Here is a 115,343-nt window from a genome sequence, read left to right as displayed (position 1 = left end):
TTCTGGCCGCTGATCCGCGCGGTCGCGAACAGGCCGACCATGATCAGCCCGATCAAGCCGCCCACACCGTGCACACCGACCACATCGAGGGTGTCGTCGATGCCGAAGCGGTACTTGAGGGTGACCGCGAAGGCGCTCACCGCGCCCACGACCAGGCCGGTGACGACCGCGCCCAGGGTGTTGATCTCACCGCAGGCAGGCGTGATGGCCACCATGCCCGCTACGGCGGACGAGACGACGCCCATCGTGCTGATGCTCCCGGTGCGCCACTTCTCGACCAGCGGCCAGGTCACCATGGCGCCCGCGGCGCCCAGCTGCGTGTTGAGGAAGGCAGCTGCGGCGGTCCCCTGGTCGGTCAGTGCGGAGCCCGAGTTGAACCCGAACCAGCCGAACCAGAGGAGCCCCGCACCGATGACGACCAGCGGGATGTTGTTGGGCCGGTCCTCGCGGCGCGCGAAGTCGCGGGGCGCCCGCAGCACCAGGGCCACGGCCAGACCGGCGACCCCGGAGTTGAGTTCCACCGGCAGCCCGCCGGCGAAGTCCAGCGCGCCCAGATGCTTGACGATCCAGCCGTCCTCGTCGAACACCCAGTGGGCGAGCGGCACATAGACGATCAGCAGCCACAGGAAGACGAAGACCAGCCAGCCCTTCATCGTGGCGCGGTCGGCGATCGAACCGCTGATCAGGGCCACGGTGATGATCGCGAACCCCATCTGGAACGTGGCGTAGACGTAGGTGGGGATGGAGCCGGTCAGCGTGGTGAGCCCGATGCCGTTCATGAAGGCGTGGTCGAGGTTGCCGATGAGCCCCGCTCCCCCGACATCGGGTCCGAAGGCCAGGGTGTAGCCGACGGCCCACCACACCAGCGTCCCGAAGGCCAGCGCGGCGAAGCTCATCTTGATCATCATCAGGACGTGCTTGGTGCGCACCATGCCGCCGTAGAAGAACGCCAGTGCCGGCGTCATCAGCAGCACCATGGCCGTGGCGGCGAGCAGCCAGGCCGTGTCGCCGGAGTCGTACGCGGGTGGCATCGGTGCGGGTGCGGTGATCATCGGCGGGGTACCTCGCTGAAGGTCTCGACGGAGCGGGGGCGGATGACGGCGCGCGCTACGGCTTGCGCACCGGCGGGGCCGGGCAGCCGGTGAGGAGCCGGTGCACGGCGGACCAGGCCGCCGTCTGCGCGGCGACGACCCGGACGGAACTGTCGTCCAGGAGCCGCAGCCAGGCGCCGCACTCCCGGGGCAGCACACTCACGCCGTACGTGACTCCGTGGCCGGCCACCGCCTCGTGCAGGGCATCGGCGACCTCGGTGGCCGGGGCCCGGTCGGTGACGGCGTAGAGCGAGCTGACGTGGTCGTGCCCGGCGAACACGGCCGGGCCGAGGACCCCGGCCCGGTCCGTGTCCGGGCGTAGCCGCTGGGTGTCCACGGCCAGGAGCGTGCCGTCGGGCCGGCTGATGCGGAGATCGGCGGCGAGCACCCGGTAGGCGTGCCGCTCGCCCCGCGCGAGCCGCCCCGCGGTCACGGTGTCGCCCAGCACGACGGTGGCGCCGGGCGCCACGGTGACCTCGGTGCGCTGGTAGAAGCGCGATCCCGCGAACGGGATCAGGGGGTCCGGCAGGTACTCCACGTAGGAGCCCTCGTCGGCCGTCAGGTGGACCCGCTGGGCGGCGTAGTCGTGTTCCATCCGGAAGACCTTGGTCGCGGCCTGGGTCGTCAGGTGCACCTGGGTGCCGGGGCCGCACCGGAAGTCCATCCGGTAGCGGTCGGCCTGCGCCACCCCGCCCCCGGTGGCCATCAGGCAGACGTAGGTCATGGCGGGCATGGCGGGGTCGGTCCAGAGCGGGCGGATGATCTGGAGTGGCGACTTCTGGTACCGCCGGACCAGTTCGGTGCGCCCGCCCCGGACCGCGAAGCCGAGGTCGAGGATGCCGACCTTGGCCGGGGAGCCGGGGGCGAGCGTGTCCGGCGCGGAACTCAGGGCCGCCACCTCGGGAGGCAGCCGGTCGATGCCGTAGTACCGCTCGTCGAGCCGGTCCGGCCCGTTCGCCGTCGGCAGGGCCGTCATGTCAGATCAGCACCTTGCGGCGGGATTCGAGGAAGCCCGCCACATCGGCCACGCCCTTGCCCGTCAGACAGTCGGTCAGGAGCACCGGGCGGCCCTCCCGGACCCGGTGGGCGTCGGACTCCATGACACCGAGGTCGGTACGGACGTACTGCGCGATGTCCGTCTTGTTGATGACGAGCAGATCCGAGTCGGTGATGCCCGGGCCCCGCTTGCGCGGCATCTTCTCGCCCTCCGCGGTGTCCAGCACGAAGACGAAGACGTCGGCGAGGGCCGGGCTGAACGTCAGGGTGAGGTTGTCGCCGCCGGACTCGTAGAAGAGCGTGTCGGTGTCGGGGAAACGCTCCAGCAGTTCGGCGCCGGCCGCGAGGTTCATCGTCGGGTCGTCGCGGACGGCGGTGTGCGGGCACGCACCGGTCTCGACGCCCACGATCCGCTCCGGTTCCAGGACCCCGGCCAGGGTGCGCCGCACGTGCTGGGCGTCCTCCTGGGTGTAGATGTCGTTCGTGATGACGCAGGGGCGGCGGCCCTCCGCGATCATCAGCGGCACCAGCGCCTCGATGAGCGCGGTCTTGCCGGATCCGACGGGTCCGCCGATACCGATGCGCAGTACGTTGTCGTCCATGGTGCTCCCTGGCTCGCGGGTGGTCGGGGTGGTGGAGCGGATCAGCTGGCGAAGAGCCGGGCCTCGGCCCGTTCGTGACGGCCCGACATGATGTCGGAGGCGTAGGCGGTGGCACCGACGTCGGCGAGTTCGCGCCGCAGCGCGGCCTCGACGGTCCTTTCGATGACGGGCGCCGCCGCGTGGAGCATGGTCTGGGCCCGGCGGTGGTCGGTCAGCCGCAGCCGCAGGGCCGCCCCCGCGAAGCTCGCGCAGAAGGCGAACAGGTCGCAGGCGACGGCCTGGCGGACCGGCACCCCCGTCGCGGCGTAGACGACCCCGGCGGCCACGGCCTGGGTGCCGGGCACCTCACGGCGTACCACCCGGCCGAAGTACGCCTCGATCTCCGGCCGGCCGTAGACCTCGGCGGCGAGGTCGAGAAGCTGTCTGCCGGTCCGGGTGGCGGCCCGGCGCATCTCCTGCCCCAGCTTGGTGGCGAAGAGGTGCTCGTCCACCGCGGCCACGTCCTCCGGCCGTCCCTCCCGGGTGGCGCGGTGGGCGAGCGCCAGCGCGGTGGCGTCGGCGGGGCCGACCCCGTGGAGCAGCAGCGACTCCAGCAGGGCGGGCAGGGTCTCGGGGTCCACCGCCCGCGCCTGGGCGAACCCCTCCAGGCTGTGGGAGAGGGTGTAGAAGCCGCTCGGGAAGGCCGAGTCGGTCAGCTGGAGGCCGACCAGCAGGTGTGCCAGCGGCGTCTCGATCGCCCCGGCGCGCACGTCGGGACCGGATGCCCGCACGCCGGGTCCTGCGGTGTCCCGCTCTTCCTGGTACATCGCCTAGACCAGGAAGTACAGGTGGTTGAGAGGGAGTTCCTCGGCCGGGTCGATGGTGGCGACCTTGCCGTCGAGGGTGACCTTGAAGGTCTCCGGGTCGACCTTGATGTCCGGCAGCGCGTCGTTGCGGACCATGTTGTGCTTGCCGATGGTCCGGGTGCCGCGGACGGGCAGGACCTTGCGTTCCAGGCCGAGTGCGGCCGGAACCCCCGCCGCGATGCCCGCCTGCGACATGAACGTGACGTGTGTGGCCTGCTGCGCCTTGCCGTACTGCCCGAACATGGGGCGGTAGATCACCGGTTGCGGGGTGGGGAGCGAGGCGTTGGGATCGCCCATCTGCGCCCAGGAGATGATGCCGCCCTTGATGACCATCTTGGGCTTGGCGCCGAAGGAGTGGATGGGCCAGAGCACGATGTCGGCGATCTTGCCCTTCTCGATCGACCCCACGTGGTCGGCGATGCCGGTCGCGACGGCGGGGTTGATGGTCACCTTGGCGAGGTAGCGCAGCACCCGCTGGTTGTCGTTGCGCGCCGAGTCGCCCTCCAGCACACCGAGCTTGTCCTTGCAGTGGTGGGCGGTCTGGAAGGCGCGGGTGAACGACTCCCCGACGCGTCCCATGGCCTGGGAGTCGGAGGAGAACATGCTGATCACGCCGAGGTCGTGGAGCACGGTCTCGGCCGCGATGGTCTCGGCGCGGACGCGGCTGTCGGCGAAGGAGACGTCCTCGGGGATGTCGTGGCTGAGGTGGTGGCAGACCATGACCATGTCCAGCAGCTCGTCCACCGAGTTCTTGGTGTACGGGAGGGTCGGATTGGTCGAGGACGGCAGGATGTTCGGCTCGCCCGCCACCCGGAGGATGTCGGGCGCGTGTCCACCGCCCGCGCCCTCGCTGTGGAAGGTGTGGATGGTGCGGCCGTCGATCGCGGAGCGGGTGTCCTCGAAGAACCCGCTCTCGTTGAGGCTGTCGGTGTGGATGGCCACCTGCACGTCGTGCTCGTCCGCGACGTTCAGCGCGTTGTCGATCACGGCGGGGGTGGCCCCCCAGTCCTCGTGGACCTTGAGGGCACAGGCACCGGCGACGACCTGTTCGTTCAGCGCCTCCGGCAGACTCCCGTTGCCCTTGCCCATGATGCCGAGGTTGACCGGGACGCTCTCCGCGGCCTGGAGGAGCCGGGAGATGTTGTACGGGCCCGGGGTGCAGGTGGTCCCGTTCGAGCCGTCCGACGGGCCGGTGCCGCCGCCGATGAGGGTGGTGATGCCGTTGGTGAGGGCCTGTTCGGCCTGTTGCGGGGCGATGAGGTGGACGTGGGTGTCGATGGCGCCCGCCGTGGCGACCAGATGCTCGCCCGCGATGGCCTCGGTGCCGGGGCCGATGATGAGGCCCGCGTCGACCCGGTCCTGGGTCTGCGGGTTGCCGGACTTGCCGATGCCGACGATGAAGCCGTCCTTGATGCCGATGTCGCACTTCACGACGCCGACGACGGGGTCGATGACCACCACATTGGTGATCACGGTGTCGAGTGCCCCCTGCGCGCTGGTGGCCTGCGGATCCGCCGCCATGCCGTCGCGCATGGTCTTGCCGCCGCCGTAGAGGACCTCGTCCCCGTACTGCCCCTCGCTGTAGTCCTTCTCGACCTCGACGACGAGATTGGTGTCACCCAGGTGGAAGCGGTCGCCGACGGTCGGACCGAACATGTCGGTGTACTGCTTGCGCGGCAGGATGGGCATCAGCGCGACCCCTTCTTCTGGGAACTCTTCGGCTTCTTCTGCTGGGAACGCTTCTGGTCGGGCTTCTTCGGCTCGGACTTCTTCCGGTCGGGCTTCCTCGGCTCGGGCTCCTTCTCGTCGGGCTTCTCCGGCTCGGGGGTCTTCTGGTCCTGCGTGCTGTTCTGCGCACCGGCGAAGCCCCGCTCGATCGCCTTGCGGACCGCCTCGACCTTGGCCGGGTGGGAGACGAGGCTGCCGTTGAGCAGGCCGCTGAAGCCGACGAGCCGCCCGGTCCCGGCGTACTCGCACAGCTCCACCTCGCGTGTGCCGCCGGGTTCGACCCGTACGGAGGTGCCCGCCGGGATGTTGAGGTGCATGCCGAGCGCCCGCTGCCGGTCGAACGACAGCGCGGAGTTGACCTCGAAGAAGTGGTAGTGCGATCCGATCTGGATCGCCCGGTCACCGGTGTTCTCGACCGTGAGCCGGACGGTCCGGCGACCGGCGTTGATCTCGATCGGCTCCTCGCCGTACAGGTACTTCTGACGGAAAGTCATGCGGTGCTCCTGATGACGTGTCCCGCGCTGTGGACGTGTGGGCGCCCGTGGTCGTGGGGGTCCACGCCCGGGAGCTGGATGTGTTCATGCCCCTCGCCCGGCGCGTGGGCGTGGTGGTGGCCGTGGTCGTCGCCCGTCGGGTGGCCGTGGTGATGGCCGTGTCCCTCGCCGGGCGGGTGGGTGTGATGGTGGCCGTGGTCGTCGGCGGCGGTGAGGCCGCCCGCGATCCCGTCGTCGTGGTGATCACTCCACCGCCGCCGGGCGTCGGCCACCCGCTCCGCCAGGACCCGGGCCAGTGCGGCCCGGGAGACCGTCGGGCCGGCGGAGGCCACCGTGGTGCCCGGCACGCCGGGCACCACGGCCGGGGCGAACCCGGCGGTCAGCAGCGTCACCTCCGTCGCGCCGAGGAGCCCGCAGCGCCGCACCCCCTCGGCCGGGTCCGGGTCACCGCCGGTGAACGCCACCTCGACGAGCCGATGCGCGCCGTGTCCCCGTACGAGTCGCGCGATCCGGTACAGCTCGGCGTCCTCGAACAGCCCTCCGGCCGGAGCGGTGACGAGCAGGGCCGACATCGCCGGCACCCGGTTCGCCGCCGCCCTCAGCCAGGCGGTCAGATGGCGGTCGGTGCCGAACGGTTCGGCGAGCAGGGTCCCGACGGTCTGTACGGGAGGGAGCGCCCGGAGCGTGCGTGCGGTGTCCGCGACGAGTTCCGGGTCCCGGCCCAGGGTCATCGGGACGACACAGGCCTGTTCTCCCGAGCGCCGCAGACGGGCCAGGGCGCGGATCAGTTCGCGCCCGCCCGTGACGACGAGCACGTCGGGGCCGACGAGATCGCGCAGGGCTTCGCCGTAACCGGCTTCGTGGCCGCACACGGCGACCGGGCGGCAGCGGTCGGCCACGGCTCAGCCGCCGATGGGGTCGTGGCAGGAGACCAGCTTGGTGCCGTCCATGAACGACGCCTCGACCTGGAGCAGGCCGAGCATCTCCCGTACGCCCGGCATGGTGTCGTCCTCGGAGAGGATCTGACGGCCCAGCTCCATGCAGTCCGCGACGCTCCTGCCGTCCCGGGCCGCTTCGAGGATCGCCTCGGTGATCAGCGCGACGGCCTCGCTGTAGTTGAGCTTGAGGCCACGGCCCTGGCGCTTGCGGGCCAGGTCGGCGACCACGTACACCAGCAGCTTGTCGATCTCGCGGGGGGCGAGGTTCATCGTCGGTACCTTCCTGAGGATGTCGTGCCGTGGGGGCGGGGACGGGGCAGGTCAGTCGCTCCGGCGGAGGCGTGGCAGCAAGGGGACGGCGGCCATGAGTGCCCAGGTCGTGAGGATGAACGGCCAGGTGAAGGTGTGGCCGCCGAAAGACTTGAAGAAGGACGTCAGCGACGCGGTGAGGCCCGTGCTGGCGGCGGCTCCGAAGAGCGCGTAGGCGCCGTTGGCGACCGTGCCGCTGAGGAGGACGGCCCCCAGGGCGATGGCGACCAGGACGGCGTTGTATCCGTAGATGCCGTTCCTGATCAGCTCGGTCGGGGCACCGAGGGCCCAGCCGGCCACGATGCCCATGACGCTGCCGGCCGCCGCGAACAGGAGCACCCGCACCCCGGCGCAGGCCAGCCCGGCGAGCATGAGGAGCCCGACGTACCACTCGTCCACCAGGAAGACCTGCGACACGTTGGTGAAGAAGGCGTGCCAGAGGTCGTCCCAGGAGATGGCGGTGTCCCCGGACGTGGGCGACGGGACGGGCTTGGGAGCGTCGTTCCAGATCCGGCTGAAGGAGGGCGCCCCGAGCACCATGACACCCGAGACCAGGCAGAAGGGCGCGGTGAGCGCGGTCAGCCCGAACGGGCTGAGCAGCGTGGTCAGCGACGCGGTGAGCAGCGTACAGATGATCGCGCCGACGACGGCGAGAACGTACGTGGCGGGGTGGTGCCCCAGCGAGATGACCAGCGCGATGCCGGTGAGGCACCCGCTGTAGCCCTGGAGGCCGAGGGCGATGCTGGACCGGTCCACACCCAGGGCGTAGGCGGTGGCCGTGGAGACCAGGGTGCCCAGGGTCGCGAAGAGGCCGATCTCCCAGCCGGCGCTCCACAGTCCGGCGAGGATGAGGAGGCCGGTCCAGACGAGGGGCTGGAGGTCCACCTGCCCCACCCCGCGCACCGAGGCCAGAAGGAAGCCGAAAGGCTCGCGTCTCTGCAGTTTTCCGATGATGTCCGGTTCAGCGACGGGCACGAACAGCTCCGGCGTTCGAGGAGTGGGAAGGGCGATCGGGCCCGTCCCTCCGGCGTGGGTCTGCGCTCAGAAGATGTCCCACCCAGGAGACTCCGGGTTCGCCACTCACGCGACGTTGGACTACGCCGTACGGTGCCGGGCTGCTGATGCGGCTGCCGCTCCAGGCGCGGACGTGGGTGCGGATACGGGCGCAGGCAGAGGCACAGACATAGACATCGGTGCAGATGCGGTCAAAAGTGACCAGGCGTATGAATGAGGGACCATCCGCGCGAACGGAGTTGGCCCCATGGACGATTACCCGCTCCTGAACCTCTTCCTGACCATGCTGTACCTGTTCCTCTGGGTCATGTGGTTCTTCCTGCTGTTCAAGGTGGTGACGGACCTGTTCCGCGACCACACCCTGAACGGCTGGGCCAAGGCGGGCTGGCTGATCTTCGTCATTCTGCTGCCGTACCTGGGCGTGCTGGTCTACCTGATCGTGCGGGGCCGCAGCATGCACGAACGCGACGCCAAGGCGGTCAAGGAGTCGGAGGCGGCCTTCCGGCAGTACGTGAGAGAGGCCGCGGGAACCCCGGGCGGCCCCGGCGGGAGCGACCACGTGAGCGACCTGGCGAAACTGGCGGAGCTCAAGGACAAGGGCGCGCTCAACGACGACGAGTACGAGCGGGCCAAGGCGAAGCTGCTGGCCTGACAGGCATGGTCGGGCCGGAGGGCCGGACGGCCCTCCGGCTTGAGTAGTCCCTCATACCGCGAATGGCCGCAATCCCGCCTCGGCGTTCCCCGCCGTGGATGGACTCACGCCGAATGGCGCAGTGGCACAGGCACGACGGGGACGGGGCGGGTGGCGGTGGGGTTTCGCATTGCCGGGGACGGTGACGAGGACGGTTCGTAGACCTTCCGGACCTCCGGCGCGGGCTGGTCGAGGGCGGTGTTCTTCGGCCTTCACGCGTACGACGAACTCCCCGCCCTCCAAGGTGTCCGGCACCCCCGGCAGAAGGAGGTCTGCGGAGCGCCCTCGTCGCGCCCGCGCAGAGAGAGAGCGAGCGCGCCGCCGCCGCCCGCGAGGAGGGCGACGGCCGCTGCGGCGGCGACGGTCTTCGCACGAGGGGGACTCATCGGCGGCTTCCGTTTGCGGTGAGTCGAGACGTCGTAGCAGCGTCTGCGGGGCTCTCCATGAGGATCCCCGGGCTCGGTTCCCAGGCCGCCGCGCACAGGGACTCGGCGACGGCGGCCGTGTAGCGGGCGGCGGCGAGCCAGTGCGCGGCGAAGCCGTCGGTGTCGGCGGGGAGGAGACGGCCGAAGAGGTCGCGTTCCCGTTGGGCCGCCGAGGCGCAGAGGGCGGTGAGCAGGCCGGCGGCCGTGGGGAGACCCGCGCGCCGCAGGCGGCGGGCCTCGGTGGTGACATCGCCGAGCATGCCGAGGGCGGCGCGGCCCGCCGAGACGGCCTGTTCGACTCTGCGCTCCAGGAGGTGGAGGGGCGAGTCCACGCCGGGGCCGCCGGGCTGGGGCGGGGCAGGACGCACGGGGGCGGCCGGGTCGGGGAGGTCGGCGCGGCGCAGACGGTCGAAGCCGAGGTCGACCGTGCTCTCCCCGGTGGGGTGCGAGCAGGCGAGCAGGGTGAGCCGGGGGTGCGGGGCGGGCACCAGGCGGCCGATGATCCGCAGCCGCGTCCCCGCAGTCGTGGCCAGGAGCATCAGGTTGTCGCGGTGGGCCAGCGCAGGGTCGTCGTCGTCGACGGTGAGGCGTACTCCAACTCCTCCGTCGCACCGCGCAAGCAGACAGGTGCCGCCCGATTCCCTTACCGCCCCCAGCAGTTCGACGTCCAGGAAGAGCAGGTCGCTGCCGCCCCCGTCCGGTTCCGCGTAGCGGGAGACGGATCGCAGGGCGCGGGCGGCCTGTTCGGCCGCCGGTGTCTCCCACAGGGCGGCGAGGGGCGGTTCCGTCCAGGCCGCGCCCCGGGCGGTGACCGCCTTGACGCCTTTCCCGGCGCCCAGCCTGCCGTCCGGGGAGACCGTCGCTCCGGAGACCGCGAGACCGGCCCGGCCCAGCTCCCGGTGGGTGAGGGCGGTGTCCCCGAGGCGCACGGTGCGGTCGGCCACGCCCAGGGCCCGCCCCACCCCGCCGGGTGCCACATCGCCCACCGTGCAGAGCCGGCCGTCAGGTGAGGCGACCCAGGTGCGGGCGCCGCCATGGCCCGAGTCGGTGACCACGGGTTCGGTGAAGAGGCCGTACAGACGGAGGGAGCCCTCGGGGCTGTACGGGCGGCGGGCCCGTCCCCGTACGGCTGCCAGCTCCGCGCCGGAGGCCGTCCCCACGCGGTGCGCGGTGCCCAGGAGTTCGGCCAGGGCGGTGACGAGGTCGGCGGTGCGGTACGAGGGGTCCCCGGCGCGGGCCGCGCGCAGCAGGGTGACGACGGAGAGCGCGGCGGAGGCGACGCGCGGCAGTTGCCGGAGCCGCGCGGTGTGCGCGGCGCGCAGCAGTGCGGCCTGGGCGACGGCACCGGACCCGCCCACACCCGCCTCCAGCACGGCGGCGCCCGCCGACCAGAGGGCAGCGGCCGCCTTGCACTGGGCGGGCGTCGCTTCGTCGGGAGCGGGGGCGGCGTCTCCCGGGGCAGCGGCGGTCGCTGGAGCCAGGTCGTTCGCCGGGGCCGTCGTGAGGGGGGTGGAGCCGGGGGGCGTGAGGGCCGGTTGCGCGGCGGGAGCGGTGCCAGGGGCCGGCTTTCGCGCCGTGGCGGGGGTGGGTTCGAGGGTCGGGTCCGCTGCGGAGCTGGAATCGGGTGCCGCCTCGGGGACAGTTTCGAGGGCCGCGTCGGGAACGGGTTCCGAGGGCAGGTCCGCCGCCGGGGCTGCACAGGCGGCCGCCGCGCGGTGGACGCAGGCCGGGGCGAGGAGGCAGCCGCAGGTGATGGCGTCCACCGCGGCCACCACGCCACCCGGGGCGTGGAGGCGCAGTTCGGTGTCGTCGTCGACCGCGATCGTCACCGTGTCCCCGTCGCGGTGCGTCGGGCGGGCACCGAGCTTGGCGACCGCCGCGTCCAGCCGCTTGCGCAGCCGGGGCGAGAGGTCCTCCACCAGCGTGGCCGTCACCTCCGGTGCGACGGGTGGCAACTGGGCGGCGGTCATACGGTCTTCTCCCCTATCCAGCGAGCGAGTTCTAGTGGGCTGAGGGCCGCAACGGGCATGCCGGCGGCCACGAGCTGCCCGGCGACGCCCGTCGAGTAGCGGGGGCGGCCCGCGTCATCGAGGCTGGCGCACCCCAGTACCTGGCAGCCGGTGGCGACCAGGGCCCGCACCTCGGACAGCAGTCCGCCGAGGGGGGCGCCCTCCTCGAAGTCGCTGATGACGACGACCAGGGTGCGGCTGGGCACCGTGATCAGGCTGCGTGCGTGCCGAAGCCCGGCGGCGATGTGCGTGCCCCCGCCCACGCTCACCTCCAGAAGGAGGGAGAGGGGGTCGTGCACATGGCCGGTGAGGTCGACGACCTCCGTGGAGAAGGCCAGGAAGTGGGTGCTCAGGGTCGGCACCCCGGCCAGTACAGAGGCGGTCAGCGCGGACCAGATCGTCGACGCCTCCATGGACCCGGAGACGTCGGTGACCAGGATCAGCCGCCAGTCGGCAGACCGGCGGGCGCGGCTGCGGAACACCGGCTTCTCGGGGATGATCCGGACCGTTCCGTCCTCCGTGCGGCGGGCGGTGGCCAGATTGGCGCGCAGCGTACGCGGCAGGTCCAGCCGTCCGCCCGGGCGGCGGACGGGCCGGGCCGACATGGTGCCGGTGAGGGCCGGTCGCAGCCGGGTGGCCAGCTGCCGGGTCAGTTCGTCCACCAGTCGGCTGACCAGCGGCCGGAGCGCCGCGAGGCGCGACTCCGGGAGCCCGCCGGCGTAGCGCAGGACGGTGCGGAGCAACTCCACGGAGGGGGTGGCGGCGGCCGGGTCGAGTTCGGTGAGAACGTCCGGCCGCCCGGTCGCGGCAGCGGCGGCGAGGACTTCCTCACGGACGCCGGGGCCGAAAAGCGCGGCCAGTTCCTCGGACCACTCGCGAACGCCGGGGAACGGCGCCTCGCGGCCCCCGCCCTGGCCGGGCCTGGGCAGACCGCCGCGGGAGCCCTCGCCGCGCCCGGCACCGTAGAGCTCGTCCAGGGCGGTGGCCAGGCGGGCGGCCGAGGAGGGCAGTTGGTCGGGACGCCGACCGAGGACGAGCCGCCAACGGTCGGCGGGCGCGAGGGTCCGGGTGGGGGCGGGCCCGGGACCAAGGGCGTCCCCGGGGTGGATTCCGGGGCCGGATTCGGGGCCGTTCCCGGGGCCGGGTTCAGGGTCGGTCTCGGGGCGTGGCGCTGGGGCGGTCCCGGTGGCCGCCTCGGTGGTACGGGGGTGTGCCGGGTCGGCGGGAGGCGTGGCGGCAGTGGCTGGGGCCGCCGCGGGCGGGGGCGCTGTGGCAGGGGATGAGTGCGGGGACACCGGCGTAGGGGCCGGAGACGGGGACTCGGTGGCGCGCGGCGGGAACGGGAGCCCGGCAACGGGGGACGCCGACGGAAACACGGTGGCATGGGACTCCGGCGGGTGCCGGTCGGGGTCCCCGGGAGGCGGTACGGGCAGAGCGAGGGCGGTCAGGAGGTCGCGGGCCGCGAGGTCGGCGACCGCGCGGCGTGCCGACTCCACCGGGTCGTCGGCGTCGGCGATGTCCACCCGTTCGCCCAGGCGCTCCTCGACGGTGTCCAGCAGCCGGTCCCTGGCGGCCGGGCTGAGGGTGTCGAAGCCGCCGCGCAGGGCGGGCAGCCGGGTCAGGAACGCGGCGTCGTCCAGTTCGACGACCCGGTGCAGCAACGGGTCCAGGGCGGCGACACCGACGGTCAGGAGCGGGCCGGCCGCCGTCAGGACGCCGGTGAGACGGGCGGTGAGGGCGGCCCGGGAAAGGCTGTCCACCGCCCCGTCCACCCAGGAGGCGACACGCGTCCCGAAGGTCTCGGCCTGCTCCTGGCCCGTGAGCACCTGAACGGCTCCGGCGGCCGCGGCCATCAGCGGGGTGCCGCCGGCGGCCAGCCGGGCGAGGGCGTCGGCGAGCCGGATACCGCCCACCCGGTCGGCGCGCTGCGCCAGTTCGAGCAGCGCCCGGGCGTCCTCGGGCTCCTCGGAACCGGTGAGGCCGTCGACCTGGCGGACCGCCGCCGAGGTCAGGAGTTCCGCCGCGTACGCGATGCGGCTGGAGAGGGAGGCGAGGGTGTCCGGGATCTCGGGAAGCGACGGGTCGCGGGGCGCGGCCAGGCCGGGCAGGTGGCCTGCGGCGACGCGGTCCAGGAGATCGAGACCGGCGAGGACTTCGGGAAGGGTCCCGCTCGCGGGGAGTACGGCCGCAAGCTCCGTCAGGCGCTCGTCGGCCAGGGCGGGGAGCCCACACTCCGCGGCCTCCGTGAGACCGCGCACGACCTGCGCGGCCGTCGGACCGCCCTCTGCGCGTTCCGTCGCGTGCCGCCCGCGCAGCACGCCCTCGGCCGCCTGGGCGGGGGTGACGCCGCGGGCCCCGGCCGCCGTGAGCATCGCGGCCGTGGCCGGGGTCCACCGCACCTGCCACCGCGTGGTGAGTCCTTCCGAGCCAGCCGCGCCGGTCACCTCCTGCTCCTGCGCGTAGGGGATGCCGCAGACAGTCAGTCGCCGCAGCAACAGTTCGCGACGCCCGTCCAGGGCGGAGCGGGCCGGGTCGAGCCGGAGGTCGCGCGGGGTCTTCTCGTACGCGTCCGCCGGGCCGGGAAGGGACAGTGTCTCGGTCTCGGCCTCCACGGCGGGGCCGAGACCGCTGCGGGGGGCTGCGGGCGCGGGGTGTCCGGTGCGCGTGCCGACGAGGACGCGTTCGAGCGCGTGGGCGACGGCGCGGCCCGTACCGTAGGTCTCGCCCCGGCCGAGCACCGTCTGCACGGCCTCCAGGAGTTCACCCCGGCCGGGGGCGGGCAGGTCACGCAGCCGAGCCAGATCTCCGGCGACCCGGACGACCTCACGGCCGTCCGCCGGGCCGTAGGGATGGCCCTGCTCGCGCAGGGCGACGCAGACGCGGACCGCGGTGCGGACCAGCGCCTCGTGCAGAGCCGCCGGGTCCCCGGCGGCTTCCAGGACGGTGTGCTGCCACTCCGGGTCCCGGATGCCGGCCGGGTAGCCGGAGCGAGAGTCGAGCAGGGGGTAGGTGTACGGGATCAGGGAGACGGTGCAGCTCCCCGCCGCCACGCCCACGCCGGGCCCTTGCACGGGGGTGCCCGGTGCGTCCGCAGGGGCGTTCGGTGCCTCCGCCCCTGGAGCGTGCGCCGCGTCCACCGCAGGCGTGCTCGGCGCGTCCGGCGCAAGGGTGCTCGGTGCGTCCACCTTCGAGGCGTTCAACGCATCCGGCGCATCCACCGCAGGCGTGCTCGGCCCGTCCGGCACACCCACGACAAGAGCGTCCGGGGCATCCACCGCGCAGGCCCTGGCCGCGCCGGCAGCGGGCGGCAGCAGCGCCGGAGCGTGGAAGGCGCCCACCACCACGGCGGGCCGCCGCCCGTTCGCCAGGGCATCGGCGATGTGCTCGCGCATGCACGCCTCACGCACCAGGTCGGTGCCGTCCACGCCGTGCCGCGCCTCGGCCTCGTACCGCAGCGCCCAGCCGGTGAGCAGAGCGGCGCGGCGGAGCGCCTCGGGTGGGGAGCCGGGGGCGGGGGCCTCGACCAGACGGTCCCACAGGTCGTCGCCGTCGCGGCCGGTGAGCCGGGAGCGGAGGGCGGCGGACAGCCCGTGGCCCTCCCCCGGTGCGGGCACGGAGTCCGCGCCCGGGACCGGAGCGGGCGCGGCCGGCCCACCCCGCGCCCAGGCCCGGTCGGCGAGCGGGAGATCGCAGGCCACGGCCGGGACCCCGTTCCGGGCCGCCCAGCGCAGGGCGGCCAGTTCGGGCGAGAAGTCCGCGAACGGGTAGAAAGCAGGCCCCCGTTCACCGCCCGTGCCCGGAGCCCCGGCGGGTACGGCGGCCAGGGCCACCGGGGCCTGGGTCTCCTCGTGGGCGAGCCAGCCCAGCCAGGGCTGGAACTCGGCGGGCAGTTCGACGAGGAGGACGTCGGGGGCCGCCGCGTCCAGCAAGGCCGGGACGGCGGCCGCGAGGGAGGGCGCGTGGTGGCGCACCCCGATCAGGAACGGCAGCCCGGGCCCGTCCGCAGCGAGCGCCGCCACTGCGGCCTCCGGGGTGGCGGGCCCGGCCTCCGGGCCCCGGGGCGGGAGCGCGGTCGGCGCCTCGGCGACCGGCCGCGTCGGCCCGGGGGCGACCTCCCGGCTCTCCGGTGTGGCCGCCCGCTTCTCGTGGGTGGTCGACTGGCTCATCCGTCAGCTCTCCAGCACCGCGCGCAGGTCCCACAGGGCACGCCAGGTGGCCGACCCCTGCTCGGCACGCCTGCGCACCGGGCCGTCCCAGTACCCCAGCAGCCGTGCCGCGTCGGCCGGGTCGTCCTTGCGGACGACGCCGAGCAGATGGCCGGGCAGCAGGGAGAGCACGTCCCGGTCCCCCGGGAAGTAGGCGGCGGCCAGGCCGAGGGAGCCCGCGACGGAGACCGCCTCCGCCGTGCTCATCACCGTGGAGGGACGTTCGACCTCCCAGCCCTCCGTGGACCGGCCCTCACGCAGGTCCCGGAAGGCGGTGACCAGCGCTTCGAGCACCGCGTCGTCCACCTGGTAGGCGGCGCCCGCCTGTTCCACCGCGGCGCGCGACTGGCTGCGGACGAGCGCGGTCTCGGCGTCCACGTCCCCGATCGGGCCGACCGTCTCGAAGTTGAAGCGGCGCTTCAGCGCGGCGGACATCTCCGAGACGCCCCGGTCCCGCAGGTTGGCGGTGGCGATGAGGGCGAAGCCGGGGGACGCGTGCACCTGGGCACCCTCACCGCCCGCGAGTTCGGGGACCGCGATCCGCCGCTCGGACAGCAGGGACACCAGGGCGTCCTGGACCTCGGGCAGGCAACGGGTGACCTCCTCGACGCGGGCGACCGCTCCCCGGGTCATGGCGGTGAGCACCGGAGAGGGCACCAGTGCCTGCTCGGTGGGGCCTTGGGCGAGCAGCAGCGCGTAGTTCCAGCCGTACTTGAGCTGGTCCTCGGTGGTACCCGCGGTGCCCTGCACGGTGAGCGCGCTGGTGCCGCAGACGGCCGCCGAGAGCAGCTCGGAGAGCATCGACTTGGCGGTGCCCGGCTCGCCCACGAGAAGGAGTCCGCGCTCTCCGGCGAGGGTGACCACGCACCGTTCGACCAGGGCGCGTTCGCCGACGAACTTCTGCTCGATCACCAGGCGACGGGGCACTCCGGCACTGGGCCGGGCGCCCTTCGGAAGACCCAGCGCCTCCCCCGCGCTGCCCGTCACGAAGGTGACGACGGCGCGCGGGGTGAGCCGCCAGCCGGGCGGGCGGGCACCGGTGTCGTGGGCGGCGAGGAAGGCCAGTTCGGTGGCGTACCGGTCCTCGGGCGGGATGACCTGGCGGCGCTCCCTGTCGGGCGCCGCCGCCTGGTCCGGGACGCCGGCCTCGGCGGTGCTGTCCATCTCGCTGCTGGTGGTGGAGCTGGTCATCGGCGGCGGCCCTTCCGGGGTGTACGAGTCTGCAGTTCTTCGAAGGCGGGGGCATCGCCGCCGCGGGCCCGTGCCCAGGCCGCTGCGAACAGCGCGGGCACGGGGGTGGGGGGCACGGTGCGGACACCGCCCGCCACCGGGTAAAGGCCTTCCTTCCAGGTCTCCAGCGGCAGCGCGGGGGCGTTGAGCTCCATCCAGCCGCAGGGCAGGAAGAGGGTGCGGCCGGCGCGCGAGCGCTTGGCCTCCAGGACGAGGTCGGTGGCGGCCAGTTCTGCCCGGGCCTTCTTGACGCGGGCCGGCTTCCACTCCGTCCAGCGGACGCAGTTGCGGTCCGTCGGGTCGGGCAGGGTCAGCAGCATCAGGTACAGGGCGGCGGCGTCCGCGCTCAGACCGAGAGTCGCGGCGGCCTCCGCCACCAGGTCCGGCACCGATCGGGTCGGGTCCTGCGCCGGGTGGTGCGGGGCGCCGACGGGGTGCGGGGCGCCCCCGGAGGACGTGGTGCTCTCGGCGCCCGAAGAGCCCTCGGAGGCCGTAGCGCCCCCGGAGGGTGCGTTGCCCCCGGATCCCGGAGCGCCAGCGGCGTCCGGAGTGCCCCCGGGAAGGCCCGCCGCGACCAGCGCCCCGGTCTCCTCGCCGAGCAGGGCGCGCAGGGCGAGGAGGTCGCCGGTGGCGTAGGGGACGACGGTGCCCTCGACGAGGCCGAAGGCCGGGTCCTCGGGGCCCGTCAGACCGGCCGGGCGGATCAACAGCCTCTCGTTGCTGGCGTTGCCGGGTGCGAGGAGCAGCGCACTGCCCGCCCGGACCAGTCCGTCGGCCTCCGTCCCGCCGGACTCGGGGAGCCCGTAGGCGGCGCGGATCGGAACGCCGATCGGGTGGCCCGCCTCCGTCCAGCTCAGGCCGAGGTCCAGTACCAGCTCCGGGTCGGCGAGGCGGTCGCGAAGGGCGGCGAGCCCGGTGGGCAGGTGCGACCGGAGAGGGTGCCCGTACGGCAGGGTGTAGGCGAGGGTACGCAGCGCGGTCAGGGCGGAGTTGACCGCACCGCGGGCGGCCACCCGGCGCAAACCCCGGCGGCCGGTCCCGTCCGGGGCATCGGTGCTGTGACTCAGCCAGCTCCGGGAGTCCGCGTTGAGGATCAGGTCGACGGCGCCGGGGGTGGTACCGGACAGGTCCAGGTCCAGTTCCTCGGGCACGCGGACGAGGGAGGCCAGGCGCTCCCGCCAGACCTCGGCGGCGGCCTCGATGTCCGGTCCCTTCGTCCAGAGTTGGGCCGGGTCCGCAGGCAGCAGCGCCCTGAGCAGGGCGTGCCGGTCGTCGTCCGGCAGGGCGTCCAGCCTGGCATGGGCGGCCTTGAAGGTCCGCGTCTTCACACCGAGGAGGGCGAGCGCCTCCGCGCCGGGCTCCTCCACGGCGGCCGACAACAGGGCGACGGCTTGAAGCGAGCCGATCCCGGTGGCCGTGTGGAACGTCTCGGCGGCCTCCGGGCGCCAGGGCGCGGGGCCCTGCTCCCGTACGAGGGCGGTGAGCCGGGCGAGCCGGTCGCGGGCGATGCCCTCTCGGTGGACGTGCTCGTCGCGCAGGGTGAAGCCGGCGACCGGGCCGAACGCGCCGGTCGGGTCGTGGTCCAGGGCCAGCCAGCGGGCCGTGTCGTTCAGGGTGTTCCGGCCCCGCTCGGCGACGACCACGACCGTGCGGGCACCCTTGCGCAGCACCTGGCCGAGGCGGTGCACGGCCTCCTGGTACCCCTGCCCGGGCGTGCCGCTGTACGACTCGACGAGCTCCACCTGCCGGACGGTGCCCGCCGGGTCGGCCAGCGGGCCGGCGCCGAAGGTGTCCAGCAGCACCAGGAGCCCGGCGCGGTGCTCTGGGGACATGGCCGGAGAGGTGGCCCGGTAGGCGAGTTCGGGCAGCTTGTCGAGGAGGGAGGTCCAGGACAGGGAGCCGGCGGGCACAACGCACTCGTCCCGCTGCCAGCCGTCGACGGGGGTGAAGGGGATCTTGGACGGCACGGGCGGGCCGAACGCCGGTTCACCGCCCAGGACATGGTTGACGGCGAGGATCTGCCGGATGGTGGCCCACCGGGTTCCGCCTCCCCACCAGCCGCCGTACAGACGCTCGGAGCCGAAGGCGGTGGCCTCCCGCAGGGTCGTGTCGTCGCCGTGCTCGGGCGCCTGGTCGAAGAACATGCCCTGGGTGCGCGCGGTGTTCTGAGGGGTGACCGGCTGGGCGGGCTCGGGCGGTTCCACGTACCGTACGGCCGCGACGATGCGGTCCACCGCGTTGCGGACGATGCCGGTGACACCGGCGCGGAGCCGCACGTCGGAGACCTCGGGCAGGACCCGGGCCACGGCTTCCTCGCTGAGCTCCTGCGATGAGGGACCGGTGTACTCCTCGACGGCCCGGAACGCCTCCAAGTACCGGGCGACCGCGGCGGCGACCTCCCTGACCAGCTCCTCCGCCCGCGACTCCGTCAGGGTCCGCAGGGCGGCGGAGCCGCGCTCGTCCCTCGGGCGCAGGGCGTGCCAGTAGGCGACGGGCGGCACATAGGGGGTGCCCGCCGCGTCGTCCCCGCCGGAGGAGTCGGGGGTGACGGACCACAGGCTGCCGCCGGTGCCGTCGGTGTCCGCCGGGTGTGCTTCCACGGAGCGGTGGTGCAGGGCCACGACCGGCCGCGATCCGCCGGGCAGGGCGAGAGCGCCGAGGGGCACCGGGGAGCAGTCGGCGCACAGCGGGTAGGGCAGGGTCACCGTGCGGCCGTCGGGGGTACCGGCGACGATCCGGTGACCGTCGGCGGGGGCAGCGGTGCCGGGTTCGGTGACCGTACGGCGGACCCAGCGGCCCAGGACCGTGCCGTCCGTGCCGAACGGGGTGTTCTCCAGGCCGGGCTGAAGGGGCAGCACCTGGCAGTGCTCGGTGAGCAGCCGGGTGCCGTCCTGGACGCCGGAGCGGAGGAAGGCGGGCAGGGAGGCGCGGCCGTGGGTACCGGTGGCGGGGTCGTACTCCAGCCATACGCGCTGCCGGCCCTGGTGTCCGTCGCGCCAGAGGCCGGTGCCGTCGGAGATGACCGCGCGCTGCGGCGGGAGGGAGGTGTCGCCCGCGTGCAGGGCCTTGCCGCCGGTGGCGCGGCCACCGCCGGGCAGCGGCAGGCAGACCTCGTCGGAGGCGCCGGAGCCGCCCCAGCGGGGGATCTGCTCGCCGCCGACGGTGAACACCTCGGCGGGGCGGTGCGACCAGTAGCCGCGCTGTTTGCCGTCCTCCCACCAGATGACCAGCAACTCACCGTCGACGTAACGGAAGCCGGGGGTCCGCCAGCGGTCGACGGTGCCGGGCAGCCGAAGGGTGTGGTGGAGCAGGACGCCTTCGGGGCCGACGACGACGGCGCGTTCGAGGGTGTTCAGGATCAGGGCGGGCCAGGCGCCGGTGATGCCGACGCTCTCCGAGCGGTGGTGGCGGTTGCGAGGCGAGGCGGCGGCGATCTCCGCGGCGAGTTCGGCGTAGGTCTCGTCCAGTGCGGGCCAGCCCAGTTCGTCGAGGATGCCGGTGCGCAGGGTGGCGGCGAGCAGGGGCACCACGTCATGCGCCTTCAGGAGCCGCGCCGCCTCCGGGGCGGCCTCGGCGACCACGGCGCGGAATCCCGAAAGTCTGTTGAGGGTGGACCGCAGTGCGGGGAGCCCCCGGGCGGCCGTGTACTCCTCGGCGCGGGCGGTCAGCCACTCGCGCAGGACTCCGGAGAGCACCGGGTGCGCGGCCAGCTCGGCCATCCCGGCATCGCTCAGCCGTTGGCCGCGTCCGCCGCCGAGCTCCCCGACGGTGCGGCTCAGCAGAGCGCGGAAGGCGGGGCGTGCGGTGAGGGCTACGAGGTCCCGCGCGCCGGGGGCGGTGTCGGTCAGCCAGCGGCCGAGCGCGAAGCCCGCGGGCTGCACGGTGCCCCGGTCCTCCTCGTCCGGCTCGGCGACGGGAATGCCGGAGGCCAGGCAGAGGTCGAGGATGTCCAGGTCGGCGGTGCGCTGCCAACGGCCGTGGAACAGTTCGACGGGGCGTCCGTCGGCGCGCAGCCGGTCCGCCGCTCGGGCGACCAGGGCGAGGGTCTCCGGGCTGCGGGCCACGGTGGCCTGGGCGCGCCGGCGGTGGGCCTCCCACCGGGCGAGCCAGTCCGCCGGGGAGACGAGCGGCGCGTCCTCGCCGGCAGCACCGGAGGGACCGGAGTCGTCGGGGAGGGCGGTGAGCAGTTCCTCGGCGCCGGACTCGGCCAGCAGCGTGAGCCAGCCGCGCTCGCCGTCCCCGTCCCGGCCGCCGTTCTCGGTGAAGGTCTCCGGGAAGAAGCCGAGGAGTCGGGCACGCACGGCCGGGTCCCGGTGGGCGAGGGCGACGACGGCGGGGCGGTAGGCCGTCCAGAACGAGGCGGGGGCGCGGACGACTCCCGGGGAGCCGATCAGGTCGGCCGCCAGCTCCCGTTCGGCGGTGTCGCGGTCCAGCCCTGCGGCCTTGACCAGGGCGCGCACGTCCTGGGGCAGTGCGGCGTAGGGCGGCATGCCGGCGGCACAGCGTTCGACCAGCAGACGGCGGAACTGCGCCCAGGCGTCCGCCGGGGCGAGCCGGGCCACCAGATCCCGCACGTACTGCCGCAGCGCCTTGACGGTGAGCGCACCGGCGAAGGCGAACTCCAGGAAGACGGCCCGCTGCCGGTCCTCGTCCACGACGAGGCCGTGGACCCGCTCGGCCTCGCGGGCCTTGCCGAAGAAGGAGGCCGCGTAGACGGTGTTCTCCGCCTGGAGGAAGAGGCGGGCGACCTGCTCGTAGTAGGTGGGGAGGAAGTGGGGCACGGCCCGGCCGAGCCGGGTGCCGAGCTCGTCGAAGCCCTCCTTGGCGGCACCGGCGCGGGTCCTGGCCTGCCGGCCCAGACGCTCGATGTCCTTGACCAGGGCCAGGGCGTGGTGTCCGTTGGCCGGGTCGTGGACCAGGGCCCAGGCGGGGAAGCCCAGCGTCTCCCGGCGGACCTGGCCCACGACGGGGGCCTCGGCGGCCCGGGACAGACCGAGGAATTCCAGGGCCAGGTCCTCGGCTTCGCCGAGGGTGCCGGGCACGAGGCGGATCACGGGGCGGTCGCCGAGTGCGCCGTGCGTATAGGTGCGGGCGGTGAGGGCGTCGGCGTCGTCCCGGTCGGTGGTGCCGGCCGGGAGGATGGCGCCCGCGTCCAGCAGGGCCGCCGCGCGGGCCTCGGCGGCGGGGGTTCTGCCGGCACGACCGCGGGCCTGGGCGGGGAGTGCCGCGGTCTCGGTTTCGGTGTTCACGTTGCTGTTCGTCGTCGTGGTGCTCATGCCGCCCGCTCCTCGTCCTCTACGTCGCGGCCGGCGTAGAGCGCCGCCGCCATGCGCATGCCCTCGGACCACGCGACGGGGCCGACCTCGGCGGCCGTCAGCGCGCGCCCCGAAGGGTCGGTCCAGCCAAGGGGGCCTGTCTCGGTGTCGTACGCGTCGTATCCGTCGTGCTCACCGATCCAGATACGGGCCTCCACGGTGGCGCCGTCCTCGACGACCGGGCAGACCGCGTATCCGCCACGGGACCGGTAGCCGAGCTGGGTGACGCGGCCGTGCAGGAACCGCAGTTCCTTGAAGACCCCACCGGCGTAGGTGTCCACGGAGACGGTGTCCGGGGCGAGGTCCGGCGGGCGGCGCCACACCTCGCGGAAGAGCTGCTCGGCCTGCTGGCTCACCTCCAGTTCGACCGCGAACTCCCGCAGCTCGTCCAGGTCGTCGAGGAGCACGGGGTGCGGCAGGCTCACGACGTCCGGGGTGATACGGACCGTGTCGCCGTCCAGGTCGACGAGGCCGAGACCTCGGTCGGGGTCGACATCGCGCAGGAAGCCGGCGACCCCGCCGTCCGCGCCGGTGACGACCAGGTCCCGCAGGGCCGTCTGCCACGCCGGGTCGGGCCAGACCCGGGCGAGGACGGTGGTGGGGACGGGCAGTGAGCGCACCATCCACTGCTCGACATCGGTCAGGCACCGGCGTTCGTGCCGCTCCAGCCACTCGGTGAGCTGCCGGAGCCCGACGACTGCCGGGTCGTCCTTCAGCTTGGCCGGTACGGACTTCAGCCGCCGGCCCTTCCCGTTGCGGCATACCACCTTGCCTGCCTCCAGGGCGACTTCGTAGTCGCCCGCCGGTACCCACCCCATGCGCTGTTCTCCCCGTGTTCCGTACGGCGCCGCCGGCCTGCGGCACGCTGATGAGACCCGCCGACGGCAACGCGCCGTGACGAGTGGAAGAGACTCTAGGCGGCCCCACTGACAGTGCGGCCGGGCCGGTCCGCTTTCCCGTACGGACCCGGCGTCTTCCCCGTACGGACCGGCGTGAGGAGGCCGAGGAGACCGACCGGCTGCTGCCCTGGGCGGATCGATTCCTCGTCCGCGGCGATCCTCCCGGGGGCTGAGCAGGTCAAGGACCGCGGACCCGGCCGGGCCCGGAAAACGATCAAGGGCCCGGCCGGGTCCGCCCGGTCGCACTCAGCGAGGGTCTTGTCGAGAAGGACGAAGTCGGGATCACGCTCGCGCAGTGCCTTGAGCAGGCCCGGCGCACGGTCGCCGAGCAGGTCGACGACCGCGCTGGTGCAGGCGTGGGCGGTGGACTCGTTGACCCCGACCACGGCGGCGATCCTCGCCCGAGTGGTGTGTTCGCGCAGGCACACCAGTGCCACCGTCGCGCGCTGGGACGGACGGAGCTCGCAGCGCGGCCACCCTCACAGGTGACGATCAGCGTGGGCCCGGGGTCAGGGTGTGGTGAGGTGGGCGCTGACCACGACGTTGCCTTCGTAGCGTTGGAGTTTCTTGTTGAATCCGCCGCCGCAGGTGATGAGGCGGATCTCGGGTCGGCCGGTGTCTGCGTAGACCCTCTGGTCGGGGAAGTCGTCGGCGCTGTAGACGTCGATGCCGGTGATGGTGAAGTGCGCCGTCGAGCCGTCAGTTCGCTGGATCTTGATGGTCATACCGGGTTTGAGGGCTCCGAGGTTGTAGAAGACGGCTGGGCCGGTGGGGACGTCGACGTGGCCGGCCACGATGGCGGTGCCCCGCGTTCCGGGCGAGGGGCCGCGTGCCCACCACCCGGCAAGGTTGGTGTCGTCCTCCGGCGGCGAGGCCAGGCGTCCGCCGCTCTCGATGGCCAGGTCCATCACGGGGGCATCGACGCCGATCGCCGGGATCTGCACCCGCGAGGGAGGGGAGGGCGGCATCGGCGCGGCGGGGGAAGCCTGCGAGAGGGCACTGTCCGTCGGAAACGCCGATCCGGGGTGCTGCGGCTGAGGCGGTCCCGTCGCCCCGCCGAAGAAGGCGACAGCGAGGATCGCGATGGCTGTGGCCAGGAGTGTCAATTCCCAGGGAAAGCGCCGTCTGTCTCTCCCCCTCGCTTCGCGCGGACCTGTTGCCCAGTCCGACGCGATGGGCCGGCTGTCTTCCCAGCGGTGCACGCCACCTGTCTCCCTTCATCGCTCCGCCGCGCGCTCACCAGCTCTGGCCGTGTGCCGCACCGCACGCCTCATGCGGCGGGGCGGGGCGGCACACGCGTCATGCCGGGGCGTTCCTGCCGGCGATCAGTGCTGGCGGCTGTGGGCGCGCCGGCGCAGGACAAATCCAGCTGCGGCCGCGACCGCAAGGCCGCCCGCTGCGGCGAGAGCCGGCGTGCTCGCCGGGTCACCGCTGGCGGAGCCCGTGCCGGTGTGCATGGCCCCTGAGGGCTTCTTCGACGCCGGAGCGGTCGGGTCGGCGACGGTGTCGTCGCAGACGCGCTGCGCCTGCGAGGCGGCCGCGTCGGCCTTCTGCTTGAGCTGGTCGACGTTGTCCTGCTCGGCCTTGCCCGGGTGGCCGCCCGCGTCGATCTGCTTCTGGTAGTCGGACCTGGCCGCCTCGTAGGCCGACTCCGCCTCCATCGCCGCTGCCGTGGCGGGGTCGCACTGAGTGTCCGACGCCGAAGCCATCGGCGCGGCGAACACCAGAGCGGCACTGGTCAGGGCAGTGGCGGTGGCTATCTTCAGCGAACGCATCAGAACTTCCTCCTCGGAGAGCGGCTGCGGCACCAGAGGGGTGCCGCCGACAAGACCGCCGTCCCCCAGGACGCAACCCCATCAACGGACGCCGTGCCGCACCGCATATGCCCCTGACTGCTCACCTCCTCCTCGTTCCGCCACGACTTCGCAGCTCAACACCGCGCGATTACTGCGAAACGGTGAAACGGGCAGACGACCGCCGAACGTGGGACAGGCGCGGGCCTGAACCGATGCTGACGGAGCCGGAAGCCCTGCACGGTCTTCGCGATCGTGCGGCCTTGGTACCGGCCGGCCGACGTCAACCAGCGCCGATCCGCCACCGTTTCACCCTGCCGGGTGGGAGGTCGTACCGGTCGACACTGTCGGTTCCGCGACTTCGTGAGCATGGGCTGCTGCCGAAATGGCGGATTCCGTGTTCCGTGCGACCGTGTTCACCGTCACGGAAGTCGAGCGCCTGATGAAGCGCTGGGCAGGAACCGGGGAGGCCCTCGGCGGCCGGTGCTTCTGGGCCCCGGACGGCCTAGGTGTAGTGATCACGAGCGTTGGCAACACGGGTCGGGTCTTGATCGTGGCGAAGACCTCCGGTGGTGGAGGTGTCCAGGTGTTGCGGGACAGGACGTCGGTGACGCAGGCAGGCTGTGAAACCCAGATGCCTCAACGGGCATCGGTCGGGTAGCGTGCGGGCCATGTCGAGTCCTGAGTCAGACAAGGTGGGGGCTTTCGGTCACGCCGTCAGCCCCCTGAACCACTGAGCTCGTAGCCCTGTCGTCGCGCCGCTTTCTGCGGTGGGACGCGTGTGCACTCGGGGCTGGCCGCGGTGACGAGATCGACCTTCTCGTGCCTCTCCTCACCTCGGAGCCACTCGATGCCTCTTCCGCTGTACCTGCTTGCCCTGGCGGTCTTCGCCATGGGGACCTCGGAGTTCATGCTCGCCGGCTTGTTGCCGGACATCGCCTCGGATCTCGACGTCACCGTCGGGGCGGCGGGCATGCTCACCTCGGCGTTCGCGATCGGCATGGTCGTCGGCGCGCCTCTGGTGGCTGCGCTTGCCCGCACCTGGCCCAGGCGCCCGGTCCTTCTCGGGTTCGTCCTTGTGTTCGCGACAGCTCACGTCATGGGCGCCGTCACCACGCGCTTCCCCGTCCTGTTCGCTACCCGCGTCGTTGCCGCGCTCGCGAACGCAGGGTTCCTCGCTGTCGCTCTGACGGCCGCGACCATGTTGGTCTCACCCGGCAGGAAGGGACGCGCGCTGGCCGTGCTGCTGTCCGGCACGACGGTGGCCACGATCGCCGGTGTCCCTGGTGGGGCGGTGCTCGGCACCGCACTCGGCTGGCGGGCCACCTTCTGGGCCGTCGCCGCTCTCTGCCTGCCCGCCGCTCTCGGCATCCTGAAAGGCATCCCGGCAGGACGTGACGAGGACGAGGCGACCGGCAGGCCGGCGTTGCGAGTGGAGCTGGCCCAGCTCACCCGCGCGCGGTTGGTCCTGGTGATGCTGATCGGTGCACTGGTGAACGCGGCGACCTTCGCAAGCCTCACCTTCCTTGCCCCCGTGGTGACCGACAGCGCGGGGCTGGGCAGGCTGTGGGTCTCTGTCGCTCTGGTGCTCTTCGGCGCAGGCTCCTTCGTGGGCGTCACCCTCGCCGGGAGGCTGTCCGACCGCAGTCCCGGCCTGGTCATCGCGGTCGCCGGTCCGTTGCTGCTCATCGGCTGGCCGGCTCTTGCGGTGCTGGCCAACGAGCCGGTCAGCCTGTTCGCCCTCGTGTTCGTGCAGGGCGTGCTGTCGTTCGCACTGGGCAGCACGCTGATCACGCGCGTCCTCTACGAGGCCGGGGGCGCCCCCACGATGGCCGGCTCGTACGCGACCGCGGCGCTCAACGTGGGTGCCGCCGTCGGCCCCGTCATCGCTGCGGCCTCTCTCGGCACCGGCGCCGGGGTCCTCGGACCGCTCTGGGCGAGTGGGGTTCTCGTCGCGGCCGCGCTGCTCATCGCGTTCCCCCTCCTGGCCGTCATCACGGCTGACCGGAGCACCGAGGTGCTGCGGTGACACATAGGAACGCACCCTTGGACGTCGAGGGACGCCTACGGCTCGTGGGGCGCTGCCGCACCCGTCCGATCGCGCACGTCGCCGCCGAGGCCGGTGTCTCCCACGCTTGCCTGTCCAAGCGGAAGAACCGGTACGAAACGCACGGCGAAGCCGGACTGCGGGAAGTCAGTCCCGAACCGGTGTGGCCGGAGTGATGTCGTACGCCTTCTGTACGAGAGCGGGGCGGCTGCCGTCGTTCAGCTGCCGGTCCCACAGGGCGTCAACTTGTCGGCGCGCCTGTGGCTCCATCTCTTCGGGGAGCAGGTTGCGGTAGCGCCGGTCCTCGCCGAGCAGGACGCGTACCGTGCGCTCGTAGACCGGTTCGGGGTCGTACTGCTCGTGCGGGAAGGCCAGCTCGGCGTAGTCGTAGAGGCGGTCGGCGGGGTCATCGCGCCACTCCTTCCACGTCTCGAACATCGTGTCGTTGAAGCCCGTCAGGAAGGGGCCCGGGTTGATCGTGGCCACGGTGACGCCGAACTCGGCGAGCTCCTGGTCCAGCGCGTCGGCGAACGCCTCCACCGCGTGCTTCGATCCGGCGTAGGCACCGGTGAACGGGTCGACGGTGAGTCCGGCGACCGAGGACATGAAGACGATGCGCCCACTGCCGCGCGCGACCATCCGGCGGGCGATGCCCTGGGTGAGCAGGACGGGCCCGAAGACGTTGACCTCGAACTGGCGGCGCAGCCGTTCCTCGGGGATGTCGGCGGTCGCACCGCCTTCGGAGACTCCGGCGTTGTTGAGGAGGACCTCGACCTGCCAGGAGCAGGCGTTCTCGCGGTCTCCGGGGTCGGTGACGTCGAGCTTCTCCACGCGCAGGTCGACGCCCCGCTCCCGCGCTTCGGCGCGCACCGCGCTGACCTGGGCGATGATCTCCACGCCCGCGATCACCTGGTGCCCGGCCGCTGCGAGCCGCAGTGCGACTTCTTTACCGAAGCCACTGCCCGCTCCGGTGATGAGAATCGGTCCCGCCATGGTGGTTGAGCCTTCCTGTGCTGGTGTCTGGCCTGTTCCGGCATCGATCCCCGGATGCACCTTGCCCAGCCGCCGTACCCGCGGCCGGCTTGGCTACAAGGCTGCGGCCGCGGCCTTGGCCACGGCGGTGTCCCGCTCCGGTGAGCCGTCGCTGACCCCGACCGCGCCCACCACCTCGTCATCGATCCTCAGCGGGAGCCCGCCCGCGAAGACCAGCACTCGGCCCACCCCGGACAGGGCCATGCCCCAGAACTGCCCGCCCGGTTCGGAGTCCCGGGCCAGATCGCCGGCGGCCGGCCGGAACAGGACGCTGGTGTGCGCCTTGTCGATGGAGTGCTCGATGCTGCCGAGCTGGGCTCCGTCCATCCGCAGGTGAGCGACCGGACCGCCACCCGCGTCCGCGACAGCGATGTTGCTGGGAGCACCGATACGGTCCACCTCGGCGATACCCACGTCGATGATCGGGCGGGCATCGCTGAGACCCACGGTGCGTGTGCTGTGCATACGACAGACGGTAGATCCCCGGACGTCAGGACGCCTTTCGGTACACCCGTCCCGGCCCACAGATCCGCAGGACCATCGACGCCTCCTTGCCCGGCACACTGCCCTCTCCCCCGACGAAAACGGCCTCCCGATCCGTTCGCGCGGTACACCCGGATGACTTCGTTCACCTTCAGTGACATAACCGGGGACTGCACGACGCGCCGAAGTCACAGCCCACCTTCGGCCCCGCCGCCAAGAGCCGCTTCACTCCTCAGGTCTTCGGCGACGAACCGGTCGGCCTGGTCGTCCTCATCGGCGTCAACGACCTGGCCCACCCGGCATCCCTCCTGGAGGCGGCCGACGAGGTGGTCACCGCCGACGAGCTCCTGGCAGCCATCGGCGCGTTCGCCAGGTCCAGCCGACGGCACGGGGCACGGTCCCTCGTCTGCACCATCCCGCCCTTCTCCGGCAGCGACGCCTGGACCGTGCAGGCCGAGGCAGTACGGCAGGAGGTCAATGCAAGACTCAAGGCCGAGACGTCCTTCGACGCGGTCGTGGACCTGGACTAACCCCTGACGGTCGAGACGTTCGCGGCCTGACTCAAAACGTCTGCACAGGCCGCGGGTGCTGGCCGTCAGCGAGCCTGCGTCATCAGCCCCGCAGGCGGATACAGGACCGCAGAAGCGTCAGCCTGCGCGTCATCAGGGTGATTGATGAGTGCCCAGGTCGGGTGGGCTTCGGAGTGACGGTCCAGTCGGCTCGCGGATGACCCGAGCCCCGGCACCGGCCTGACTCTGAGGACACCGGTGCACCCGGTTACCTGCCGCCAGGACCAAAGGGTTCGACGACACAGGTAGGTCGACTCACGTGATCGTTCTACGGGACGCCTTGGGGGCGGCCGGTCCGCTGTGGGGCGCCCAGGAGAGTGGCGCCCCACAACAGCCGCCCTCCACGAGGCTCTCGCTGTGGAGGGATGAGGTTCCACGCAGCCGGCGGGGAAACCTCGTCATGAACGGGGCCTCCTCCTGACGCCCGCTCACATTCCGTATTCGCCGCGGAGGCGGCGTTGGATTGGTCGGTCCCTGCATGACACCCGGACGGCCCAACTCCGCCAAGGCCCGAGGCCGGACGGCCGGGGCGCGACCGACGAAGTTTCTCGCCCACCGACCAATCCGTCTTCGTGGCAGCCCCGAATAGCTGACATGACGAGCAGAGCCGCACAGCCGATCCGCCGCACAGCGGACGGCGCCCCCAGCCTCTCCACGGACGAGCCATCTGACCCGAGCCGCTCTGTGCCGGGGCACCTGGCCTGACGTCACCAGTGCAAGACATCGGAAAGCCTCGCCGATGTCTATCCACCAATGAATACGCAGCGCTACCGATCGAACACACAGGAGAATGCCTTGACCGCCTTCCGTTATCGCCGCGCCGCCCTCGCCCTCACCGCTGCCGCCGTCCTGCCTCTGACGCTTACCGCCTGCGGCGGGAGCGACAGCTCCTCCGACGCCGCCGCCGACAAGTCCTCCAGCTCCGCCCCGGCGGAGGAGCAGTCCAGCGCACCGGCCGAGGACACGACCCCTGCGGACGGCCCGTTCGGTCCGGCCTGCGCGTCCGTCCCCGAGGACGGCGCGGGCTCCTTCGACGGCATGGCCCAGGACCCGGTCGCCACCGCCGCCTCGAACAACCCGGACCTGTCCACCCTGGTCACGGCGGTGAAGAAGGCCGGCCTCGTCGACACCCTCAACAACGCCCAGAACATCACCGTGTTCGCGCCGACCAACGACGCCTTCGCCAAGATCCCGAAGGCCGACCTGGACAAGGTCCTGGCCGACAAGGAGATGCTCACCAGCATCCTCACCTACCACGTCGTCGGCGAGAAGCTCTCTCCCATGCAGTTGGAGAGCGGCACCTACGACACCCTCCAGAAGTCCCCCCTCACCACCAAGGGCACCGGCGAGAACTACACCGTCAACGACACATCCAAGGTCGTCTGCGGCAACGTCCCCACGGCCAACGCGACCGTGTACATCGTCGACACCGTTCTCATGCCGAAGAGCTGAGCCCCTTTCCACGCCTTGCGTGCGGGGGCTGGAACGGGCCGGGCCCCGAGTCATCTTCACCGACTCGGGGCCCGGCTCATGTCCGTTGCCGGTCAGGGGCGAACGGTGCACAGGGCGAGCAGGCAGAGGTTGAACCCCTGGGTGTTGCTGGGGCCCGGGTGAGCTCCGGGTGCGGAATCGCCGACCGTGCACCGGGCCAGCAAGCAGAGGTTTCCGCCCTGTATGCCCCGGTAGAAGGCGGCCAGGCCGGGGGTGGCCGCCTCGGCAGGCGCGGCCTGCGTCTGGCGGGGAACCGCAGGGGCGGAGGGGGCCGCCGACGCGGCGGGGACCGCGGCCAGCAGCGCGGCAGCGACTAGGGCCCCCACGAAAGGCCAGCGGGCAGTGGGTGCGAGAGGCTTCACGGAGTTCTCCGATATTCATGACGCGCAGGAGATCCGGACGGATGTCCGAACTCTCCCTTCTTCGGTGTGCCACCCCCCTCCGGATGGCTCTTCGGCGTAATTCCGCCATGCGTTTGGCTCATACGCGCCAGCGAACTGCAAAACGCCCTCCGGAGTGACGTGTCGTGCGTCACATGGGCAATCCGAGGCTGGTGCGGCTTCGGATCACTGACGTGACGGCCCGCTCGGGACTACGTCAGCTCCGAGGAGGCAGTCTGCATGCACCGGCCCGTCGATATGCGTGCTTCACGATCGCGATGCACAGGCGCCCAGCCTGGGCAGGGCACCTGTTCCACTCCCACCCTTACCGGCCGACGGGTCTCCGGGTGCCCGTCCGTCCATCCCGGCCGGCTGCGTCGGCCGTCCGCCTCCCCCGCCATGTTCCGTCCTGCCGCACCCGCGCGCCCCGCAGCCTGACGAAGCGGGCGTCCCCCCACCGAGGTGAATTCGCGTGACCGACGTACCGAACACCAAAACTCCGCCGGGCACGATACGCCTGACGGCCGCACAGCAGGGGGTCTGGTTCGCGCAGCGACTCGACCCCGCGGACCCCTCGTACAACATCGCCGAGTACGCCGACATCCAGGGGCCGGTCGACGCCGGGCTGCTGGGCCGCGCCGTCAACCACACCGCGACCGAGATGGAAGCCCTGCGCAGCACCTTCGGTGAAGTGGACGGCGTTCCCTATCAGCGCGTGGAGGAAAGCGTCTCGTTGGCGGTGCCCTTGGTGGACCTCTCCGGTGAGGAGGATCCGCACGCCGAGGCTCTACGGCGTATGCGGCTCTGCCTGGCGGAGGCGGCCGACCTGTCCGCGGGGCCCCTGGTCCGGGTCACCCTCTACCGGCTCTCCCCCTCGCGCCACCTCTTCCATCAGCAGGTCCACCACCTGGCGCTCGACGGCTACGCGGCGGTCCTCGCACTCTCCCGGATCGCCGAGGTGTACACCGCGCTCACTACGGTGCCGGGCCACACGCCCGCGCCACGACCGGCGACCTCACTCGCGACGCTCGTCGAGGAGGAGGATGCCTACCTGGCTTCCGAACAGGCCGCGAAGGACGAGCGGTTCTGGACGGCCCACCTGGCGGGCGCCCACCCGCCCGAGGCGCCTGCGGGGACCGGTGAAGCGGGGACGTACGGGACGGTATCGGTACGGCGCGCCTACAGCCGGGCGGAGGCGGACCGTCTCAAGGCCGCCGCCAGGCGGGCCGGGACCGGGTGGCCGACATTCGTCATGGCGGCGCTGGCCCTGTGCCTGCACCGGGAGAAGGGGCTCGGCGAGGTCGTGCTCGGCCTGCCCGTGACCGGTCGTCGCACTCCGGCCGCGCGGACGACCCCCGCGATGCTCAGTTCTATCCTGCCGATGCGGATCTCCGTGTCCCCGGCCGATCGCGTGACCGGTCTGGCCCGGCGGGTGTCCGCCGAGGCACGCTCGGTACTGCGCCACCAGCGCAGGCCGGCGGAAGCACTGCGCCATCAGCTGGGACTGACCGGTACGCGGGCCGCGTTGACCGGGCCGACCGTCAACATCCTTGCCTTCGACGACGCCCTGCTCTTCGGTCCCCACCGGGCCACCCTGCACAACCTGTCGATCGGCCCGGTCGAGGACCTCGCGGTGGCCGTCCACGCTTCCTTCGGCGACGGTGGCCTGGAGATCGACCTGCTGGGCAACGCCGGGCGCTACCGCCGGCAGGATCTGGCGGGGCCTCACGAGCGGCTGTGCCGGGTGCTCGACGCGTTCGTGGCGGACCCGGAAGTCTCCGTCGGAGCCGTGAGCCCCGTCGATGAGGACGAACAGCGGCGGGTCCTCGGCCTGGGGGGCGCACGGGCGTCGAGGCGTGACGCGACGGCGCCGGTACCTCTGCCTGAACTGTTCGACCGGCAGGCGCGCCGGACTCCCCACCGCACGGCCGTCGTGTGCGACAGCGCGACACTCACCTTCGGCGAACTCGGCCGCCGGGTCGACGACCTGGCCCGTGTGCTCACCGCGGAGGGCGCACGGCCCGGCACGCGCGTGGCCGTGGGACTGCCCCGGTCGACCGACCTGGTGGTGGCGATCCTCGCGGTGATGCGGACCGGGGCGGCGTACCTGCCGCTGGACCCGTCCTACCCGGCGGACCGGCTCGCCTTCATGATCGAGGACTCCCAGCCCGTGGCGCTGGTGGCGACCGCGCCCTCGGCGCGCGCCATCGACCCCCACGAGGGAGTCCCCCGCATCGACCCGGCCACGGTGCCTCCCGGCGCCGGTGAACCCCTCAAGGCACCCGGGCCCGAACCTCACGACGCCGCCTACGTCATCTACACCTCCGGTTCCACCGGCAGGCCCAAGGGCGTCGTCGTCGAGCACCGGTCGCTGAGCAACCTCCTGGAGCACCACCGGCGGGAGTCACACATCCTGGCCGAGGAGGCCCTGGGGCGCCGGCTGCGGGTGGCGCTGAGCGCCGCGACCTCCTTCGACGCGTCCTGGGACCCGGTGCTATGGATGGTCGCCGGACATGAGCTCCACGTCATCGCGGACGATGTGCGGCGCGACCCCCAGGCCCTGGTGCGGTACCTGGTCGACCACCACGTCGACGCCATCGAGACGACCCCCACCTACCTGCGGCAGATGATGGCTGCCGGCCTGCTCACCCCGGGGAGTCACCGGCCCCGCGTCATCGCCCTGGGCGGCGAGGCGGTCGATGAGGGGCTGTGGGAGGAGCTGGCGGCCGATCCCGGCCTGCTGGTGTTCAACTTCTACGGCCCCACCGAGACCACCGTCAACGCGGTCACCGCGAGGGTCACCGGCGACTCTCCGGTGATCGGACGTCCGGTCGCAGGGGCCGGGGCCTACGTGCTGGACCCGTCACTGCACCCGCTGCCGCACGGGTCGGTGGGTGAGCTGTATCTCGCCGGCGAGGGACTGGCCCGCGGCTACGCAGGCCGCCCCGGACTCACCGCGGAGCGCTTCATGCCCGACCCCTTCGGACCTCCGGGCGCGCGGATGTACCGCACCGGCGACCTCGCGCGGTGGGACGAGGGCGGCTCCCTGGAGTTCGTCGGACGCAGCGACCGGCAGATCAAGGTGCGCGGCGTGCGGGTGGAGACCGGCGAGATCGAGGCCGTGCTGCGCTCCCTGCCCGGCGTCGAGGACGCCGCTGTGGCACTGACGACCGCACCCGACGGACCCGAACGCCTCGCCGCGTTTCTGGTGGCCGGCCCCGGAGCCCCCGGCCATGTGGAAGCGCGCGACGCGGTAGCCGCCCTGTTGCCCGGTGCGTTGGTGCCGACGGCCTGGGCCACCGTGGAACGGCTGCCTCTCACCCCCAACGGCAAGCTCGACCTGACGGCTCTGCCCCCGGCCGCGCCGGTCGCCTCCGGCGGAGGCGCGCCGCGCTCGGCGCAGGAGGCCCGGATGTGCGCGGTGTTCGCCGCGTGCCTCGGAATCTCCGAGGCCGGCCGGGACGACGATTTCTTCGCCCTGGGCGGTCACTCCTTGCTGGCGATGCGGCTGATCGGCCGGATCCGGGAGGAGTTCGGCGCGGAGGTGCCGATCAGCGCCCTGTTCGCGGCGCCCACCCCGGCCGGTCTGGTCGCGGCCCTGGGCGGGGCGGGCGCGGCCCGGCGTCCGGTGACGGCGGTCGTGCCCCGCCCCGATCATCTCCCGCTGGCGTTCGGCCAGCAGCGTCTGTGGCTCCTGGAGACGCTGGGCGACGCGGGCTCCTCCTACCACCTGCCGGTGGCGCTGCGCCTGCGCGGCCCGGTGGACAGCGACGCCCTGGAGTTGGCGCTGCGCGACATCGTTCAGCGGCACGAGGCCCTGCGCACGATCGTGGTGACGAGCCCGGAGGGTCCCGGCCAGCGTGTCCTGCCGCCACATCTGCTTCCGTGTCCGCTGCTGCGCGTCATGCCTGCCGGCGAGTCAGCGGCCCCGGACGGCGTCCCCTTCGACCTGGAGCGGGAGATCCCGCTGCGCGCCCGGCTCTTCACCGTGGCCGCCGACGATCATGTCCTGGTCGTGACACTGCACCACATAGCCGCCGACGGATGGTCCATGGGGCCGCTCATGCGGGACCTGTCCGCCGCCTACGGCGCGCGCCGCGCCGGGCAGGCGCCCGGCTGGGACCCGCTTCCCCTCCAGTACGCGGACTTCGCACTGTGGCAACGTGACCTGCTCGGAGATCCGGACGCGCCGGACAGCCTCGCCCGCCGTCAGCTGTCCGCCTGGGCCGGTTCCCTGGCCGGGCTGCCGGAGGAGTCGTCCTTCCCTGCGGACCGGCCGCGTCCGGACCGGCCCTCAGGCCGGGGCGGCACCGTGCCGGTGCACGTCGGGGCTCACGACCACCGGACGCTGGTGGAACTGGCCAGAGCGTCCGAGGCCAGCTCCTTCATGGCGCTGCACGCGGCCCTCGCCGCCCTCATGTCGCGTCTGGGAGCGGGCGAGGACATCGCCGTCGGCACACCGGTGGCGGGCCGTACCGAGGCGTCGCTCGGCGAACTGGTGGGCTTCTTCGTCAACACACTGGTCCTGCGAGCGGACGTCTCCGGCGCGCCGTCCTTCCGTGAGCTCACGGAACGGGTGGCCCGGACCGACCTGGCGGCCTACGCCCAGCAGGACATCCCGTTCGAGAGGGTCGTCGAGGAGCTGGCGCCGCCGCGCTCGCTCAGCCGCCATCCCCTGTTCCAGGTGATGCTGAGCCTCAACAACACGCCCGCGCCCCGTCCGCACCTGGACGGTCTCGCGGTGAGGCGTGAGATGTCCGTGGGGCGCTCGGGCTCCAAGTTCGACCTCAGCTGGGACCTGTCCGAGCGGCACGACGAGGCGGGCCGCCCGCAGGGGATCACCGGTGAGCTGGAGTACGACGAGGACCTCTTCGACAAGGCCACGGCGGAACGATTCGTCGAACACTTCACCCGCCTCCTGAGCGCCCTGCTCGCAGAGCCGGACCGCCCGCTCGCCGATCTGGACTTCCTGAGCCCGTCACAGCGCGCCGCAGCACTGGACGAGCTGCCGCGCACCACGACAAGGCCGCTCAGCGCGACCACGGAGGCGGTCGGCGGAGACTGGACGGTGCTGGACGTCCTGGCGACACGGGCGGCCGTCCAGCCGGACCGGACGGCCGTCGTGGCCGACGACGGCCGTCTCACCTTCGGTGAACTGCGCCTGCGTACAGACCGGCTGGCCGCCTCCCTCGTGGACCGCGGAGTCGGCCCCGGTGACCGGGTGGCGGTGGCACTGCCCCGGACCTCCCTCGCCGTCGTGGCGCTGCTGGGGATCCTGCGGGCCGGGGCTGTGTACGTACCGCTGGACACGGCTCAGCCGGCGGCCCGTACCGAGCTGGTTCTCGACACGGCCGCCCCGCACCTGGTGCTCGCCACCGCCACGACCAGCGCGGTTCTCCCGGACTCGGTGGAGGTACTGCTGCTCGACGGGACCGGGCAGGAGGCCCTCCCCCCGGCGGCGGGTCTGCCCGCGCCGCCGCGCGGCCGGGACGCCGCCTACGTGCTGTACACCTCCGGGTCGACCGGGCTGCCCAAGGGCGTGGTGGTCGAACACCGTTCGCTGGCCGCGCTGTTGGCCCATCACCGCGACCGGCTCATGGGCCCGGCGGAGGCAGCCAACAACGGGCTGCCGCTGCGGGTGGCCCACACGGCAGCGATGACGTTCGACGCCTCCCTGGACCCCCTGCTGTGGATGATCGCGGGCCATGAGCTGCATCTCGTGGACGACACGACGCGCCGCGATCCCGAGGCGCTGACCGCTCTTCTCCACGAGCGTGCGATCGACGTCGTGGAGACCACTCCCTCCTACCTCGAACAGCTCCGCGCGTGCGGCCTGTTCGCCCCCGGCCGCCCCCGGCCACGAGTGCTCGCGCTCGGCGGGGAAGCCGTGACGGCCCCGCTCTGGCGGGAGCTGGCGGGCCTGTCCGATGTCTCCGTGTGGAACCTGTACGGACCCACGGAGACCACCGTGGACAGCGTGATGGGCCGGGTGCTGCCGGCAGTGGGACCGCACCTCGGCCATCCGGTGACCGGCGCCCGCGCCCGCGTCCTGGACCGGCGGCTGCGGCCGGTCGCCCCCGGAGTGACGGGTGAGCTGTACGTGTCGGGCCCGGGCGTCGCGCGTGGCTACGAGGGCCGTTCCGCCGCGACAGCGGAGCGCTTCCTGCCCGATCCCCACGGAGCGCGGGGCTCACGGATGTACCGGACCGGCGACCTGGTGCGCCGGGTCGAAGGCCGCCTGGAGTACCTCGGCCGGGCCGACGGGCAGATCAAGATCCGCGGCTTCCGGGTCGAGACCGGCGAGGTCGCCTCCGCTCTGGACTCGCACGAGGACATCGCGCGGTCGGCCGTCGCGGTCCGCTCCGACGCAGACTCGGGAGATGCGCAACTGGTCGGCTGGGTGGTGCCGGCCGGTCATCGAGAGCTCTCCCCCAGGGAGTTGCGCTCCTTCGTGGCGCGGCGGCTGCCCGCGCACATGGTTCCCTCGCTGATCGTTCCCGTGGACTCCCTTCCGCTGACCGCGCACGGGAAGGTGGACTTCTCGGCACTGCCGTCGACCCCGCCGGCGGGGAGCCCGGAGGGGACGGGGCGGGCCCCGCGCTCGGCACCGGAGGAGATCCTCTGTGCCCTGTTCGCGGAGAGTCTGGGGCACGAAGAGGTTTCCCCGGACGACGACTTCTTCGAGCTGGGGGCCATTCCCTGCTGGCGACGCGGCTGGTCGGGCGGATCCGCTCGGCGTTCGGCGTCGAGCTCCCGGTTCGGGCGCTCTTCGAGTCGACGACCCCCGCCGCGCTGGCCGAACGGCTCTCGGAGGCGGGCTCGGCGCGGCCCGCCCTGCACCGGGCACGGCGCACGGAGCAACCGCCGCTCTCCCCGGCGCAGGAGCGCCTGTGGTTCCTGCACCAGCTGGACCCCCGGGCCGCGGCGTACCACATGGCGTTCACCGTGCGGCTCACCGGTGCCCTGGACCAGAACGCTCTCCGGAGCGCTCTGGGTGATGTGCTGACCAGGCACGAGAGCTTGCGCACGGTCGTCGAGCCCGGTGACGGCCGTCCCCGCCAGCGTGTCCTCACGCCCGGTGACGCGCGGCCGGAACTTCCGCTCGTGGCGGTCGAGGAGGCGCACCTCGGCGGGGCCCTGCGTGAGGCCGCGGCCGACCCCTTCGACCTGGAGCGGGACGTGCCCCTGCGGCCGGTCCTGTTCCGCAGCGCGGCGGACCGGCACACCCTGCTGGTGACCGTGCACCACATCGCGGCGGACGGCTGGTCCATGGGGCCGCTCGCTCAGGACCTGGCCGGTGCCTATGCGGCACGGACGGCCGGCCGGGCGCCGAACTGGAACCCGCTGCCGGTCCAGTACGCGGACTACACCCTGTGGCAGCGCGACCTGCTCGGCGACTTCGCCGATCCCACGTCCACCGCTTCGACCCAACTCGCCTACTGGGAGGACCGGCTGAGTGCCGCCCCGGAGGAGACGGCCCTGCCCACCGACCGCCCCCGGCCGTCCTCTCCGAGCGGTCTCGGAGGGACGGTGGCGGTCCGTGTTCCGGAGGAGACCATGGCCGGTGTGGCACGGCTGGCGAGGTCGACGGCCAGCAGCACCTTCATGGTGCTGCACGCCGCCCTGGCGGCCCTGCTGCACCGGATGGGGGGCGACAGCGACGTGCTCGTCGGCACCCCGGTGGCCGGGCGGACGGATGAGGCACTCGACCCGCTGGTCGGCTTCTTCGTCAACACGCTCGTTCTGCGGACAGACCTCGGCGGCAACCCGGACTTCACCGAGCTGCTGTCCCGGGTCAGGGAGACGGACCTCGCCGCATACGCCCACCAGGAGCTGCCGTTCGAACGGCTGGTGGAGGCCGTCCGGCCGACCCGGTCGCTCTCCCGCCACCCGCTCTTCCAGGTCATGCTGACCCTCAACAACCACCGGCCGCCGCGCCTGGACCTGCCCGGTCTCCAGGCCAGGCTGGAGGCGGTCGACACCGGAGGCGCCAAGTTCGACCTCTCCTTCTCCTTCACCGAGCGGCCGTCGGCCACAGGGGACGGAAGCAGTCTCGACGGAACGCTGGAGTACAGCCGCGACCTGTTCGACGCCGATACGGCCGTACGGATCGCCGAGCGCTTCGCCCTCCTCCTCGCCCACGCCGTGGGCGATCCCGGCATGGTCGTCGGCGACCTGCCGCTGGTCGGCGATGAGGAACAGCGACGCCTGCTGGCTATCGGCGAGAGCCATGGCCGGTCCGTGGACGGCCCCACGCCTTTCACGACCGTGCTGGACCGGTTCGCGGCCACGGTGGCCTCGGCGCGCAGCGGTGACATCGCGGTGACCGCGTCGGACGGCAGCCTCTCGTTCACCGAGCTGGACACCCGCTCGGACCGCATCGCCGCACTGCTCGTACGGGCCGGTGCGGGCCCCGGGGACCCGGTGGCCGTCCTGCTTCCGCGCTCCACCGACTCCATCGCCGCCCTTCTCGGTGTGCTCAAGGCAGGAGCCGTCTACGTACCGGTCGACGGCTCCCTCCCGCAGGGCAGGATCGACGCTGTTCTGGCGGACGCGCGCCCGCACACCGTGCTCACGGCCGACAGCACGCACGACCGGGCCCGGGGCCACGGGCGTCGGCTGAACCTCTGCTCCCCCGAATGCGCCGACGCGTTTCCCGAAGGCTCCGCGCACCCGCGTGGGCAGAGGCCCCCGGAACCCGGCGAGCCGGCCTACCTCCTCCACACCTCGGGTTCCACCGGCCGTCCCAAGGGAGTTCTCGTCGGCCACGGGTCCCTCGCCCGGCTGCTGGAACACCACCGCCGCCATGTCTTCGCACCCGCCGTACGGGCGGCCGGGAAGCCTCAGCTGGACGTCGCGCTGACGGCCGCCCTGTCCTTTGACGCCGCGTGGGACCCGGTGCTGTGGATGCTCGACGGACACCGGCTGCATGTGCTGGACGACCTGACACGACGCGACCCCGAAGCCCTGGTCCATGCGGCGCATGTCCACGGGTTCGACGTACTGGAGTCCACGCCGACGCACGTGCGTCAGCTGCTGGACGCAGGGCTGTTCGCCGAGGACGGTCCCGTTCCGTCCGTGATCGCGCTGGGCGGCGAAGCCGTACCGGCCGCGCTCTGGGACGACCTTCGGTCGCGGCCGGGGCTCACAGCCTGGAACTTCTACGGCCCCACCGAGGCGACGGTCGACACCCTCGTCGCGGACCTCCGGACGGCCGGACGGCCTGTGCTCGGCTCCCCGGTCGACGGGACCTCGGTACGGCTCCTCGACGACCGGCTGCGGCCGGTTCCGGTCGGGGTGACCGGCGAGCTCTATCTGGCCGGCGACAGCCTGGCTCTCGGCTACCACGGGCAGTCCGCGCAGACCGCGACGCGATTCGTACCCGACCCCCACGGCCCGTCGGGCGCCCGGATGTACCGCACCGGAGACCGGGCCGTTCGCAGGTCCGACGACACTCTGGAGTTCGCCGGCCGCGCCGACAGCCAGGTCAAGGTGCGCGGCTTCCGGGTGGAGCCGGAAGGAGTCGCCGCTGTTCTGACGGAGCATGCGGACGCCGCCCAGGCGGCGGTGGTGGCACATGGCGAAGGGCCCGGGGGTTCGCGGCTCACCGCCTATGTCGTGCTCACCGAACGATCCGGCACACCGGACCGGACCGCCCCCATGGCCCCCTCGGATGCGTCCCGGTCCGAGGCCGACCGGCTCAACGGGATACGGGAGCACGCGGCCGCCCGGCTGCCCGCCTACATGGTCCCGTCCGCCTGGGTCGCCCTGGACGCCGTCCCGCTGACCCCGAACGGAAAGCTGGACCGTGCGGCCCTGCCCGCGCCACGGGCCGACGCGGGGAACGGGCGCAGCCCCCGCAACCCGCGGGAAGACGTGCTGTGCACGCTGTTCGCCGAGACGCTGGAGCTCGAACGCGTCCTCATCGACGACGACTTCTTCGCGCTGGGCGGGCATTCGCTGCTGGCTGCCGGGCTCATCCGCCGCATCCGTGACGCACTCGGGGTGGACGTCAGCATCCGCAGTCTGTTCGAGGCGCCCACGGTCGCCGCACTGGCGGAACGCATCGGCACCGGCGTCCAGGACGATCCGCTGGCCGCCCTGCTGCCGCTCCGCACCAAGGGCACCCTCGCCCCGCTGTTCTGCGTCCACCCGGCGGGCGGCCTGGCCTGGGCGTACGCCGGGTTGCTCCCCCACCTGGAGAACGACCGGCCGGTCTACGGACTCCAGACCCCGAACCTCGACGGCACCCGGCCCTTCCCGGACAGCATCGAAGCGATGGCCGCCGTGTACGTGGCCGAGCTGCGGGCCGTCCAGCCGCACGGCCCCTACCACCTCTTCGGCTGGTCCTTCGGCGGCAACGTCGTCCAGGAGGTCGCCGTCCAGCTCCAGGAGGCGGGCGAGGAGGTGGCCCTGCTGACGATCCTGGACGCCTTCCCGCTCGCCCCGCTGGACGACCTGGACAGCGCGAGCCGGGACACCGTCTTCCGGGCCCTGCTCTCCAACATGGGGGTCGGCCAGGAGGCCCTGGAGGGCAACAGGCCGGTCGAGGCCGTCGCCGTACGCGACCAGTTCCGTGCGAACGGGAGCCCTCTCGGGGCACTGGAACCGGCCACGATCGACGCGATGGTCGACAACTTCGCCGGTCAGGCCAGGCTGATGCGGAAGTACACCCCCCGTGTGTTCCACGGTCCGGCGCTGTTCTTCACCGCCGTCGAGGGCCGCCCCGCCAACACCTTCGATCTGTCCCTGTGGGACCCGTACATCACCGGTCCCGTCGAGAACCACGACGTGGCGTGCGCGCACGCCCAGATGATGCAGCCCGCCGCGCGGGAGCAGATCGGCACCACCGTCACGGCCGTGCTCACGGCCGGTCACCCCACCGATTGAGGAGAGCTTTCATGACGAACCCCTTCGACGACCCCAACACCCAGCACCGTGTCCTGGTCAACGACGAGGGCCAGCACGCCCTGTGGCCGTCCTTCGCACCGGTCCCCGCAGGCTGGGACGAGGTATACGGCCCGGCGGAGCACACGGCCTGCCTGGAGTACGTGGAGGTCAACTGGACCGACATCACGCCCAGGAGCGCCCGCACGCGCGTGGCATGACCCCGAATCCCGCACGGGGCCCGGCCCCATCCTGAGCACCCCCTACGAGAGGCATCGATGACCTCCCCTCCGACCCGCCCGGCCATACGCGCCGAAGGGCTCACCAAACGCTTCGGGAAGAAGCAGGCGCTGGACGGTGTGGACCTGGAAGCGGCCCCCGGCACCGTACTGGGAGTCCTCGGCCCCAACGGCGCGGGCAAGACCACCACGGTCAGAGTCCTGTCCACACTGCTGCGACCGGACGGCGGCCGCGCCTGGATGGCCGGCCACGACGTTCTCGCCGCCCCCGAGGCCGTACGCCGCGACCTCGGGCTGTCCGGGCAGTACGCCGCCGTCGACGAGAAACTCACCGGGCGGGAGAACCTCTACCTCGTCGCACGGCTCTACGGATTCGGCCGGCACGCGGCCCGCCGCCGGGCCGGACAACTGCTCAGCGACTTCGACCTGGAGGACGCGGCCGACCTGCCGAGCAGAACGTACTCCGGGGGAATGCGCAGACGTCTCGACCTGGCCGGCGCTCTCGTTGCGCGACCGCCGGTAGTGGTTCTGGACGAGCCCACCACAGGGCTCGACCCCCGTGGGCGGGCGGACACCTGGCAGGCCGTCAGGAACCTGGTCGCCGAAGGCACGACCGTGCTGCTCACCACCCAGTATCTGGAGGAGGCCGACCAATTGGCCGACGCCATCGTCGTCATCGAGAGCGGCACCGTGGTGGCCCGCGGCTCCGCCGCCCAGCTCAAGGCGCGCGTGGGCGGCGAGCGCCTCTCACTCACCGTCCCTGACCCTCAGCACCGCATCACCGCGACGGAGATCCTTGCCACGCTCGGCGACCACTCTCCCGACCTCGACCAGCGCACCGGACGCCTGACGGTCGCCACCGACCACGGCGCACGAAGCCTGGAGTACGCCCTGGGCTGTCTGCGGCTGGCCGGAATCGCCGTCCGGGACGTGGAGTTGGCACCACCGACGCTGGACGACGTATTCCTCTCCCTCACCGGCCGGGCCCCCGCACCGGACGTCGCGGCGCCCTCCTCGGGCGTGACAGCGGTCGGCGGAGGTGCACGATGACCATCGTCCAGCGGCTGGGCCGCGACTCCTCCATCATCGCCTGGCGCAATCTGCTGAACCTGCGCCGGACCCCCGGATCGGTCATCGCGGCCCTCGTGCAGCCGGTGATGTTCGTCCTGCTGCTCGCCTACGTCTTCGGCGGCAGCCTCGGCGGCGCCGAGTACCGGATCTTCCTCATGGGCGGCATCTTCGCCCAGGCGGTCACCTTCAACTCCGCCTTCACCGCCCTCGGACTGGCCAACGACATGGACAAGGGCATCGTGGACCGCTTCCGCTCCCTTCCGATGCCCGCCATGGCCGTGCTTCTGGGACGCACCCTCTCCGACCTGACCATGAGCGCGGTGACCCTCGTCGTCACCTCTCTGTGCGGCCTGCTGGTCGGCTGGCGTATCAGCACCTCACCCGCTGAGGCGCTCGCGGCCTACCTCCTGATCCTGCTCTTCGCCTTCGCCATGTCGTGGGTGGGGGCGGCGATCGGGCTGATGGCCCGCAGTGTCGAGGTGGCCCAGAGTGCTGGACTGATCTGGCTCTTCCCCGTCACCTTCGTCTCCGCGGCGTTCGTCTCCCCGCACACCATGCCCGGGCCGCTGCGCACCGTGGCGGAGTGGAACCCGGTCTCCGCGACGGCCACCGCGGTCCGTGAGCTCTTCGGCAACCCACCCCCGGCCGGCCTGCCCACAAGCAGCGCCTGGCCCGTCGTGCACGCGCTCCCCTACGCCGCGGGCTGCGCTCTGCTCATCACGGGCGCCTTCATGATCCTGGCGCTGGTCCGCTTCCGACGCATCACGCTCGGATGAGCCGAGCAGGCATCACGCCGAGGGCTGGTGACCACGACCACCGGACGCTGATTCGGCCGTGCTGCTTGTCCAGGATCGTTGGGACCCGATCCCGGTGGACGTAGCGGAGGTATCGGCGAGGGACCGGCGCTCCGGCCGGAGCAGCGCTGGTGAGGCGACAAGGATCACCACCGGGACCAGGGCGGACGACGGTTCCCTCGACGAGGCGCGGCGGGCCGTCGTGGTCGAGCCACGCGGCCCGGCGGGTCAGCCGCGGATGCGGCCGGTACCACGCCTGCGCGGTCGCCTTCCCGTGGAGCCGGCCGGGGATCTCCACGGGCAGGCCGTCCAGCAGGTGGGCGATGCGAGGGGCGTCATATCCGGCGTCCGGCGCCGCAGCCACGGCGAGACCTCCACCGCCAGCACCAGCCGGCCGTCCGACGCCCGTGGCAACGGCACCCCGGCCGGGGCACGGCGCAGCCGAGGGACGCCGAACCGCCAACTGGTCCCCGACCGGTCCCCAAAAACGATCAAGGGCCGGTTTCGGATTGCTCCGAAACCGGCCCTGATCTGCGACTGTCTCCAGTCGGGACGACAGGATTTGAACCTGCGACCCCTTGACCCCCAGTCAAGTGCGCTACCAAGCTGCGCCACGTCCCGATGCGATTCCGCCTGGTTACCCGGGCGGCCGCGCAGGACAAACATTACCTCACTCCGAGGACCGGATCGACGTCCGTGCCTGCTGGGCGCGGGCCGCCAGTCCTTCGGCTCCGCAGGCCATGGCCTGCTTCTGGGCCCGGGCCAGTTCGCGGTGCGAGCCGATCGCGATGCCGTAGTCGACGCGGGCGAGCGCGTGCTCGTAGGCGGAGGAGGACCTCTCCAGGTGGCGTACGGCGTCGGCGAGGAGCTGCTCCGCCTCCTCGGGCGGTGCGAAGAGCGCGACGCAGCGCAGGGCTTCGCCGATCGCGGTGTCCGTACCGAACCGTTCGGCGTGCACCCGTGCGCGGGCCGCCAGGTGCGCGGCCCGGCCCGGGTCGTCCTCGGCCAGGGCGCGGGCGAGGTCGCCGGCCCAGGGTGCCCAGATGCCGTTGAAGCGTTCGCGGGGCTCGAGGGCGGCACCGGCCGCTTCGAGTTCGGCGATGGCCTCCTCCTTACGGCCTTCGGCCAGCAGCAGGCGGCCCAGGACGCACGGGCCGTCCGGCAGCACCATGGCGCTGGGGTAGGGCGGTCCGAAGGTGTAGCGGTCGGCGATCTTGCGGGCCTCGGCGGTGCGGCCGCGGGCCAGCAGCGTGTCGATGAGCAAGCACGTCGCGTCCCAGTGGACGGGCAGCCCGGAGCCGACTCGGTCGGCGAGCCGGAGCCCTTCGCGCAGGAAGCCCTCGGCCTCCGCGAGGCGCCCGCGACGGCGGTGGACCATGCCGAGCAGGGTGTGTGCGAACGCCAGGTGGGCACCGCTCCAGCCGGAGATCTCGAAGGCCCGCACCGCCTCGCCGAAGAGGCTCTCGGCCCGGTCCAGCTGGTCGGTGAAGGTGTAGGTGATGCCGACCATGGTGGGCAGCTCGAAGCCCCACTCGGAGTCGGTCCAGCCCAGGCCCCGGGCGGGGCTGCCGTCGATCAGGGCCCGTTCGCAGAGGTCGACGATGAGCTGGGCGTTCTCGCCGCGCAGCATGGCGTCGAAGGCCCGCAGGGTGAGCAGCGCCCGCTCCGCGTTGTCGCGGCCCTTGAGGTGGTCGGCGTTGCGGGTGAGGCGCCGGGAGCGGGCCGGGCCGTCGTCCTCGGTGGCCTGCATGCCCTCCCACATGAAGTGCGCGGCCTGGAGCCGCATCAGGCCGGGGCCCGGTGCCGTACGCGCCGCTTCGGCCGCCAGCGAGAGCGCCGCGTCCTTGAGCTGGTTGTTGTGGGCGAGCGCGGCGGCGAGCCGGAACGTCGCGTCGACCCGCAGGCCGTCGTCGAGTCCCGGCATGTCCAGGGCCGCCCGCAGGTGCTGCACGGTGGTGGGCGGGGAGCTGAGCAGGGTGGCGCAGCCGAGCTCGTACAGCAGGACGGCGCGGTCCTTCGGGCGGGGCGGCTCCTCGATGGCGCGCTCCAGGCAGCGCCTGGCCGCTTCGGGGGCGCCGACGGCGAGGTGCTGGCCCGCGGCTTCGCGGAGCTGGGCGACCAGTTCCTGGTCGTCGTCCGGGTGGACCTCCAGCAGGTGGCGGGAGGCCGCGGCGGCACCGAGGCCGGCCCGGGTGATGGCCCAGGCGGCGCGCCCGTGCATCGCGGTACGGGTGGCCGGCGGGATGGAACGGTAGACCGCGGTGGCGATCAGCGGGTGGACGAACTCCAGCGGGTCGAAGCCGCTGACGATACGGGCGTCGCGCAGCCGGGCCGTGCAGTCGGCGGCCTCCGCCGAACTCATCCCGGCGAGGGTGGCGGCCAGCTCCTGGGAGATGTCGGTGCCGAGCACGGCGGCGGCCCAGGCGAACCGGTTGGCGTTGGTGCCGAGCCGTTCCAGCCGGGCGACGAGCCCGCTGCCGCGCGCGGAGGCACCCAGCTCCCGCAGCTGCCCGGCCGACTCCTCGACCGGCGCCAGCTCCTGGTCCTGCACCTTGGCGACCGACTCGACGGCCTCGTAAGGGTTGCCGCCGGTGACGGCCCAGACCTCGCGGCAGAAGGGGTCGTCGGCGTGCTCGCCCAGGGCCGCGCGGGCCAGTTCGGCGGTGGCGTCCGGGGTCAGCGCGCGCAGGGCGACCCGGGTGACAGCGCTGGGCCCGTCGGAACCACGCTCGGCCTCCCGGTCGGCGACGTAACTCGCATTGCGCTCGGCCATCTCCTGCGGCCGGTACGCCTGGACGACGAGGAGCGGCAGCTCGCCGAGGCGGGCCGTGAACGAGGAGAGCCAGGAGAGGGACTCGCCGTCCGCCCAGTGGGCGTCGTCCACCAGGAGCAGTAACGGCCGGTGGCTGAGGCGGGAGGCCAGCCGGGCGACGACGAAGTCGAGGCCGTCCCGGACACCCTGGGGGTCGGGCTGGGGACCGCTGGGCTCGGCGAGCCCGAGCGCGGGGGCCGTGGTGTCGTACCAGTCGCCGAAAAGGGCCCGCGTCTCGTCGGGCGGGAACAGGTCGAGTGCGGGCTGCAGCAGTTGACGTACGACATGGAACGGTACGGAGGTGACGGTCTCGCCGCCACGGGCGGACCAGACCGTGCAGCGGTCGGCTGCCATAGCCCGGATCTCGGCGAGCAGGGCGGTCTTCCCGAGCCCCGCCTCCCCACTGAAGACCAGGAGCCCGCCGACGGCCTGCGCTCCGCACAGATCGTCCACCGCCCTCGCGGCAGCGGCGAGTTCCGGTTCACGCTCGTACAACGGCCGGGACGGCTTCATGCCCACCCTTCCCCAAATGGCATGCAGTGACGACGGACGAGCCTAGTCGTGCGCGGGGGCTCATCTACAGGGTTCGGCCGATTCCTCGCAGGTACGAGGCACAATCGCGGGGTGAACGAGACGCACAGGGACCGTGACCCCGAGGGCCGGGCGCGCAATGCGCGCCCCCGGGACGGGCTGGGGCGCCCGCTGCCCTACGGGACGCCCGGAGTGGAGCGGCAGCCCGAGGGGGTGGTCCGCATGCCGGACGAGACGCTCCGGGAGGCCCAGCGGCTGCTGGACGCGGGGATGCCGTTCCACGCCCACGAGGTGTTCGAGGACGCCTGGAAGTCAGGGCCGGAGAGCGAGCGCGAGCTGTGGCGGGGGCTGGCGCAGGTGGCGGTGGGGCTGACCCATGCCGCGCGCGGCAACACGGCGGGCGGGGCGCGGCTGCTGCGCCGGGGAGCGGGCGCACTCATCCCGTACGGCGAGGACCGACCGCACGGCATCGGGATCGGCGGACTGGTCGACTGGGCGCAAGAGTTGGCCGGCCGCGTGGAGAGCGTCCCCACGGTGGACGCGGAGGCCGAGGCGCCCCGGCTGCTGGGGTAGCCGGTGAGGCTCCGGCGCCCGGGTCCTGCGGCGGAACGCCCCGCTCCGGGAACAGGCCTGCCGCGCAGCCATTACGATCCGGCTCCATGAGCACTTCTGACCAGGACCAGGACCGGGACCAGCGCGAGAGCCCGGACCGGGACGCCGACGCCCCGATAGCGGAGGCCACGGCGGCGGAGCCCGCCGAGGACGCGTACGACACCGAGGCCGCGCTCCACCCTGAAGCCGGGACCGGGAACGACCCCGAGAAGAGACTGACGCCACGTCAGGCACGGCGGCTGCGGATCGTCCTCTCCTCCGTGGGCATGGTCGCGATGGGCGTGGTCCTCGCCCTGCGGATCGCGAGCCGGTCGTCGGTGCTGGTGGTGGGTGTCTACGGGCTCGCGCTCATCCTGTGCGGTCTGGTGATCGAACTCAGCAGGAACGGCCGCACCAGGCTCGGCAGCTGGCTGCTCGCGGTCGGCCTGGTGGCCGCCGTCGGTGCGGACTGGCTGCTGCTTCCCTGAGTCCTTCGGCTCCGCGCGTGGGGCGGGACGGCTCCGGGAACAGCCTCCCGCCTGATCGTTTGATCGCTTCGGTGCGCTTCCGGTCGACCTCTTGACCGCTTGCGATCACTCGATCAGGATTTCCGGTGCCGACCGTGTCCCCCACGAAGGGCCTGGCCTTCCCGTATGTCGACCTTCCGCTCCCTCTCCTTCGAACTTCCCCCGGAGGACCGGGCGTCGAGTCCGTTCACCGGGTACACCCGCGGGCACTGGGAAGCCGCCGCCGACGGACTGCTGCGCGCGGCCTGGCGGTGGGCCACCCCCGGCGGAGCGCTCCTCGACCTGCCCGGGGCCCCCTCGCACTCCGGAGTGCGTTCCGACGGCCTTGAGGGCTACGCGCGAACCTTCCTTGCGGCTGCTTTCCGGGTCGCCGGGGCCGAGGGGAAGGACCCGCACGAATGGCTGGAACGCTACGGCCGGGGGCTCGCGTCCGGGACACGTACGCCCGGGCGGGACGACGCGGAGTCCTGGCCGCTCATCCTGGACCACCATCTCCAGGGGCAGCCCATGGTGGAGTCCGCCTCTGTCGCACTCGGGCTGCGGCTCACCCGGCCCTGGCTCTGGGACCGGCTGGACTCCGGGGTACAGGACCGGGCGGAGCAGTGGCTGCGGGGTGCGCTGCGCCATGTTCCGGCGGGCAACAACTGGTACCTCTTCCCTTACACGGTCGCCGGCTTCCTGGAGTCGGTGGGGCGCGGGGACGCGGAGACGGCCCGGGCGCGGGAGCGGGCTCTCGAGCTGCTGGAGGGCTGGTACCGGGGCGACGGCTGGTACGCCGACGGGGACGGGCGCGCCTTCGACCACTACAACGGCTGGGCGCTGCACCTGTATCCGGTGCTGGACGCCCATCTCGCGGGCGACGACAGCGCAGCCGCCCACCACGGGGCGCGGCTGCGCGAGCATCTGGAGAGCTTCTCGCTGATGTTCGGCGGCGACGGGGCCCCGCTGCACTTCGGGCGCTCGCTCACCTACCGCTTCGCCGCGAGCGCGGCCGTGGGCCTGGGCGCGGTCTCCGGGAACACCCCGCTCGCGCCGGGGGTGTCACGGCGGCTGGTCAACGGGGCGCTGCGGTACTTCCTGGAGCGCGGCGCGAGCGGCGACGACGGGCTGCTGAGCCTCGGCTGGCACGGCCCCCACCCGGCGACGCTGCAGTCCTATTCCGGTCCCGCGTCACCCTATTGGGCATCGAAGGCGTTCGTCGCGCTACTGGCGCCCGCCGGGCATCCGCTGTGGAGATCGGTGGAGGAAGCGGCGCCGAGCGAAGGGTCCGACCGGGTGCTGTCCGTACCGGCACCGGGCTTTCTGGTGCAGTCGACGCGAGCGGACGGTGTGGTGCGGCTGCACAACCACGGCAGCGACCATGTCCGCCCGGACGAGGCCGAGTCGGCGGCCGATACCGACCCGCACTACGCCCGGCTCGCCTATTCCACCGTGACCGGACCGACCTCGGCTGCGAACCCGGCGGACAACCACCTGTCGGTGACGGTCGGCGGGGTACGCAGCACCCGGCGCCGGATCCGTCCGCTCGGGGCCGGACACGGCGAGGGCTGGGGCTGGGCCGCCTCCTGGCATCTGCCCGTCTTCGCTGCGGGCCCTTCCACCGTTCCCGGGCTCCGGGTGGAGAGCGTGACCGTGGCCCGGGGCCGCTACGAGCTGCGGGTGCACCGGATCCTGGGGGCGCCGGACGGTGCACGGGCCGAGCTGACCGGCTGGGCGGCGGAGCCAGGGGCTCTGTGCGCTCCCAGCTGTACGGGCTCCACGGCTGGGAGGCCCTGGAGGAGGTACGGGCCCCGCAGGGCACGGCGTTCACCCGCTGGGCGGTGCTGCCCCGGCTGGCCACCGCCGATATGGCGGGGAACGTGGTGCTGGTGGCGCTCGCGTCGCTCACGGCGGAGCCGGCGGCCGGTCCGCTGGCACCGGTCGTGGACAAGGTGCACGTGCGGCCCGGTCCGGACGGTGGCATCCGCGCGGCCGAGGCCGAAGTCGAGGTGGGGTGGGCGGAGGACGGTACGAGGACGCGGATCGCCTTCGGTCAGGGGGCTGTCGCAGTGGAGCACTCTCAGGTCGGACCATAGGCCGCTGTGGTCCGACCACCGCTCGCATCGGCCGAACCAAGCTCGCTTCGGTCGGACCACAGCGGGCTACGGTCAGACCATAGTTCACTTCGGTCCGACCATAGTGCGGTCACCTGTCGGTACGGATCACCACGACCAAGGTACGAGGGCCGTGCACGCCCTCCACCCGTTCCAGTTCGATGTCCGAGGTGGCCGAAGGGCCGCTGATCAGCGTCGTCGGCCGCTCGGGCACCAGCCGGGCCACCGCCTCGGGCACCCCGGCTTCGACGGCGGAGAGGTCGACCACACAGAGGTGCAGATCGGGGACGAGGGACAGCGCCCGGCGTCCCTGATCGGGCGAGCCGTCCAGGAAGATCGTGCCGGTCTCGGCGCAGCCGGCGGCGGACGCGGTCACCACCGCGTCCAGGGCGTCCAGTTCGGGTGCGGGAATGTCCGCCGAGTCCGGGCACACCTCCCCGTCGTACGCGTCGATCCAGCGCCGGTCCAGCCCGGCCGGCACGCCGATCCGGCGGACGCCGTGGTCGCGCAGCACCTCGGCGACGACCCGCGCGGTGCGGTCGGCGGTGCAGGGGTGGACCTCGGCCTTGTAGTCGAGGAGCCGGTCGGTGAAGAGGGCGAGGCGTTCGGCGTCGGGGAGGACCCGGCCGGTGCGGTAGGCGCGCGGTACGACGGTGGCGGGCGTCGGGGCGAGGGCCAGGGCCTCGCGGACCCGGCCGAGCACGATGTCGCGGGCACTCGTCATGTCGTCGTGTCCTCTCCGTGGCTCCTTCCGTCTTCCGCTCGGCTCCGGTCGGATTCGTCCTGGCTCCGGTTCCGGTCGGGTTCTCCCCCGCCCAGACCTCGGTCGTGCTCGTCGGCGGCCGCCCGGAGCGCGGCCCGGCCCTCGGCGGAGGCGAACCAGGAGCGGAAGGTCTGCCGGGGCGGGGCCGCCGTGTCGCGGCTGTCGCTCCAGCCGCTGAACGGCGGGGGCAACCGCGAGATCGTCCGGTCGCGTCCCGCGACGGCGCGGCCGAGACCGGACGCCTTCTGCGCCCCTCTGTACAGGGCGGGCCGCTTCATCACGGCGGCGGCCGCCTTCATCGCCAGCTTCTCCGGTGTGGTGCCGGTCTGCTCGGTGTGCTGGTGGCGCAGCTCCACCAGCAGCGAGGGAATGTCGATCTTCACGGGGCAGGCGTCGAAGCAGGCTCCGCAGAGGCTGGAGGCGTACGGCAGCGAACTGTTGGGGTCGTCGGCGGCCGCGTGCATCCCGGCGAGCTGTGGGGTGAGGACCGCACCGATCGGGCCGGGGTAGGTCGAACCGTAGGCGTGGCCACCGGTCCGTTCGTAGACCGGGCAGACGTTGAGACAGGCCGAGCAGCGGATGCAGTTGAGCGCCGCCCGTCCGATCGTGTCGGCGAGGGCGGCCGTGCGCCCGTTGTCCAGCAGCACCAGATGGAAGTCCTGAGGGCCGTCGCCGGGGGTCACTCCGCTCCACAACGAGGTGTAAGGGTTCATGCGTTCACCCGTGGAGGAGCGCGGCAGCAGTTGGAGGAACACCTCCAGGTCCTGGTAGCGCGGCAGCACCTTCTCGATGCCCATGACGGTGATCAGCGTGTCGGGGAGGGTGAGGCACATGCGGCCGTTGCCCTCGGACTCGACGACGGAGAGGGTGCCGGTCTCGGCGATGCCGAAGTTGGCACCGGACACGGCGACCTTCGTCGTCATGAACTTCTGCCGCAGATAGGCTCGGGCGGCCGCCGCGAGATGGGCCGGGACGTTGTCCAGTGCCGGGTCGACGCCGGGGATGTGGTCGAGGAAGATCTGCCGGATCTCGTCCCGGTTGCGGTGGATCGCGGGCACCAGGATGTGGGACGGCTTGTCGTGGGCGAGCTGCACGATGAGTTCGGCGAGGTCGGTCTCGTACGGTGTGATGCCGACCGACTCCAGGTGCTCGTTGAGCCCGATCTCCTGGGTGGCCATCGACTTGACCTTGATGACCTCGTCGCTGCCGGCGGCCTTCACCAGCCGGGCGACGATCGCGTTCGCCTCGGCGCCGTCGCGGGCCCAGTGGACGGTGCCGCCGCGCTCGGTGACCTTGCGCTCCAGCTGTTCCAGGAGCTCGGGCAGCCGGTTCATCGCGTCGGTCTTGATGGCGGAGCCGGCGGCGCGCAGGGCCTCCCAGTCGGGGAGTTCGCCGGTGACGTTCAGGCGTTTGGCGCGGATGGTGGTCGTGGCCCTGCCGAGGTTGCGGCGCAGTTGTCCGTTGCCCAGCTCGTGGTGGGCGGCGCGGGGGAACGGCTCGTCGCCGCGCAGGTTGCCGGTGCCGTACGGGGAGCGCGGCGGCCGGGCGGGCATGCCGAGGAAGGTGCTCATGCGGCGGCCTCCGTCAGGACGTCGGGGGTGGCGCGGGTCGCGGCGAGGATCCGGGCGAGGTGGAGGGTGCGGGTTCCGGACCGGAGGCGGGAGAGCCCGCCGCCGATGTGCATCAGGCAGGAGGAGTCACCGGCGGTGCAGACCTCGGCCCCGGTGGTGGCGATGCCGTCCAGCTTGTCGTGGAGCATCGCGGTGGAGGTCTCGGCGTTCTTCAGGGCGAAGGTCCCGCCGAACCCGCAGCAGGAGTCGGCGCCGGGCAGCTCCACGAGGTCGATGGAGTCGACGGCGCGCAGCAGCCTGAGCGGCTTGTCGCCGACGCGCAGCATCCGTAGTGAGTGGCAGGTCGGGTGGTACGTCACCCGGTGCGGGAAGTAGGCGCCCACCGCAGTCACGCCGAGGACGTCGACGAGGAGTTCGGAGAGCTCGTACGTCTTCGCCGCGACGGTGGCCACCCCGGCGCGCAGAGCGGTGTCCCCGTAGCGGTCGGCGACGATCGCGTGCTGGTGGCGGACCGAACCGGCGCACGAACCCGACGGCATGACGACCGCTTCGATGGAGGTGTCGCCGAACTGCTCGGCGAAGTCGCGGACCAAGGGGACGGGTTCGCGTTGGTAGCCGGTGTTGATGTGCATCTGCCCGCAGCATGTCTGCTCCGGCGGGAACACCACCTCGTGGCCCAGCCGCGTGAGCAGGATCGCGGTGGAGCGCACCGCGTCAGGGAAGAGTGTGTCGCCCAGGCAGGTGGCGAAGAGTCCGATGCGCATGGGGTCTCCCCGGTCAGGTCCGCAGTTCACCATGACGTTTCTATGGTCGGACCATACTAGGCTCGGTCCGTGCGAGGAATGGGCCACGCCGAACAGGTCGACGGCGCGCACGCCCCCGCCGCTAGGCCCCGAACGGCTCGTCCACCAGCGTCCCGTGCAGCCCTCTGATGTGCTGCTCCACCAGGTCGGCCGCCTCGGCACCCCGCCCCTCACACACCAGCGTCAGAAGGGTGCGGTGCTGCGCATTGAGAGCGTGGGCGGTGGCGGGCCAGTCCTCGACCTGCTCAAGGGCACGCAGGATCAGCGGGCGCACCGACTCCCGTACGGCGGACGTGAGGGTGGAGGTCAATGCGTTGCCGGAGCTGCGGGCGATCAGTACGTGGAAGCGAGTGTCCAGGTCGTTGAACGCGCCCACTCCGACGCCCGGCTCCGCCATCCCCCGTACCAGCTCCTCCGCCTCGTCGAGGTCTTCGGAGGGCGCATGACCGGCGGCGGCCTCGAAGCTGGACCGCTCCAGGACGACCCGGGCCTCCAGGACGTCCTGGAGGCTGTAACTGCCGAGGGCGAAGTGGAGCCGCAGCAGCCGGCCCAGGGCGTCGTCCGGATTGCGCACGATCCGGGCCCCCGCGTCCGCGCCCCGGCCGGGCTGGGCCACCAGGACGCCGATCGTCTCCAGCACCCGCAGCGCCTCGCGCAGGGCGGAGCGGCTGACACCGAGCACGGGGGCCAGCTCCCGCTCGGGCGGGAGCCGGTCGCCCGCCCTGAGCTCGCCGGCGAAGACCCGTTCCTCGATGGAGCGGAGCACGAGTTCGTGCGTACGGGACTGCCGCACGGGCTGCCATTCGACGGACATCCGCCACTCCCTGTCTCGGCCGGTTCCAGGACGTTGAGCGTATGCCACACAGACGGTGTGGTCGGACCAATCATCCTTCAGAGGTAGGACCAAACAGAGGTCGCATTCGGGGTCGCGTTGTCCGGGCACACGGAGGCCCCGACCGGTTCGGCGGTCGGGGCCTCGGCCGGCCCGTGCGGAGGGGCCGGGGTGCGGCGGTGCGGGCGCCGCGCGTCAGTGGGTTCGTGGGTTTCCGGGCGTTCCCGGGATGTCCTTGCCGTGCAGACGGCCGCGCTGCGGGTCGAAGAGATGGGCGGCCGCTCCCGACACCACGAGTCCGGTGGCGATCAGGAGGCCGTGGCCGATGGCGATCCCCATGCCCAGGGCGGTGAGGCCGAAGGCCATCGCCAGCCAGGCGTTGCGCCGCCGGTACTCGCGGGGGCTGCGCGGGGTGCCGTCGGACATCGCCGCCGCGAAACCGGGGTCGTCGCGATGCAGCTGCTCCTCAAGGGCGCGCAGCCGTTCGTCGTACGTGGGCATGGTGTCTCCCTCCCGGTACGGAGACCTCTCGGCTCCTCCGGCGCCGGCCCGGTGATGCGGCACGGGCAGGGCCCCCGGGCCCTGATTTCATGATCGGCGGGCCCGTTCGGAAGGGCTATCGGGGGCAGCACCCATATCCGGGGGTGTGCACCATGTAGACGCGCGGTGAGCCGTGACGCCCGGTCACCGGCGGGAGAGGGCTCCGGGGCGACGGCGTGTTTCCCGCGCGCAGCGACGATAGTGGAGGCTGTCGACGCGCACGTCAACGCCCGCGACTGCGCGCGATGCCCACGCCGACGCCCGTCATCGTTCCGGCAACCGCTCCGACGCCCGATGGAGGCCGTGCTCCCTTGTCCCTGTTCTGGCGGATCTTTCTGCTCAACGCCGCTGTGCTCGTCGCCGCGGGGGCTCTGCTGCTGCTCGGCCCGATCACCATCTCCACACCGGTCCTGCTGACCGAGGCGATGATCCTGACCGGCGGGATCGCCTTCATGCTCGCCGCCAACGCGGCCCTGCTCCGGCTCGGCCTCTTCCCTCTCCAGCGGGTGACCCGCGCGATGACCACGACCGATCTGCTGCGCCCGAGCCCGCGCCCCGAGGTGGCCGGGCACGGCGAGATCGCCGCCCTGATCGAGACGTTCAACACGATGCTGGACCGGCTGGAGGCCGAACGCGCCACCAGCAGCGCCCGCGCGCTCTCCGCCCAGGAGGCCGAGCGCCGCCGGGTGGCGCAGGAGCTCCACGACGAGGTCGGGCAGACCCTCACCGCGGTCCTGCTCGAACTGAAGCGCGTCGCCGACCACGCCCCCGAGCCGCTCCGCGGCGAGCTCCGGCAGGTCCAGGAGATCACCCGCGGCTCACTGGACGAGATCCGCCGGATCGCCCGGCGGCTGCGCCCCGGGGTGCTGGAGGAGCTGGGTCTGGTCAGCGCGCTCACAGCTCTCATCACCGAGACGCCGACGCCCGACGGGCTGACGATCCGCCGCCGGATGGGCAAGGACCTGCCCGAACTGGACGCCGAGGCCGAGCTGGTCGTCTACCGGATCGCGCAGGAGGCGCTCACCAACACGGTCCGCCACGCGCGTGCGTCGCGGCTCGAACTCTCCCTGCGCCGCAGCCCCTGCGGGGTGGAGCTGCGCATCCGCGACGACGGCCGGGGCCTCGGGGACACCCCCGAGGGCGCGGGCCTGCGCGGCATGCGCGAGCGCGCTCTGCTGATCGGCGCCGAGCTGTTCCTCGGCCCCGGGCCGCAGGGCGGTACCGAAGTACGACTCGATGTGCCCGTCCGGAACGGAAGCCGGTGACCATGACCTTCTCCTCCCCGTCCCCCTCGCGGGGCACCGCCGCACCGACCCGGATCCTGCTGGCGGACGATCACGCCCTGGTACGCCGGGGGGTACGGCTGATCCTCGACGGCGAACCGGACCTCACGGTCGTGGCCGAGGCGGGCGATGGCGCCGAGGCCATCGAGATGGCCCGCGCCGAGCGGCCGGATCTGGCCATCCTGGACATCGCGATGCCCCGGCTGACGGGGTTGCAGGCGGCGCGCGAGCTCTCCCGGGTCCTGCCGGACGTGCGCATCCTGATGCTGACGATGTACGACAACGAGCAGTATTTCTTCGAGGCGTTGAAGGCGGGGGCGGCCGGATACGTCCTCAAGTCGGTCGCCGACCGGGACCTGGTGGAGGCCTGCCGGGCGGCCATGCGCGACGAGCCGTTCCTCTACCCGGGCGCGGTCACCGCCCTCATCCGGAACTTCCTCGACCGGGCCAAGGACGGCGAGGACCTGCCCGCGCGGGCGATCACCGAACGCGAGGAGGAGATCCTGAAGCTGGTCGCCGAGGGGCACTCCTCCAAGGAGATCGCCGAGCTGCTCGTCATCAGTGTCAAGACCGTGGAGCGGCACCGCGCCAACCTGCTCCAGAAGCTCGGGCTGCGCGACCGCCTGGAGCTGACCCGGTACGCGATCCGCGCGGGCCTGATCGAACCGTGACCGCCCCCTCACTCTCATCCCGGCAGACAGTTCATGTGATTCTCACCCTGCCCGCATAAGGTGCACCCGTGACCCAGATGACCCCGCCCGGCTGGCACCCAGACCCCGGGCATTCAGGTAAAGGCCCCGATCAGGAACGCTGGTGGGACGGGGCGCAGTGGACCGGCCACGTACGCCCGTCGCCCGCCGCTGTCCGGCGCCGCGGACTGCGTATCGGCATCGGCGTGACCGTAGGCGCTGTGGTGCTCGCCGCGATCGGGGGCGGGATGTACATGCTGCGCGAGGACGACGGTGGCCGCCCGGGCATCGCGGTCGCCTCGCCGTCCGCGCCCCCGCCCGTCCCTGACGGGTCCGGCGCACCGGACGGCGGGAGGGGCGACGACAAGGACGGCGAGGACGGCGGCCCCCGGAGCCCCGGCGAGCGGCTCCCGCCGACGGAGCCCGGTTACGCCACGGACCTGGCCGCCGGGATCAGCCTGCCGGTGCCCAAGGGGTGGACGGGCAAGTCCGCACCGGTCGGCGCCGGCCTGACGACGGGTGAGCACGCCTGCCCGGGCGGCGCGGCCCAGACGTGTGTGCGCGGAGGGGTGTTCTCGGCCCCGGCGGTGGCCCTGAAGATCACCGCGGGGACGCCGGAGGAGGCGGCCAAGAAGGACATCGCCGTCAACGCCGAGCAGTCCTACGGCGGGGACTCCTACGGGAAGATCACCTCCCACGAGGAGATCAAGTCGGCGGCGGTCACCGTGGCGGGCCAGAAGGGCTACGCGGTCCGGTGGAAGGTGGTGACGGAGAAGGGCGACGACGGGTACGTGGAGTCGCTCGTGTTCCCCTCCCCCGCCTCCAAGGACATGCTCGTGGTGGTCCGGTCCGGTTTCGACATCAGCGAGGACGCGCCGAAGCTGTCCGTCCTGGACGAGATCACCAAGGGCATCAAGGCCGCGTCGGGCGCGGGCAACGGCGGAGCCGCCTGACCCCACCGCGTACCAGAACGGGGAAAGACGGTGGGAGCCGGGCGGGACCGGTGGTCCGGCCCGGCTCCCACCGCGTTGAGCGGCTTTCGGGAAGGGCTCAGCCCGTCACGATCGCCGGATCACTGACCCCGGTGGCGCCTGTCTCGACGTGGCCCGCGAACCGGCGGAGGAACCCCGGCTGACCGTCGGCGGTGACGGACACGTCGTACCAGCGCTTGCCCGCCCGCAGGTCCACCGTGCGCGAGACCGTGGCTCCCGGCCGTACGGTGACGACCTGTTCCGCTCCCCCGTAGGCGCTGGCGATCGTCAGTACGGCGTCCGTGGCGCCGGAGTTGGTGAGCGTGAGGTCCAGGTTGCCACTGGTGGCGTTGTGGCGGGCGCTGGCCTCGGGTCCCGCGGTGGTGCCCGGGCTCCGGAACGTACGCAGGAAGCCGTTCGGGCCATGGACGGTGAGGTCGTGGCTGCCGCCGGAGTAGGCGGAGTTCCAGCTGTCGGTCAGCGTCAGGCCCGCACCTGCCGTGTACGTCCACGGGGCGTCGGTGCGGTTGCCGGAGGTGACGTAGAACTGCGCCCCGGCCGCCGTCCCCGGGCTGAAGGTGAGGGCGATCTTCCCGGTACCGGTGTCGACCGCACCGTCGACGTAGGGCTCGTACGGGAGCGGCCGGGTGGGCCGGCTGCCCGGTTCCTGGACGGGCATGGCCCCGACGGCCGGCGGGGTGGGCCGGTAGTCGGGGTGGCGCTTGCGGTCCGGGGGCTCGTACGCGGAGGTGTCCGGCAGGTCGTCGGGGGCGGGCGCGGACCGGCCGAAGTCGAAGGCGGAGGTGAGGTCGCCGCAGACCGCCCGCCGCCAGGGCGAGATGTTCGGCTCGTGCACACCGAAGCGCTCTTCCATGAACCGCAGTACGGAGGTGTGGTCGAAGACCTCGGAGCAGGCGTAGCCGCCGGTGCTCCAGGGCGAGACGACGAACATCGGCACACGCGGGCCGAGCCCGTAGGGACCGGTTCCGTACGAGGGTCCGCCCGGGTAGATCTCCGCGGTGGTCCCGGCCGTGGAGAGGCCCTGGGCGGCGGAGGCCGGCGGATAGGGCGGGACGACGTGGTCGAAGAAGCCGTCGTTCTCGTCGTAGGTGATGAACAGGGCGGTACGGCTCCACACCTCGGGGTCGGAGGTGAGGGCGTCCAGCAGCCCGGCGATGTACCAGGCGCCGTAGTTGGAGGGGAAGTTGGAGTGCTCGCTGAAGGCCTCGGGGGCGGCGACCCAGGATATCTGGGGCAGCTTCCCGCCCTGTACGTCGGCGGCGATCGCGTCGAAGTAGCCGCCGCCGGCCGAGACGTCGGTGCCGGTGCGCGCTCTGTCGTACAGCGGGTCGCCGGGCTCGGCGTTCCGGTAGTTGTGGAAGTAGAGCAGCGAGTTGCAGCCGTAGTTGCCCCGGTAGGCGTCGTCGATCCAGCCCCAGCGGCCCGCCGCGTCCAGCCCGTCACCGATGTCCTGGTAGATCTTCCAGGAGACCCCGGCCTCCTCCAGCCGCTCGGGGTACGTACGCCAGCCGTACCCCTGCTCCTCGTTCCCGAGCACCGGACCGCCGCCTGTCCCGTCGTTGCCGGTGTAACCGGACCAGAGGTAGTAGCGGTTGGGGTCCGTGGCCCCGATGAAGGAGCAGTGGTAGGCGTCGCAGATGGTGAAGCGGTCGGCGAGCGCGTAGTGGAACGGGATGTCCTCACGGGTCAGATAGGCCATGGTCGTGGGGGTCTTGGCCGGAATCCACCGGTCGTAACGCCCCCCGTTGTACGCCCGGTGGCCGCCGGGCCAGTCGTGGTTGAGGCCCTGGAGGAACTGCATGCCGAGGTCGTCGGCGGTCGGGTGGAACGGCAGCGTCACCTTGCCCGCGGCGTCCTCCTGGTGCCACACCGGCTTCCCGCTCGGCAGGGTCACGGGCCGCGGGTCACCGAACCCCCGGACCCCTTTCATCGCCCCGAAGTAGTGGTCGAAGGAACGGTTCTCCTGCATCAGGACGACGATGTGCTCGACATCCTGGATCGTCCCGCTGGCCCGGTGGGCGGGGATGGCGGCAGCGCGATCGATGCTGCCCGCCAGGGCACCGAATCCGGCGGTCGCACCGGCGATCTGGAGAAACCTGCGCCGATTCATCTCAGTCATGTGTGGGGGCCTCTAGGAGTGGGGGAATAGAAGCGAACAGAATGCTCCAAGAGAACCCAGGAGAAGGGAAGGGGTCGTGACGGGCCGATGAATGCGGGCGGTACGGCCCGCCACGGGCGGGTCCGCGTGCCTGCCGAGGGCGGATCCGCGTGCCTGCCGAGGGCGGATCCGCGTGCCTGCCGAGGGCGGATCCGCGTGCCCACGGGGCAATGTCCGCGCGGCCACCACGGGAAGGCACGCCTCTGCCCCCGCATCCTCCGGAGTCCGTCACACCCCCGCTCAGCGCAGCGTCTTCAGCATCTCCGCGTCGAACGGCGTGATGTCCCCGGTCCGTCCGCCCAGGGTCTTGGCCGCCCACTCCGGGTCGGCGATGAGCGCGCGGCCGACGGCCACCAGGTCGAACTCGTCACGCTCCAGGCGGTCCAGGAGCTGGTCGACGCCGGTGACGGCCGAGTCGTTGCCCGCGAAGGCGCTGAAGAAGTCGCCGTCCAGGCCGACCGAGCCGACCGTGACCGTCGGCCTGCCGCTGATCTTCTTCACCCAGCCGGCGAGGTTCAGATCGGAACCGTCGAACTCCGGGAGCCAGTAGCGGCGGGTGGAGGCGTGGAAGACGTCGACGCCCGCCTCGGCCAACGGCGTGAGCAGGGAGTCCAGTTCGGCGGGCGTCTGGGCGAGCTTGGCCTCGTACGCGTTCATCTTCCACTGGGACATCCGGAAGAAGATCGGGAACGCGTCGGAGACAGCCGCCCGGCAGGCCGCGACGATCTCGGCCGCGAACCGGGTACGGGCGACCAGGTCGCCGCCGTAGGCGTCGGTACGGCGGTTGCTGCCGGCCCACAGGAACTGGTCGATCAAGTAGCCGTGTGCGCCGTGCAGTTCGACGCCGTCGAAGCCGAGGCGCTCGGCGGCCGCCGCCCCCTCGGCGAATGCGGCGATGACGTCGTCGAGGTCCCGCTGCGTCATCGCGCGCCCCTTGGGCTCGCCGGTCAGGGCGATGCCCGAGGGGCCGACCGGTTCGGCGTCCACCACCGGGGGCGTACCCTCGGTACGGGCCACGCCCACGTGCCACAGCTGCGGGATGATCGTGCCGCCCGCCCCGTGCACCGAGTCCACCGCATCGGCCCAGCCCGCCAAGGCGTCCTCGCCGTGGAAGCGGGGGACCCGGTCGCTGGTCCCGGCGGAGTCGTGGCCGATGTAGGTGCCCTCGGTGATGATCAGCCCCACACCGCCCGCGGCCCGCCGGGCGTAGTAGTCCGCCACGTCCCGGCCGGGGACACCGTCCGGGGAGAACTGCCTGGTCATGGGGGCCATGGCGATCCGGTTGGGCGAGGTGAGCCCGCGGACGGCGAAGGGGCGGGAGAGTGCGGCGGCCGCGCGGCCGGTTCCGGGGGCGGTCACATCGAGGTCGGTCACATCGAGTCCTGTTCATCGACTGGGTCATGCGTCACCCCTCGCCAACACTCCGGCGGACCGGCGGCATTCCGGCCTCACCCCGATGTGGCCCAGGACTCCCCGAAGGGGGTGACGGGATCGAACAGCCTTCGGAAACGATCAAGGGCCGGTTCGCAGTGCCCGCGCATAGCCTGCCGACACGTCCTCGACTCGCGATGAGCTTCGTCATTTCATGCTCGGTTCTCTCTTTACACCTGAGGTTCCCCTGTGGTTGACCCGGGACATCCTCATCACCTGCCACGTCGCGGCGACAGGCAAGGGCAAGCTCCACGGGAGCCCCGAGTGCCGCACGCTGCGGTCAGCCGCCTCCGTGAACCAGATCGACGTCTCCTTCGGCGAAGCCGTGGCGCGGCTCTGCCCGAGCTGTCGGTAGCCTCTGCCCACAGGCAGCCTCATCCTGCCGCTCGGCGCCGCTGTGAGCGAAGTGGGTTCACTCGACATCTAGCTCGACCGGGGTCCAAGGACGAGGAGGACCTCGAGGCCGAGCGTGACGCCGCCACCGCCCTCACCGTCGCCGAGTACCCACCCCGCGCCACCGAATCCGGCGACGAGGAGGAGAAAGACGACGAGGCCGGGCACGACGAAGAATGGGAGCGATACGACCGCGCCCGCAACTTCCGCTCCCGACGTCACGAGCACTGGCGTCGGCTGCACTCCTACCTGGCACGGAGCAACGAGGCCGTGTCCGAGTACCCCTTCCTCGCCCCCTGGGCCGATGGTCTCCAGAGTCGCCTCGCCACGGCCCTCGACGAGGAGCGTCGGGCCTTCGCGGCCCTCGTGCAGCCGATCCGCCTGCTGGAGGCGGCTGCCGTGCGTATCCTGCCCGAGCCGAAGTTCTCCGCAGACCCCGGCCTCGCCGGGTTGGGAGCGGAGGCGGAGAAGACCTTCCGGCGAGCATGGTACGAGTGGAGTCGGCGAGCCATCTGGTCCTGGCGCCGCCTGGAAGATCAGGACTTCTCGGTCTACACCGTCGTCAACGACGCCTTCGGACGTCGCCGTAAGGGGAAGCCCGAGGCCCACGCCGCCTTCCGCCGAATCACTGCCGACTGGATCCGTCAGGCACGCGAAGAAGCCGGCCGCCCCGTCAGTACGCCATGGCAGCTGATGGCGGTGGAGGCGCCCCCTCCTCGTCAGGACCCACCACAGCGAGCCGAAACGCGACCCCCTCACCTTGTGGGAAGCAGCGGTCATCGCCACCTACCAGGTGGCCTTCAATCGGAAGGCCGGCACCACAGCGCTGCTCGTTCCCCACCTCGTCGCCGAGCAACTGCTCGCATGCGCCTCCGACAACATGCCGGTCCAGCGCCTTGCTCATGACGGCAGCGCGCTACCGGCAGAGATGCTGGTCGATCAGTGGGACCACGCGGGGCTCAACCTCTCATGACCGCATCTCACATACTCAGGGAGCCCGAGCAGACGGCCAACCGTGCGGGCCGGACCGCACGGCTACGACCACCACGGCCCGGAACGCGCGAAAGGCCGCGCTCCCACGGATGAGAGAACGGGCTCCGAGCTGCGAAAAGCATGGTCGAGATGGCATGATTTGAACCTGCGCCCCCTTGACCTCCAGCGGGCCCTCTCGGCCCCGAGGCGGTCGCGCATCACGTCTGCCCGCACCGATCGAGGGCGGGCAGCTACTCCACCACGCACAGAAGATCGGGACTCACGGCGTTCCCACCGACAGCACGCCGGTTGTCAGTGGTGTGGGAGACAACCCTAGCGTGGCGACTTTCCCTGAAACCGAACGCTATATTCAGGTCCCGCTTGAGCAGTTGGCTGGCGGCAACTAAAGGAGCACCACGTGTTCGCGCAGATCGTGTTTCAGATTGCGCTGCGCAGGCCAAGCAGGAACACCGTGCCGGCTACCGGTCCGGTAGGTGCCGGCGGGGACACCGTCTAACTGATCGTTTCAGAATGAGGTTCGTAGGCGTCGCAAGCAGATGATGCTGCAGGCGAGTTGAAGCAGCCCGAGGTGGAGGTCGGCGCGTATCTCGTAGCGGATGCGGAGGCGTTTGAACTGGCGGAGCCAGGCGAAGGTCCGCTCGACGACCCACCGTGTCTTGCCCAGTCCGGAGCCGTGCGGGACGCCGCGTCGGGCGATCTTCGGTGTGATGCCGCGGGCTCTGAGGATGCGCCGGTACTTGTCGTAGTCGTAGCCGCGGTCGGCGAACAGCCGACCCGGCCGGTGCCGAGGCCGCCCTCGGACTCCGCGGATGTGGGGGATCGCGTCCAGCAGGGGCGTCAGCTGGGTGACGTCGTGCCGGTTTCCGCCGGTCAGCGAGACGGCGAGAGGGGTGCCGTGCCGGTCGGTGATCAGATGGTGCTTGCTGCCCGGCCGCGCACGGTCGACCGGCGAAGGTCCAGTGTGAGCCCCCCTTTCAGGGCCCGGACGTGCGAGCCGTCGATCGCGCAGTCGTCCATGTCCAACAGACCCGCCCTGCGCAGCTCGGCCAGAAGAACCTCGTGCAGTCGGGGCCAGACGCCGGCCTCGGTCCAGTCCTGCAGCCGCCGCCAGGCCGTCACCCCACTGCACCCGGTCCGCTCGGCAGGCACGTCCCTCCAGCTCACATTCTTGCGCAGCACGTAAACGATGCCTCGCAGGGCGGCACGATCGTCCGCGGGCAGGCGTCCGGGATACCGATGACGCCGCGGCGGACGGGGTGGCAGCAATGGGGCGACGCGTTCCCACAGGTCATCAGGCACAAGATCATCCGACACCTGCACCACTCTGCCGCCACCAGACCCGACCGCCAAGCCCCGCGGCGAACTCATCCTGGAACGATCAGTTGGAGTCTGAGCGCAGTCCCAAGGCGCTGTGCTGAATCACGCCGGCCGGGGCATCAGCGGAGCGTGACTTTCGACGGGTCAACTCCACCAGCCTCGATCGGAGCTTCGGCGCTGGTTCGCCAAGCACAATGGCAGTGATCACCAACTCAAGCATGACGCAGTCGTAGGCGTCGTCCGAGCCTCCGTAGCGTTCGCCATCACGCTCAACCACGACGCTGGCGATTCGCCATCCACCACTATCAACCGGTGCGAAGGTCGCCGCGAAGACTCCGTAACCGGTCCAGCTTCGATGGAAGAAGACGACCTCACCCTCTGTGAAGACGTCCCACTTCTCGTCCATGTCCTGCGCCCCGTAGCCACGCTGGATTCGCTCCCAGTCCTCATCTGACCAGATCCGCTGAGGCAGCTCCGACATCGGCCGAGGATCTGATATCGGCTGGACGCGACACATGGACCGAGTTACACGTTTGTCAGCAGGCATGGAGCGATCTTACGGACGAGGTCGAGCTTGACAGCAAGCTCCTCGTCACCCTCATTGTGAAACGAGCTGTAAGGGCCGTCCCGCAATTGCTGATAGATCAGGGCGCCGCGTCAGATGCCGTGCATCGCAAGGCGGAGGGACTTCCACGTACTGGATGTATGAGGATGTTCCGACAACGCGGCGAGGTGCCGTAGCTGTCGTCGTGCGCCTGCCGGATATTGCGGGACAGCCCTTAGAAGTCATCTCATTTGGCGAGTCTGCGGTAGCGGATCAGGGTGCGGGCGATGCTGGTGGAGGCGAGGAAGTGGTCGGCTTTGCGTTCGTAGCGTCGGTGGAGGCGGCGGCAGCCGGTGAGCCTGGCCATGGTGCGGTCCACGGTCCAGCGGTGGCGGGCCAGCCGTTGCGAGGGCTCGAGGCCCTTGCGGGCGATGCGGTGCCGGATAGCTCGCTGTCCCAGCCATTGCCGCAGATGGCGGTAGTCGTAGCCCTTGTCGGCGCGGAGTTTGCCGGGTTTGCGTCGGCGAGGTCCTCGGCGAGACCGGATCGGAGGTATGCCCTTCACGAGCGGGATCAGGGCCTGGCTGTCGTGGACGTTGGCCCCGGAGACGCCGACGGACGGGGGCAGACCGGTGCGCTCGATGATCAGATGGATCTTCGACCGGGAGCTGCCCGGCCTGGCCGACGGCGAGCGCCGCCGCGTCTTCGCGAAGCGGCTGCGCGAGCGGGTCGCCATTGAGGCGGAGGATCTCGCCTGGCGCCAAGATCAGGATCGTGCTGAGCGGGCCCGGCGCGAGGCGGCCCGTGCGCAGGCCGCTGAGCAGGCGGAATACGAGTGCCAGGCCACGGCCGCCGCCGACGTTCTCCGCAAGGCGTTGGCGTGCGAGGGCTGCGGGCGCTGCCGGACGGCCGAGCTGTGCGAGGTGTGCGACCACCTCCGGCAGACCGAGGCCCTGATCGGTGAGGCCAGCCTTCTCGCGGCGGCCGGGGTCGCCGACCTGAGCGAATCCGGCCAGCATCGCGGCCGCCGTCGCCGGGGCCCGTACGGTCATCGAGGACAGCACCGCCGCCGGGCGGCGGCATTTCCTGGAGATCACCGACGTGGCCACCCCTGGAGGCCGATCCGCAGGCCGCTGCTGACGCCTACGCGTTCACCGCGTTCCAGGCCGCGCAGCTGGCCATCGGCGCGTACCGGGACGACGCCCTGACCGTGCTGCGCCATACTCCGCAGGCCGAAGCCGAGGCCCGCCGGGCGTACCGGGCGTAGCAGGGCCGCCCCTGGTTCCAGCACCACCCGACCGGCGCGGCCGCCGTTGCTGCCGTTGCTGCCGTTGCTGCCGTTGCTGCCGCGACGAACGCCGCCGACACGGGGAGGGAGCGCGTAGCCGAACACCTGCTGTTGGCACGACTGAAGCAGCTGCACGAGAAGTCCGCCGCCCCGGCCCGCAGGCCCGCGTCGTGGACGGAGCTGCTGCCCGGCCTCGCCGGACGCCCGCTGGACTGCGATGCCACCAGGGCGGTGATCGCATGACCGGCGAGCTGAGCGGCGCGACCTCGCCCGTCAGGCCCTCATCGCGACCCGGGAGGCGGCGAAGAAGAACGGCACTACCCAGACGAAGAAGCGGAAGCGTCGCACCACCACCGTCGTACGCCGTGACGGCCGCGAGCCGCTCGGGCTCGGTGCGGCCATCGGCATGATGATGACCGAGCGCGACATGGCCGCCCCGGCTGCCGGCGGATCCGTCCTCGCCGACTTCGACGCCATCCTCGCTGCGGCCGCGCCCGAGCTCGCCGGGCGGGTCCAGGCCGTAGCCTTCGACGCGGAGACTGGTCGCCTGGACGTCATCCCCGACCTTCCTGCAGCCGCGACACAGCTGCGCTGGAGCGCTTCGATTCCACAGCAACCGCGCGCGTGCAGTGGCTGATGGCAGGTTCGGTGCTCCGGGCCATCGGCGCCTGGGCGCCCCGCTTCTAGACTTCTTGGCGGGGCGCCCAGGGTTTCCGCTACATGAAACGCGGAGAAATAATTTCCAGGCTCCAGATGTCACCGGTTCCTGGATAGTCGCCGCGAACAGCTTGGGCGTCGTTCACAATGTGGACTGATACTCCGGAAGATCGATTCTGCAGGATGCGATAGTCGGGTGCTTCGTCCAGTTCATCGAGTGGCGAGGTTCCCGGGATTCGATCGTACTCGAACTGGATATCGACCCAGCTCGTGAACGGTTCGAATCGGGTATCCAGCTTTTCAAATACTTCATCTCGCAAATCTTTTGAATGAACCATTCTGTGGATTTGCAATGACAGGGCTTGGCACGACCAGTCAGGACTACCGCCAAATGTCGCCTCTAGGAGCCCGATGTCCCGGCGCAGAGTCTTGGAGCTTCCGCGACCGCTGACGTCGTCCACGTGAGATAGCGGGATGGCGGAATCGAATTTCTCGATATTGTCGCCGACTTTAACCCCACACGCCGATCCCGTGGAGATAGCGTACGCGATGAATTCTGCGCCGGTCATCCTAGCTTCTCCAATGCTTTAATCAGGAACTGTAGCTCTACGGCTCGGTTCTTGTTGTTTCCCCAGTTATGGGTGTTCATGTGCTCTTGCGCAGCCCGAGCCTTCTGGATCACGTCTCTGCGTATCTCGGGGCTACTCTTGAGAGTGTCGAGGACTTTCTGGACACTTTTATCCGACGCCATGCCAGTCTTGAGCCGGATACCCTTTGCTCCGAGGCCGCCCTCGTGACTGAACACGTGCACCTCGTCCGCTCCGACGTGAAGGTGGGCCCCCTTGGTTGCCCAGTCGGAAGCTACGGGAGAAACACGCACTCCGCAGACGTCGTTGTGTACCAGTAGGGGCGTGTTGCCAGCGTACACATAGTACGTATGCAGCCCGTCCACGGTCAGGTTGTAGGTCCGAGCGCGGTCGGTGTAGGAACGGTTCTTGTCAACTATGGCTGAGCTTCCGTCGACGGTGCGTAGCGACATTCCTGGCCGGAGGTTACCTGCCTCGACCCATCCTTGTTCAGATGGGGACCAGAACGGATGCTCGTGTGTTGCCGTCAGGTGCTCGGTGCCGTGTGAAGTTCCGATGGAGAGGCCATTGAAAGACCTGTCCATACCGGTGACGATGACGGCTTCAACGGTACGAACTTCCGTCTTGCCAGTGAGCGGGTCGGTCGCGGTGACCTGATCCCCGATTTTCAGGGTCTCGATATCCTGCCGGCTTCCGTCCGCCATCAGTACTGCCGTGCCGGCCAGAAAGCATGAGGCACACTTGATGACTTTGGCCGTGCGCGAGGCGTCAGCGATATCTTCAATCGCATCTGCCCCCTTCTTGACAAGCTTAGCCTTGCCGAGAGGTGAGACCGAAAGAGCTGCAAGGGCGCACTTGCTGAGACTAGGGTTCTTGGCGCACTCCTTGGCATCGTTCAGCCCAAGGACCTCCCACGCGAATTCCTTCAGCACCGGGTCGATAGGAGGATGATCTAGCTTCCCTCCATTCAATGCGCAGGGCGGGAGGTGGTCCCTCGTCGGGTGAAGGTAGCACGGCGGCCTGCTCTCCTCTTCTCTTTGCTTCTCGCGCGCTTCTGCGGCCAGACGGCGCTGTTCGGCCAGTTCCTTCTCACGTTTCTCAACCGCATCTTTCCACGCGGCCATCGCTACCTTGTCGGCTTCTGCGGCGCTTTTCCCTGCGTCAAGAGCCGACTGCCGTGCATCTTCGGAGGACTGTGTGGCAGCCGTAGCAGAGGCACGTGCGTAGTCCGCCGAGAATTCTGCCTCAGATGCGGATTCCTGTGCGGCTGCTGCGTCCTGGTCGGCGCGGTTGGCTGCTGCTCGTGCGGTGCTAGCAGATACTTTTGCCTGCGTGGCGCTGTTCTCTGCCCGGTTGGCGGCCGCAACAGCGTCGTCAGCGTATTCCTTGGCATCCACCGCACTTTGGGCTGCCGCCTTCTTCGCCTTCTCGGCGTCTGCTGCGGCACCCAGTGCTTCGGCTGCCGACTGGGCGGCAAGGTAGCTGTTTCTGCGCGCGTTGGCCGCGATTCCTTGACCCTCAGATATGAGACGTTCGACCTGGGCGACGTGGTTGTACGCAAGCTGGTCCTTGCGATCGGCCATGAATTGGCCAGCCCGAACGAAAGTGTGGACCTCGCTGGCAGATCCGGCCAGTGCGATCTTCGCTGCGGACTTCACCTCAGGACCGCCGTCGTTGTGCAGCTTGCTAGCTGTCACGCGACTATCGGCTTGACGGGCCTCATACTGGCCACTGTTGAGGAAGCGGAGCAGCGTAGTGGGGCTGCCGTCCTCGAGCGCCTTCTTCGCGGCGTCCTTGACGCCGGGTCCTCCGTCGTTAAAAAGCTTGGACACGGAGACTCGGTAGTCGGCATTGGCTGCTTCGTGCTGACCGGTGGTGTAGAACGCAAGAATTTGCTGATCGGTGCCATTGAGCGCCTGGGCCGCTGCGGTTCGCACGGCCTCGTAAGGGCTGGATGAGGCGAGGTCAGCGACCTGCTGCCGCGTCTCGTCCGCAGCTGCCTTGCTCCACCCGGTGTTCAGGTAGGCGATGACATCAGCATTGGTACCGGACAGTGCCTGGGCAGCCCCGTCCTGACGCCACGAGCCGAAGTGCTTCATTGCTCGCAAGGCGACTCGACGGCCTTTGTCGGCGATCGTCGCCTGATCCGCACCAGGGGCCTGCGATTCAGCTGCCAACGCCTTGGTGTCATCCACGATTGACTGTCCCTCGACCACGGACTCAGAGATCTCAACCGTGAAGGTGTCGGCTGAGGTCTTCTGTGTCAGTGCTGCCTCAACGCCAGCATTGGTGCGGGTAGCCAGATCCTCGGTCTCGATCTCGCGGGCAGTGCTATAAGTCTTCTGTGCTGTCGCCACGGCTTTGGTGGCGACGTCGGCGGCAACCTTGGCTGCTGCGGCCTGCTTTGTAGCCTCCGCAGCTTGGTCGGCTGCTTCACCGGCGTGTTCGGCGGCCTTCTTAGCTTGCTCTGCGGCGTTATCGGCGTGAGTTGCCGCGGAGTTAGCCGCATCCCGAGCCTCGGTTGCAGCCGTGGCCGATTTCCGAGCTAGTGCTTCGGCAGCGGTGGCGGCACGGTTAGCCTCATTGGCGTGGCGACGAGTCTCTGCCGCGGCCGCCCGGGCCTCAGCAGAGGAGCCGCCGGCAGCGGCCGCGTAGTCAGCGGCCTGGTCGGCCGCGTCGGCCGCCTTGTTGGCATTTCCTGTCGCGCTGCGCGAGGCCGCGACTGCATCAGCAGCCGCCCGCGATGCCTTGCCGGCCTGCTCCACGGCCTTGGCCGATCGTCTTGCGAGGTCGGCAGCCTTGCTTGCTTCGGCCGCTTGGTCTCGGGCTGCTTGTGCTTTGCCCTTGTCCTGGCTCGCGGCATAGGCAGCGCTCGACGCCCGCCCAGCTGCTGCTGCAGCTGCTGCTGCAGCAGCAGCTGTCTGTGCTGCGGCCAAAGACGCGCGACGCGCTGCGGCATTAGCAGCGTTGGCCGCGCCGATAGCCTGTTGCGCTGCTGCTGCCGCCGCACGTGCGGCGTCTGCAGCCTGCTTGGCTTTTACTGAGGCGAGAGCGGCGTTTTCCTTCGCTGCTGCGGTTTCCTCTGCTGCCTTCTCTGCAGCAACCTGGGCGAGCTCTGCAGCTGTGGTTGCTTTTGCGGAGGCTTCCTGTGCCCTCTCTGTGGCCTGTTCTGCCTGTTTTCCGGCCGTTTCGGCTTGTTTGGTCAATTGCGCAATTGTAGCGTACTCCTGATCGCGGTTGCGAGCCACGAACTGTCCGACCTCCAGGAACTCCACAATGTCTTGTGGAGTGCCCCGCAGGGCGAGCTTGGCAGCCGCCTTCACGTTGGTACCGCCGGAGCTGTAAAGATTTGATACTTCGACGCGCTCGTCAGTTTCCTGCGCCTTGTACTGTCCGACCTGCAAGAACTTCTTAACGTCATCAGGAGTACCCAGAAGGGCGGCCTTTCCTGCGTCCTGCACGCTCGGGCCGCCGAAGTGCACGACGCGGCTGGCTTCCACCCGACGGTCCTGCTCCTGCGGAGCTTGCCAGCCTGAATCCAAGAAGTTCTCTACGTCTTCCGGTGTGCCTCGCAGGGCAGCCTTGGCCGCGTCTCGAACCGCAGGGCCGCCTACGTTCACCACCCGAGAAACGTCCACACGACTGTCCATCAGCTGGATGGTAGGCATGTCGTTCAGGAACTGCTGGATGTCCTCGTCCGAGCCAAGCAAAGCCTGCTCAGCTGCCTCCTTGATGCCGGCACCGCCGGCCTCCCAGATCTCGACGACCTGACTGCGGAAAGCAGGGGCGTAGGGATCCTCGACGGCGAGAGCGGTAGGTGCTGACCCAAGGAGGCCAGCCGAGAGGACAATTGTGAGACCTGTCACTCCAGCGGAACGACAAAAAAGGCTCCGCGTACCGCTTGGCCGTGGGCTTCTTCCCGTTCTTCGTGACCGCGTAAACGGCGAAAATTTCGTCACTGAGTGATCCTTTTGTTGCTTGTTTCCATTGCATGCCTTAAAGGGTAGAAGTGAGGCAAAGGGCAAACATGTCCCTTTTGGGAGCGTTATGCGCGAGATGACGAAAGGTGCGGAGGTTGTCGCGCGGCCAACTGGCCTGATAGTCGGCATCCGGTGCGTGTGAGCCAACGCAGAGTCGGCGTGGATATTACATGAACTTTACACATCGTGATCGCATGTGATTACCTAGTAGTCACATTTGCTTCACATGTCTCTTGCCGAGGAACCCATGTCGATACTCCCTGTCCGAAAAGCGCTCCTTGCCGGTCTGACGGCCGGCCTCGTGGTGGGAGTAGGCGCTTCAGCGCTGGCGATTCCACGCACCGGCCCTGCCATCGACCGCGCCAATGCCGCCGGTGGAATGCCACTGTTGGTCGAAGACTTCATCCACCCCGGCGCGGCCAAGCTGAAGCAAGAGCGCGGAGTCACGCTCAAGCACGGAGACGGCCACGTCTGGCTCACTGATGTGACCGCCCTGAACGACTGTGTCGGCGCCTCAAATATCGCGATCGAAACACGCACTGGAGTCTTCTGCTTCAAGACTGACGCTAAGTCGGGCTACTTGACCCTGGAGCTCCCTGATGCCTTCAACATATGGACTCAGGCTCACCCTGTGAGGGCCACGTTGACTGCGGAGGGCAAAAGCACCGTGGTTGACGCTCCGGCCGATGAGCTCACGTCAGTCGGCGAGTCCGGCGACACCGGCCTCCGATCGGTTCTGGTCGAGATCCGCGTCACCGGCTGAGTATTGGTCCATCGGGACGCTTGAGTCTGCCCAACCAAGCGCCCGGGCGCCGCTGGCTGTCCGCGTCCCGGACGTCAGACCAGTCGGTTAAGCGATTTCGTCCGTTCGCGACACGCTGCATGGGTGCGGAGAGCCGCGGGTGTCCGGTGGCACTCCATTCCCCCATCGCAGTGTGCTGACCTCCAGTGACCCTCTCCTCTGGCTTCCCCAGGTGGTAAGTAGTCCTGCTCACGGCGCCGTACGTCGGCCACCCCTTCTACAGCGTGGGCATGCCGAACTCTTTGTTCTACCTGCAAAAGGAACACATGTGAACATCCAACCGTCCCGCAGAGCGCGGGTCGTATCGTTGCTCTCCGCGGCCACCGCAGTCGGCGCGCTCTCACTCACCACGCCCGCTCAGGCGGTCGTCGGTGACGCAGTCGCTGGCAACGCCTACACCTTCACGACGAAAATTCAGTTCGGTGACGGCGCGGCGGCGCGTTCCTGCACAGGCTCTCTCGTCGATGCCCAGTGGGTCCTCACGACAGCCAGCTGCTTCACCGGTGGTACCACCGAGCTGAAGGTAGGCAAGCCCGCAGCCAAGACGACTGCCATCGTGGGCCGCAACGACCTTGCTACCACAGGCGGGCACACCAGCGAGATCGTCAAACTAGTTCCGCTGCCGGACAAAGACATAGCCATGGCTCGTCTGTCCACACCGGCCGCCGGTATCGCACCCGTTGCGATTGCCGCCAATGCTGCTGCTCCCGGCGACACCCTGATCGCCGCCGGCTTCGGCCGGACTAAGACTCAGTGGGTGCCCAACAAGCTGCACACCGCTGACCTCGCAGTCAACGATGTCACCGCTTCAGAGGTGAACGTCGTCGGCAAGACAGCCAATGACGCCATCTGCAAGGGCGACACCGGCGCTCCGATTCTGCGTGACAACAACGGCAAGCCTGAACTCGTCGCTATTGCCAGCCGGTCGTTGCAGGGTGGCTGCTTCGGCGAGACCGAAACTCGTACGAACGCCGTTGCTGTGCGCGCCGACAGCATCAAAGTCGGCTCACGTCTGAACCCCGGTCAGCAACTCAGGTCCGGAGAAAGCCTCGTCTCCGCCTCCGGCGTACTGACCATGCAGAGCGACGGCGACCTCGTCATCCTGTCCAACGCGGGAAAGACGCTTTGGTCGACGCGTACCGGCGGCAATGCGGGCGCCACCGCGAGGTTCGATACCAGCGGCAACCTCATTGTTCGCAACGCCGCCGACACCACCACCCTGTGGGAGTCCAAGACCGCCGCTGCCGGCGGCTCAGCCGTACTGACCGACCGCGGCAACCTCGTGATCTACAACGCGCAGCAGCAGTCGCTGTGGTCCAGCGGTACGGTGATCCGGCACGACTACAACGGTGACGGGCGAAGTGATATAGGTGCCTGGTACGCGTTTCCGAACGCGGTGTCCGATGCCACGTACACGTTCCTGGCGAAGTCGAAGGATGCCTCCACGGAGGAAGGTGTCCTGGCTGCTCCGTTGAAGTCCTACACGTCGTCGACGGACAAGTGGAACGAATCGGCGATGAAGTCCGTCACCGGCGACTTCAACGGGGACGGCCGGGGTGATATCGCCACTCTGCACGGAAACAGCGATGCGAGTGTGACGGCCTACGTGGCCCTGGGCCAGGCAGACGGTGGCTTCTCCGAGCCGTCACATGCGTGGGCTGCCCTGCCAGGTGGTGAGTTCCACATCTCGTACATGACGCCGCAGGCCGGTGATTTCGACGGCGATGGCCGGGACGACATGGCCGTATGGTCCGCCAACACCAAGACCGGTGTCACCAAGCTGTTCACGTTCACGTCCAAGCCGAACGGCACCTTCAACACCCCCTTCGAGTCCTGGACCGCCCCTGCGGGTTCCTGGGCGCGTTCCAGTACGAAATTCGTCACCGGAGACTTCAACGGCGACGGTCGCGAGGAACTGAGCGTCTTCTACAAGCAGGGCACGCAGGGCGTCAAGGCCTACGTGTTCGGGACGCTACCCAACGGCGGATTTTCTGCTCCGGGTCTTCCCTGGTGGGAGAGCACGGCGTGGCACTGGGAGAATGCCACCCCGCAGGCAGGTGACTTCGATGGTGACGGCCACGATGACGTGCTGGTCTGGTACAGCTACGACGACGGTGCCGACCGCACCTCGACCATGTTGTTCGAGAAGGTGGACGGGAAGAACAAGTTCGGCTCGGCTAAGGTGACGCTCGACGGTGCCAAGACCTACGACGTGGCACGTATGCAGATGGTGACTGGTGACTACAACGGTGACGGCCGCGACGACCTGGCCGTCATGACCCACCGGGCGGACAACTCCGTGCAAATGATCACCTGGACCGCGAAGGCTGACGCCATGTTCAACGGCGGCCTCATCGGCTGGACCTCGAATCCCGGCGCCTGGTCATTTGCGACCACAAAGCTCCTGCGCTCCTACAACTGACCAGCGCCTGGCAGGGGTGCCGCGATTCGCGGCACCCCTGCCGGGGCTGCACAGAACTCGCCGTCGTGAACCGTGGCGCGGGATCCCGCATGCTGCTGAGTCGCGCACGACGCTCCGAGAGTTGTCACGACCAGCTATCAAGTCAGGCTGGCCGTCGGCCGCCGCACTCCATTGATACGAGGGAAGCCACATCATGTCCGAATCCCGCGACGGCATCGACCGCCGTACTCTCATGGGTCTGGCCGGTGGTCTGGCCATCGCCGCCGGAGGAACCTTCGCCGGCCCTGCCGCCACCGCACTGGCAGCACCCGTCCCCGGGCATGGACGGGCAACCGTATCGGACCCCCTGCGGGGGGTGCCCCGAGCTCTGGCGCTGAGCGTGCCCCGCAGCGTCACCGGTGACGCCCCTCTGCCCACGCTTCCCGACCAAACCGGCGGTGGCCGTATCTCGCGGCCCAGCCGCAGCATCCCCTACGCTCAAGACGCCATCTCCGCACGACGCGCGGCCGAAGGCGTTCCCACCTCACTACCGTTCACGTTCAACCAGACGGGCTACCAGGTCGTGGCCGACCTCCCGGAAGCCATGCGGCCGTGGCGGGACCGGCCCAAGCGATGGGAGGACATCACTCCCAACACGAACACGGTGTTCCTTGACACCGAGGGTGTCGTCCAGGTGCGCGACGGCGCCGGCCTACCGGGCTACGACCAGCCCGTGACACAGATCCAGTTCGCGCTCGGCTGCATCGCCAGCTACCGCACCGAGAGCAGTGCCACCCGCAAGGCACTTTTCCTCACCCGGGCCAGGGCGCAGGCGAAGCGGCTGATCGACCGGCGGGTCGAAGCCCGTGGGGCGTGGTACTTCCCCTACCCGTTCGACTACAAGCATGAGACGCACTCCGGTGTCGACTACAAGGCGCCTTGGTACTCCGGCATGGCCCAGGGCGAAGCCATCAGCATGTTCATTCAGCTCTCCCAACTGGACGCCATCACCCAGGAAGAGCGAGCCCTGTACCGGCAGGGAGCAGACGCCGCATTCGCCTCGCTGCTGCGCGGGGACGACGGTTCCCCCTGGGTGGTCCACAAGGACTCGGCAGGCTATCTGTGGATCCAGGAGTACCCTGGCGCGCAACCCGGCACAGGCGACTTTACCTACAACGGCATGATCTTCGCCATGTTCGGCCTGTGGGACTACTACGTGGCCACCGGCAGCGAAGTCGCGCTGGCGCTGTACGACGGCTCCGCGACCACCATAGCGCGCTACTTCCCGCTCCTGCGGAACATCCGCTGGCATTCCTACTACTGTCAGACACACCGGATTCCGACTCCGAGCTACCACCAGCACCACATCAATCTCTTCCGCCAAATGCACTGGCAGACCGGCAGTCCTGACTTCGCCCACCACACCGACGTCCTCACAGACGACTTCCCCTCCCCCTTCCTGCGCGACGGATCCAACATCGCCTTCGCAGCCGCCACCCACACCCTGTACCGGCTGGACACCAAGGCCGACGGAGGGTGGGATAAGGCCAAACAGGACGCACAGCTGGAGATGAAGAAAGTCACCTTCACCCGGGCAACACAGGCTCCCACGGACATGCGCCGCCGGATCCAGGACCGGGGCATCTACTACCGCATCAGCGCCGGAGCCCACACCGGCTGGTGGGTCGGAGAAATCTGGCCAGCCTCCTTCCTCCGAGGCCAGTACCTCACCACCACCTACTTCCCCCAGCGCACGCTCACCTTCCCCGGCGGAAACAGGGAAGTCGACGTCTACCGCTTCACCGAAGACGGCACCGACGCGTCCATCCGCACCGTCTCCTTCGCTACTCCGTCCAACGCACCCACCGACCGCCGCGCCATCGTCAACGGACGGCCCATGTTCCAGATCACCGCCGGTGTCCTTACGGGCTACTGGGTGGCCGCCACCAGCATCACCATCAACGGAACCACCACCTGACGGAGTGACCGGCAACTACAAAGAGATACTCAGCCCGTCGCGCGGCGCGGCGGGCTGAGGGGAGGAAGCCCTCGGCAACTTCGGCAGGCTCGCCCTGAACCCCCACCAGCCCCGTGCCACAAGATTCAGCTTCGCCCTAACCCGGCTTTCTGGGGCAACGGCTTCGGCACCGAGACCGCACCGCTGCTGGCCTGCGCCTTCGACGACCTCCACCTGCACCCGGTCTCGGAGGCCCGCTCCCTCAACAACACCGCCTCCGCCCGCACCATGGAACGCCCAGAGTTCGCCAAGGAGGGCTGCATCCGCGAGCGCGTGCAACGCGGCGGTGTGAACAAGCCCGTCTGGCTGTGGTGGTCGGGCACCGGCGCCGATCCTTACCGCGTCGACTGTTGTTGGCAGGCGTTCCTTCGCCGGTTCGACGTGGAGCACCCCTTCCGACTACTCAAGCAGACGCTCGGATGGACCCGGCCCAAAGTGTGGGACTCGCAGCCCGCCGACCGCTGGACATGGCTCGTCCTGGCCGCGCATGCTCAGCTCCGCCTCGTCCGCCCGCTCACGCGGGAAAGGATGCAATTCTGGCACGGCAGGGAGAGGCGTGTTGGCAGGCGGCGGACTTCTCGGAGCGGTGGCTGGAGTGTGGCGTCTGGTACGGGTGCTGCTTCGGTTCGACGAGCGCCTCCGAATGGGCCACTGACTACGGTCCTCCCCCCCTGCGGTGGGTAGCCTCCCGGCGTGGGGATCGTCGAGCGGTTGGTGCCAGATGAGTTGTGGCAGTTGTTCCAGCACGTGGTTCCGGAAGCGCCATCGCGACCGCAGGGTGGTGGCCGGCGTCGTTACGGTGACTGCGAGGTGCTGGCAGCGATCGTGTTCGTAGAGACATCAGGCTGTACATGGCAGCAACTGTCCGCTGCGTCGCTCGGGCCATCCGGCGCGACAGCCCACCGCAGGTTCACTGAGTGGACGAAGGCCAGAGTCTGGGCCAAGCTCCACCGCGTGGTCCTCGACGAACTCGGTCCCCGCGCCGACCTGGACTGGTCGCGGTGCGCGATCGACTCGGTGAACATGCGAGCTCTGAAAAGGGGGACCTGACAGGCCCGAATCCTGTCGACCGGGGCAAGTATGGGTCGAAGATCCATCTGATCACCGAGCGCACCGGTCTGCCCCTGTCCGTCGGCGTCTCCGGGGCCAACGTCCACGACAGCCAGGCCCTGATCCCGCTCGTGAAGGGCATACCTCCGATCCGGTCTCGCCGAGGACCTCGCCGACGCAAACCCGGCAAACTCCGCGCCGACAAGGGCTACGACTACCGCCATCTGCGGCAATGGCTGGGACAGCGAGCTATCCGGCACTGCATCGCCCGCAAGGGCGTCGAGCCCTCGCAACGGCTGGCCCGCCACCGCTGGACCGTGGACCGCACCATGGCCAGGCTCACCGGCTGCCGCCGCCTCCACCGACGCTACGAACGCAAAGCCGACCACTTCCTCGCCTCCACCAGCATCGCCCGCACCCTCATCCGCTACCGCAGACTCACCAAATGAGATGACTTCTAAGGACCTGCCAGCCTGCGTCGCCCGGAGTTCACTATTTGCCGGGGAAGAAAGCGCCCAGCAGCAGCTCTAGGACGATCAAGCCGACACCCGCGACTCCACCAGCAGCCGCGTTCCGATAGATGATCGCCGCCACCACCACCGCGGCAGCAATCGCGGCCGGCTCGGGCATCCCCTGCCGCGCTGCCGCTACGACGATCGCCGCGACCAGAACGACCGTGAGAGACAGGCGCACGGCATCATCCATCCGATGCGGCTCTCCGAGGTCCCTTTCATCCAGGAGCGCTCCGAGCCGCCCCGTGGCGTACCGTTCGCTGATCGTCACCCATGCGCCCAAGGTCGTGCGCTGCCTTTTGCGGGTCCTTGTCCGATTCGGCCTCAGCGGCACGCAACGCCCCTACAACCTGGGCCGCGTGGCTTTTCAACGGTCCGTTACGCCGCGACAGGAAGGGGACAGACCCCCGTGACATCCGAGCGCCTCGTACGCGCATAACTGGAAGTCGAAGGGACAGAGCTCGGAGGTGAGCATCACGACTTCCGGAAGGGCACCGCACTATGTCCGCGCACTGCCCGATCAAGTGCGTCCAGACGGTCACACGCTCGAAGGTGTAGCAACCTGCGCCGCACATCCGGGCGACGGAAGCCAGAAGTGACCACAAAGGATATGTCAGCAGCAGCAAGGCAATAGCGCCGGCGCCAACGTCACCGATGAGCCAAACAGACAGAGCCTTCGCATCGCTGTAGTACGGAAACCGCTCGGCATGTTCGTCTGCTTGCTTCACGTAGATCGACAGCCCCTCACCGATGACGCGAAGGCAGATGTAGGTGAACAGGCCATACAAGACCCACGTTCGTACCCGACGTTGGTGATAGCGCCGCAGGGCCACCCGAACCGGACCCGGCACAGGACCGATTCCAAGTACTTCTGCGTCTTCACGCAGCTTCCGTATCGCCTCATCCGCCTGCCGCCTATAGCGCGCAGCCAGAGGAGCCCCCCTCCATCTCATCACCAACCGATCATCCCATCTGGCGAACAGTAGCCTCGTCCGTTCTCAACACCCCCGTGCGAGCGCCAGTTGGGGAGAAGTGAGCCGACAGCAGCCATGGCGAGGCTGGCATGATGCTCGAAGTATCAACCTATCGGGACAGGGGCCTCGTTGGTGCCCTACAGAGCCGCACTCGTCCTTGGCCGCAGGCGCAAGCTCCCGCCGTACCAGCGCCCTGCCCGTCGCTCTGCTGCGCCTACGACGGCACGCCACCCCCGCGTCCGCGGTGTCCGCGTGCCGGATCTTGCGCCACACACTCCGGCCGCCGAACGGGTACGGGCTGCTGCTCGGCTTGGCCGATGCCCTCCACATCTCGAGGCTGGAGGGTCTTCTACCACTTGGAGGGCGGTGTCCCGGTCGTCGGTGGCCAGGACCGCCTGCAGCGGGGAGCCGACGTAGGCCAGGACGTCGACCAGGACCGTACGGCGCCGCCACCGAACTCCTTCCCCCCCATTACCTTCTTGATCAGCTCCGCAATGGGATGCCCGGCCTCCGGGACGGCATGACAGCTCCCCCTTGTAGTTCGCATGATCTGGGGGGGTGTCACCGCTCCCGGAGGCACTGGTAGACCGCTGATGAGGGGCATGACCTCCAACTCCTCCGGGAGGCGGGGAGGTTCTTCGTAATGTGGGTGCCTGCAGGTGAGGCCGGGACCGTACGACCGGAGAGTGCTTGTGATCGACACCAGTGGCATCGGCGCCTTCCTCGGCCTGGACGTCGGCAAGGGCGAACACCACGCCATCGCGCTGACCCCGGCCGGCAAGAAGGCCCTCGACAGGCGGCTGCTCAACAGCGAACCCAAACTCCGCGAGGTGTTCGCCAAGCTGATCGCGAAGCACGGCACCGTACTCGTCGTGGTCGGCCAGCCCGCTCCATCGGCGCCCTGCCACTGGCCGTGGCCCGCGACGCAGGCTGCAAGGTCGCCTACCTACCCGGGCTCACGATGCGGCGGATCGCCGATCTCTACCCCGGCGAGGCCAAGACCGACGCGAGGGACGCGTTCATCATCGCGGACGCGGCCCGAGCGATGCCGCACACCCTCCGCGCCATCGAACTCGAAAACGAGACCATCGCCGAACTGGAGATGATCGTGGGCTTCGACGACGACCTCGCGGGTGAGGCAACCCGGGTCGCGAGCCGGCTCCGCGGGCTACTGACCCAGATCCACCCGCACCTGGAGCGAGTTGTGGGCCCGCGCATCCAGCACCCTGCCGTCCTGATGCTGCTGGAACGGTTCGGATCCCCGGCCCAGATACGCAAGGCCGGACACCGACGGCTGATCACCCTCATACATCCGAAGGCCGCGCGAATGGCCGAGCGCCTGGTCGAAGACATATTCACCGCCCTGGACGAACAGACCGTCGTCGTTCCCGGCACCGACGCGGTCGGGCTCATCGTGCCCAGCCTCGCCACTTCCCTCAGCGCCGTCCTCGACCAGCGCAAACTCCTGGCCACCAGAATCGAGGAACTGCTGGATGCCCACTGCTCTTTCCAAGGTCCTGACGTCCATGCCCGGGGTCGGCGTCAGGACCGGAGCCAGGATCCTCATCGACGTCGGCGACGGCAGCGGTTTCCCGATCGCCGCCCACCTCGCCTCCTACGCCGGCCTCGCCCCGGCCAACCGCAGCTCGGGCTCCTCGATCCGCGGAGAACAACCCTCCCGCCGCGGAAGCAAGCAGCTCAAACGGGCGTTCTTCCTCTATGCGTTCGCCGCCCTGGCCGATCCCGCCTCCCGCACCTACTACGACAAGAAGATCAAGCAGGGCAAGTACCACACCCAAGCCCTTCTCTGCCTCGCCAGACGACGAGCCGACGTGCTCTTCGCGATGCTCCGCGACAGCACCTTCTACGAGCTGCGGCCAGTGGCCGTCACATGACCTGCGGGTCACCCAGCAGCACCACACGGTCGGCCTCGACGTCGAAGCCGAGAACCGGGTGGAGCGGGTCAGACTCCGGGCTCAGCAGTACCGGCTTGCCGAGCCGACGCCCGATTGCCCGCAGCAGACGGCACAGCACATCCACGCCGTCCTGCCCCTGCAACTCCCGCAGATCAACGTCGAAGTCGACCGAGCCAGCCTCATACGCCCGAAAGATCACTAGGAATCCAGGGACCGGCCAGACCCTCAGCAACACGTCGGCACCCTCACCGCGGGCCAGCATGTCCGCAGCTCTCGGCAGCCGGACCGCAACACCGTCCTCGGAGTACTCGCACGACCACCCCTGCGACCGAACGAGATCAAGCCCTGCCTGCCAGTCCTCCACCGAGGCATCCGGGACACGGACGTCCGGCAGCGCCCCCATCAGATCTGGAGCAAAGAAGCTCTTCACGTCATCCCACAGCAGGTCAGGCATCACGCCATGCTGCCTCGCCACTCACGAAAACGCAGCCCGATTCCCTTGACGAAACCCATAGGGTCCCCCCGGTGGAGAGGAGAGATTTGCGGAGCTTAGGGTCCTCGCCGAGGACGAGGCGGTAGCGATCGCGCTGGCAGCCCGTCTGTGGGAGGGGGCTGCCAGCCTCGACGAGGCCGCCTCCCTCAGCCTGTTCCGGCAGATGGCCGACCTGTCCCTTCTCAGCCTCCACCCCGGTGTAGCGCGCGGGACCCTGTCCCTGCACTACGTGATCCGCGACCATCTGCGGGCAGAGCTGTCCGGTCGCCTGCCAGCAGTGAACGCCGCCTTTCTCGACGCTCTCACCTCGGCCGGCGAGGGCGGGCCGCGATGGTGGGCTACGTGCTGTCCGTACCTGCGGGACTTCCTCGTGACGCACCGGATGGACGCGGAGCGCGCGCCCAATGCCCTGGCACTGGTCACGGATTTCCGCCGGGTCTGTGTTCTTCTGCATCACCGTGGCCCCACCACGCCGCTCCGGGACCTGGCCCCGGTGCCTCATCCGCTCGGCGCCGGGATTCACCCTGCCCGCGGGCAGTAACTCAACGTACCCTTGCCGTCGCCGCCGAGGGCACGATGCCCCATGCCACCATGCCCGCCCTCAGAGCCCCTCCTGGGGAGAATCTGGGGAGTGTAGACAGTCCTGGGGAGCGCGTGGGGAGAATCGAGCACGTAACGCGGCAAGAACCCGAAAGAACTGAAAGACGTGTCCGCGCAGTTCAGGAGTGGATACAGCCGCATCGGTGCAGGTCAGTGCCACCCAGTAGACAACTTCATGACGTTCGTGCCGAGATCGTGGGTGGGCGAGGTCGCCCGGAGCGTGTCTCCTTGATGGGGCCTGAGGACGCCACTCCTGGCGGTAGTCGGGGTGCTCGGCGTACGACTGCGCCAGCATGTTGAGCGCGTACGCGAGACCTGCCTGGCGTGCATCCGCCGGATCCATGGCTTCGTACTCCCTGGCCAACATGTCGCCCAGGTCGAGCATCGGCAGGTGGCTGTCGAGGAGGGCGTCGCCGCCGAAGCGGTGAGCCACCTCGGCATAGGTGTGATTGTCCGCCATGTTGCGGTCCCGAAGAGACCTGACGAGGTCGTCCATGAGGTCATCTTCGCGCACTGGCAGCAGCGTGGGGCGATCGTTTCCGTCACGGCCGGCCCGCCTGCTGAGTCAGGTCATCTTCTGCCCAGATGAGGATGGCGGCGAGGTGGAATGCGGCCTGATAGGCGGTGGCGAGCTTGTCGGTTCGCATGGCGAGCCCGCGCCACTGCTTGAACCGGTTGATGCACCGCTCGACCGCGTTGCGCTGCCCGTATGTTTCGGCGTCGAAAGCGGGCGGGCGGCCACCGGGGCGGCCCCGTCGCAGGCGGTGGCCTACCTGGTCGGACGGCTGGGTAACGACAGCGCGGATCCCGCGCCGGCGGAGATGACTCCGGATCGCGCGAGACGAGTACGCGCGGTCCGCCAGGACAGCATCTGGTCGGGTCTTCGGTCTTCCGGGTCCGCTTCGCGGACCACGGATGCCCGCCATGATGGCCTCGAAGTCCGGGGCGTCGCCTGCCTGGCCAGCGGTGACGCGAAGGACGAGGGGTCGTGCATCGCTGTCGCTGACGAGGTGGACCTTCGTACTCAGGCCGCCGCGGGAACGACCGAGCGCGTGGTCGTCTAGCTCAGCCCGATCCGGAACCCCTTTCTCCTGGCTCCGGCGGCGTGCTGGTGGGCCCGGCAAACCGTAGAGTCCACCGACACGGTCCAGCCGATGTCGTCACCGGCATCGGCTACTTTCAAAAGTGCCGCGAGAATCCGTTCCCAAGTGCCGTCCACGGCCCACCTGAGCAGTCGCTTATGAGCGGTCTGGAACGAGCCGAGTTCGTCCCGCAGGGCCCGCCAGGGCGAGCAGGTGCGGTACTTCCACGCGATGGCCTCAAGGGTGCGACGGTGGTCGGCCCACCGCCGCCCGCGGATCGGATCGGCCGGCATCAACGGCTCGATCCGGTCCCACATCGCATCAGTGATCACTAACCGGACAGACGCCTCCGATCAACTGATCAACCCATCAAAGAGACACGCTCTAGTTGTACTTCGAGTCGGCCATCACCATGGCGCCCGTGGCAGTGCTGCACGGCCACGGTTCACCAGGGCATCCGGTGCACGTCGGGTTGGTGCGATTGCTCGGTGCGTGCGCCGCCAGGCCAGGAGCCGCGACGCCCAGGGCCCACCGCTCCCTCTCGGGCAAGGTCCGGTCGATGTTGTTCGCCTTGCTCACGGCCCAGTCGTACTTGGCCAGTTGCTGGTGCAGCTCGTCGATCATGGCATTTGAGCTTACCGCGGCCAGTATACGGAGAAGGCCGCCGTTTCTGCTGTGTGCGCGACCCTAAGCTCATCGCGGATACCAGCCGAGATGCTGGAGAAGAACGGTGAGGCCGAAGACGGCGGCCATGCCCACGACCCACACCACCACGGCGAGCACCCGGTACTTCACTGCCGCACCGACAGCAGGTGAAGTCCGGCGGGCCCCATGCCCGGGTCGTCGTCCGCGTTGTCGAGCCAGCTGTCCAGATCCGCGGATCACCCTCGCGTCGGCGGGGAGGACGAAGTCGATGCGGCCGTCCCGCCAGATGACGGCGGATCACCCCCGCGTCGACGGGGAGGACTGCGACGGGGACCCGTAGCCCTTACCGACCTGCGCATCACCCCCGCGAACGCGAGGACGCTCCGCTCGCCAGGGAGGGCGCTCGGCGCGGGTGGCGGTCCTCCCTGCCGACGCGGGGGTGTTCCACTGGGCGGAAGGCATTTCGTTCCAGCCCTTGCCATTGTTCCCGCCGCCACGGCGCCAAGCCGGTTCCGGAGCGACCCGCCAACTCGCCGCCACCACGGGCTGACAATCAGGGGTGCACTCCGTGCCGACCAAGATTCCGGGCCATACGCGGACCAGCCGCCTACGGCTCGGCCGCGTAGTGGCCGTTTCCGCTGGTCAGGGGCCATGGGAGGCGTGTATCACCAGCAGACGAAGAACCTGCTGGAACTCTGCGCAGGTGACTGAGTGGGACCGCTCAGCACTACGAAATTCCGGCACTTTGCCGAACCCGTACAGTCAGGAGCCCGCCTGACCAGCGGCGGGATGCACCTGATGACCCATCAGAACGAGCGCCAAGATACCTCGGAGAGCGTCATTTCAGCGTCAAGATATCGCCCGTAACACCAGCAATGCGCATAGCGCACACGCTCCGAACCTGCAGGTCAGGCGCCCTTTGCGGCGGGCTCCAGGATGGCCAAGCATTCCACCTGATGCGTCATCGAGAAGCATTCTCTCGGCACAGCACCTGACACTCACTTCCGCAAGCGTCGGCAACTTAGCCGCCCATCGACGATTAGTCAAACCGGTGTGTCTGCAGACGATTGTTGTCCACCGTTTGCCCCGAGCACCACTGCGGATCAGTTCACCAGAAGGGAATCACCGCTTCCGGCGCACGCAGGATCCCCCAACTCTCCACCTGCGGGCTGCGTCGCCCGTCGTCGGCCGCATTTCACTGCATCCCTCTGATGCTCTCCTTACCCCCGGAGATCTACCGCTCTTGCCCATCGGACCGACAGCAGCCTACACAGACCATCAGGCGCACACAGAGAATGAGAAAGAGGCCCAATTCATCCTAGATGATAGCCAATCGCCTCTCCTGGCCAATGTCTGGTATTCGACACGCGACCTTGCCGCCCGCCTGCGCGTAGACACCTCGACTCTGCGCCGTTGGCGCACCGCCCGGCCGCCCCAGGGCCCGCCGTTCGTTGCGGTTTCGGAACGCGTCATCGTGTATAGCGCGGTCGACGTTGAGGAATGGCCGCGTTGCCGCCGGACCGTTCCGCGCGGAGACGCATGACGGCCGAGAAAGCCGTTGTGCCGGTCGGTGTCCGACTCACGACCGACATCGAGTACCGGCCTGATCGCCCCAACCCGTACCGTGCGCGGGTCCGCTGGTTCGACCCGGCTACGAAGCGGCGCCTGTCCCTGTCGGAGGGGAAGGCGGACGAGGACGAAGCGCAGGAGTGGCTCCAGTCCATCATCGAAGCGGCTGAGGCAGGGCTGTCCCCGTCGCTCGCCACCATGAAGCTCGCCGAGTACGGCAACGCGAACATGGACCTCGCGTTGCGCGGCCTGGAGTTGAAAACGCTCGATCCCTACCTGTCAGGCTGGCGGATGCGCGTCGTGCCCGCCCTGGGCCACCTCGCGGTCCGGATGATCACCAACGGTGCTGTCGACCGAACCGTGCAGAACTGGATCGCCGACGAGCTCAGCCGCTCAACGGTCAAGAACACCATCGCCGTCCTGGTCCGCGTCATGGAGCAGGCAGTCCGCGACGGCATCATCAAGGTGAACCCCGCCCGGGTGACCGGCTGGCAGAAGCTCTACAAGCAGGCCGAGGACGAACTCCTCGACCCACGCGCGCTCGCCCTGCCCGAGTGGGAAACACTCGTCGCACTGGCCGACGCACTCGTGGCCGCCTCCCACGACGAGTACCGCGGCTGGGGAGACGTGGTCATCTTCGCCGCGTGCACCGCCGCACGGATCGGCGAGATCTCCGGCTGCCGCATCGGAGACATCGACACCACCCAGTGGATCTGGACCGTTCGCCGTCAGACCACACCCGCCCCCGGCGGGCTGACCGACAAAGGCACCAAGGGCAAGCGGGCCCGCAAGGTTCCCATCGTCGAGGAGATCCGCCCCCTCGTCGCGCAACGCATCCTGTCCGCCGGCCCCAATCCGGACGCCGGCCTGTTCACCGGCCCACGAGGCGGACGCATCTCCACAGCCGTCCTGCGCGACGCCACACACTGGGACGACGTGGTCACCAAGCTCGGCTACGAGCAGCTGCGCCGCCACGACCTACGGCACACCGCGCTGACCTGGTTCGCCGACGCCGGGGTCCCGGTACACGTGCTCCGCAGGATCGCCGGCCACGGTTCGCTGACCACCACCCAGCGCTACCTCCACCCGGACGTCCGCAAGATCACGGCGGCCGGGGCTGCGCTCTCGGCTCACTTCAGCGCGCTGCGCGCACCACGCTCGCTGCCGGGCCCCGTCGTCATGACCCGTTGACACGGTCAGGGACGTCGCACCTCCAGTTGGTCCCCAACTGGTCCCCAGAAATGATCAAGGGCCGGTTTCGGATTGCTCCGAAACCGGCCCTGATCTGCGACTGTCTCCAGTCGGGACGACAGGATTTGAACCTGCGACCCCTTGACCCCCAGTCAAGTGCGCTACCAAGCTGCGCCACGTCCCGGTGCCCGTCTGACCTGGGGTTTCCCGTGGCCGAACGTGCATGAGAACAATACCGCACTTGGGCAGGTGGTCACGAACCGCTTTCCACGGTTGACCTCAACCTTGGTTGATGTTGAACGCTCGGTGTCATGACGAACACGACCGCCGCGCCGGTACGCGGCCTCCGCCCCTCCCCCGACTTCCACGGCCTCGGCCGCCTGATCTCCCTGATGACCGGCGCCGAGAAGCACGCACCCGCCGCGCACTCGACGACGGACGCGCTGTGGGTGCTCTACGACCGGGTGCTACGTGTGACGCCCGCCACCGCCGACGACCCCGATCGCGACCGCTTCCTCCTCTCCAAGGGGCACGGCCCCATGGCGTACTACGCCGTGCTGGCGGCCCACGGGTTCTTCGACGAGGAGGTGCTGCGCGGCTTCGGAACGTACGGTTCGCCGCTCGGCCACCACCCGGACCGGCTCCTCGTCCCGGGTGTGGAGATCGGCAGCGGCTCGCTGGGGCACGGCCTGCCGCTGGCCGTCGGGACCGTCCTCGGGCTCCGGGCCCAGGGGCTCACCGATCCCCGGGTCTGGGTGCTGGTCGGCGACGCCGAGCTGGACGAGGGCAGCAACCACGAGGCCATCGCCCACGCCGGGCCGGCCGGTCTTGACCAGCTGCACACGGTGGTGATCGACAACGCCTCCGCCACCCACGGCTGGCCCGGCGGCATCGCCTCCCGGTTCGAGGCCGCCGGGTGGTCGGCGGCGACGGTGGACGGCCGCGACCACGAAGCCCTGTACGCGGCGTTCACGGCGCCCCATCCCGGCCGGCCCCGCGCCGTGGTGGCCCGGGTCGAACCCAAGGCCTGACCCACCCCCGTAGAACCGCAGCCCAGGCCGGTCCGCGACCGGCGGATTCCCAGGAGGACCCCTTCATGGACACCATGCGTGACCGCTTCATCGCCACCACCACTCAGCTCCTGGCCGAGGAGGACCGGCTGGCCGTCGTGCTCGCCGACATCAGCGCCGACGGCTTCGCACCGGCCCGGCGGGCCCACCCGGACCGGGTGATCAACGTCGGCATTCGGGAGCAGCTGCTCATCGGGGCCGGAGCGGGGATGGCGCTCACCGGGATGCGGCCGATCGTGCACACCTTCGCCAGCTTCCTGGTGGAGCGGCCGTTCGAGCAGGTCAAGCTGGACTTCGGCCATCAGGGGGTGGGCGGGATCCTGGTCAGCGCCGTGGGCTCGTACGACTGGCCCGCCGGGGGCTTCACCCATATGGCGCCGGGCGACGTGGCGCTCCTGGACACGCTGGACGGCTGGACCGTCCATGTGCCGGGCCACCCCGACGAGGCCGAGGCACTGCTGCGGGGAGCGGTGGGCGGGGACGATCGTGTGTACGTACGCCTCTCCCTCCAGGCGAACCGGGAGGCGCGGCACGTGGACGGTACCGGGGGCTTCTCCGTCGTACGCGAGGGGCAGGGCGGGACCGTCGTCGCGGTCGGCCCGATGCTGGACAACGTCCTCGCCGCGACCGAGGGGCTGGATGTGAGCGTGCTGTACGCCGGCACCGTACGGCCGTTCGACGCGGTGGGCCTGCGCCGTGCCGTGGGCGCCGGTCCGGGCGCCGATGTGGTGATCGTGGAGCCCTATCTGGCGGGCACCTCGACGTCCCGGGCCGGCGAGGCGCTCATGGAGCTGCCGCACCGGGTCCTCGGCCTGGGGGTGGGGCGCGCCGAGCTGCGACGGTACGGGCAGATGGAGGAGCACCTGTCGGCGCACGGGCTGGATGCGCGGGGGCTGCGGGAGCGGATCACCGGGTTTCTGCGGGGGTGAGGGGCGGGGTTGATGGCGGTGGGGATCTCGTCTCCCGGGGGGCGCCGGCGGGGCCACGTCGGTACGGTGCCGCGCCAGGCGGGTCTCAGCCACCGTCGCCCCGTACCCGCCGGACACCGCCGGCAGGGTCCGCGCCCGCCAGGCCCCTGCCGTGACCCCTCGCCGGTCGAGGCTGAGCCGGCGGACCTGCGGCCGGGCGCATCCCGACGACCACCGCCCCGCACCCCTCGGGCGCCACGCGCGCGCCCCCTCACCCCTCCCCCGCCCCCTCCAGCTCCGGATGCGCCGCCAGCAGGCGGCGCGGAGCGACCTGGCGCCAGGCGTCCGTGAGGATGGCGGTGAGCTCGCCCGCACCGTCCAGGGCGGACAGCCGGACCCGGAGCCAGCCGTAGTTGTCGTCGTGGCCCTCCTTCAGGAAGAACTTCTCCGGCTCGGTGGCGATCAGCTCCGCCCGGTCCTCCTTGGGGCACTTCACCCCCATCGCCGTGTCGTCGTCGCCCAGCGAGGCGAAGACCTTGCCCGCCACCCGGAACGTGGGCCGTCCCCAGGCGAGCTTCTCCGTGGTGTCGGGCAGGGACAGCGCGGCCGAGCGGACGTCGGCCGCGGTGAGCGGGGTCTTGCTCCTGGCGGTCATTCCCGGTGCTCCGATCGCTCGCGCCCCGGCGGCCGTTGCCGGGATTCGACCGTAACGCCCGGGACCGGCATCCACCCCCGGCCGGAACCTCCGCCGCACCCGGACCGGCGGAGCCCTCAGACCCATTGACCCCGTCGGAGGGGTGAACCTACGCTGAGCGGCGTACTTCAGAAAGCGCTTTCTACACCCCACAGTCGGCCTCTACCGCACAGGGAGCGCCCCATGAAACGCCCTTCGTTACGCCGGGCCGGCCGTGTCGGCCGTTCTTCCGGCGCCCCGTCCCCCCTCATCGCCGTCACCTCGCTCCTGGCTCTGGTCCTCGCCCTGCTGGTGGCGGCGCCGCCGGAGGCGCGGGCGGCGGCCCCCTACCGGGTGCTCGTCTACTCCGAGGTCACGAACTTCGCCCATGACTCCATTCCGGCCGGGATCGAGGCGGTGCGGAAGCTCGGGGCCGATCACGGCTTCGAGGTGGAGGCCACCGAGGACTCCGCCGTCTTCAACGACGCCGATCTCGGCCGCTTCCAGGCCATCGTCTTCAACAACACCAACTCCACTCCGGAGAAAGGCGACTTGCTCACCGCCGACGAACGGTCCGCGCTCCAGCGGTTCATCCGCGCGGGCGGCGGCTGGGTGGGCGTGCACGCCGCGTCCGCCAGTGAGCGGGACTGGGACTGGTACGAGGGCCTGGTCGGCGCGATCTTCGACCAGCACCCCGAGGTGCAGACGGGCCGGGTCAAGGTCCTGGACCGCGCCCACCCCTCCACGGAGCATCTGCCGGACCTCTGGGAGCGGACGGAGGAGTGGTACAACTGGCGCTCCAATCCGACCTCCAAGGTGCATACACTCGCACAGATCAAGGTGCGTGACGGGGTCACCGGCCTCGACGAGGGAGTGGACCACCCGTTCTCCTGGTGCCAGAACTACGACGGCGGGCGCTCCTGGTTCACCGCGGGCGGGCATGACAAGGCGGCCTTCGAGGAGGAGGCCTTCGTGCAACACCTCCTCGGCGGCATCCAGTGGGCGGCGGGCGCGGCCGAGGGCGACTGCACCGCGACCCGCACCGGTTCCTTCCAGCGGACGGCGCTCGCGACGAGCGACCTGGCCGACCCGTTCGAGCTGGCGATCGCCCCCGACCGCCGGGTGTTCTTCGCCCAGCGGACCGGCAAGCTGAAGGTGATCGACCAGGAGACGATGAAGGTCTCGACCGCGCTGGACTTCGCGTACACGCCGGAGATGACCAGCCAGTCCGACGGCCTGCTGGGGCTGACCCTGGATCCGGGGTTCGCGGAGAACAACTGGCTCTATCTGCTCTACTCCGACAAGGTCGAGAAACGGCTCAACCTGTCGCGCTTCACCGTGGACGGCAGCACCGTCGATCCGGGTTCCGAGAAGCGGCTGTTGACCGTTCCGACGCTGCGGGGCGAGGGCCGGGCCAACTCGCACATGGCCGGTTCGCTCGCCTTCGACAAGGACGGCAACCTGTACGCGGCCACCGGCGACAACACCGACCCGTTCGCCTCGGACGGCTTCACGCCGATCGACGAGGGCGAGGGGCGGCGCGCCTGGGACGCGCAGATGACCGCGGGCAATACGAACGACCTGCGCGGCAAGATCCTGCGGATCACGCCGCAGGACGACGGGACGTACACCGTGCCGGAGGGGAACCTCTTCGCCCCGGGCACGGAGAAGACTCGTGCGGAGATCTACGCGATGGGGATGCGCAACCCGTTCCGGATCACCACCGACCCGCGCAGCGGCGCGCTGATGGTCGCGGACTACGGCCCCGACGCGCGGGCGGCGGTGGCGGACCGGGGGCCCGAGGGGACCGTCGAGTACACCCGTATCACCGAGGCGGGGAACTTCGGGTGGCCGTACTGCATCGGGAACAACACCCCCTTCAACGACTACGACTTCGCGGCGAAGAAGTCCGGCCCGAAGTTCGACTGTGCGGCACCGGTCAACGACTCGCCGAACAACACCGGGCTGCGTGAGCTGCCGCCCGCCCAGCCCGCCACGGTCTGGTACGCGTACTCCGCCTCGGCCGAGTTCCCGGAGCTGGGCACCGGGGGCGGCGGGCCGATGGCCGGACCGGTCTACGACTACGACCCGGACAACACCTACCGCACCAAGTTCCCGGAGTATTTCGAAGGGAAGTCGTTCAGCTACGAGTTGACCCGGCGGTGGTTCAAGACGTTCTCGTTCCAGAGCGAGGACCAGACCTTCACCGATCCCCGGTTCGACCCGGTGAAGGCGGGCGAACTCCACTCCATCAACGGCATCTTCGAGGACATGGAGTGGAACCAGCCCTTCGACGCGGACTTCGGTCCGGACGGGGCGCTGTACGTCATCGACTTCGGGCTCGGCAGCGGTACCGGGCGGGGCGGCAGCAACGAGGGCGCGGGCATCTACCGGATCGACCACGTCGGTGACGGCCGGCTGCCCGACGCCAAGCTCTCCGTCGACCGGGACAGCGGTCCGGCCCCCCTCACGGTGGAGTTCTCCAGCGAGGGATCGGGGCTGCCGGGCGACCAACCGGTCACCTATGCCTGGGACTTCGACGGTGACGGCACCACGGACTCGACCGAGGCCAACCCTTCGCACACGTACACCGCCAAGGGGCTCCACACGGCCCGCCTCACCGTCACCGGACCCGACGAGCTGACGGCACTGGCGGTGCAGGACATCACCGTGGGCAATACCCGGCCCGAGGTGACCATCCAACAGCCGCCGGACGGAGGGATGTTCAGCTTCGGTGACACCATCCCCTTCACGGTCGAGGTGACCGACGAGGAGGACGGGAAGAGCGGTCCGATCGACTGCTCGCGGGTCGTGGTGCAGTCGCAGCTCGGCCATGACACCCATCTGCATCCGCTGGACAACTACACCGGCTGCACCGGGGAGATCGTCACGGACGCGGGCGACAGCCACGGTCCGGGACAGAACCTCTACTACGGGATCACCGCCCAGTACGAGGACAAGGGCGCCCCGGACGCCCCCGCGCTGACCGGCTCCACCTCCTTGACCCTGCGCACCTCCTACCGCGAGGCCGAGCACTTCACCGCGACCGGTGGCCGCAACGGCGGTGCGGAGATGGGCAGTCGGGCCGACGCCTCGGGTGGCAAGCGGCTCATCGAGATCGAGGACGGCGACTGGGTCACCTTCGATCCGGTGAACCTGAAGGGCGTCGACTCCGTGACGGTCGGCGCGTCGTCGGGCGGGCTCGGCGGCACGGTGGAGTTCCGGGCCGGCTCCCCCACCGGCGAGCTGCTCGGTTCGGTGACCGTTCCGAACACCGGCGGCTGGGAGCGGCTGATCTCGCCGACGACGGAGCTCAAGGACCCGGGCTCCACGACCACGCTGTACGCGGTCTTCACCAACCCGGAGTGGAGCGACGGCAAGGCCGACCTCCTCTCGGTCGACTGGCTGCGCTTCAACGGGCCGGGCGTGGAGAAGGCGGGCGGTACGGAGGTGACGGTGGAGGCCGAACCGGCTTCCGGGACGGCGCCGTTGACCGTCGCGCTGAGCAGCACGGTCGCACCGGCGGAGGGCCGGACGATCGCCTCGTACCACTGGGACTTCGGCGACAACGTGAAGCCGACCGGGCCCGAGGGGGCGACGGCGACCCACCGTTACGACCGCAAGGGTGCCTACACCGCGCACCTGACGGTCACCGACGACAAGGGCGACACGACCACCGGTGCCGTGCGCATCGACGTGAAGTGAGAGGCGGAGAGCGCGTGAACAGCACACGAAGAGCCTTTCTCGGCAGGGCAGTCGGTACGGCCGCTGTCGCCGTCGCCGTCGGCATCGGCGGCGCGGCCCCGGCCTCGGCGGCCGGGCGGCGGGGCTGCCGGCGCATCCCGCCGTCCGGGATCGGGATGCACCTGTACACGATGCGGACGCCGCTCGCGGCGGATTTCGCGGGGACGCTGGAGAGGCTGGCCCAGATCGGATACGCCACGGTCGGGGTCAGCGGCCGGCACGGCAACTCCCCTGCCGCGATACGGCAGATGCTGGACCGGGTGCGCCTTAAGGCGGTGCTGGAGCACGTCGGCTACGACATCGTGACCGGCCCGGGACTCCCGCAGGCCCTGGAGGACGTCCGCACCCTCGGCGGCCGGTGGATCGTGGTGCCGAGCCTGCCGGGGTCCCTGCACTCCCCGGCCGGATACCGGGAAGTGGCACGGCAGTTCAACCGGGCGGGGCTCGCCGCCCGGGAGTCCGGGCTGAAGCTGCTCTACCACAACCACGGCGGCGACCATGAAGTGGTGGACGGGGTCAGCCTGTACGACATCCTGCTGGCCGAGACCGATCCGGAGCTGGTCGGCTTCGAGCTGGATGTGTACTGGGCGGCCAAGGGCGGCTCCTCCGCCCCCGGCGAGCTGTTCGTCCGGCACCCCGGACGGTTCCCGGCGCTCCATGTAAAGGACATGGCACCGAACGGGGACTTCGCGGACGTCGGGTCGGGGGTGCTGGACTTCCCGGGGATGTTCGACACCGCGCGGCAGGGCGGGGTGCGGCAGTGGCTGGTGGAGCATGACGCCCCGGCCGACCCGTTCGCCTCGGCCCGGGCCAGCTACCGGTATCTGTCGAGGCTGCGCTACTGACGGTGGCCACCGGGCGGTGGTGGTGCGTGCGGTCCGGCCCCGGGTGTGCGGTCCCAGGCCCGGGGCCGGACCGTGGGCCCGGCCGGGCCGGAACGCGCTCAGCGCTGCGCGGCGAGGAGTTCCCCGTACCAGGCGAGGGTGGCGTCGATGGCCGTCTCCAGCGGGGTGGGGGTGAGTCCGAAGGACCTCTCGATGGCCGAGGAGTCGAGGATCTGTGCCTCGGTGTGCTGGTAGAACATCTCCGCGTACTCCGCCATGAAGACCTCGTCGAAGGGGCCGAAGGGCCGGGGTTCGGGGACCACGGTCAGCTCCAGCGGGTGGCCGGTGCGCTCCTCGACGAGGGCGAGGATCTGACGGGTGGTGCGGGCCGGGGCGGTGGGCAGGTGCCAGACCCTGCCGTCACCTTCCGGGTGCTCCCCGAGGGTGGCGAGGCCGGTGGCGACGTCCTCGATGTACGTGTAGCTGTGCGGCAGGTCGACGTCGCCGAGGGCGGGCACGGGCTGTCCGGTCAGCGCGGCCGGGAAGACCGCGCCGCCGAGCGTGGAGTTGAGGACCCCGGGGCCGACGAAGTCGGCGGAGCGCCCGAGGACGACGGAGAGCCGGCCCTCGCGGTGGGCGGCGAGGTAGCGGCCGTCGAGGTCGGCGCGCATCCGGCCCTTGCGGGTGGTCGCGTTCCACGGTGACTCCTCGGTCATCACCGCGCCGTGCGTCTCGCCGTACGGGTAGAGCGTGTCCAGGACGACGAGCCGGGCACCCTCCCGCTCAACCGCCCCGAGCACCGCCTCCTGGATCCTCGGCATCACCTCCACCTGGAGGTGGTAGCCGACGTTGACGCAGTGGTACACGACGGCGGCTCCGGCCACGGCCGCCCGGGCCCCCTCGGCGGTGGCGACATCGGCGGCGCACCGCTGGACGCCTTCGATCTCCGGGCCGCCGCCCGACCGGTCGACGAGCCGGACCGGGTGGCCCCGGCGGGCCAGCTCCGTGGCCAGGGCCGTACCGGCGGGTCCGGAGCCGAGGACGGCGTGCAGAGCGGGTGCGGTGGTCATGATGTGCCCCTTCGGGATAGGTCCGTCCGGGCCGCGCTGCCAGCGCGCCGCCAGAACAGTTCATCACTTATGTTAGATACCATAACTCTCGCGATAGATAGTCGCAACAGCTCTTGTTAGACCCTGTAACAGAGGTGCGCTCGGCCGGTGAGTGAGACGAGCCCGTGATGGAACGGGCCCAGAAGGGGCCGCGAGCCCGGTACCGGGAGCAGACCCGCGCGGAGATCAAGGACGTGGCGCTGCGGCAGCTCGCGGAGGGCGGCACCACCGCCCTCGCGCTGACCCGGATCGCCAAGGAGACGGGCCTCTCCGGCCCTGCCCTCCACCGCTACTTCACCAGCCGCGACGATCTGCTCAACTCCCTGATCAGGGACGGCTACGACGATGCGGCGGCCGCGTTGGCCCGGGCGGCGGACCGCTCGGCCAAGGGCTCTCGTGGCGTACGGGGGCGACCGCACGATCTGGCGGCTGCGCACCGCGCCTGGGCGGTCGCCGAGCCCCACCGCGATCTGCTGGTCCAGGGCGCCCCGGTGCCCGGCCATGTGGCCCCGGCCGACACATGGGAACGGGCCCGCGTGGTGCTGGGCCCGTTCCTCCCGCTCTTCGCCACCGGCAGTCCCGGACCCGCCGTGGCGTCCACGGCGGACGGGATGACCGCCTGGCTCGCGGCGGACAGCACGGTGGGGTCATGGCTGTCCCGGTACGCGCCGGAGGCGGCGGGCGCTCCGGACGGGGAGGTCCGGGCGGCCTCGGCGGTGGCGGGCGCGGTGCCGGCCTGTACCCAGTCGTACGGCTCGGTGAGCCTGGAGGCGGGCCGGCCAGTTCGCCGGGGTGGCACCTCGGGGCCGCACGCTGCTGGGCGCGCGCATGGAGATGCCGGAGGACGCGGTCGGGCTGGGGTGAGGGAGGGGCGGGCGCCGTACGCGCCTCACACCGTGGGCCCGCCCGCGTACCCCCTCACACGATGGGCCCGCCCGCGTGCACCTCACATGACGGGCGCTCCCCTACGCCCACCCGGCAACCGCACCTCCCGCCCCCTCAGTCCTGCGCCGACACCGCCCCCAACAGGTCGCGGATGTGGGCCGCGGCCTCGCGGAACTCCGGGCGCCCCAGCGTCTCGCTGTAGTCGCGCTCGGCGGGCAGCCCCACCTCGATGATCTCCGTGATCGTGCCGGGGCGCGGACTCATCACGACCACCCGGTCGGCCAGATAGACGGCCTCCGATATCGAGTGGGTGACCAGCAGCACCGTCGTACCGGTGGACCGCCAGATCCGGTTCAGTTCGGTGTTCATCTGCTCGCGGGTCAGGGCGTCCAGCGCGCCGAACGGCTCGTCCATCAGCAGGACGGGCGGCTCGTGGAGCAACGCCCGGCAGAGCGCGACCCGTTGCTGCATCCCGCCGGAGAGCTCGTGCGGGTAGGCGTCCTCGAACCCGGTCAGCCCCGTCATCCGGATCAGCTCGTCGGCGCGTCCGCGCGCCTGTGCCGCCGGCATCCGGCGGATCTCGGCCTGGAGCAGGATGTTCCGCAGCGCGGAGCGCCACTCCAGCAGGGCCGCGCGCTGGAAGACGTAACCGATGTCGTGGCGCGGCCCGTCGACCCGCTCGCCACCGAGCAGGACCTCGCCCGAGGAGGCCGTGAGCAGCCCGGCCACCAGCTTCAGCAGCGTGGACTTGCCGCACCCCGACGGGCCGACGATGGCGACGAACTCACCCGGTGCCACATCCAGCGAGACCTCGCTCAGCGCCGTGACATCCCGCTTCTTGCTACGGAACCGCACCGCCACATCCGACAGTTGGACCGCCGCCGCCCCGACGCCCCTGGAAAGCGGGGGCGCTGTCGTCGTCTCCTTCGGCATCGCCGTCATCCCTTCAACGCCGTCTTCGTGTCCCAGTAGTCGGTCACGGCCTTCGGCGAGGCCACCATGCCCGCCTCGGCGAAGACGTCGATGGTCTGCTGCCAGTCGGCCTCGGTGTTGACGCCGGGCGCCTTGCCCTCGGTCGCGTCCGTGTGCAGCAGGGTGAGCGTCGTGGCGAACTGCTCCGACAGGACGGTTTTCGGAGGCAGTTGCTCGGACGCGCCCTGCATCGCATCGACCGCGGGACCCGGCTCCTTCGCCGCCGCCGCCCATGCCTCGCTGACCGCCCGCACCATGCGCTCGGCCAACTCCGGCTTCGCGGCGAGGATCTTCTGACCGGCGAGGAGCCCGTTGGAGTAGAAGTTCAGGCCGTGTTCGGAGAACCGGAGGTAGGAGACCGGCTTCTTGGCCTTGTCCTGCATGGTGGGCCCCTGGTCACTGGCGTAACCGAGCAGTCCGTCGGTCTTCCCGGAGATCACTGCGGCGATCTTGCCCGCCGGGTCGGTGTTCTGGACCTTGACGTCCGATTCGCCGACGCCGTTCTTCTTCAGGAAGATCGGGAAGGTCTTGGAGAGCGCGTCCCCGGCTGTCCCGGCGATCGTGCGGCCCTTGAGATCACCGGGCGCGGTGATGCCCTTCGCTTCGAAGAACTGCACGGAGGCGGGCGTGGTCTGGAGGAAGACGCCGAGGCTCTTGACCTTGACGCCCTGGTCCACCCCCGCGAGCAGCGCCGGGGTGTCCGCCCAGCCGAAGTCGCTCTGCCCGGCGGCGGTCGCCTGGACGGTCTTCTGCGAGCCCTGGCCCGCCCGGACGTCCAGGTCGATGCCGTGCTTCTCGAAGATCTTCTGCTGCTTTCCGTAGTAGAACGGGGCGTGTTCGCCGTACGGATACCAGTTGAGCGTCAGCGTGACCCGGTCCAGCTTCTTGCCGGAGTCGCTGGTGGTGGTCGACGCGTCGTTGCCGCCGCAGGCGGTCGCCACCAGGACGAGGGGTACGGCACCGATCAGGAGTCTGCGCGCGTGCATGGGCTGGCCCTTCTCGCAACGGGTCGATACGTGGAGCGACGTGAGCGGTCAGTACGTGGTGGTCGCCGAGGTCTCCCGGCGGCTGGCGTGCCACGGCAGCAGGAGCTTCTCGGCGATCTCGACGACGACGAAGAGCACGACGCCGATCAGCGACATCACGAGCAGCCCTGCGAAGAGCATCGGGGTGTCGAGGTTGCCGTTGGCCTGGAGGATCACATAGCCCAGCCCCTCGTTCGCCCCCACGAACTCGCCCACCACCGCTCCGGTGACCGCGAGGGTGACGGCGACCTTGAGGCCCGAGAAGAGATGCGGGAGCGAGGCCGGGAAGCGGATCTTCAGGAAGGTCTGCCAGGGCTTCGCCCCCATCGTGGCGGAGAGTTGGAGCATCTCCGGGTCGACGGCCTTGAGCCCGGTGACCATCGAGATCACCACCGGGAAGAAGGCGATGAGGACGGCGATGAGGATCTTGGGCCCGATGCCGAAGCCGAGCCACACCACGAAGAGCGGGGCGATGGCGATCTTCGGCACCACCTGGGCGAAGAGGAGGATGGGGTAGAGCGTGCGCTCCACGGTGGAGGAGTACACCATCACCACCGCCGCGAACACCCCGACGGCGACCGCGATGACGAAGCCGAGGAGCGTCTCGTACGTGGTCACCCAGCTGTGTTCCCAGAGGTAACCCGCCTTGCCCGTGAGGACATCCAGGGTCGCGCCGGGCGACGGTACGAGATACGGCTCCACCAGCTCGGCCGCCGCGATCACCCACCAGAGCGCGAAGCAGGCCAGCAGCAGCGCCACCGGCCGCCAGCTCTGTTCCGCGGCCCGGGTCAGCCGCTCCCCCGCCGTGGGGCCGGCCCGGCGGGCGACCCCACCGGCTCTGCGGGCCTCTTGGCCAACGCGCTCTCACTCACGGTGAACTCCCTGGAATCCGGAGGCAGTTGTGACGAGTTGTGCGATTCTGTGATCCAGGCGGATCCTGGCGGCGGTGAGCTGAAGGCGCTTTCAGAAAGCGCTTTCTGGTAAGGTGCCGCCACGCTAATGACTGTTCGCGCACACGGTCAATAGGTCGTCCCGAAGTTTCGGGGCCCTGCCACCACCGCACCCCTGGGGGTCGAGTTGAGTGAACGGGAAACACCTCTCCACCCCGATACGCGTCGCCGCGTACCGGCCCCCCATGTGACCCTGGACGCGGTGGCCCGCGAGGCGGGTGTCTCCCTCGCCACCGCGTCCCGGGCGCTGAACGGCACCACCCGGGTCCGCGACGATCTGCGCAGCCGGGTCCACGCAGCGGCCGATCTCCTCGGCTACATCCCCAACGCCCATGCCCAGGCCCTCGCCAGCTCCGAGGGCAACCGTGCGGTGGGGCTGATCTGCCACGACGTCAGCGACCCCTACTTCGCGGGCATCGCCAGCGGGGTGATGCGGGCCGCGGCGGAACAGGACCTGCTGGTGATGCTCGCCTCCACCTTCCGTGAGCCGGCCGGGAGATCGCGTACGTCTCGATGCTGCGGGCCCAGCGAGCCCGGGCCATCCTGCTGATCGGCTCCGGCTTCCAGGACCGGGCCTGGGAGCGGGCGATGGACGCGGAGCTGGATCCGTACGTTCGCGCCGGCGGCCGGGTCGCGGTGGTGAGCCGGCACCGGTCGCTCCGGGTGGACACCGTGCAGCCGGAGAACCGGGCCGGAGCGGCGGAGCTGGCGAAGGCGCTGGTGGCGCTCGGGCACCGGGAGTTCGCCGTGCTGACCGGGCCGCCCGAACTGACCACGGTGGCCGACCGGTTGGCCGGTTTCCGCGAGGGTCTCGCCGGTGCGGGCATCGGCCTCGACCGGGTGGTCCGGGGGGCGTTCACCCGGGAGGGCGGCCACCTGGCGGCGCAGCGGTTACTGGCGTCCGGCGGGCCCCGGCCGACGTGTGTCTTCGCGGTGACCGATGTGATGGCGGTCGGTGCGCTGGCCGCGCTGCGCGAGGCGGGGGTGCGGGTGCCGGAGGACATGTCGCTGGCCGGGTTCGACGACATCCCCGTCGTACGGGAGTTGTCGCCGCCGCTGACCACGGTGGCGCTGCCGCTCACCGAGATGGGCGAGCGCGTGATCGCGCTGGCCCTGCGCACCCCCTCGGGGGCGGGGCGGTCGCGGGTGGTGCGGATCGACGGGGAGGTGGTGCTGCGGGGCAGTACGGCTGCTCCGCCCGGGAGTTGAGGCAGCCGCCCTGACGCTCACGGGTGACGGTAGCCCTCCCGGTGGTCGATCTGACGCACCAGCTCCTGGGCGAGGGACTTGATGGTGTCCAGGCCGGCCCGGCCCCAGGGGCGCGGCACGGTGTCGACGGCGCAGACGGTCCCCAGCGCGATGCCCGTGCGGTCGATGAGCGGTGCGCCGAGGTAGGAGCGGACACCTATGTCGTCGACGACCGGGTTTCCGGCGAACCGGGGGTAGTCGCAGACATCGTCCAGGACGAGCGCCTTCCGCCGCACGACGACGTGCGGGCAGTAGCCGTGGTCGCGCGCCATGTAGCGGGCGCTGCGACCGCTGCCCGCCGCGACGGCCCCCAGCTCCCGTCCGCCCCGGTTGCCCGCCGGGGTGTGCAGCCCCGCGAAGAACTGCCGGTTCTCGTCGATGAAGTTGACCATCGAGAAGGGCGACGAGGTCACCTCGGCCACCTTGTCGGCGAAGGCGTCGAAGCTGTCGAACGAGGCGTCGGCCCGTTCACCGAGATCCAGCCGCCGCAGCCGCTCCGCGCGGGCCGGGCCGTCCCGGTCGGCGGGGGTGAGCAGCATCCGGCCGGTGGCGAAGGACGTCACTGGTGAGCCCCGAAGGCCTGGAGCGGAGCGGGCGCGGAAGTGGCGTTGATCAGATGTTGTACGAGGGTGACCAGCGCCCCCGTACCGGAGCTGGCGATCCGCGCGTCGCACAGGACGACGGGCACCTCGGGTCCGAGGTCGAGTGCCGAGCGCACCTCGTCGGGCTCGTAGCGGTAGGCGCCGTCGAACTCGTTGACTGCGACGATGAATCCGATACCGCGCCGTTCGAAGAAGTCAACGGCGGCGAAGCACTCCGCCAGCCGCCGGGTGTCGGCGAGCACCACGGCGCCGAGCGCGCCCTGGGAGAGTTCGTCCCACATGAACCAGAACCGCTCCTGGCCCGGCGTGCCGAACAGATAGAGGACGTGCTGTTCGGAGAGGGTGATGCGGCCGAAGTCCATGGCGACGGTGGTGGCCGTCTTGGACTCGACGCCGTCGAGATTGTCGGTCCCCACGCTGACCTGGGTCAGCAGCTCCTCGGTGCTCAGCGGGGCGATTTCGCTGACCGCACCGACGAAGGTCGTCTTGCCGACGCCGAATCCGCCCGCGACCAGGACCTTGAGGGCCACGGGGAAGAACTCGGTGGTTCCGGTGCGGTCAGAGCTGTCGTCGTAAACCATCGAGCACTGCCTCCAGCAGGGATCGGTCGGTGGGCGTGTCATGGAAAGCGGGGGCGTGCGCGGTGACCGCCCCGCAGTCGACCAGGTCGGAGAGGAGGACCTTGGTGACGACCGCGGGCAGCCGGAGGTGTGCGGCGATCTCGGCGACGGACATGGGGCCCTCGCACAGTCCGAGCGCCACGGTGTGTTCGGGCCGAGGTGGATGTCCGGTTCGATGCCCGTGGCCATGACCAGGGAGAGCAGGTCGAATCCGGTGGACGGCCGGGTGCGGCCGTTGCTGACGGTGTACGGGCGGATCAGCCGGCCGGCCGCGTCGTCGAGCAGGGGCCCGTCCTGCGGGGCCGGCATCCTCACAGCCCCGGGGTGAAGGGCGCCCCGGCCGGCTGCCGCAGCGGGGTCATCAGATAGGGACGGACGCTCTTGACCAGCATCGCCATCTCGTAGCCGAGCACCGCGGCGTCCGCCTCGCGTCCGGCGAGGACGGCGAGACAGGTGCCGGATCCGGCGGTGGAGACGAACAGGAGCGTGGAGTCGAGTTCGACGACCACCTGCCGGACGTCGCCGTTGTCGCCGAAGCGGGCACCGGCGCTGCGGCCCAGGGAGTACAGACCGGCGGCCAGGGCGGCCATGTGGTCGGCGCTGTCGGGGTCCATGCCGTGGACGGATTTCACCAGCCCGTCGGCGGAGAGGAGCACCGCGCTGCGCGTATAGGGCACGCGTTGGACCAGTCCGCTCAGCAGCCAGTCCAGGTCCGAGACCTGACCGGCCTGCATGTCGCTCGCCATCGTGTCTACTCCTTGAAGGTCGTGTCTTTACGGGGTTCCGGCACGGCGTGGCCCGGCAGGAAGAGGTCGTGCCCGGTCTGCGGGCGGCCGGCGGGCGTGCGCGCTTCGCCTGTTCCGCGTACGGGAAGGGGGGCGAGGGGCTCCAGGGGGGCGTCGAGTGCGGTCGGCACAGCGGTGGCCTCGCCGTATCCCGTGGCGGGCCCTTCCTCCTGGGCGGTCTGCGCCTCGGCGAGGTCGACACCGCGCCGGAAGGCGGCCATGAGGCCCGGGTCGTGCAGGGCGTGCTCGTCCTCGACCCGGGGCGCGGGGGCCTCCCGCAACTGCGGGACGAGGCTCTCCTGGTTGGCCCGCTTGGGCAGTTCGGGGCGGGCGGCGGGCGGCGCGGGCCGGTCGACCCGCTCGGGGACGAATGCGGCCGGGGCAGGGCCGTCCGCATGCTCCGGCGTGAAGGCGGCCGGTGCGGGGCGGTCGGGGGCGGATGCCGAGGGTGCGGTGCGGTCGGGGGCGGACGCGGGTGGTGCGGGGTGGTCGACGCGTTCGGCGCGCAGCGGGAGGGGCGGGGCCTCGCCGCGGGGCCCCGGCGTGCGGCTCTCCGGTGCGGCGTGCGCGTGCGAGCCGGGTGCCTGGGCGTCGCGCGGGTGACCGGCGGGCGCCTGGGCGGGAGGACCGGGGACGGCCTGCGGCTGGGCGGCCTGGACCTGCGGCGGTGCGGTCGGGGCCGTACGTCCGTCGTCGGCGGGCGGCCGGTGTACGGCTCCGGGCGGGGGTACGGGGGCGGCGCCGGGCGCTGCCGCGGCGTCCGGGTCGGCCCCGAGGAGGGTCTGCGGCAGGACGAGGACCGCCTGGGTGCCGCCGTAGATGTTGCTCTGGAGCCGGACCGCGATGCCGTGGCGGCGGGCGAGGGCCGAGACGACGAACAGGCCGATCCGGCCGTCCTGGAGGAGGTGGGCGACGTTGACCTGGTCGGGGTCGGAGAGGAGCGCGTTCATCCGGTTCTGCTCGTGGTCCGGCATGCCGAGGCCGCGGTCCTCCACCTCCAGCGCGAGTCCGGCGGTGACGCGCTGGACGCGGAGCAGGACCTGGGTGTGCGGGGCGGAGAACACCGTGGCGTTCTCGACCAGTTCGGCCAGGAGGTGGATCACGTCGGCGACGGCGTGGCCGCGCAGGGTGCCCTCCATCGGGGGACCAGCTTGACCCGGGGGTACTGCTCCACCTCCGCGATGGCCGAGCGCAGCACCTCGGTCATGGTGACCGGGTTGCTCCACTGGCGCCGGGAGACGGCCCCGCCGAGGACGGCGAGGTTCTCCGCATGGCGGCGGATGCGGGTGGCCAGGTGGTCGACGTGGAAGAGGCCCTTGAGCAGGTCGGGATCCTCGACCTCGTGCTCCAGTTCGTCGAGGATCTGGATCTCGCGGTGGACCAGGGACTGGAGCCGCCGGGCGAGGTTGACGAAGACCTCGACCTTCTGTTCGTTGCCGGTGGAGCTGAAGAGCTGCGAGGCCTGGACGACGGCGGCGACCGCGGCGTCCTGGGCCCGTCCCATCTCCTGGGCGAGCAGGTCGAAGGCGTCGCCGTCGGGGGCGGGCGGCTGCGGCGGGCGCCGTGGGCCGACGGGTTCTCCGGCCCGGAGCTGCTCCACCACGCGCTGGAGGTCGGCCTGACCCTGGGCGCTGGCGCGGCGGAGCGTCAGGGCCCGGTCGAGTACGCCGTTGGCCACGCGGTGGGCGCCGAGATAGGCGGCCGCGATGGCGGCGACGGCCAGGGCGGCCGATCCGCCGAGCGCGGCCCACAGGCTCGGGGACGGGTCGACGGCGCCGTCCCGGATGGTGAAGATGACGGCTGCCGCGCCGCTGAGCAGGGCGGCGATGGTGGGGAGCAGGGCGGTGCGCAACAACTGGGGGCGTAAACGGCCCTCGGAGTTCGGCTGGGCGGCACGCGGCCTGCTCGGGGCCGAGTGGGTGCGTGCGCCGGGGCGGCCGTGCCGCCCGCCCTCACGGCGGTCCGGTCGCGCGGCGGGTGCGCGAAGTTGAGACATCAGCGTCCTCGGTACAGGGGGCACCAGGAATCGGCGTTCCTGTCGGCGTTCATGCGGTGGCACCTTCGGTGGTCGGTCGGGCTGGGGGCATCGGCCGGGCGGACCCGAAGCCGGGAGCCCCCCGTTGATCACCGAGCACACACGGTAGTCGCCACCAACCTGTGCGCGACGGGCAGTTGTCGAACTTGCCCGCCATCCGTCCCGCTCTGGTATGACCTCTCGCACGGGCGCCCGATTACGTCGCATTGACCCCGGAGCGTCCACGTCCCGGCTCCCCGGACGGGGCCACCTGAAGGATGAGCAGACCGGGGCGGCTACCATATGAGCGCCGCCTAGCTCGAAAGATAAACACGTGACTGTCAATGACGACTCGTTCACCAACTGGATGCACCGCGAGGAGATCGCGGAGTCGATGATCCCGATCATCGGGAAGCTGCACCGCGAGCAGGACGTGAACGTCCTGCTGCACAGCCGCTCCCTGGTGAACAAGTCGGTGGTCAGCATCCTCAAGACCCACCGCTTCGCCCGGCAGATCGCCGGTGAGGAACTCTCGGTCACCGAGACGATGCCGTTCCTGCGGGCGCTGACGACACTCGACCTCGGCCCCTCCCAGATCGACATAGGCATGCTGGCCGCGACGTTCCGCGCCGACGACCGCGGCCTGAGCGTGGAGGAGTTCACCGCCGAGGCCGTCGCCGGCGCGACCGGTGCCAACAAGATCGAGCGCCGCGACTCGCGCGATGTCGTCCTCTACGGCTTCGGCCGCATCGGCCGCCTCATCGCCCGCCTCCTCATCGAGAAGGCCGGTTCCGGCAACGGACTGCGGCTGCGCGCCATCGTCGTACGCAAGGGCTCCGGCCAGGACATCGTCAAGCGCGCCTCACTGCTGCGGCGCGACTCGATCCACGGCCAGTTCTCCGGCACGATCACCGTCGACGAGGCGAACAGCAAGATCATCGCCAACGGCAACGAGATCAAGGTGATCTACTCGGACGACCCGACGTCGGTGGACTACACCGAGCACGGGATCAAGGACGCCATCCTGATCGACAACACCGGCCGGTGGCGCGACCGCGCGGGGCTCTCGAACCACCTGCGCCCGGGCATCGCCAAGGTCGTCCTGACCGCGCCGGGCAAGGGCGACGTCCCCAACATCGTCCACGGGGTCAACCACGACACGATCAAGGACGACGAGCAGGTCCTGTCCTGCGCGTCCTGCACCACCAACGCGATCGTCCCGCCGCTCAAGGCGATGGCGGACGAGTACGGCGTCCTGCGCGGCCACGTCGAGACCGTCCACTCGTACACCAACGACCAGAACCTGCTGGACAATTACCACAGCTCCGACCGGCGCGGCCGCTCGGCGGCGCTCAACATGGTCATCACCGAGACCGGTGCCGCCTCGGCCGTCGCCAAGGCGCTGCCCGACCTGGACGCACCGATCACCGGCAGCTCCATCCGCGTCCCGGTGCCGGACGTCTCGATCGCGATCCTGAGCCTGCGCCTGGGGCGCGAGACCAACCGCGTGGAGGTCCTCGACTACCTCCGCAACGTGTCGCTGGCCTCGCCGCTCAAGCGCCAGATCGACTTCATCAGCGCCCCCGACGCGGTCTCCAGCGACTTCATCGGCTCGCGCCACGCCTCGATCGTCGACGCGGGCGCCACCAAGGTCGACGGCGACAACGCGATCCTCTACCTCTGGTACGACAACGAGTTCGGCTACTCGTGCCAGGTCATCCGGGTCGTCCAGCACGTCTCCGGCGTGGAGTACCCGACGTACCCGGCCCCGGCCGTCTGACACTCCACCGGGCCCCCCTCCGTGAGGAGGGGGCAGCCGCACAGCACGGCCTCGCGGACCGGCGCCCCTGCCCCGGGGTGCCGGCCCGCTCCGGTTCGACCACCTCTTCGGGAGAGAACCGGGGGTCCCCGCGACGGCTCCGTCGAGCCAGCGGGAGCAGGAGCGGGACGGCCGGAGCCCCGGGTCGGGAGGCACCCCTTCCCCCCGCGGGACGGCTGCCCGCGATGACGAGGCACCACCGGAGGCTCCAGGCCCGAAAGGGCCGCGGAGGCGGCTCCGCGGGCGGGCGATCCCCCGAAGCCCCGGGCCTTCCGTACGCGGACGACCCTCGTCTGCATGTTCTCCGCCTGCACCGCGCCGGTGGCCGGAATACTGACGACGGCTGGATATTCGGCGGTACCGAGGCGGAGGGGCAGAACCGGGAGACGACGGTCGGCGAACCGCCATGCCTGGAATCCGAGTGCCGCGGCAAGGATTCGGAGCCGACGGGTTGGCATATCGGGTCCTGGACGGCTGCCGCGACCTGGCCGGGCCGCACCTGCGTCGAACTGCCCCACAGCCCTCGCTGCTGATCCGCCTGGGCCCGCATCACCGATGCCCAGGTCCCGACACCGCCAGAGTGGAGGGGCCCCGGGGAGCCCGCAACGAGCGCTCGGTGACGTATGAGAACGACACCTACTCCCCCATGACCTAGGCGCCCTACCCGGCTTCCGCGCGGGCCTGCGAAGTGATCAGGGACAAGGAGAGCCGCACCCCGGCGGGCGGGCCCTCGTCCATGCCGCTCGCACCCACCGACGAGCGCGAACCGGCCCGCGAGTCCGCGCCGACGCAGCGCGGCCAGAGCTTGGTCCGTCCGGGAGCCGGGGACGGAGAGCGGCTGGGGACAGGTCCGTCATGGAGCCGGGGGTGGGTGCCCGCCCGGCCCCCACGGTTCACCACTCCCCGGCTCCCGCTGTCACCGCTCCCCGGCTCCCGCCGTCAGCACTCCCCGGCCACATCGAGGTCGCGCCGCGCGACCGGTGCGCCGTCCGGGACCGCGTCCGGTGCCGTCGTACGCCACTTCGGGTCGGCCATCGGGGCGGAGACGGCCCGCCACCAGGGCTCCACCGGGAGCGTTCCGGCAGGTTCGAAGGGTTCGCCCGGGCGGGGGAACGCCGCCGCCTGTTCGGCCTCCTCGGCGGCGTCCTTCGTCCACTCGCCGGGCTCGGCCCAGGCGTGCGGGGCGAGGTTGAAGGTGCCCCAGTGGATCGGCAGCATCACCCCGTGCGGGCGGCCGCCCTGGAGGTCCAGATGCGCCCGCATCCCCTCGGCGGGGGTCATGTGGATGTCCGGCCAGTACTCCGAGTAGGCGCCGATCTGGATCATCGTGGCGTCGAAGGGGCCGTGCTCGGCGCCGATGTCCCGGAAGCCGGGGAAGTAGCCGGTATCACCGCTGTGGTAGATCCGGTGCTCCGGGCCGGAGACCGCCCAGGAGGCCCACAGGGTGTGCTGGTTGTTCCGCAGGCCGCGGCCGCAGAAGTGGCGGGCGGGCGTGGCGGTGAGGCTGATGCCGTTGACCTCGGCGGTCTCGTTCCAGTCGAGCTCGCGCAGCCGGTCGGGCGCCACCCCCCAGCGCTCCAGATGGGCGCCGACCCCGAGCGGCACGGCGAAGACGGTGTCCGTGCCCGCCAGCGCGCGGATCGTCGGCAGGTCGAGGTGGTCGTAGTGGTCGTGGGAGATCACCACCACGTCGACCGGGCCGAGCACGGCCAGCGGCACCGGCACCGGGTGCAGGCGCTTGGGTCCGGCGAACGGGAACGGGGAACACCGGTCGCCCCACACCGGGTCGAACAGGACCCGGCTGCCGTCGATCTCGGCGAGGACGCTGGAGTGGCCCATCCAGGTCAGCCGCAGCCCGGTGGCGGGCGGTGCGGCCAGGTCCGCGAGGGTGGTGGCATGGACCGGGACGGGGCCCGCCGGCGCCCTGCGGATCCGCTGCTCCTTCTGGAAGTAGACCTTGGCGAACTCCAGCCCGGACCCGGACGGCCTGGTCCGGGCCCCCAGCGGATTCTGGAACACGCCGTCGGCGAAGTTCGGCGAGCTGAGGATGCGCTGCATCCGCGCTCCGGCGGGATCGGCCCCGAAGGGTTCGGAGCGCATCGAACGCAGTTTCGTACGGAAGGGGACAAAGTAGTCGGCGCCGGTCACAACATCTCCTGGGGGAGTCGGTGTCATCTCATTATCGTCGGACTGTCCGACAGGGCGAGAAGAGAAAGGTGAACGGGGCAGCCGCCCCGGCCGGCGGGACCCGGCACGCGGTGGGCGGGATCCCCGTCGGGGCTCGCCGCGATCCGCTCGGTGGCGGTTCAGCCACGCGGCTGTCCGTAGACATGGTCGATGCGGAGCGTGAGCAGCACCCTGCCGTCCTCGACCATGGCCCGCCGGTAGTCCTCCCAGTCCGGGTGCTCACCCTTCACATCGCGGTACAGCTTGATCAATGCCTCCACCGTGGCGTCGTCCCGTTCGGCGGCGGGCGGGGTCAGCTCGGCGGTACCGTCCGCGACGGTCCAGGCCCAGCGGTCGTCGCTGGTCACGTGGTAGCTCGCGCGAGGGTCACGCCGCAGGTTGCGGGTCTTCGCCCGGCCCTCCGTGATCGATACCCGGATCACCCGCTCGTCGGGATAATAGGCGTGATTGACGTTGGACAGCTGGGGCCGCCCGTCCCGCTTGAGAGTGACCAGCACTCCCCGTCGTGCTCGCCGAAGAGACGGAGCAGCGCTTCCTGTGCCGGTGCGAATGACGTCATGAACCGTCCAACGTGCCTGCCGCCCCAGGGATTCCGGGCCGACGACTCCCGCAGGAGGTGTCACGTACCGGAGCCGCCGGCGCGTCATCCCCATGACGGCATGATCTTCGGTGACCGGCAGTGACCGGAGGATTGACTAGGGTGGCCGGGTGGCAAGAGTCCGGTTGAACGTGGCGGAACGGCGCGAGGAGCTGTTGAAGGCGACGGTCGAACAGATCGAGATCCGCGGGGCCTCCTCCGTGCGGATCGCCGATGTGGCGTCCGCGCTGGGGGTGAGCAACGCGCTGGTGCTCTACCACTTCTCGACCAAGGAGAAGCTGGTCTCCGCCGCCTTCTCGTACGCGGCCGAGTCCGACCTCGCCCAGCTGCGGAGGCTGCTGGCCCGCCGCACCACCGCCGTACGCCGCCTGCGGGCCGCCGTGCGATGGTACGCGCCGACCGGGCAGGCCAAGGGGTGGCGGCTGTGGATCGAGGGGTGGGCGGCCTCCCTGCGCGAGCCCGCCCTGCGCGAGGTGGCGGGCCACCTCGACCAGCGGTGGAAGGCGGAGCTGGCCGAGGTCATCGCGGAGGGCGCCGCCGCCGGTGAGTTCCGGTGCGAGGACCCGGAGTCGGCGGCCTGGCGGCTGACCGCCCTGCTGGACGGTCTGGCCGTGCAGATGACCTCCTACGCCGGTCCGCTCTCCCGGACCACGATGCTGCGCTGGACCGATGACGCGCTCGCCCGCGAGCTGGGCATCGACCACGCCGCGCTGACCGGCTGACACGTCTGCCGGGCCGACGCCGACGCGCCAGGTCCGAAGGGGTCCGGCCCACCGTGTGGCGCAACAGGACTGTCAAGTGCGGCTCGGGTCAGGTCCGGCGCGTCAGGTCTGACGTACCGGCGCGTAGGCGGCGCCGTCCAGTCCGAACGTCCAGGCGACCCCGTCCTTCGCGGTCCGCGTCGTGGGCGGTACGCGGAGCCAGTAGGTGCGGTGGGTGCCGTCGGGCTCCGGGGTGGAGTTGACCACCTCGACCATCACCACGTCCTCGTCGCCTTCGAGCGCGATGCGCCAGAGGATGCCCGTCTCGTCGCGGTGGACGGGCTCGGCCCCCGACTCCGTGAGGTAGCGGTCGTAGCCGTAGAACTCCAGCATCACGCGGCGCAGCTCCGCGTTCTCCTCCTCGCGTATCCGCTGCGGGGTGAGGGACGCCAGCTCCGCCAGGAACGCGGCGGGCACCGGCATGCCCCGCCATGCGTACAGGGCGAACCCGTCCGGGTAGGCGAGGGCAGGACCGGCCCCGTGGTCGAGTCTGCCCGCCTCGTCGCGGTGCAGGACCTCGGGCCGCTCGCTGATGACCACGGCCTTCTCGTACGGCCACCACCAGCCCGCGTTCCGCGCGACCTCGGCCAGGCCGGTGAGCCGGTCGCCGCGCCCGTCGAAGGCGGCGAGCCAGGCGGCGTCGTGCTGGCCGAGGACCGCGTCGAGGAGGACCAGCCGCACACCGCCCTCGTCCTCCGGCCTGGGTGCCAGATCGGCGACGACGCCGGACCGGATGCGCTCGGCGAGCGCGGCCGTGGTCTCCCAGAGCTGGGCCCCGGTGGCGGACCAGAGAGCGGACCAGCCGGCCGGGCCCAGCTCGTCGTACATCCGGCGGCGCTCCTCGGCCCACGGCCGGGTGCGGACCTCTTCGCGCACCGACCGTCCGGCGTCGGTCAGCTTCTCGACGGCTTCGACGGCCGCCCTGGGCGATCCGGCCCAGACGATCCGCTCGGGCTCGGCGAGCCCGGCGGTGCGGTAGGCGCGGCGCACGCCCTCCTCGGCGGCCGCCCGGTCCGCCGTGCCGGTCGCCGCCGCCACGTCCCGCCAGGAATTCACGTGCTGCATCGGTTGTCCCGTCCCCTGTTGTGCTCGGTCTGATTGTCGGTGTCTGTGCTGGTGGGTCTGTGGTGGCGGCCACGAGAGCGGCCGCCGGCCCCGGTAGCGGTCAGTCCGCGACGATGCGGATCGCGCCGGGCGCGTACTCCCGCTGGCGCACCACCCGGAACCAGCCCTGCGGCAGCGCGATCGTGGCGTGCTCCTCGTGCACCACCCGTCCGCCCTCGGGGAGATGGAGCAGCATCGGGCCGAACGGTCCCGCCTCCCGGATCAGCCGGCCGGGCCCCTGCACGGCGTGGGCGTGCCCGGTCACCTCCCCCAGCGCGAGCACCAGCCGCCCCCGCCCGTCGCGCAGTTCGCCCGATGCCTTGAGGAAGGGGGCGGGCACCGCCGACTCCTCCAGCGCCATGATCAGTACATCGCCCTGCCGGTACACAGACGTCTCCCCTCGGTCGCGGCACCCGCTGTGCCGACCACGGGAAAAACGCTACGGGCAGGGTCTGACAACGGGCCCTGCGCGCGGGCCCGGAGACGTCGGACGACCGGCTCGAAGCGGTCCCGGTCGCGGCGTTGTCAGTGCGGCTTGATAAACCTTGCGGACATCAGCCGTCCCCAGGACCAGGAGCTCAGTGCGATGTACGGTGCCCAGCATCTGCAAGCGTTCGGCGGCCTTCCGGCCGTCGACTTCCAGCACAAGGACCGCCAGGCCGACCGGCCCGCGGCCGGTGATGTGGCCTGGCGCATCTCCGTCGATCCCTACGACGACGAGGACCAGAGCTGGGAGCAGGAGTTCGCCGCCTTCCTGGACGCGGTCGATCCGGCCGGGGTCAGGGTGCTGATCATCGGCCAGTGGGGCGAGGCGTACGAGGAGAACTCCTCGGTGCCGATCAGCCTGGTGATCGCCGCCGCCGAGCGGCTGACCTCGCTGGAGGCGGTGTTCGTCGGGGATCTGGAGGCGGAGCAGGCCGAGATCACCTGGATCGAGCAGTCGGATGTGACGGCGCTGCTGGCCGCCTTCCCCGCGCTGACCGAGTTCGGGGTCCGGGGCGGCACCGACCTGGTGTTCCCGCCGACGAAGCACGACCGGCTGCGGTCGCTGACCATCCAGGCGGGCGGTCTGCCCGTCCAGGTGGTCCGAGGGGTGCTGGACAGCGAGCTGCCCGCGCTGGAGCGGCTGGACCTCTGGCTCGGCATCTCGGCCTACGGCGGCGACACCGATGTGGCGGACCTGGCGCCGCTGCTCTCGGGCACCCGGTTCCCCCGCCTGCACCACCTGGGGCTGCGCAACAGCGAGGTGCAGAACGAGATCGCGGCGGCGGTCGCGTCCGCTCCGGTCGTGGCCCAGCTCAAGACCCTCGACCTGTCGAACGGGACGCTGGGCGACGAGGGCGCGGCCGCGCTCCTCGCAGGACAGCCGCTCACCCACCTCGACCTGCTGGACCTCCACCACCACTTCCTCACGGAGGCGATGGAGCAGCGGGTCCGCTCGGCCCTGGAGCCGCACGGGGTGCGCGTCGATCTGTCCGAGCGGAACGAGCCGTGGGACAACCGCGGCGCCGAGGGCCGCTACACGGCCGTCTCGGAGTGAGGTGTCATGACCTACATCGATATCGAGCATCCTGACCACTTCAACGGCCTGCCGGTCCATACCTGGGCGGCGTCCGGGGCCCGGCCAGCCGCCGACACGGTGGCCTGGCGGCTGGAGACCGACTACGACGAACAGACGGACTTCGCCGTCCTGTGGCAGCGGTTCCTCGACAGCGTCGACACGGCACAGGTCCGGGCACTCCTCATCGGCCCGTGGTGGGACGGGGACTACAGCTCCTTCGAGCCCGTGCGGGACCTGCTGGTCGCGCACGCGGACCGTTTTCCGGCCCTGCGGGGGCTGTTCCTCGCCGATGTGGTGAGTGAGGAGTGCGAGGTGTCGTGGCTGCAGATGTGCGACGTCACCCCGGTTCTCGAAGCGCTGCCGTGGTTGGAGGAGTTCACGGTGCGCGGCTGCGGCGAGGACGGGCTGGCGCTGCGGCCGGTCCGCCATACGGCGCTGAAGTCGCTGCGCTTCGAGTCGGGCGGGCTGCCCGGCGATCTGGTGCGGGCGGTCGCCGCGAGTGAACTGCCCGCGCTGGAGCGGCTGGACCTGTGGTTCGGCAGCTCGTGGTACGGCGCGGATGCCACGGTGGAGGACATCGGGCCGGTCCTGTCGGGCGGCACGTTGCCCCGGCTGCGCCACCTGGGCCTGCAGAACAGCGAGCTCCAGGACGGGATAGCGGCGGCCGTGGCGTCGGCGCCCGTCGTCGCCCAGCTGGATACCCTGGCGCTCTCCATGGGCACCCTCAGCGACATCGGCGGGGAGGCCCTGCTGAACGGGCAGCCGCTGAACCACCTCTCCACTCTCGACCTGCGCCACCACTACCTCAGCGGCCCGGTGCTGGAGCGGATCAGGGTCGCGTGCGCCCCGGCCGTGGTGGAGGGCGACGAGGCCGAGGAGGACTACGCGGACCCGGACGAGGAACCGGAGCGCTATGTCGCCGTCAGCGAGTAGCCCGGGCAGCGTGGCGGCCCCGCGTCTCGCGGTCGTGGGCAATCCGGAGAACCGCCGGGTCGCCTTCTTCCGGGAGGCCGTGCGGGCCGCCGGGCTGGAGCCGGCCCGGGTGGTGCCCTGGCTCCAGGTGCTGCGCGGCGAGGCGGCGTTCGAGCCGGGCGAGACCGTACGGATCGACTCGCCCGGCGAGAACGCGGAGGTGGAGCGGCTGCTGCGCGGGGTCGACGATCCGACCCGGGTGGAGGGGTCCGCGCGGTGGTACGCCGGGTTCCGCACTGCGGTCGGCGAGGTGGCGCGGGCGGCCTCGGCGGCCGGTGCCGAGACGCTCTCCTCGCCCGGTGACCTCGCCGCGCTCTTCGACAAGCGGCTCTGCCACGCCCGCCTGGCGGCTGCGGAGGTGCCGGTTCCCCCGTCGCCCACGTCCGGCCCGGACGCGGCGGAGGTGCGGGGCTGGTCCGACGTACGGGCGCTGATGCGGGAGCACCGGATGCCCCGGGCGTTCGTGAAGCTCGCGCACGGCTCCTCCGCCTCGGGGGTGCTGGCGGTGGAGACGGCGGGTCCCGGCCGGGTCCGGGCGAGCACCTCGGTGGAACGCGACGCCGAGGGGCGGCTGTACAACTCGCTGAGGGTCCGGCGGTACACCACGGAGCAGGAGGTGGGCGCGCTCGTGGACGCGCTCGCCCCGGACGGGCTGCACATCGAACGCTGGCTGCCGAAGGCGTCCCAGCGGGGGCGGGCCGCCGATCTGCGGATCGTGGTGGTCGGCGGCCGGGCCACCCATGCCGTCGTGCGCACCAGCCTCTCCCCCATGACCAACCTCCATCTCGGGGGCGCCCGCGGCGATCTCGACGAGGTCCGGGCCGCCGTGTCGGCGGTGGGCGGCTGCTGGCGCGAGGCGCTGGCGGTGTGCGAGCGGGCCGCCGCCTGCTTCCCCGGGACGCTCTGTGTGGGCGTCGATCTGCTGCCCGCGGCCGGCTGGCGGCGCTTCGCCGTCGGTGAGGTCAACGCCTTCGGTGATCTGCTGCCCGGGCTGACCGGGCTGCCGGGCAGCGGTGCCGAGGGGCTGGACACCTATGCGGCGCAGGTCGCCGCCGTACTGGACCGAACGAGGAACGACCATGCCGTCACGTCTCCCTGATCTCCCACGACCCGATATGGCCGAGGTCGTGGGCAGCCATGACCTGCTGCTGGTCACCCTGGACACGCTGCGCCACGATGTCGCCGCCGAGCTGGCCGCCGCCGGGCGCATCCCCAACCTGGCCGCGCGTCTCCCCGGCGGTGTCTGGGAGAGGCGGCATGCGCCGGGCAGCTTCACCTACGCCTCGCACCAGGCGATGTTCGCCGGTTTCCTGCCGACGCCCGCCGCCCCCGGCCCGCATCCGAGACTGTTCGCGGCGCGCTTCGCGGGCAGCGAGACGACGGCGGACGGCACGTTCGTCTTCGACACCCCGGACCTGGTGTCGGGGCTCGCCGCCGAGGGGTATCGCACGGTCTGCATCGGCGGCGTCGGGTTCTTCAACAAGCAGGGACCGCTGGGGTCGGTGCTGCCCGGTATGTTCCAGGAGAGCCACTGGGAGCCGGAGTTCGGTGTCGCCTCACCGACCTCGTTCGAGGAGCAGGTGACCCGGGCGGAGAAGGTGGTGGCCGGGCTCCCCGAGGAGCAGCGGCTCCTCCTCTTCGTCAATGTGTCCGCGCTGCACCAGCCGAACTGGTTCCACACCCCGGGCGCGACCCGTGAGGCCGGTGACTCCCGGGCCACGCACGCCGCCGCCCTGGAGTACGTCGACCGGCACATCGGCCGGCTCTTCGCCGCCGCGAGCAGCCGCCGCCGCTGCTTCGCCATCGTCTGCTCCGACCACGGCACGACGTACGGCGACGACGGCTACACCGGCCACCGGCTCGGCCACGAAGCCGTCTGGACCGTGCCGTACGCCCATTTCTTCCTCGAACCGGGGGCCTCCTGATGACCACCACCGCGCCTCCCGCCGTGAGGCCGTACGAGAGTTACGTCTACGCCTATCCGCACAAGACCGCCTACCGCCCCCTGACGGACCGGCCCGCGCTGCGTGAGCTGTGGGCGGCGGAGCCCAAGAACGCCCTCTCCCTCTACCTCCACATCCCCTTCTGCGAGGTCCGCTGCGGCTTCTGCAATCTCTTCACCCGGATCGGCGCGCCCGAGGAGCTGACGACCCGCTATCTCGACGCCCTGGACCGGCAGGCCGTGGCCGTACGGGACGCGCTCGGCGACGACGAGCCGGTGCGGTTCGCGGCGGCGGCGTTCGGCGGCGGGACGCCGACCTTCCTGACCGCGGCTGAGCTGGAGCGGCTCTGCGACATCGCGGAGAAGCGCATGGGCGCCGACCTGCTCGCGGTGCCGCTGTCGGTGGAGACGTCCCCGTCCACCGCGACCGCCGACCGGCTGGCCGTGCTGGCCGACCGGGGTACGACCCGGGTGAGCATCGGCGTGCAGAGCTTCGTGGACGAGGAGGCCCGGGCCGCCGTCCGGCCGCAGCGCCGGGCCGAGGTGGAGGCGGCGCTCGGCCGGATCCGGGACGCCCGGACACCGGTGCTGAACATCGACCTGATCTACGGCATCGACGGCCAGACCGAGCGCACCTGGCTCACCTCGCTGGACGCCGCGCTGGCCTGGCGGCCGGAGGAGCTGTATCTCTACCCGCTGTACGTCCGCCCGCTGACCGGTCTGCACCGGCTGGGCGGCGGCGGGAGTGGCCCGGAGGCGGAGGCCC

Annotated in this window: 84 protein-coding genes, 2 tRNA genes and 11 pseudogenes (2 of these 97 running past the window's edge); 40 read left to right on the top strand and 57 right to left on the bottom strand. The window is 70.8% G+C overall.

The window, feature by feature from the left end; genetic code table 11:
• The 9 genes in view from D6270_RS30525 to D6270_RS30485 are tightly spaced (at most 55 nt apart) and all read right to left on the bottom strand, a layout consistent with a single transcriptional unit that may run on beyond the window.
• Positions 1–1,052 carry the 5' portion of an ammonium transporter gene (locus tag D6270_RS30525; RefSeq protein ID WP_109162485.1) on the bottom strand. Its footprint begins 304 nt before the window's first position, so the window shows 1,052 of its 1,356 coding nt (coding positions 1–1,052); the start codon lies at positions 1,050–1,052; the stop codon falls past the left edge of the window.
• A 55-nt stretch (positions 1,053–1,107) separates the two neighbouring features.
• Entirely contained in the window at positions 1,108–2,067 is a 960-nt protein-coding gene (locus tag D6270_RS30520; protein ID WP_109162486.1) for an urease accessory protein UreD, read from the bottom strand.
• Position 2,068: 1 nt separating this feature from the next.
• Positions 2,069–2,689, bottom strand: coding sequence for an urease accessory protein UreG (gene ureG / locus D6270_RS30515; RefSeq protein WP_109162487.1), 621 nt, complete (start codon positions 2,687–2,689; stop codon positions 2,069–2,071).
• 41 nt (positions 2,690–2,730) lie between these two features.
• Positions 2,731–3,495, bottom strand: a complete 765-nt coding sequence (locus tag D6270_RS30510) for an urease accessory protein UreF (RefSeq protein WP_109162488.1) — start codon at positions 3,493–3,495, stop codon at positions 2,731–2,733.
• A gap of 3 nt (positions 3,496–3,498) precedes the next feature.
• Complete coding sequence (ureC, locus tag D6270_RS30505; RefSeq protein ID WP_109162489.1) at positions 3,499–5,223, bottom strand: urease subunit alpha; 1,725 nt, start codon at positions 5,221–5,223, stop codon at positions 3,499–3,501.
• Positions 5,223–5,756, bottom strand: coding sequence for an urease subunit beta (locus D6270_RS30500; RefSeq protein ID WP_109162490.1), 534 nt, complete (start codon positions 5,754–5,756; stop codon positions 5,223–5,225). The genes ureC and D6270_RS30500 overlap by 1 nt, the downstream gene beginning before the upstream one ends.
• Positions 5,753–6,655 (bottom strand): sirohydrochlorin chelatase family protein, encoded by a 903-nt coding sequence (locus D6270_RS30495; protein ID WP_109162491.1) that lies wholly within the window; start codon positions 6,653–6,655, stop codon positions 5,753–5,755. The genes D6270_RS30500 and D6270_RS30495 overlap by 4 nt, the downstream gene beginning before the upstream one ends.
• A 3-nt stretch (positions 6,656–6,658) precedes the next feature.
• Positions 6,659–6,964 carry an urease subunit gamma gene (locus tag D6270_RS30490; protein ID WP_109162492.1) on the bottom strand — a complete coding sequence of 102 codons (306 nt, stop codon included), beginning with the start codon at positions 6,962–6,964 and terminating at the stop codon, positions 6,659–6,661.
• A 51-nt stretch (positions 6,965–7,015) separates the two neighbouring features.
• Positions 7,016–7,978, bottom strand: coding sequence for an urea transporter (locus D6270_RS30485; protein ID WP_109162493.1), 963 nt, complete (start codon positions 7,976–7,978; stop codon positions 7,016–7,018).
• 286 nt (positions 7,979–8,264) lie between these two features.
• On the opposite strand from D6270_RS30485, the gene D6270_RS30480 reads away from it, so the two are divergent.
• Complete coding sequence (locus D6270_RS30480) at positions 8,265–8,669, top strand: SHOCT domain-containing protein (protein WP_109162494.1); 405 nt, start codon at positions 8,265–8,267, stop codon at positions 8,667–8,669.
• A gap of 421 nt (positions 8,670–9,090) precedes the next feature.
• Here D6270_RS30480 and D6270_RS30475 read toward each other — a convergent pair whose 3' ends face one another.
• From D6270_RS30475 to D6270_RS30440, 8 genes and pseudogenes are all read right to left on the bottom strand, one after another.
• On the bottom strand, positions 9,091–11,103 hold the full coding sequence (locus D6270_RS30475; RefSeq protein ID WP_109162495.1) for a hypothetical protein: 2,013 nt from the start codon (positions 11,101–11,103) through the stop codon (positions 9,091–9,093).
• Positions 11,100–15,308: a vWA domain-containing protein gene (locus D6270_RS30470; RefSeq protein WP_109162496.1), complete on the bottom strand. Its 4,209-nt coding sequence runs from the start codon at positions 15,306–15,308 to the stop codon at positions 11,100–11,102. The genes D6270_RS30475 and D6270_RS30470 overlap by 4 nt, the downstream gene beginning before the upstream one ends.
• 3 nt (positions 15,309–15,311) lie before the next feature.
• Positions 15,312–16,538 (bottom strand): ATP-binding protein, encoded by a 1,227-nt coding sequence (locus tag D6270_RS30465; RefSeq protein ID WP_109162497.1) that lies wholly within the window; start codon positions 16,536–16,538, stop codon positions 15,312–15,314.
• Positions 16,535–21,853, bottom strand: a complete 5,319-nt coding sequence (locus D6270_RS30460) for a hypothetical protein (RefSeq protein ID WP_109162498.1) — start codon at positions 21,851–21,853, stop codon at positions 16,535–16,537. The genes D6270_RS30465 and D6270_RS30460 overlap by 4 nt, the downstream gene beginning before the upstream one ends.
• Positions 21,850–22,710, bottom strand: coding sequence for a DUF4132 domain-containing protein (locus tag D6270_RS30455; protein ID WP_109162499.1), 861 nt, complete (start codon positions 22,708–22,710; stop codon positions 21,850–21,852). Before D6270_RS30455 ends, D6270_RS30460 begins: the two co-directional genes overlap by 4 nt.
• 317 nt (positions 22,711–23,027) lie before the next feature.
• A pseudogene (locus tag D6270_RS30450) lies at positions 23,028–23,287 on the bottom strand (transposase family protein); the annotation flags it as partial.
• Between the two features lie 13 nt (positions 23,288–23,300).
• On the bottom strand, positions 23,301–23,993 hold the full coding sequence (locus tag D6270_RS30445) for a class F sortase (protein ID WP_109162500.1): 693 nt from the start codon (positions 23,991–23,993) through the stop codon (positions 23,301–23,303).
• Between the two features lie 123 nt (positions 23,994–24,116).
• Positions 24,117–24,566 (bottom strand): GVDTG sorting domain-containing protein, encoded by a 450-nt coding sequence (locus tag D6270_RS30440; protein WP_109162501.1) that lies wholly within the window; start codon positions 24,564–24,566, stop codon positions 24,117–24,119.
• An 868-nt stretch (positions 24,567–25,434) separates the two neighbouring features.
• On the opposite strand from D6270_RS30440, the gene D6270_RS30430 reads away from it, so the two are divergent.
• Positions 25,435–26,613 (top strand): Cmx/CmrA family chloramphenicol efflux MFS transporter, encoded by a 1,179-nt coding sequence (locus D6270_RS30430; RefSeq protein WP_109162503.1) that lies wholly within the window; start codon positions 25,435–25,437, stop codon positions 26,611–26,613.
• A pseudogene (locus tag D6270_RS30425) lies at positions 26,610–26,771 on the top strand (IS481 family transposase); the annotation flags it as partial. The gene D6270_RS30430 and the pseudogene D6270_RS30425, both read left to right, overlap by 4 nt.
• 7 nt (positions 26,772–26,778) lie before the next feature.
• Here D6270_RS30425 and D6270_RS30420 read toward each other — a convergent pair.
• Positions 26,779–27,624: an SDR family oxidoreductase gene (locus tag D6270_RS30420; RefSeq protein WP_109162504.1), complete on the bottom strand. Its 846-nt coding sequence runs from the start codon at positions 27,622–27,624 to the stop codon at positions 26,779–26,781.
• Positions 27,625–27,717: 93 nt separating this feature from the next.
• The gene (locus D6270_RS30415; RefSeq protein ID WP_109162505.1) at positions 27,718–28,128 is read right to left on the bottom strand and encodes a GlcG/HbpS family heme-binding protein; all 411 of its coding nucleotides are present in this window, start codon (positions 28,126–28,128) and stop codon (positions 27,718–27,720) included.
• 344 nt (positions 28,129–28,472) lie between these two features.
• Here D6270_RS30415 and D6270_RS30410 point away from each other — a divergent pair, with 344 nt between their 5' ends.
• A complete protein-coding gene (locus D6270_RS30410) occupies positions 28,473–28,676 on the top strand; it encodes an SGNH/GDSL hydrolase family protein (protein ID WP_109162506.1) in 204 nt (67 codons plus the stop codon).
• Between the two features lie 834 nt (positions 28,677–29,510).
• Positions 29,511–30,167 carry a fasciclin domain-containing protein gene (locus tag D6270_RS30405; protein ID WP_109162507.1) on the top strand — a complete coding sequence of 219 codons (657 nt, stop codon included), beginning with the start codon at positions 29,511–29,513 and terminating at the stop codon, positions 30,165–30,167.
• A gap of 92 nt (positions 30,168–30,259) precedes the next feature.
• On the opposite strand, the gene D6270_RS30400 is transcribed toward D6270_RS30405, so the two are convergent.
• Positions 30,260–30,532, bottom strand: coding sequence for a hypothetical protein (locus D6270_RS30400; protein ID WP_225976992.1), 273 nt, complete (start codon positions 30,530–30,532; stop codon positions 30,260–30,262).
• A 526-nt stretch (positions 30,533–31,058) separates the two neighbouring features.
• On the opposite strand from D6270_RS30400, the pseudogene D6270_RS30395 reads away from it, so the two are divergent.
• From D6270_RS30395 to D6270_RS30380, 4 genes and pseudogenes are all read left to right on the top strand, one after another.
• Positions 31,059–41,476: pseudogene (locus D6270_RS30395) on the top strand (amino acid adenylation domain-containing protein).
• Positions 41,477–41,487: 11 nt separating this feature from the next.
• Positions 41,488–41,694 (top strand): MbtH family protein, encoded by a 207-nt coding sequence (locus D6270_RS30390; RefSeq protein WP_109162510.1) that lies wholly within the window; start codon positions 41,488–41,490, stop codon positions 41,692–41,694.
• A gap of 57 nt (positions 41,695–41,751) precedes the next feature.
• Positions 41,752–42,762 (top strand): ATP-binding cassette domain-containing protein, encoded by a 1,011-nt coding sequence (locus D6270_RS30385; RefSeq protein WP_109162511.1) that lies wholly within the window; start codon positions 41,752–41,754, stop codon positions 42,760–42,762.
• A complete protein-coding gene (locus D6270_RS30380) occupies positions 42,759–43,559 on the top strand; it encodes an ABC transporter permease (RefSeq protein ID WP_109162512.1) in 801 nt (266 codons plus the stop codon). Before D6270_RS30385 ends, D6270_RS30380 begins: the two co-directional genes overlap by 4 nt.
• 181 nt (positions 43,560–43,740) lie before the next feature.
• Here the strand turns inward: D6270_RS30380 and D6270_RS34090 are convergent.
• From D6270_RS34090 to D6270_RS30360, 3 genes and pseudogenes are all read right to left on the bottom strand, one after another.
• Positions 43,741–44,036 (bottom strand): annotated as a pseudogene (locus tag D6270_RS34090) (hypothetical protein); the annotation flags it as partial.
• Between the two features lie 88 nt (positions 44,037–44,124).
• Positions 44,125–44,198, bottom strand: a tRNA-Pro gene (locus D6270_RS30365).
• Positions 44,199–44,247: 49 nt separating this feature from the next.
• Positions 44,248–46,902 (bottom strand): ATP-binding protein, encoded by a 2,655-nt coding sequence (locus tag D6270_RS30360; protein WP_151414739.1) that lies wholly within the window; start codon positions 46,900–46,902, stop codon positions 44,248–44,250.
• Between the two features lie 111 nt (positions 46,903–47,013).
• Here D6270_RS30360 and D6270_RS30355 point away from each other — a divergent pair, with 111 nt between their 5' ends.
• The 3 genes and pseudogenes from D6270_RS30355 to D6270_RS30345 all read left to right on the top strand — a co-directional run bounded on the left by D6270_RS30355 (position 47,014) and on the right by D6270_RS30345 (position 50,113).
• Positions 47,014–47,493 carry a DUF309 domain-containing protein gene (locus D6270_RS30355; protein WP_109162514.1) on the top strand — a complete coding sequence of 160 codons (480 nt, stop codon included), beginning with the start codon at positions 47,014–47,016 and terminating at the stop codon, positions 47,491–47,493.
• An 86-nt stretch (positions 47,494–47,579) separates the two neighbouring features.
• Complete coding sequence (locus D6270_RS30350) at positions 47,580–47,999, top strand: hypothetical protein (RefSeq protein WP_109162515.1); 420 nt, start codon at positions 47,580–47,582, stop codon at positions 47,997–47,999.
• Between the two features lie 165 nt (positions 48,000–48,164).
• A pseudogene (locus D6270_RS30345) lies at positions 48,165–50,113 on the top strand (DUF2264 domain-containing protein).
• 109 nt (positions 50,114–50,222) lie between these two features.
• Here the strand turns inward: D6270_RS30345 and D6270_RS30340 are convergent.
• The 5 genes from D6270_RS30340 to D6270_RS30320 all read right to left on the bottom strand — a co-directional run bounded on the left by D6270_RS30340 (position 50,223) and on the right by D6270_RS30320 (position 54,601).
• Complete coding sequence (locus D6270_RS30340; RefSeq protein WP_109162517.1) at positions 50,223–50,855, bottom strand: LutC/YkgG family protein; 633 nt, start codon at positions 50,853–50,855, stop codon at positions 50,223–50,225.
• Positions 50,852–52,465: a lactate utilization protein B gene (locus tag D6270_RS30335; protein WP_109162518.1), complete on the bottom strand. Its 1,614-nt coding sequence runs from the start codon at positions 52,463–52,465 to the stop codon at positions 50,852–50,854. Before D6270_RS30335 ends, D6270_RS30340 begins: the two co-directional genes overlap by 4 nt.
• Positions 52,462–53,229: a (Fe-S)-binding protein gene (locus D6270_RS30330; protein ID WP_109162519.1), complete on the bottom strand. Its 768-nt coding sequence runs from the start codon at positions 53,227–53,229 to the stop codon at positions 52,462–52,464. The genes D6270_RS30335 and D6270_RS30330 overlap by 4 nt, the downstream gene beginning before the upstream one ends.
• A gap of 121 nt (positions 53,230–53,350) precedes the next feature.
• Entirely contained in the window at positions 53,351–54,082 is a 732-nt protein-coding gene (locus D6270_RS30325; RefSeq protein WP_109162520.1) for a FadR/GntR family transcriptional regulator, read from the bottom strand.
• A 213-nt stretch (positions 54,083–54,295) separates the two neighbouring features.
• Positions 54,296–54,601, bottom strand: a complete 306-nt coding sequence (locus D6270_RS30320; RefSeq protein ID WP_093689169.1) for a DUF3040 domain-containing protein — start codon at positions 54,599–54,601, stop codon at positions 54,296–54,298.
• Positions 54,602–54,951: 350 nt separating this feature from the next.
• Here D6270_RS30320 and D6270_RS30315 point away from each other — a divergent pair, with 350 nt between their 5' ends.
• From D6270_RS30315 to D6270_RS30305, 3 genes are all read left to right on the top strand, one after another.
• Entirely contained in the window at positions 54,952–55,905 is a 954-nt protein-coding gene (locus tag D6270_RS30315; RefSeq protein ID WP_109162521.1) for a HAMP domain-containing sensor histidine kinase, read from the top strand.
• 2 nt (positions 55,906–55,907) lie between these two features.
• Positions 55,908–56,594, top strand: coding sequence for a response regulator (locus D6270_RS30310; RefSeq protein WP_109162522.1), 687 nt, complete (start codon positions 55,908–55,910; stop codon positions 56,592–56,594).
• Positions 56,595–56,671: 77 nt separating this feature from the next.
• Positions 56,672–57,565, top strand: a complete 894-nt coding sequence (locus D6270_RS30305; RefSeq protein WP_109167208.1) for a DUF2510 domain-containing protein — start codon at positions 56,672–56,674, stop codon at positions 57,563–57,565.
• A gap of 97 nt (positions 57,566–57,662) precedes the next feature.
• Here D6270_RS30305 and D6270_RS30300 read toward each other — a convergent pair whose 3' ends face one another.
• Both D6270_RS30300 and D6270_RS30295 read right to left on the bottom strand, forming a co-directional pair.
• Positions 57,663–59,723 (bottom strand): phosphocholine-specific phospholipase C, encoded by a 2,061-nt coding sequence (locus D6270_RS30300; protein ID WP_109162523.1) that lies wholly within the window; start codon positions 59,721–59,723, stop codon positions 57,663–57,665.
• Between the two features lie 279 nt (positions 59,724–60,002).
• Positions 60,003–61,136, bottom strand: a complete 1,134-nt coding sequence (locus tag D6270_RS30295; protein WP_204117034.1) for an NADH:flavin oxidoreductase — start codon at positions 61,134–61,136, stop codon at positions 60,003–60,005.
• A gap of 250 nt (positions 61,137–61,386) precedes the next feature.
• Between D6270_RS30295 and D6270_RS32620 the strand changes: the two genes are divergently transcribed.
• Both D6270_RS32620 and D6270_RS30285 read left to right on the top strand, forming a co-directional pair.
• Entirely contained in the window at positions 61,387–61,548 is a 162-nt protein-coding gene (locus D6270_RS32620; RefSeq protein WP_158650557.1) for a hypothetical protein, read from the top strand.
• Positions 61,549–62,346: 798 nt separating this feature from the next.
• Positions 62,347–62,559, top strand: coding sequence for a hypothetical protein (locus tag D6270_RS30285; protein ID WP_109162525.1), 213 nt, complete (start codon positions 62,347–62,349; stop codon positions 62,557–62,559).
• 525 nt (positions 62,560–63,084) lie between these two features.
• Here the strand turns inward: D6270_RS30285 and D6270_RS30280 are convergent.
• The 4 genes and pseudogenes from D6270_RS30280 to D6270_RS33480 form a co-directional block, all read right to left on the bottom strand.
• A protein-coding gene (locus D6270_RS30280; RefSeq protein WP_162600266.1) for an IS5 family transposase occupies positions 63,085–63,893 on the bottom strand; the annotation gives its coding sequence in 2 pieces (ribosomal slippage) (positions 63,085–63,554 and positions 63,554–63,893; 810 coding nt in all).
• A gap of 64 nt (positions 63,894–63,957) precedes the next feature.
• Positions 63,958–64,377 carry a hypothetical protein gene (locus D6270_RS30275; protein ID WP_109162526.1) on the bottom strand — a complete coding sequence of 140 codons (420 nt, stop codon included), beginning with the start codon at positions 64,375–64,377 and terminating at the stop codon, positions 63,958–63,960.
• Between the two features lie 310 nt (positions 64,378–64,687).
• Positions 64,688–65,113 (bottom strand): annotated as a pseudogene (locus D6270_RS30270) (transposase); the annotation flags it as partial.
• A gap of 420 nt (positions 65,114–65,533) precedes the next feature.
• Positions 65,534–65,833, bottom strand: a complete 300-nt coding sequence (locus D6270_RS33480) for a hypothetical protein (RefSeq protein WP_225976991.1) — start codon at positions 65,831–65,833, stop codon at positions 65,534–65,536.
• Positions 65,834–65,839: 6 nt separating this feature from the next.
• On the opposite strand from D6270_RS33480, the gene D6270_RS33735 reads away from it, so the two are divergent.
• A complete protein-coding gene (locus tag D6270_RS33735) occupies positions 65,840–65,971 on the top strand; it encodes a hypothetical protein (protein ID WP_264081538.1) in 132 nt (43 codons plus the stop codon).
• A gap of 30 nt (positions 65,972–66,001) precedes the next feature.
• Here D6270_RS33735 and D6270_RS33730 read toward each other — a convergent pair whose 3' ends face one another.
• Positions 66,002–66,130 carry a hypothetical protein gene (locus tag D6270_RS33730; RefSeq protein WP_264081537.1) on the bottom strand — a complete coding sequence of 43 codons (129 nt, stop codon included), beginning with the start codon at positions 66,128–66,130 and terminating at the stop codon, positions 66,002–66,004.
• Between the two features lie 4 nt (positions 66,131–66,134).
• Here D6270_RS33730 and D6270_RS33475 point away from each other — a divergent pair, with 4 nt between their 5' ends.
• Positions 66,135–66,365, top strand: coding sequence for a hypothetical protein (locus D6270_RS33475; RefSeq protein WP_225976990.1), 231 nt, complete (start codon positions 66,135–66,137; stop codon positions 66,363–66,365).
• Between the two features lie 79 nt (positions 66,366–66,444).
• Here D6270_RS33475 and D6270_RS32615 read toward each other — a convergent pair whose 3' ends face one another.
• On the bottom strand, positions 66,445–66,954 hold the full coding sequence (locus D6270_RS32615; protein WP_158650556.1) for a hypothetical protein: 510 nt from the start codon (positions 66,952–66,954) through the stop codon (positions 66,445–66,447).
• Positions 66,951–70,838 (bottom strand): polymorphic toxin-type HINT domain-containing protein, encoded by a 3,888-nt coding sequence (locus tag D6270_RS30255; RefSeq protein ID WP_158650555.1) that lies wholly within the window; start codon positions 70,836–70,838, stop codon positions 66,951–66,953. Before D6270_RS30255 ends, D6270_RS32615 begins: the two co-directional genes overlap by 4 nt.
• A 340-nt stretch (positions 70,839–71,178) precedes the next feature.
• Here D6270_RS30255 and D6270_RS30250 point away from each other — a divergent pair, with 340 nt between their 5' ends.
• From D6270_RS30250 to D6270_RS30225, 4 genes are all read left to right on the top strand, one after another.
• Complete coding sequence (locus tag D6270_RS30250; RefSeq protein WP_225976989.1) at positions 71,179–71,715, top strand: hypothetical protein; 537 nt, start codon at positions 71,179–71,181, stop codon at positions 71,713–71,715.
• Between the two features lie 307 nt (positions 71,716–72,022).
• Positions 72,023–74,176 carry an FG-GAP-like repeat-containing protein gene (locus D6270_RS30245; protein WP_225976988.1) on the top strand — a complete coding sequence of 718 codons (2,154 nt, stop codon included), beginning with the start codon at positions 72,023–72,025 and terminating at the stop codon, positions 74,174–74,176.
• A gap of 193 nt (positions 74,177–74,369) precedes the next feature.
• On the top strand, positions 74,370–76,133 hold the full coding sequence (locus D6270_RS30240; RefSeq protein ID WP_109162531.1) for a D-glucuronyl C5-epimerase family protein: 1,764 nt from the start codon (positions 74,370–74,372) through the stop codon (positions 76,131–76,133).
• Between the two features lie 732 nt (positions 76,134–76,865).
• A protein-coding gene (locus D6270_RS30225; RefSeq protein WP_204117035.1) for an IS5 family transposase occupies positions 76,866–77,671 on the top strand; the annotation gives its coding sequence in 2 pieces (ribosomal slippage) (positions 76,866–77,207 and positions 77,210–77,671; 804 coding nt in all).
• A gap of 43 nt (positions 77,672–77,714) precedes the next feature.
• On the opposite strand, the gene D6270_RS30220 is transcribed toward D6270_RS30225, so the two are convergent.
• Positions 77,715–78,005 (bottom strand): hypothetical protein, encoded by a 291-nt coding sequence (locus tag D6270_RS30220; protein WP_109162534.1) that lies wholly within the window; start codon positions 78,003–78,005, stop codon positions 77,715–77,717.
• Positions 78,006–79,400: 1,395 nt separating this feature from the next.
• Here D6270_RS30220 and D6270_RS30215 point away from each other — a divergent pair.
• Positions 79,401–80,603: pseudogene (locus tag D6270_RS30215) on the top strand (IS110 family transposase).
• Here the strand turns inward: D6270_RS30215 and D6270_RS30210 are convergent.
• The gene (locus D6270_RS30210; protein ID WP_109167211.1) at positions 80,596–81,078 is read right to left on the bottom strand and encodes a hypothetical protein; all 483 of its coding nucleotides are present in this window, start codon (positions 81,076–81,078) and stop codon (positions 80,596–80,598) included. The pseudogene D6270_RS30215 and the gene D6270_RS30210 sit on opposite strands and share 8 nt — an antisense overlap.
• A gap of 202 nt (positions 81,079–81,280) precedes the next feature.
• Here D6270_RS30210 and D6270_RS30205 point away from each other — a divergent pair, with 202 nt between their 5' ends.
• Positions 81,281–81,658, top strand: a complete 378-nt coding sequence (locus tag D6270_RS30205; RefSeq protein WP_109162535.1) for a hypothetical protein — start codon at positions 81,281–81,283, stop codon at positions 81,656–81,658.
• A 60-nt stretch (positions 81,659–81,718) separates the two neighbouring features.
• Here D6270_RS30205 and D6270_RS30200 read toward each other — a convergent pair whose 3' ends face one another.
• The 3 genes from D6270_RS30200 to D6270_RS30190 form a co-directional block, all read right to left on the bottom strand.
• Positions 81,719–82,213, bottom strand: a complete 495-nt coding sequence (locus D6270_RS30200) for a DUF6221 family protein (RefSeq protein ID WP_158650554.1) — start codon at positions 82,211–82,213, stop codon at positions 81,719–81,721.
• A 46-nt stretch (positions 82,214–82,259) separates the two neighbouring features.
• Positions 82,260–83,116, bottom strand: a protein-coding gene (locus tag D6270_RS30195; RefSeq protein WP_109167212.1) for an IS5 family transposase whose coding sequence is annotated in 2 segments (ribosomal slippage) — positions 82,260–82,795 and positions 82,795–83,116 — 858 coding nt in all. Because the reading frame shifts where the segments join, the coding sequence is not laid out codon by codon here.
• Between the two features lie 67 nt (positions 83,117–83,183).
• Positions 83,184–83,423: a hypothetical protein gene (locus D6270_RS30190; protein ID WP_109162537.1), complete on the bottom strand. Its 240-nt coding sequence runs from the start codon at positions 83,421–83,423 to the stop codon at positions 83,184–83,186.
• A gap of 1,560 nt (positions 83,424–84,983) precedes the next feature.
• Here D6270_RS30190 and D6270_RS30180 point away from each other — a divergent pair.
• A complete protein-coding gene (locus tag D6270_RS30180) occupies positions 84,984–86,204 on the top strand; it encodes a tyrosine-type recombinase/integrase (RefSeq protein ID WP_109162538.1) in 1,221 nt (406 codons plus the stop codon).
• A gap of 110 nt (positions 86,205–86,314) precedes the next feature.
• Here the strand turns inward: D6270_RS30180 and D6270_RS30175 are convergent.
• Positions 86,315–86,388, bottom strand: a tRNA-Pro gene (locus D6270_RS30175).
• 127 nt (positions 86,389–86,515) lie between these two features.
• On the opposite strand from D6270_RS30175, the gene D6270_RS30170 reads away from it, so the two are divergent.
• On the top strand, positions 86,516–87,235 hold the full coding sequence (locus D6270_RS30170; RefSeq protein WP_109162539.1) for a thiamine pyrophosphate-binding protein: 720 nt from the start codon (positions 86,516–86,518) through the stop codon (positions 87,233–87,235).
• Between the two features lie 65 nt (positions 87,236–87,300).
• Positions 87,301–88,203 carry a transketolase family protein gene (locus tag D6270_RS30165; RefSeq protein ID WP_109162540.1) on the top strand — a complete coding sequence of 301 codons (903 nt, stop codon included), beginning with the start codon at positions 87,301–87,303 and terminating at the stop codon, positions 88,201–88,203.
• 250 nt (positions 88,204–88,453) lie between these two features.
• Here the strand turns inward: D6270_RS30165 and D6270_RS30160 are convergent, their stop codons facing one another.
• Complete coding sequence (locus D6270_RS30160) at positions 88,454–88,837, bottom strand: MmcQ/YjbR family DNA-binding protein (RefSeq protein WP_109162541.1); 384 nt, start codon at positions 88,835–88,837, stop codon at positions 88,454–88,456.
• A gap of 222 nt (positions 88,838–89,059) precedes the next feature.
• On the opposite strand from D6270_RS30160, the gene D6270_RS30155 reads away from it, so the two are divergent.
• Complete coding sequence (locus D6270_RS30155; RefSeq protein WP_109162542.1) at positions 89,060–92,560, top strand: ThuA domain-containing protein; 3,501 nt, start codon at positions 89,060–89,062, stop codon at positions 92,558–92,560.
• Positions 92,561–92,715: 155 nt separating this feature from the next.
• Positions 92,716–93,444, top strand: coding sequence for a sugar phosphate isomerase/epimerase family protein (locus D6270_RS30150; RefSeq protein ID WP_109167214.1), 729 nt, complete (start codon positions 92,716–92,718; stop codon positions 93,442–93,444).
• Positions 93,445–93,542: 98 nt separating this feature from the next.
• Here D6270_RS30150 and D6270_RS30145 read toward each other — a convergent pair whose 3' ends face one another.
• Positions 93,543–94,493 (bottom strand): NAD-dependent epimerase/dehydratase family protein, encoded by a 951-nt coding sequence (locus D6270_RS30145; protein ID WP_109162543.1) that lies wholly within the window; start codon positions 94,491–94,493, stop codon positions 93,543–93,545.
• Positions 94,494–94,660: 167 nt separating this feature from the next.
• Here D6270_RS30145 and D6270_RS30140 point away from each other — a divergent pair, with 167 nt between their 5' ends.
• On the top strand, positions 94,661–95,650 hold the full coding sequence (locus D6270_RS30140) for a TetR/AcrR family transcriptional regulator (RefSeq protein WP_318780032.1): 990 nt from the start codon (positions 94,661–94,663) through the stop codon (positions 95,648–95,650).
• Here D6270_RS30140 and D6270_RS30135 read toward each other — a convergent pair.
• The 3 genes and pseudogenes from D6270_RS30135 to D6270_RS30125 all read right to left on the bottom strand — a co-directional run bounded on the left by D6270_RS30135 (position 95,532) and on the right by D6270_RS30125 (position 98,286).
• The gene (locus D6270_RS30135; RefSeq protein ID WP_204117036.1) at positions 95,532–96,350 is read right to left on the bottom strand and encodes an ABC transporter ATP-binding protein; all 819 of its coding nucleotides are present in this window, start codon (positions 96,348–96,350) and stop codon (positions 95,532–95,534) included. The genes D6270_RS30140 and D6270_RS30135 overlap by 119 nt on opposite strands.
• A gap of 5 nt (positions 96,351–96,355) precedes the next feature.
• Positions 96,356–97,375 (bottom strand): ABC transporter substrate-binding protein, encoded by a 1,020-nt coding sequence (locus tag D6270_RS30130; RefSeq protein WP_109162545.1) that lies wholly within the window; start codon positions 97,373–97,375, stop codon positions 96,356–96,358.
• Positions 97,376–97,423: 48 nt separating this feature from the next.
• Positions 97,424–98,286 (bottom strand): annotated as a pseudogene (locus D6270_RS30125) (ABC transporter permease).
• 265 nt (positions 98,287–98,551) lie between these two features.
• Between D6270_RS30125 and D6270_RS33465 the strand changes: the two are divergent.
• Positions 98,552–98,914 carry a LacI family DNA-binding transcriptional regulator gene (locus D6270_RS33465; RefSeq protein WP_225976986.1) on the top strand — a complete coding sequence of 121 codons (363 nt, stop codon included), beginning with the start codon at positions 98,552–98,554 and terminating at the stop codon, positions 98,912–98,914.
• Positions 98,878–99,573 carry a LacI family DNA-binding transcriptional regulator gene (locus tag D6270_RS30120; protein WP_225976985.1) on the top strand — a complete coding sequence of 232 codons (696 nt, stop codon included), beginning with the start codon at positions 98,878–98,880 and terminating at the stop codon, positions 99,571–99,573. Before D6270_RS33465 ends, D6270_RS30120 begins: the two co-directional genes overlap by 37 nt.
• 17 nt (positions 99,574–99,590) lie before the next feature.
• On the opposite strand, the gene D6270_RS30115 is transcribed toward D6270_RS30120, so the two are convergent.
• The 5 genes and pseudogenes from D6270_RS30115 to D6270_RS30095 form a co-directional block, all read right to left on the bottom strand.
• On the bottom strand, positions 99,591–100,175 hold the full coding sequence (locus D6270_RS30115; protein ID WP_109162548.1) for a GAF domain-containing protein: 585 nt from the start codon (positions 100,173–100,175) through the stop codon (positions 99,591–99,593).
• A complete protein-coding gene (locus D6270_RS30110) occupies positions 100,172–100,795 on the bottom strand; it encodes a GTP-binding protein (protein WP_093689137.1) in 624 nt (207 codons plus the stop codon). Before D6270_RS30110 ends, D6270_RS30115 begins: the two co-directional genes overlap by 4 nt.
• Positions 100,773–101,143, bottom strand: a pseudogene (locus D6270_RS30105) (DUF742 domain-containing protein). Before D6270_RS30105 ends, D6270_RS30110 begins: the two are co-directional and overlap by 23 nt.
• Before the next feature lie 2 nt (positions 101,144–101,145).
• Positions 101,146–101,580: a roadblock/LC7 domain-containing protein gene (locus tag D6270_RS30100; protein WP_109162549.1), complete on the bottom strand. Its 435-nt coding sequence runs from the start codon at positions 101,578–101,580 to the stop codon at positions 101,146–101,148.
• Positions 101,581–101,585: 5 nt separating this feature from the next.
• Positions 101,586–103,615, bottom strand: a pseudogene (locus D6270_RS30095) (ATP-binding protein).
• Between the two features lie 352 nt (positions 103,616–103,967).
• Here D6270_RS30095 and D6270_RS30090 point away from each other — a divergent pair.
• Positions 103,968–105,413 (top strand): glyceraldehyde-3-phosphate dehydrogenase, encoded by a 1,446-nt coding sequence (locus D6270_RS30090; protein WP_109162551.1) that lies wholly within the window; start codon positions 103,968–103,970, stop codon positions 105,411–105,413.
• A gap of 978 nt (positions 105,414–106,391) precedes the next feature.
• Here the strand turns inward: D6270_RS30090 and D6270_RS30085 are convergent.
• Entirely contained in the window at positions 106,392–107,600 is a 1,209-nt protein-coding gene (locus D6270_RS30085; protein ID WP_109162552.1) for an MBL fold metallo-hydrolase, read from the bottom strand.
• A gap of 158 nt (positions 107,601–107,758) precedes the next feature.
• Positions 107,759–108,198 (bottom strand): annotated as a pseudogene (locus D6270_RS30080) (PPOX class F420-dependent oxidoreductase).
• 149 nt (positions 108,199–108,347) lie between these two features.
• Between D6270_RS30080 and D6270_RS30075 the strand changes: the two are divergent.
• On the top strand, positions 108,348–108,959 hold the full coding sequence (locus tag D6270_RS30075) for a TetR/AcrR family transcriptional regulator (protein WP_109162554.1): 612 nt from the start codon (positions 108,348–108,350) through the stop codon (positions 108,957–108,959).
• Between the two features lie 102 nt (positions 108,960–109,061).
• Here the strand turns inward: D6270_RS30075 and D6270_RS30070 are convergent, their stop codons facing one another.
• On the bottom strand, positions 109,062–110,063 hold the full coding sequence (locus D6270_RS30070) for a DUF6745 domain-containing protein (RefSeq protein ID WP_109162555.1): 1,002 nt from the start codon (positions 110,061–110,063) through the stop codon (positions 109,062–109,064).
• Between the two features lie 100 nt (positions 110,064–110,163).
• On the bottom strand, positions 110,164–110,490 hold the full coding sequence (locus D6270_RS30065; RefSeq protein WP_015612722.1) for a DUF8820 family protein: 327 nt from the start codon (positions 110,488–110,490) through the stop codon (positions 110,164–110,166).
• A 198-nt stretch (positions 110,491–110,688) separates the two neighbouring features.
• On the opposite strand from D6270_RS30065, the gene D6270_RS30060 reads away from it, so the two are divergent.
• The 5 genes in view from D6270_RS30060 to D6270_RS30040 are tightly spaced (at most 16 nt apart) and all read left to right on the top strand, a layout consistent with a single transcriptional unit that may run on beyond the window.
• The gene (locus tag D6270_RS30060; RefSeq protein WP_109162556.1) at positions 110,689–111,642 is read left to right on the top strand and encodes an STM4015 family protein; all 954 of its coding nucleotides are present in this window, start codon (positions 110,689–110,691) and stop codon (positions 111,640–111,642) included.
• A gap of 6 nt (positions 111,643–111,648) precedes the next feature.
• Positions 111,649–112,596: an STM4015 family protein gene (locus D6270_RS30055; RefSeq protein WP_109162557.1), complete on the top strand. Its 948-nt coding sequence runs from the start codon at positions 111,649–111,651 to the stop codon at positions 112,594–112,596.
• Entirely contained in the window at positions 112,577–113,734 is a 1,158-nt protein-coding gene (locus D6270_RS30050) for an STM4014 family protein (RefSeq protein ID WP_109162558.1), read from the top strand. The genes D6270_RS30055 and D6270_RS30050 overlap by 20 nt, the downstream gene beginning before the upstream one ends.
• A 16-nt stretch (positions 113,735–113,750) precedes the next feature.
• Positions 113,751–114,560: an STM4013/SEN3800 family hydrolase gene (locus D6270_RS30045; protein WP_109162559.1), complete on the top strand. Its 810-nt coding sequence runs from the start codon at positions 113,751–113,753 to the stop codon at positions 114,558–114,560.
• On the top strand, positions 114,560–115,343 hold the 5' portion of the coding sequence (locus D6270_RS30040) for an STM4012 family radical SAM protein (RefSeq protein ID WP_109162560.1). The gene runs 593 nt beyond the window's last position; only the first 784 of its 1,377 coding nucleotides appear in the window; the start codon lies at positions 114,560–114,562; its stop codon lies off the right edge, out of view. The genes D6270_RS30045 and D6270_RS30040 overlap by 1 nt, the downstream gene beginning before the upstream one ends.

This window comes from Streptomyces griseus subsp. griseus (assembly GCF_003610995.1).
Taxonomy (GTDB): domain Bacteria; phylum Actinomycetota; class Actinomycetes; order Streptomycetales; family Streptomycetaceae; genus Streptomyces.
Note: the sequence above shows the minus strand (reverse complement) of the source record. Positions and strands in the feature narration are given on the sequence as shown.

Excerpts from the sequence above, each read along its gene's own strand:
- D6270_RS30480 (WP_109162494.1), top strand. The coding sequence starts at position 8,265 with ATGGACGATTACCCGCTCCTGAACCTCTTCCTGACCATGCTGTACCTG.
- D6270_RS30415 (WP_109162505.1), bottom strand. The coding sequence starts at position 28,128 with ATGCACAGCACACGCACCGTGGGTCTCAGCGATGCCCGCCCGATCATC.
- D6270_RS30475 (WP_109162495.1), bottom strand. The coding sequence starts at position 11,103 with ATGACCGCCGCCCAGTTGCCACCCGTCGCACCGGAGGTGACGGCCACG.
- D6270_RS30240 (WP_109162531.1), top strand. The coding sequence starts at position 74,370 with ATGTCCGAATCCCGCGACGGCATCGACCGCCGTACTCTCATGGGTCTG.
- D6270_RS30460 (WP_109162498.1), bottom strand. The coding sequence starts at position 21,853 with ATGAGCACCACGACGACGAACAGCAACGTGAACACCGAAACCGAGACC.
- D6270_RS33730 (WP_264081537.1), bottom strand. The coding sequence starts at position 66,130 with ATGGCCGCACCGAGCCCGAGCGGCTCGCGGCCGTCACGGCGTACGACG.
- D6270_RS30135 (WP_204117036.1), bottom strand. The coding sequence starts at position 96,350 with ATGCCGAAGGAGACGACGACAGCGCCCCCGCTTTCCAGGGGCGTCGGG.
- D6270_RS30330 (WP_109162519.1), bottom strand. The coding sequence starts at position 53,229 with ATGCGCATCGGACTCTTCGCCACCTGCCTGGGCGACACACTCTTCCCT.
- D6270_RS30070 (WP_109162555.1), bottom strand. The coding sequence starts at position 110,063 with ATGCAGCACGTGAATTCCTGGCGGGACGTGGCGGCGGCGACCGGCACG.
- ureC (WP_109162489.1), bottom strand. The coding sequence starts at position 5,223 with ATGCCCATCCTGCCGCGCAAGCAGTACACCGACATGTTCGGTCCGACC.
- D6270_RS30305 (WP_109167208.1), top strand. The coding sequence starts at position 56,672 with ATGACCCCGCCCGGCTGGCACCCAGACCCCGGGCATTCAGGTAAAGGC.
- D6270_RS30205 (WP_109162535.1), top strand. The coding sequence starts at position 81,281 with ATGGCCGACCTGTCCCTTCTCAGCCTCCACCCCGGTGTAGCGCGCGGG.
- D6270_RS30360 (WP_151414739.1), bottom strand. The coding sequence starts at position 46,902 with ATGAAGCCGTCCCGGCCGTTGTACGAGCGTGAACCGGAACTCGCCGCT.
- D6270_RS30130 (WP_109162545.1), bottom strand. The coding sequence starts at position 97,375 with ATGCACGCGCGCAGACTCCTGATCGGTGCCGTACCCCTCGTCCTGGTG.
- D6270_RS33475 (WP_225976990.1), top strand. The coding sequence starts at position 66,135 with ATGATGATGACCGAGCGCGACATGGCCGCCCCGGCTGCCGGCGGATCC.
- D6270_RS30520 (WP_109162486.1), bottom strand. The coding sequence starts at position 2,067 with ATGACGGCCCTGCCGACGGCGAACGGGCCGGACCGGCTCGACGAGCGG.
- D6270_RS30055 (WP_109162557.1), top strand. The coding sequence starts at position 111,649 with ATGACCTACATCGATATCGAGCATCCTGACCACTTCAACGGCCTGCCG.
- D6270_RS30250 (WP_225976989.1), top strand. The coding sequence starts at position 71,179 with ATGTCTCTTGCCGAGGAACCCATGTCGATACTCCCTGTCCGAAAAGCG.
- D6270_RS30420 (WP_109162504.1), bottom strand. The coding sequence starts at position 27,624 with ATGGCGGGACCGATTCTCATCACCGGAGCGGGCAGTGGCTTCGGTAAA.
- D6270_RS30310 (WP_109162522.1), top strand. The coding sequence starts at position 55,908 with ATGACCTTCTCCTCCCCGTCCCCCTCGCGGGGCACCGCCGCACCGACC.
- D6270_RS30045 (WP_109162559.1), top strand. The coding sequence starts at position 113,751 with ATGGCCGAGGTCGTGGGCAGCCATGACCTGCTGCTGGTCACCCTGGAC.
- D6270_RS30100 (WP_109162549.1), bottom strand. The coding sequence starts at position 101,580 with ATGGCGAGCGACATGCAGGCCGGTCAGGTCTCGGACCTGGACTGGCTG.
- D6270_RS30165 (WP_109162540.1), top strand. The coding sequence starts at position 87,301 with ATGGACACCATGCGTGACCGCTTCATCGCCACCACCACTCAGCTCCTG.
- D6270_RS30350 (WP_109162515.1), top strand. The coding sequence starts at position 47,580 with ATGAGCACTTCTGACCAGGACCAGGACCGGGACCAGCGCGAGAGCCCG.
- D6270_RS30380 (WP_109162512.1), top strand. The coding sequence starts at position 42,759 with ATGACCATCGTCCAGCGGCTGGGCCGCGACTCCTCCATCATCGCCTGG.
- D6270_RS30275 (WP_109162526.1), bottom strand. The coding sequence starts at position 64,377 with ATGTCGGAGCTGCCTCAGCGGATCTGGTCAGATGAGGACTGGGAGCGA.
- D6270_RS30060 (WP_109162556.1), top strand. The coding sequence starts at position 110,689 with ATGTACGGTGCCCAGCATCTGCAAGCGTTCGGCGGCCTTCCGGCCGTC.
- D6270_RS30390 (WP_109162510.1), top strand. The coding sequence starts at position 41,488 with ATGACGAACCCCTTCGACGACCCCAACACCCAGCACCGTGTCCTGGTC.
- D6270_RS30160 (WP_109162541.1), bottom strand. The coding sequence starts at position 88,837 with ATGACCGCCAGGAGCAAGACCCCGCTCACCGCGGCCGACGTCCGCTCG.
- D6270_RS30190 (WP_109162537.1), bottom strand. The coding sequence starts at position 83,423 with ATGATCGACGAGCTGCACCAGCAACTGGCCAAGTACGACTGGGCCGTG.
- D6270_RS30200 (WP_158650554.1), bottom strand. The coding sequence starts at position 82,213 with ATGGACGACCTCGTCAGGTCTCTTCGGGACCGCAACATGGCGGACAAT.
- D6270_RS30465 (WP_109162497.1), bottom strand. The coding sequence starts at position 16,538 with ATGACCAGCTCCACCACCAGCAGCGAGATGGACAGCACCGCCGAGGCC.
- D6270_RS30510 (WP_109162488.1), bottom strand. The coding sequence starts at position 3,495 with ATGTACCAGGAAGAGCGGGACACCGCAGGACCCGGCGTGCGGGCATCC.
- ureG (WP_109162487.1), bottom strand. The coding sequence starts at position 2,689 with ATGGACGACAACGTACTGCGCATCGGTATCGGCGGACCCGTCGGATCC.
- D6270_RS30500 (WP_109162490.1), bottom strand. The coding sequence starts at position 5,756 with ATGACTTTCCGTCAGAAGTACCTGTACGGCGAGGAGCCGATCGAGATC.
- D6270_RS30120 (WP_225976985.1), top strand. The coding sequence starts at position 98,878 with ATGCTGCGGGCCCAGCGAGCCCGGGCCATCCTGCTGATCGGCTCCGGC.
- D6270_RS30340 (WP_109162517.1), bottom strand. The coding sequence starts at position 50,855 with ATGACGAGTGCCCGCGACATCGTGCTCGGCCGGGTCCGCGAGGCCCTG.
- D6270_RS30490 (WP_109162492.1), bottom strand. The coding sequence starts at position 6,964 with ATGAACCTCGCCCCCCGCGAGATCGACAAGCTGCTGGTGTACGTGGTC.
- D6270_RS30320 (WP_093689169.1), bottom strand. The coding sequence starts at position 54,601 with ATGCCCACGTACGACGAACGGCTGCGCGCCCTTGAGGAGCAGCTGCAT.
- D6270_RS30335 (WP_109162518.1), bottom strand. The coding sequence starts at position 52,465 with ATGAGCACCTTCCTCGGCATGCCCGCCCGGCCGCCGCGCTCCCCGTAC.
- D6270_RS30455 (WP_109162499.1), bottom strand. The coding sequence starts at position 22,710 with ATGGGGTGGGTACCGGCGGGCGACTACGAAGTCGCCCTGGAGGCAGGC.
- D6270_RS30150 (WP_109167214.1), top strand. The coding sequence starts at position 92,716 with ATGCACCTGTACACGATGCGGACGCCGCTCGCGGCGGATTTCGCGGGG.
- D6270_RS30145 (WP_109162543.1), bottom strand. The coding sequence starts at position 94,493 with ATGACCACCGCACCCGCTCTGCACGCCGTCCTCGGCTCCGGACCCGCC.
- D6270_RS30170 (WP_109162539.1), top strand. The coding sequence starts at position 86,516 with ATGACGAACACGACCGCCGCGCCGGTACGCGGCCTCCGCCCCTCCCCC.
- D6270_RS30155 (WP_109162542.1), top strand. The coding sequence starts at position 89,060 with ATGAAACGCCCTTCGTTACGCCGGGCCGGCCGTGTCGGCCGTTCTTCC.
- D6270_RS30470 (WP_109162496.1), bottom strand. The coding sequence starts at position 15,308 with ATGAGCCAGTCGACCACCCACGAGAAGCGGGCGGCCACACCGGAGAGC.
- D6270_RS30110 (WP_093689137.1), bottom strand. The coding sequence starts at position 100,795 with ATGGTTTACGACGACAGCTCTGACCGCACCGGAACCACCGAGTTCTTC.
- D6270_RS30210 (WP_109167211.1), bottom strand. The coding sequence starts at position 81,078 with ATGCCTGACCTGCTGTGGGATGACGTGAAGAGCTTCTTTGCTCCAGAT.
- D6270_RS32615 (WP_158650556.1), bottom strand. The coding sequence starts at position 66,954 with ATGACCGGCGCAGAATTCATCGCGTACGCTATCTCCACGGGATCGGCG.
- D6270_RS30325 (WP_109162520.1), bottom strand. The coding sequence starts at position 54,082 with ATGTCCGTCGAATGGCAGCCCGTGCGGCAGTCCCGTACGCACGAACTC.
- D6270_RS30430 (WP_109162503.1), top strand. The coding sequence starts at position 25,435 with ATGCCTCTTCCGCTGTACCTGCTTGCCCTGGCGGTCTTCGCCATGGGG.
- D6270_RS30140 (WP_318780032.1), top strand. The coding sequence starts at position 94,661 with ATGGAACGGGCCCAGAAGGGGCCGCGAGCCCGGTACCGGGAGCAGACC.
- D6270_RS30300 (WP_109162523.1), bottom strand. The coding sequence starts at position 59,723 with ATGACTGAGATGAATCGGCGCAGGTTTCTCCAGATCGCCGGTGCGACC.
- D6270_RS30385 (WP_109162511.1), top strand. The coding sequence starts at position 41,752 with ATGACCTCCCCTCCGACCCGCCCGGCCATACGCGCCGAAGGGCTCACC.
- D6270_RS30440 (WP_109162501.1), bottom strand. The coding sequence starts at position 24,566 with ATGCGTTCGCTGAAGATAGCCACCGCCACTGCCCTGACCAGTGCCGCT.
- D6270_RS30180 (WP_109162538.1), top strand. The coding sequence starts at position 84,984 with ATGACGGCCGAGAAAGCCGTTGTGCCGGTCGGTGTCCGACTCACGACC.
- D6270_RS30050 (WP_109162558.1), top strand. The coding sequence starts at position 112,577 with ATGTCGCCGTCAGCGAGTAGCCCGGGCAGCGTGGCGGCCCCGCGTCTC.